The organism is Peteryoungia wuzhouensis (genome assembly GCF_003205195.1).
Lineage (GTDB): Bacteria > Pseudomonadota > Alphaproteobacteria > Rhizobiales > Rhizobiaceae > Allorhizobium > Allorhizobium wuzhouense.
This window is the reverse complement of the sequence record NZ_QJRY01000001.1, coordinates 164109-272664: the sequence shown is the minus strand read 5'-3', so window position 1 is coordinate 272664 and position 108556 is coordinate 164109. Positions and strand designations below refer to the sequence as shown.

118 protein-coding genes, 2 pseudogenes and 1 riboswitch (2 of these 121 only partly in view) are annotated in these 108556 nt (G+C 63.4%); of the genes and pseudogenes, 61 read left to right on the top strand and 59 right to left on the bottom strand.

The annotated features are described in order from the left end of the window. From DMY87_RS01465 to DMY87_RS01455, 3 genes are all read right to left on the bottom strand, one after another. A protein-coding gene (locus tag DMY87_RS01465) for a TRAP transporter large permease (protein WP_110789514.1) crosses the window boundary here: on the bottom strand, positions 1-254 show its start. Its footprint begins 1057 nt before the window's first position; only the first 254 of its 1311 coding nucleotides appear in the window; the start codon lies at positions 252-254; the stop codon falls past the left edge of the window. Beyond that, complete coding sequence (locus DMY87_RS01460) at positions 254-793, bottom strand: TRAP transporter small permease (RefSeq protein WP_110789513.1); 540 nt, start codon at positions 791-793, stop codon at positions 254-256. The genes DMY87_RS01465 and DMY87_RS01460 overlap by 1 nt, the downstream gene beginning before the upstream one ends. A gap of 71 nt (positions 794-864) precedes the next feature. After that, complete coding sequence (locus DMY87_RS01455; protein ID WP_110789512.1) at positions 865-1899, bottom strand: TRAP transporter substrate-binding protein; 1035 nt, start codon at positions 1897-1899, stop codon at positions 865-867. A 355-nt stretch (positions 1900-2254) separates the two neighbouring features. Between DMY87_RS01455 and DMY87_RS01450 the strand changes: the two genes are divergently transcribed. The 5 genes from DMY87_RS01450 (at position 2255) to DMY87_RS01430 (ending at position 7033) form a co-directional block, all read left to right on the top strand. Beyond that, positions 2255-3394, top strand: a complete 1140-nt coding sequence (locus DMY87_RS01450; protein WP_110789511.1) for an alpha/beta hydrolase — start codon at positions 2255-2257, stop codon at positions 3392-3394. Positions 3395-3632: 238 nt separating this feature from the next. After that, a complete protein-coding gene (locus tag DMY87_RS01445; protein WP_110789510.1) occupies positions 3633-4937 on the top strand; it encodes a phosphatidylglycerol lysyltransferase domain-containing protein in 1305 nt (434 codons plus the stop codon). Between the two features lie 77 nt (positions 4938-5014). Then, on the top strand, positions 5015-6400 hold the full coding sequence (locus tag DMY87_RS01440; protein WP_110789509.1) for a virulence factor family protein: 1386 nt from the start codon (positions 5015-5017) through the stop codon (positions 6398-6400). Between the two features lie 64 nt (positions 6401-6464). Then, positions 6465-6737, top strand: coding sequence for a prevent-host-death protein (locus DMY87_RS01435; RefSeq protein WP_110789508.1), 273 nt, complete (start codon positions 6465-6467; stop codon positions 6735-6737). Next, positions 6734-7033 (top strand): type II toxin-antitoxin system RelE/ParE family toxin, encoded by a 300-nt coding sequence (locus DMY87_RS01430; protein ID WP_110789507.1) that lies wholly within the window; start codon positions 6734-6736, stop codon positions 7031-7033. The genes DMY87_RS01435 and DMY87_RS01430 overlap by 4 nt, the downstream gene beginning before the upstream one ends. Positions 7034-7036: 3 nt before the next feature. Here the strand turns inward: DMY87_RS01430 and betA are convergent, their stop codons facing one another. After that, positions 7037-8686 (bottom strand): choline dehydrogenase, encoded by a 1650-nt coding sequence (gene betA / locus DMY87_RS01425; RefSeq protein ID WP_110789506.1) that lies wholly within the window; start codon positions 8684-8686, stop codon positions 7037-7039. A gap of 98 nt (positions 8687-8784) precedes the next feature. On the opposite strand from betA, the gene DMY87_RS01420 reads away from it, so the two are divergent. Continuing rightward, on the top strand, positions 8785-8982 hold the full coding sequence (locus DMY87_RS01420; RefSeq protein ID WP_245408798.1) for a type II toxin-antitoxin system RelE family toxin: 198 nt from the start codon (positions 8785-8787) through the stop codon (positions 8980-8982). 3 nt (positions 8983-8985) lie between these two features. Beyond that, positions 8986-9336, top strand: coding sequence for a helix-turn-helix domain-containing protein (locus DMY87_RS01415; RefSeq protein ID WP_110789505.1), 351 nt, complete (start codon positions 8986-8988; stop codon positions 9334-9336). 229 nt (positions 9337-9565) lie between these two features. Here the strand turns inward: DMY87_RS01415 and betB are convergent, their stop codons facing one another. Next, entirely contained in the window at positions 9566-11029 is a 1464-nt protein-coding gene (betB, locus tag DMY87_RS01410) for a betaine-aldehyde dehydrogenase (protein ID WP_110789504.1), read from the bottom strand. 106 nt (positions 11030-11135) lie between these two features. After that, the gene (betI, locus tag DMY87_RS01405; RefSeq protein ID WP_110789503.1) at positions 11136-11783 is read right to left on the bottom strand and encodes a transcriptional regulator BetI; all 648 of its coding nucleotides are present in this window, start codon (positions 11781-11783) and stop codon (positions 11136-11138) included. 129 nt (positions 11784-11912) lie between these two features. On the opposite strand from betI, the gene DMY87_RS01400 reads away from it, so the two are divergent. Beyond that, entirely contained in the window at positions 11913-12710 is a 798-nt protein-coding gene (locus DMY87_RS01400; protein WP_110789502.1) for a pYEATS domain-containing protein, read from the top strand. A gap of 116 nt (positions 12711-12826) precedes the next feature. Continuing rightward, the gene (locus DMY87_RS01395; protein ID WP_110789501.1) at positions 12827-14629 is read left to right on the top strand and encodes a bifunctional diguanylate cyclase/phosphodiesterase; all 1803 of its coding nucleotides are present in this window, start codon (positions 12827-12829) and stop codon (positions 14627-14629) included. A 234-nt stretch (positions 14630-14863) separates the two neighbouring features. Here DMY87_RS01395 and DMY87_RS01390 read toward each other — a convergent pair whose 3' ends face one another. Beyond that, entirely contained in the window at positions 14864-15379 is a 516-nt protein-coding gene (locus DMY87_RS01390; RefSeq protein ID WP_165826121.1) for a type II toxin-antitoxin system PemK/MazF family toxin, read from the bottom strand. A 267-nt stretch (positions 15380-15646) separates the two neighbouring features. Here DMY87_RS01390 and DMY87_RS01385 point away from each other — a divergent pair, with 267 nt between their 5' ends. Both DMY87_RS01385 and DMY87_RS01380 read left to right on the top strand, forming a co-directional pair. Beyond that, complete coding sequence (locus DMY87_RS01385) at positions 15647-16120, top strand: GNAT family N-acetyltransferase (RefSeq protein WP_165826120.1); 474 nt, start codon at positions 15647-15649, stop codon at positions 16118-16120. A gap of 114 nt (positions 16121-16234) precedes the next feature. Then, positions 16235-17269, top strand: coding sequence for an NAD(P)H-quinone oxidoreductase (locus tag DMY87_RS01380; protein WP_245408797.1), 1035 nt, complete (start codon positions 16235-16237; stop codon positions 17267-17269). A 43-nt stretch (positions 17270-17312) separates the two neighbouring features. Here DMY87_RS01380 and DMY87_RS01375 read toward each other — a convergent pair whose 3' ends face one another. Continuing rightward, the gene (locus tag DMY87_RS01375) at positions 17313-18437 is read right to left on the bottom strand and encodes a GGDEF domain-containing protein (protein ID WP_110789498.1); all 1125 of its coding nucleotides are present in this window, start codon (positions 18435-18437) and stop codon (positions 17313-17315) included. Between the two features lie 449 nt (positions 18438-18886). Here DMY87_RS01375 and DMY87_RS01370 point away from each other — a divergent pair, with 449 nt between their 5' ends. The 4 genes from DMY87_RS01370 to DMY87_RS01360 all read left to right on the top strand — a co-directional run bounded on the left by DMY87_RS01370 (position 18887) and on the right by DMY87_RS01360 (position 22368). Next, positions 18887-19159, top strand: coding sequence for a hypothetical protein (locus DMY87_RS01370; RefSeq protein ID WP_110789497.1), 273 nt, complete (start codon positions 18887-18889; stop codon positions 19157-19159). Beyond that, positions 19156-19320: a hypothetical protein gene (locus DMY87_RS24095; RefSeq protein ID WP_165826119.1), complete on the top strand. Its 165-nt coding sequence runs from the start codon at positions 19156-19158 to the stop codon at positions 19318-19320. The genes DMY87_RS01370 and DMY87_RS24095 overlap by 4 nt, the downstream gene beginning before the upstream one ends. A 281-nt stretch (positions 19321-19601) precedes the next feature. Further along, positions 19602-19682, top strand: a riboswitch (SAM riboswitch). 578 nt (positions 19683-20260) lie between these two features. Beyond that, entirely contained in the window at positions 20261-21568 is a 1308-nt protein-coding gene (locus DMY87_RS01365; RefSeq protein WP_110789496.1) for a hypothetical protein, read from the top strand. Positions 21569-21630: 62 nt separating this feature from the next. Next, entirely contained in the window at positions 21631-22368 is a 738-nt protein-coding gene (locus tag DMY87_RS01360; RefSeq protein ID WP_110790326.1) for a COG3904 family protein, read from the top strand. A gap of 203 nt (positions 22369-22571) precedes the next feature. Here DMY87_RS01360 and DMY87_RS01355 read toward each other — a convergent pair whose 3' ends face one another. The 3 genes from DMY87_RS01355 to DMY87_RS01345 all read right to left on the bottom strand — a co-directional run bounded on the left by DMY87_RS01355 (position 22572) and on the right by DMY87_RS01345 (position 25801). Next, complete coding sequence (locus DMY87_RS01355; RefSeq protein WP_110789495.1) at positions 22572-22952, bottom strand: VOC family protein; 381 nt, start codon at positions 22950-22952, stop codon at positions 22572-22574. Between the two features lie 142 nt (positions 22953-23094). Next, entirely contained in the window at positions 23095-23400 is a 306-nt protein-coding gene (locus DMY87_RS01350) for a hypothetical protein (RefSeq protein ID WP_110789494.1), read from the bottom strand. Between the two features lie 67 nt (positions 23401-23467). After that, a complete protein-coding gene (locus tag DMY87_RS01345) occupies positions 23468-25801 on the bottom strand; it encodes a right-handed parallel beta-helix repeat-containing protein (protein ID WP_110789493.1) in 2334 nt (777 codons plus the stop codon). Positions 25802-26107: 306 nt separating this feature from the next. Between DMY87_RS01345 and DMY87_RS01340 the strand changes: the two genes are divergently transcribed. Further along, entirely contained in the window at positions 26108-26476 is a 369-nt protein-coding gene (locus DMY87_RS01340) for an NIPSNAP family protein (RefSeq protein WP_245408796.1), read from the top strand. Positions 26477-26812: 336 nt separating this feature from the next. Here DMY87_RS01340 and DMY87_RS01335 read toward each other — a convergent pair whose 3' ends face one another. Next, the gene (locus tag DMY87_RS01335; RefSeq protein ID WP_110789492.1) at positions 26813-27547 is read right to left on the bottom strand and encodes a DUF3750 domain-containing protein; all 735 of its coding nucleotides are present in this window, start codon (positions 27545-27547) and stop codon (positions 26813-26815) included. 72 nt (positions 27548-27619) lie between these two features. Here DMY87_RS01335 and DMY87_RS01330 point away from each other — a divergent pair, with 72 nt between their 5' ends. After that, a complete protein-coding gene (locus tag DMY87_RS01330) occupies positions 27620-28627 on the top strand; it encodes an asparaginase (protein ID WP_110789491.1) in 1008 nt (335 codons plus the stop codon). A 10-nt stretch (positions 28628-28637) separates the two neighbouring features. On the opposite strand, the gene DMY87_RS01325 is transcribed toward DMY87_RS01330, so the two are convergent. After that, positions 28638-29393, bottom strand: a complete 756-nt coding sequence (locus DMY87_RS01325; RefSeq protein WP_110789490.1) for a DeoR/GlpR family DNA-binding transcription regulator — start codon at positions 29391-29393, stop codon at positions 28638-28640. A 118-nt stretch (positions 29394-29511) separates the two neighbouring features. Here DMY87_RS01325 and DMY87_RS01320 point away from each other — a divergent pair, with 118 nt between their 5' ends. The 3 genes and pseudogenes from DMY87_RS01320 to DMY87_RS01310 all read left to right on the top strand — a co-directional run bounded on the left by DMY87_RS01320 (position 29512) and on the right by DMY87_RS01310 (position 30493). Continuing rightward, positions 29512-29868: a DUF4406 domain-containing protein gene (locus DMY87_RS01320; protein ID WP_110789489.1), complete on the top strand. Its 357-nt coding sequence runs from the start codon at positions 29512-29514 to the stop codon at positions 29866-29868. Positions 29869-29924: 56 nt separating this feature from the next. Beyond that, positions 29925-30011 (top strand): annotated as a pseudogene (locus tag DMY87_RS24510) (DUF4160 domain-containing protein); the annotation flags it as partial. Between the two features lie 77 nt (positions 30012-30088). After that, positions 30089-30493, top strand: coding sequence for a DUF2442 domain-containing protein (locus DMY87_RS01310; RefSeq protein WP_110789488.1), 405 nt, complete (start codon positions 30089-30091; stop codon positions 30491-30493). 9 nt (positions 30494-30502) lie between these two features. Here DMY87_RS01310 and DMY87_RS01305 read toward each other — a convergent pair whose 3' ends face one another. From DMY87_RS01305 to DMY87_RS01295, 3 genes are all read right to left on the bottom strand, one after another. Beyond that, a complete protein-coding gene (locus tag DMY87_RS01305; protein WP_110789487.1) occupies positions 30503-30793 on the bottom strand; it encodes an XRE family transcriptional regulator in 291 nt (96 codons plus the stop codon). Then, positions 30783-31145 (bottom strand): type II toxin-antitoxin system RelE/ParE family toxin, encoded by a 363-nt coding sequence (locus DMY87_RS01300; protein WP_110789486.1) that lies wholly within the window; start codon positions 31143-31145, stop codon positions 30783-30785. Before DMY87_RS01300 ends, DMY87_RS01305 begins: the two co-directional genes overlap by 11 nt. 122 nt (positions 31146-31267) lie before the next feature. Then, positions 31268-31927: a glutathione S-transferase family protein gene (locus DMY87_RS01295; RefSeq protein ID WP_110789485.1), complete on the bottom strand. Its 660-nt coding sequence runs from the start codon at positions 31925-31927 to the stop codon at positions 31268-31270. Positions 31928-32234: 307 nt separating this feature from the next. Between DMY87_RS01295 and DMY87_RS01290 the strand changes: the two genes are divergently transcribed. Further along, positions 32235-32792, top strand: coding sequence for a DUF2087 domain-containing protein (locus DMY87_RS01290; protein ID WP_110789484.1), 558 nt, complete (start codon positions 32235-32237; stop codon positions 32790-32792). Positions 32793-32859: 67 nt separating this feature from the next. Here the strand turns inward: DMY87_RS01290 and DMY87_RS01285 are convergent, their stop codons facing one another. Both DMY87_RS01285 and DMY87_RS01280 read right to left on the bottom strand, forming a co-directional pair. Further along, on the bottom strand, positions 32860-34701 hold the full coding sequence (locus DMY87_RS01285) for a putative bifunctional diguanylate cyclase/phosphodiesterase (RefSeq protein WP_110789483.1): 1842 nt from the start codon (positions 34699-34701) through the stop codon (positions 32860-32862). Between the two features lie 208 nt (positions 34702-34909). Continuing rightward, a complete protein-coding gene (locus tag DMY87_RS01280; protein ID WP_110789482.1) occupies positions 34910-36280 on the bottom strand; it encodes a TIGR03808 family TAT-translocated repetitive protein in 1371 nt (456 codons plus the stop codon). A 272-nt stretch (positions 36281-36552) separates the two neighbouring features. Here DMY87_RS01280 and DMY87_RS01275 point away from each other — a divergent pair, with 272 nt between their 5' ends. Beyond that, positions 36553-36756: a hypothetical protein gene (locus tag DMY87_RS01275; RefSeq protein ID WP_110789481.1), complete on the top strand. Its 204-nt coding sequence runs from the start codon at positions 36553-36555 to the stop codon at positions 36754-36756. 168 nt (positions 36757-36924) lie between these two features. Here the strand turns inward: DMY87_RS01275 and DMY87_RS01270 are convergent, their stop codons facing one another. Continuing rightward, positions 36925-37467: a MarR family winged helix-turn-helix transcriptional regulator gene (locus tag DMY87_RS01270; RefSeq protein ID WP_110789480.1), complete on the bottom strand. Its 543-nt coding sequence runs from the start codon at positions 37465-37467 to the stop codon at positions 36925-36927. A gap of 121 nt (positions 37468-37588) precedes the next feature. Between DMY87_RS01270 and DMY87_RS01265 the strand changes: the two genes are divergently transcribed. Further along, entirely contained in the window at positions 37589-39184 is a 1596-nt protein-coding gene (locus tag DMY87_RS01265) for an MDR family MFS transporter (protein ID WP_110789479.1), read from the top strand. Between the two features lie 100 nt (positions 39185-39284). On the opposite strand, the gene DMY87_RS01260 is transcribed toward DMY87_RS01265, so the two are convergent. Then, positions 39285-41507: a HAMP domain-containing methyl-accepting chemotaxis protein gene (locus tag DMY87_RS01260; RefSeq protein ID WP_110789478.1), complete on the bottom strand. Its 2223-nt coding sequence runs from the start codon at positions 41505-41507 to the stop codon at positions 39285-39287. Between the two features lie 289 nt (positions 41508-41796). On the opposite strand from DMY87_RS01260, the gene DMY87_RS01255 reads away from it, so the two are divergent. Next, positions 41797-42624, top strand: a complete 828-nt coding sequence (locus DMY87_RS01255) for a L,D-transpeptidase (protein WP_110789477.1) — start codon at positions 41797-41799, stop codon at positions 42622-42624. 157 nt (positions 42625-42781) lie between these two features. Then, complete coding sequence (locus DMY87_RS01250) at positions 42782-43489, top strand: L,D-transpeptidase (RefSeq protein ID WP_110789476.1); 708 nt, start codon at positions 42782-42784, stop codon at positions 43487-43489. Between the two features lie 9 nt (positions 43490-43498). On the opposite strand, the gene DMY87_RS01245 is transcribed toward DMY87_RS01250, so the two are convergent. Next, the gene (locus DMY87_RS01245) at positions 43499-44449 is read right to left on the bottom strand and encodes a DMT family transporter (protein ID WP_110789475.1); all 951 of its coding nucleotides are present in this window, start codon (positions 44447-44449) and stop codon (positions 43499-43501) included. An 85-nt stretch (positions 44450-44534) separates the two neighbouring features. Here DMY87_RS01245 and DMY87_RS01240 point away from each other — a divergent pair, with 85 nt between their 5' ends. Then, positions 44535-45014, top strand: coding sequence for an Lrp/AsnC family transcriptional regulator (locus DMY87_RS01240; protein WP_110789474.1), 480 nt, complete (start codon positions 44535-44537; stop codon positions 45012-45014). Between the two features lie 88 nt (positions 45015-45102). On the opposite strand, the gene DMY87_RS01235 is transcribed toward DMY87_RS01240, so the two are convergent. The 5 genes from DMY87_RS01235 to DMY87_RS01215 form a co-directional block, all read right to left on the bottom strand. Beyond that, a complete protein-coding gene (locus tag DMY87_RS01235) occupies positions 45103-45507 on the bottom strand; it encodes a host attachment family protein (RefSeq protein ID WP_110789473.1) in 405 nt (134 codons plus the stop codon). Between the two features lie 65 nt (positions 45508-45572). Further along, positions 45573-46949 (bottom strand): DUF2254 domain-containing protein, encoded by a 1377-nt coding sequence (locus DMY87_RS01230; protein WP_110789472.1) that lies wholly within the window; start codon positions 46947-46949, stop codon positions 45573-45575. A 51-nt stretch (positions 46950-47000) separates the two neighbouring features. Continuing rightward, on the bottom strand, positions 47001-47375 hold the full coding sequence (locus tag DMY87_RS01225) for a hypothetical protein (protein WP_110789471.1): 375 nt from the start codon (positions 47373-47375) through the stop codon (positions 47001-47003). Continuing rightward, positions 47372-48235, bottom strand: a complete 864-nt coding sequence (bla, locus tag DMY87_RS01220) for a class A beta-lactamase (RefSeq protein WP_110789470.1) — start codon at positions 48233-48235, stop codon at positions 47372-47374. Before bla ends, DMY87_RS01225 begins: the two co-directional genes overlap by 4 nt. 119 nt (positions 48236-48354) lie before the next feature. Next, the gene (locus tag DMY87_RS01215) at positions 48355-48813 is read right to left on the bottom strand and encodes a MarR family winged helix-turn-helix transcriptional regulator (RefSeq protein ID WP_165826118.1); all 459 of its coding nucleotides are present in this window, start codon (positions 48811-48813) and stop codon (positions 48355-48357) included. 142 nt (positions 48814-48955) lie between these two features. On the opposite strand from DMY87_RS01215, the gene DMY87_RS01210 reads away from it, so the two are divergent. Continuing rightward, positions 48956-49378 carry an organic hydroperoxide resistance protein gene (locus DMY87_RS01210; protein ID WP_110789469.1) on the top strand — a complete coding sequence of 141 codons (423 nt, stop codon included), beginning with the start codon at positions 48956-48958 and terminating at the stop codon, positions 49376-49378. 177 nt (positions 49379-49555) lie between these two features. Here DMY87_RS01210 and DMY87_RS01205 read toward each other — a convergent pair whose 3' ends face one another. Then, positions 49556-50209 (bottom strand): pyridoxamine 5'-phosphate oxidase family protein, encoded by a 654-nt coding sequence (locus DMY87_RS01205; RefSeq protein WP_110789468.1) that lies wholly within the window; start codon positions 50207-50209, stop codon positions 49556-49558. 295 nt (positions 50210-50504) lie between these two features. Here DMY87_RS01205 and DMY87_RS01200 point away from each other — a divergent pair, with 295 nt between their 5' ends. Then, a complete protein-coding gene (locus DMY87_RS01200) occupies positions 50505-51473 on the top strand; it encodes a bifunctional helix-turn-helix transcriptional regulator/GNAT family N-acetyltransferase (protein ID WP_110789467.1) in 969 nt (322 codons plus the stop codon). A gap of 102 nt (positions 51474-51575) precedes the next feature. Here the strand turns inward: DMY87_RS01200 and DMY87_RS01195 are convergent, their stop codons facing one another. Beyond that, positions 51576-52022 (bottom strand): MarR family winged helix-turn-helix transcriptional regulator, encoded by a 447-nt coding sequence (locus DMY87_RS01195; RefSeq protein ID WP_110789466.1) that lies wholly within the window; start codon positions 52020-52022, stop codon positions 51576-51578. A 50-nt stretch (positions 52023-52072) separates the two neighbouring features. Between DMY87_RS01195 and DMY87_RS01190 the strand changes: the two genes are divergently transcribed. From DMY87_RS01190 to DMY87_RS01180, 3 genes are read left to right on the top strand one after another with little or no spacing between them, the layout of a single operon-like run. Beyond that, the gene (locus tag DMY87_RS01190; RefSeq protein ID WP_245408795.1) at positions 52073-52840 is read left to right on the top strand and encodes a DUF899 domain-containing protein; all 768 of its coding nucleotides are present in this window, start codon (positions 52073-52075) and stop codon (positions 52838-52840) included. Between the two features lie 12 nt (positions 52841-52852). Beyond that, the gene (locus tag DMY87_RS01185; protein ID WP_110789465.1) at positions 52853-53341 is read left to right on the top strand and encodes a DUF1579 domain-containing protein; all 489 of its coding nucleotides are present in this window, start codon (positions 52853-52855) and stop codon (positions 53339-53341) included. A gap of 29 nt (positions 53342-53370) precedes the next feature. Continuing rightward, a complete protein-coding gene (locus DMY87_RS01180; RefSeq protein WP_110789464.1) occupies positions 53371-54147 on the top strand; it encodes a VOC family protein in 777 nt (258 codons plus the stop codon). 179 nt (positions 54148-54326) lie between these two features. On the opposite strand, the gene DMY87_RS01175 is transcribed toward DMY87_RS01180, so the two are convergent. The 3 genes from DMY87_RS01175 to DMY87_RS01165 form a co-directional block, all read right to left on the bottom strand. Then, the gene (locus DMY87_RS01175) at positions 54327-54557 is read right to left on the bottom strand and encodes a hypothetical protein (RefSeq protein ID WP_110789463.1); all 231 of its coding nucleotides are present in this window, start codon (positions 54555-54557) and stop codon (positions 54327-54329) included. Between the two features lie 233 nt (positions 54558-54790). Next, on the bottom strand, positions 54791-55036 hold the full coding sequence (gene rpsU, locus DMY87_RS01170; protein WP_110789462.1) for a 30S ribosomal protein S21: 246 nt from the start codon (positions 55034-55036) through the stop codon (positions 54791-54793). Positions 55037-55274: 238 nt separating this feature from the next. After that, positions 55275-55484 carry a cold-shock protein gene (locus DMY87_RS01165; RefSeq protein ID WP_110789461.1) on the bottom strand — a complete coding sequence of 70 codons (210 nt, stop codon included), beginning with the start codon at positions 55482-55484 and terminating at the stop codon, positions 55275-55277. A gap of 494 nt (positions 55485-55978) precedes the next feature. Between DMY87_RS01165 and DMY87_RS01160 the strand changes: the two genes are divergently transcribed. Together DMY87_RS01160 and DMY87_RS01155 are read left to right on the top strand one after the other, a co-directional pair. Further along, positions 55979-56470 carry a histidine kinase gene (locus tag DMY87_RS01160; protein ID WP_110790322.1) on the top strand — a complete coding sequence of 164 codons (492 nt, stop codon included), beginning with the start codon at positions 55979-55981 and terminating at the stop codon, positions 56468-56470. A gap of 324 nt (positions 56471-56794) precedes the next feature. Next, positions 56795-57847, top strand: a complete 1053-nt coding sequence (locus DMY87_RS01155) for a fatty acid desaturase (protein ID WP_110789460.1) — start codon at positions 56795-56797, stop codon at positions 57845-57847. Between the two features lie 91 nt (positions 57848-57938). On the opposite strand, the gene DMY87_RS01150 is transcribed toward DMY87_RS01155, so the two are convergent. Further along, a complete protein-coding gene (locus tag DMY87_RS01150) occupies positions 57939-58646 on the bottom strand; it encodes a helix-turn-helix transcriptional regulator (RefSeq protein WP_110789459.1) in 708 nt (235 codons plus the stop codon). Between the two features lie 122 nt (positions 58647-58768). Here DMY87_RS01150 and DMY87_RS01145 point away from each other — a divergent pair, with 122 nt between their 5' ends. Next, complete coding sequence (locus DMY87_RS01145; protein WP_110789458.1) at positions 58769-59404, top strand: LysE family translocator; 636 nt, start codon at positions 58769-58771, stop codon at positions 59402-59404. On the opposite strand, the gene DMY87_RS01140 is transcribed toward DMY87_RS01145, so the two are convergent. The 6 genes from DMY87_RS01140 to DMY87_RS01115 all read right to left on the bottom strand — a co-directional run bounded on the left by DMY87_RS01140 (position 59382) and on the right by DMY87_RS01115 (position 63457). After that, positions 59382-59870, bottom strand: a complete 489-nt coding sequence (locus tag DMY87_RS01140) for a GNAT family N-acetyltransferase (protein ID WP_110789457.1) — start codon at positions 59868-59870, stop codon at positions 59382-59384. The two genes, DMY87_RS01145 and DMY87_RS01140, sit on opposite strands and share 23 nt — an antisense overlap. Before the next feature lie 50 nt (positions 59871-59920). Beyond that, entirely contained in the window at positions 59921-60229 is a 309-nt protein-coding gene (locus DMY87_RS01135; RefSeq protein WP_110789456.1) for a BrnA antitoxin family protein, read from the bottom strand. Further along, a complete protein-coding gene (locus DMY87_RS01130; protein ID WP_110789455.1) occupies positions 60226-60474 on the bottom strand; it encodes a BrnT family toxin in 249 nt (82 codons plus the stop codon). Before DMY87_RS01130 ends, DMY87_RS01135 begins: the two co-directional genes overlap by 4 nt. 59 nt (positions 60475-60533) lie before the next feature. Next, positions 60534-60854, bottom strand: coding sequence for a YnfA family protein (locus DMY87_RS01125; RefSeq protein ID WP_110789454.1), 321 nt, complete (start codon positions 60852-60854; stop codon positions 60534-60536). 44 nt (positions 60855-60898) lie between these two features. Then, positions 60899-61705, bottom strand: a complete 807-nt coding sequence (locus DMY87_RS01120; protein WP_245408794.1) for an EAL domain-containing protein — start codon at positions 61703-61705, stop codon at positions 60899-60901. Positions 61706-61894: 189 nt separating this feature from the next. Further along, positions 61895-63457, bottom strand: a complete 1563-nt coding sequence (locus DMY87_RS01115) for a helicase HerA-like C-terminal domain-containing protein (protein ID WP_110789452.1) — start codon at positions 63455-63457, stop codon at positions 61895-61897. A 270-nt stretch (positions 63458-63727) separates the two neighbouring features. On the opposite strand from DMY87_RS01115, the gene DMY87_RS01110 reads away from it, so the two are divergent. The 5 genes from DMY87_RS01110 to DMY87_RS01090 all read left to right on the top strand — a co-directional run bounded on the left by DMY87_RS01110 (position 63728) and on the right by DMY87_RS01090 (position 67424). After that, positions 63728-64117 carry a hypothetical protein gene (locus DMY87_RS01110; protein ID WP_110789451.1) on the top strand — a complete coding sequence of 130 codons (390 nt, stop codon included), beginning with the start codon at positions 63728-63730 and terminating at the stop codon, positions 64115-64117. 435 nt (positions 64118-64552) lie between these two features. Beyond that, positions 64553-65608 carry a hypothetical protein gene (locus DMY87_RS01105; RefSeq protein ID WP_110789450.1) on the top strand — a complete coding sequence of 352 codons (1056 nt, stop codon included), beginning with the start codon at positions 64553-64555 and terminating at the stop codon, positions 65606-65608. Positions 65609-65794: 186 nt separating this feature from the next. Further along, entirely contained in the window at positions 65795-66055 is a 261-nt protein-coding gene (locus tag DMY87_RS01100) for a hypothetical protein (RefSeq protein ID WP_110789449.1), read from the top strand. Between the two features lie 163 nt (positions 66056-66218). After that, entirely contained in the window at positions 66219-66512 is a 294-nt protein-coding gene (locus DMY87_RS01095; RefSeq protein ID WP_205908123.1) for a hypothetical protein, read from the top strand. Between the two features lie 474 nt (positions 66513-66986). After that, on the top strand, positions 66987-67424 hold the full coding sequence (locus DMY87_RS01090; protein WP_110789448.1) for a YqaA family protein: 438 nt from the start codon (positions 66987-66989) through the stop codon (positions 67422-67424). A 125-nt stretch (positions 67425-67549) separates the two neighbouring features. Here DMY87_RS01090 and DMY87_RS01085 read toward each other — a convergent pair whose 3' ends face one another. Continuing rightward, complete coding sequence (locus tag DMY87_RS01085; protein ID WP_110789447.1) at positions 67550-67798, bottom strand: DUF982 domain-containing protein; 249 nt, start codon at positions 67796-67798, stop codon at positions 67550-67552. Positions 67799-68154: 356 nt separating this feature from the next. On the opposite strand from DMY87_RS01085, the gene DMY87_RS01080 reads away from it, so the two are divergent. Together DMY87_RS01080 and DMY87_RS01075 are read left to right on the top strand one after the other, a co-directional pair. Then, the gene (locus DMY87_RS01080) at positions 68155-68757 is read left to right on the top strand and encodes a type VI secretion system-associated protein TagO (protein WP_165826117.1); all 603 of its coding nucleotides are present in this window, start codon (positions 68155-68157) and stop codon (positions 68755-68757) included. Continuing rightward, positions 68751-69347 carry a hypothetical protein gene (locus DMY87_RS01075; RefSeq protein WP_110789445.1) on the top strand — a complete coding sequence of 199 codons (597 nt, stop codon included), beginning with the start codon at positions 68751-68753 and terminating at the stop codon, positions 69345-69347. The genes DMY87_RS01080 and DMY87_RS01075 overlap by 7 nt, the downstream gene beginning before the upstream one ends. A gap of 39 nt (positions 69348-69386) precedes the next feature. Here the strand turns inward: DMY87_RS01075 and DMY87_RS01070 are convergent, their stop codons facing one another. The 4 genes and pseudogenes from DMY87_RS01070 to DMY87_RS01055 all read right to left on the bottom strand — a co-directional run bounded on the left by DMY87_RS01070 (position 69387) and on the right by DMY87_RS01055 (position 74291). After that, on the bottom strand, positions 69387-69593 hold the full coding sequence (locus DMY87_RS01070; RefSeq protein ID WP_110790321.1) for a hypothetical protein: 207 nt from the start codon (positions 69591-69593) through the stop codon (positions 69387-69389). Between the two features lie 170 nt (positions 69594-69763). Then, positions 69764-71056 (bottom strand): annotated as a pseudogene (locus tag DMY87_RS24615) (methyl-accepting chemotaxis protein); the annotation flags it as partial. Between the two features lie 1418 nt (positions 71057-72474). Beyond that, on the bottom strand, positions 72475-73686 hold the full coding sequence (locus DMY87_RS01060) for an MFS transporter (RefSeq protein WP_110789444.1): 1212 nt from the start codon (positions 73684-73686) through the stop codon (positions 72475-72477). Further along, positions 73683-74291, bottom strand: coding sequence for a winged helix-turn-helix domain-containing protein (locus tag DMY87_RS01055; protein WP_110789443.1), 609 nt, complete (start codon positions 74289-74291; stop codon positions 73683-73685). The genes DMY87_RS01060 and DMY87_RS01055 overlap by 4 nt, the downstream gene beginning before the upstream one ends. A gap of 316 nt (positions 74292-74607) precedes the next feature. On the opposite strand from DMY87_RS01055, the gene DMY87_RS01050 reads away from it, so the two are divergent. Further along, positions 74608-75771, top strand: coding sequence for a magnesium transporter CorA family protein (locus DMY87_RS01050; protein ID WP_245408793.1), 1164 nt, complete (start codon positions 74608-74610; stop codon positions 75769-75771). Between the two features lie 115 nt (positions 75772-75886). On the opposite strand, the gene tam is transcribed toward DMY87_RS01050, so the two are convergent. From tam to DMY87_RS01035, 3 genes are all read right to left on the bottom strand, one after another. Then, a complete protein-coding gene (gene tam, locus DMY87_RS01045) occupies positions 75887-76666 on the bottom strand; it encodes a trans-aconitate 2-methyltransferase (RefSeq protein WP_110789442.1) in 780 nt (259 codons plus the stop codon). Further along, complete coding sequence (locus DMY87_RS01040) at positions 76663-77352, bottom strand: haloacid dehalogenase type II (RefSeq protein ID WP_110789441.1); 690 nt, start codon at positions 77350-77352, stop codon at positions 76663-76665. Before DMY87_RS01040 ends, tam begins: the two co-directional genes overlap by 4 nt. 200 nt (positions 77353-77552) lie before the next feature. Continuing rightward, positions 77553-78764 carry an ROK family transcriptional regulator gene (locus DMY87_RS01035; protein ID WP_165826116.1) on the bottom strand — a complete coding sequence of 404 codons (1212 nt, stop codon included), beginning with the start codon at positions 78762-78764 and terminating at the stop codon, positions 77553-77555. 238 nt (positions 78765-79002) lie between these two features. Between DMY87_RS01035 and xylF the strand changes: the two genes are divergently transcribed. The 5 genes from xylF to DMY87_RS01010 all read left to right on the top strand — a co-directional run bounded on the left by xylF (position 79003) and on the right by DMY87_RS01010 (position 83560). After that, a complete protein-coding gene (gene xylF / locus DMY87_RS01030; protein ID WP_110789439.1) occupies positions 79003-80043 on the top strand; it encodes a D-xylose ABC transporter substrate-binding protein in 1041 nt (346 codons plus the stop codon). Between the two features lie 241 nt (positions 80044-80284). Continuing rightward, positions 80285-81610: a sugar ABC transporter permease gene (locus DMY87_RS01025; protein ID WP_110789438.1), complete on the top strand. Its 1326-nt coding sequence runs from the start codon at positions 80285-80287 to the stop codon at positions 81608-81610. 15 nt (positions 81611-81625) lie between these two features. After that, positions 81626-82411 (top strand): ATP-binding cassette domain-containing protein, encoded by a 786-nt coding sequence (locus tag DMY87_RS01020; protein WP_110789437.1) that lies wholly within the window; start codon positions 81626-81628, stop codon positions 82409-82411. Positions 82412-82536: 125 nt separating this feature from the next. Then, on the top strand, positions 82537-82797 hold the full coding sequence (locus DMY87_RS01015; RefSeq protein WP_110789436.1) for a hypothetical protein: 261 nt from the start codon (positions 82537-82539) through the stop codon (positions 82795-82797). 208 nt (positions 82798-83005) lie between these two features. Next, a complete protein-coding gene (locus DMY87_RS01010) occupies positions 83006-83560 on the top strand; it encodes a hypothetical protein (RefSeq protein WP_110789435.1) in 555 nt (184 codons plus the stop codon). A 40-nt stretch (positions 83561-83600) separates the two neighbouring features. Here DMY87_RS01010 and DMY87_RS01005 read toward each other — a convergent pair whose 3' ends face one another. The 3 genes from DMY87_RS01005 to DMY87_RS00995 form a co-directional block, all read right to left on the bottom strand. Continuing rightward, the gene (locus DMY87_RS01005; protein WP_110789434.1) at positions 83601-83948 is read right to left on the bottom strand and encodes a type II toxin-antitoxin system PemK/MazF family toxin; all 348 of its coding nucleotides are present in this window, start codon (positions 83946-83948) and stop codon (positions 83601-83603) included. Next, positions 83945-84163, bottom strand: a complete 219-nt coding sequence (locus tag DMY87_RS01000; protein WP_110789433.1) for an antitoxin MazE family protein — start codon at positions 84161-84163, stop codon at positions 83945-83947. The genes DMY87_RS01005 and DMY87_RS01000 overlap by 4 nt, the downstream gene beginning before the upstream one ends. A 189-nt stretch (positions 84164-84352) precedes the next feature. After that, entirely contained in the window at positions 84353-86299 is a 1947-nt protein-coding gene (locus DMY87_RS00995) for a methyl-accepting chemotaxis protein (RefSeq protein WP_110789432.1), read from the bottom strand. 518 nt (positions 86300-86817) lie between these two features. On the opposite strand from DMY87_RS00995, the gene trhA reads away from it, so the two are divergent. Further along, positions 86818-87477, top strand: a complete 660-nt coding sequence (gene trhA, locus DMY87_RS00990; protein ID WP_110789431.1) for a PAQR family membrane homeostasis protein TrhA — start codon at positions 86818-86820, stop codon at positions 87475-87477. A gap of 9 nt (positions 87478-87486) precedes the next feature. Here trhA and DMY87_RS00985 read toward each other — a convergent pair whose 3' ends face one another. Then, complete coding sequence (locus tag DMY87_RS00985) at positions 87487-87936, bottom strand: ABZJ_00895 family protein (protein ID WP_110789430.1); 450 nt, start codon at positions 87934-87936, stop codon at positions 87487-87489. Between the two features lie 160 nt (positions 87937-88096). Between DMY87_RS00985 and DMY87_RS00980 the strand changes: the two genes are divergently transcribed. Continuing rightward, complete coding sequence (locus DMY87_RS00980; protein WP_110789429.1) at positions 88097-88597, top strand: GNAT family N-acetyltransferase; 501 nt, start codon at positions 88097-88099, stop codon at positions 88595-88597. Between the two features lie 258 nt (positions 88598-88855). On the opposite strand, the gene DMY87_RS00975 is transcribed toward DMY87_RS00980, so the two are convergent. The 3 genes from DMY87_RS00975 to DMY87_RS00965 form a co-directional block, all read right to left on the bottom strand. Next, on the bottom strand, positions 88856-89530 hold the full coding sequence (locus DMY87_RS00975; RefSeq protein WP_110789428.1) for a type 1 glutamine amidotransferase domain-containing protein: 675 nt from the start codon (positions 89528-89530) through the stop codon (positions 88856-88858). Positions 89531-89916: 386 nt separating this feature from the next. After that, positions 89917-90954, bottom strand: a complete 1038-nt coding sequence (locus DMY87_RS00970) for an NADP-dependent oxidoreductase (protein WP_110789427.1) — start codon at positions 90952-90954, stop codon at positions 89917-89919. Positions 90955-91175: 221 nt separating this feature from the next. Beyond that, positions 91176-91922 carry a hypothetical protein gene (locus DMY87_RS00965; RefSeq protein WP_110789426.1) on the bottom strand — a complete coding sequence of 249 codons (747 nt, stop codon included), beginning with the start codon at positions 91920-91922 and terminating at the stop codon, positions 91176-91178. Positions 91923-92094: 172 nt separating this feature from the next. Between DMY87_RS00965 and DMY87_RS00960 the strand changes: the two genes are divergently transcribed. Then, positions 92095-93258, top strand: coding sequence for a helix-turn-helix domain-containing protein (locus tag DMY87_RS00960; RefSeq protein ID WP_110789425.1), 1164 nt, complete (start codon positions 92095-92097; stop codon positions 93256-93258). Positions 93259-93518: 260 nt separating this feature from the next. On the opposite strand, the gene recQ is transcribed toward DMY87_RS00960, so the two are convergent. The 3 genes from recQ to DMY87_RS00945 form a co-directional block, all read right to left on the bottom strand. Continuing rightward, positions 93519-95378, bottom strand: coding sequence for a DNA helicase RecQ (recQ, locus tag DMY87_RS00955; protein WP_110789424.1), 1860 nt, complete (start codon positions 95376-95378; stop codon positions 93519-93521). 182 nt (positions 95379-95560) lie between these two features. After that, entirely contained in the window at positions 95561-95968 is a 408-nt protein-coding gene (locus DMY87_RS00950; RefSeq protein WP_110789423.1) for a type II toxin-antitoxin system MqsA family antitoxin, read from the bottom strand. A 2-nt stretch (positions 95969-95970) separates the two neighbouring features. After that, positions 95971-96273: a type II toxin-antitoxin system MqsR family toxin gene (locus tag DMY87_RS00945; protein ID WP_110789422.1), complete on the bottom strand. Its 303-nt coding sequence runs from the start codon at positions 96271-96273 to the stop codon at positions 95971-95973. Between the two features lie 179 nt (positions 96274-96452). On the opposite strand from DMY87_RS00945, the gene DMY87_RS00940 reads away from it, so the two are divergent. The 3 genes from DMY87_RS00940 to DMY87_RS00930 all read left to right on the top strand — a co-directional run bounded on the left by DMY87_RS00940 (position 96453) and on the right by DMY87_RS00930 (position 97902). Then, a complete protein-coding gene (locus DMY87_RS00940) occupies positions 96453-97025 on the top strand; it encodes a nucleoside 2-deoxyribosyltransferase (protein WP_110789421.1) in 573 nt (190 codons plus the stop codon). Positions 97026-97153: 128 nt separating this feature from the next. Beyond that, positions 97154-97519: a type II toxin-antitoxin system RelE/ParE family toxin gene (locus DMY87_RS00935; protein WP_110789420.1), complete on the top strand. Its 366-nt coding sequence runs from the start codon at positions 97154-97156 to the stop codon at positions 97517-97519. Continuing rightward, on the top strand, positions 97516-97902 hold the full coding sequence (locus DMY87_RS00930; protein ID WP_245408792.1) for a helix-turn-helix domain-containing protein: 387 nt from the start codon (positions 97516-97518) through the stop codon (positions 97900-97902). Before DMY87_RS00935 ends, DMY87_RS00930 begins: the two co-directional genes overlap by 4 nt. A gap of 25 nt (positions 97903-97927) precedes the next feature. Here DMY87_RS00930 and DMY87_RS00925 read toward each other — a convergent pair whose 3' ends face one another. Then, the gene (locus DMY87_RS00925) at positions 97928-98353 is read right to left on the bottom strand and encodes a winged helix-turn-helix transcriptional regulator (RefSeq protein ID WP_110789418.1); all 426 of its coding nucleotides are present in this window, start codon (positions 98351-98353) and stop codon (positions 97928-97930) included. A 93-nt stretch (positions 98354-98446) separates the two neighbouring features. Here DMY87_RS00925 and DMY87_RS00920 point away from each other — a divergent pair, with 93 nt between their 5' ends. Both DMY87_RS00920 and DMY87_RS00915 read left to right on the top strand, forming a co-directional pair. Further along, complete coding sequence (locus DMY87_RS00920) at positions 98447-98854, top strand: hypothetical protein (protein WP_110789417.1); 408 nt, start codon at positions 98447-98449, stop codon at positions 98852-98854. Positions 98855-98977: 123 nt separating this feature from the next. Next, a complete protein-coding gene (locus DMY87_RS00915) occupies positions 98978-100282 on the top strand; it encodes an MFS transporter (RefSeq protein WP_110789416.1) in 1305 nt (434 codons plus the stop codon). Positions 100283-100442: 160 nt separating this feature from the next. Here the strand turns inward: DMY87_RS00915 and DMY87_RS00910 are convergent, their stop codons facing one another. Next, positions 100443-100835: a hypothetical protein gene (locus tag DMY87_RS00910; protein WP_110790319.1), complete on the bottom strand. Its 393-nt coding sequence runs from the start codon at positions 100833-100835 to the stop codon at positions 100443-100445. A gap of 269 nt (positions 100836-101104) precedes the next feature. Between DMY87_RS00910 and DMY87_RS00905 the strand changes: the two genes are divergently transcribed. Further along, on the top strand, positions 101105-101302 hold the full coding sequence (locus DMY87_RS00905) for a hypothetical protein (protein ID WP_110789415.1): 198 nt from the start codon (positions 101105-101107) through the stop codon (positions 101300-101302). A gap of 536 nt (positions 101303-101838) precedes the next feature. Here DMY87_RS00905 and msrB read toward each other — a convergent pair. Then, entirely contained in the window at positions 101839-102264 is a 426-nt protein-coding gene (gene msrB / locus DMY87_RS00895; protein WP_110789413.1) for a peptide-methionine (R)-S-oxide reductase MsrB, read from the bottom strand. 295 nt (positions 102265-102559) lie between these two features. Here msrB and DMY87_RS00890 point away from each other — a divergent pair, with 295 nt between their 5' ends. The 5 genes from DMY87_RS00890 to DMY87_RS00865 form a co-directional block, all read left to right on the top strand. After that, the gene (locus tag DMY87_RS00890; protein ID WP_110789412.1) at positions 102560-104962 is read left to right on the top strand and encodes a putative monovalent cation/H+ antiporter subunit A; all 2403 of its coding nucleotides are present in this window, start codon (positions 102560-102562) and stop codon (positions 104960-104962) included. Positions 104963-105590: 628 nt separating this feature from the next. Further along, positions 105591-106010, top strand: a complete 420-nt coding sequence (locus tag DMY87_RS00880) for a Na+/H+ antiporter subunit B (RefSeq protein WP_110789410.1) — start codon at positions 105591-105593, stop codon at positions 106008-106010. After that, positions 106010-106387 (top strand): Na+/H+ antiporter subunit C, encoded by a 378-nt coding sequence (locus DMY87_RS00875; protein ID WP_110789409.1) that lies wholly within the window; start codon positions 106010-106012, stop codon positions 106385-106387. Before DMY87_RS00880 ends, DMY87_RS00875 begins: the two co-directional genes overlap by 1 nt. Before the next feature lie 223 nt (positions 106388-106610). After that, positions 106611-108230 (top strand): Na+/H+ antiporter subunit D, encoded by a 1620-nt coding sequence (locus DMY87_RS00870; protein WP_110789408.1) that lies wholly within the window; start codon positions 106611-106613, stop codon positions 108228-108230. Further along, a protein-coding gene (locus tag DMY87_RS00865) for a Na+/H+ antiporter subunit E (protein WP_245408791.1) crosses the window boundary here: on the top strand, positions 108227-108556 show its 5' portion. It continues 147 nt past the right edge of the window; the window shows 330 of its 477 coding nt (coding positions 1-330); the start codon lies at positions 108227-108229; the stop codon falls past the right edge of the window. The genes DMY87_RS00870 and DMY87_RS00865 overlap by 4 nt, the downstream gene beginning before the upstream one ends.

The following is a 108556-nucleotide window of genomic DNA, read 5'->3' as shown; positions in this document are numbered from 1 at the left end:
AGCGATTGGCTCATGCCGCCGCGCGCGGCAAACTGGCCCATCAGCAGGAAGAGCGGGATGATCGACAGGGAATAGTTCGCATTGGTGTTCCAGGCGAGCACCTTCATCTGCGCCAGGATCGGCGTCCATTTGCCGAGCACCAGATAAGTCCCGACGATGCCCGTGCCGAGCATGGCCGCCCCGATCGGAACGCGCAGGAAGATCAGAAGGATGAGAACGGGGAAGGACCAGAGGCCGATTTCGACGCTGCTCATCAATGGGCTCCAAGCGATGCGACAATGGTGCGACGATCGCGGATATCCCGGATGTCGGCAAAAATGATAAAGAGGCAGACGAAGAGATTGGCAATCAGCAGCGCTGCCCCGATGGCAAAACCCCACCAGACGGGAAAGAGCAGGAGGGGCGTCGTCTCGCCATTGCCGAGTTTGTCGAGCGTGCCGATGACATGGCGCCAGGTCACCACGCCGATCAGCACGGCGATGATCACGTCCCCGATCAGCTGGGTCCAGTTCATCGCCTTCGGCCCGAAGGCCGAGATCAGGATGTCGACGCCGACATGCCCGCGTTTGAGCTGGCAATAGGGAAGGAAGGCGAAGACCGCGAGGCCGCACAGAACCTCGACCAGCTCGATTTCGCCCGGCAAAGGCCGGATCGCAAGCCCGCCGACGATCGACGCGACGGTCAGCCCGCAGGCGATCACCAGGCAGAGCCCGCCAAAGCCGACGAGAGCATGGGCAAGGGCATAGGTCGCCTTTTCAAAACGCAGAAAGGCGGAAGAGGCGGGCAGGTCCATCGGTCGTCCTCTGGCAGGCGGAAAAAACTCCGGGCGCCTCCGACAGGACGCCCGGAGATGAAGACGCTGGTTTATTTGCTGTACTGGGCGATCAGCGCGGTCGCATCCTTGTAGAGGCCGGTGCCATCGAGGCCCTTGGCATCCATGTCGGCGATCCAGGCCTTGGTGACGGCTTCGCCGGCCGCCTTCCAGCGCGCGGTTTCGGTCTCGTCCAGCGTGAAGGTGGTGTTGCCGGCCTTGTCGGCAATGTCCTTGCCGCGCACATCGCCTTCGTCCATCGCCTTGCCGAAGAGGCGGGCCAATTCCTTGCCGGAATTGGCATCGATCACCGTCTTCAGATCATCGGGCAGCGCATCGTAGCTGTCCTTGTTCATGGCGAAGACGAAAGTGCCGGTATAGAGCCCGGTGCTGCCGGAAAAGGCGGTGTGGTTCGGCGCGAGTTCCGCGATCTTGATCGCCGGCGTCACTTCCCACGGAACGACGGAGCCGTCGATGACACTCTTCGACAGGCTTTCCGGTACGGCAGTTACCGGCATGCCGACGGGCGAAGCCCCCATGGCCTCCAGCATCTGGTTGACCACCTTCGAGGTGCCGCGCAGCTTCAGCCCCTTCATGTCCTCCAGCGATTTCACCGGCTTGGCGGCGATCGTGTGGATGAGGCCGGGACCGTGGGTATGCACGGCCAGCACATGATATTCGGAAAGCTCATCCTGGAGATGCTTGTCGGCATAATCCTGGAAGGCGACCGAAGTCGCTTCCGCCGTCGTCACCATGAAGGGCAGTTCGAAAGCTTCCGACTTCGGGAAGCGGCCGGGCGTGTAACCGAACAGCGTCCAGGTCAGATCCACCACGCCGTCCTTGACCTGGTCGACCAGATCGGACGGCTTGCCGCCGAGCTGCATGGCGGGATAGAGCTCGACCTCGATCCGGCCGCCGGACTCGGCCTTGATCTTGTCGGCCCAGGGCTGCAGCACCTTGGACGGGATCGTCGCTTGCGGCGGCAGCATCTGGTGCAGCTTCAAGGTGACGTCCGCCGCATGGGCAGCGAAACCGGTAAATGTGAGGGCAATTCCGGACAGGCCGGCAAGCAGGAAATGGCGCAACATGGTCTCCTCCCAGAAACATATTGAAATATGGGAGAAAATCGCCGGTGCCGGCATCCGCACCACGCCACCGGGATCGGCCGGCCTGTCGCGGTGACGGCCGTCTCCTCCAGCCGGCAATCTCTCCCTTGATGGTTATGGTTGCAGAACAGGTTGTCGCGCGCAAATAAAAATCTGAGGGATAATCCATAACCGAACGGGTATGTATGAGCGGTTCCGCCCGCCCGCGATGGTGGACGGATGCGACAGCTCGGCTCCCGGCGTTGTGCTCTTGGCGAATATCCTTTGCCGCATTATAGCTCGCCACGGGCCGCCATGTGGATGGCCGTGACTGCTGGGCAGCATGAGGACGAAAAGCATGAAGAGCGCTCTTTCCGGTCGGTCCCCCGCGCGCCGGCTTACTCTGGCCGTCCTGTGCCTTGTCTCCGTACAACTCCTTTGCGCCTGCGCCGGCCGTCCAGGGCCCGAAACGCTGTCGTCGGTCACCCTTGATGATTTCAAGCCGGATCGCGTGGAAACATTGTATTCCGTCACCACCCGTGGCCGAACAGAGCCGGGCAAGAACATCTTCGGCGTCGAAAAGACACGCGAGCCCAATTACGCCCGCTTCGACGTCTCGATCCCGCCCAATCACAAGCCGGCCAACATCGAATGGCCGAAGCGCAAGACGGTGGACCCCCGCACCGATTTCGCCGTTGTCTCGCAGTCCGTTCTCGACCGCGCCGGTCTGCTCGGCGCCGTTCGTGCGCCCAAGGCGCCGACACCCGTCGTCTTCGTCCACGGCTACAACTACAATTTCCAGGAAGCGCTTTATCGCCTCGCCCAGCTGACGACCGACAGCAATGTCGACGGCCTGCCGATCGTCTTTTCCTGGCCGTCTTATGCCGCTTTGCCGGCCTATGTCGCCGACAAGGAATCCGCCACCTATTCGCGCGATGCGCTCGCCAATCTGCTGGCCGACCTCGTCACCGCGCGCAAGGGCGAGGTGGATGTCTTTGCCCACTCCATGGGCGGCTGGCTGACGGTCGAGGCGCTGCGGCAGCTCAAACTCGAAGGCCGCACCGATGTGCTCAATCGGTTGCGGGTCATCATGGCCGCGCCGGATATCGACGCCGACGTCTTCACCGCGCAGCTCGACGTGATCGGCCGGATGCGCATTCCGATCGTCATCCTGGTTGCCGCCGACGATCGGGCCTTGCAGGTCTCCAGCCTGCTCGGCGCCGGCACCCAGCGCATCGGCGCGCTTAACGTGCGCGATCGCGTTGTCGCCGATGCGGCCAAGAAAGCCGGCGTGACGATCATCGACATCTCCTCGCTGGAATCGGTCGATGCCACCAATCACAACCGCTTCTTCGACGTGAAGCAGCTTGCCAGCACGCTCAGCAAGCCGGCAGCCAGCGCATCCCTTGGCGATGCCGGTGCCTTTGTCTTCGATGCGGCTGCACGGACGGTCTCCAGTCCGTTCGCGCTGGCCGCGAAGGTCTTGCGCAGGCGCTGAGACCCGCCTCGGCGGTGGGGGCTTCGCCCGCCACCGCCGGTCGCCAAAAAGACGGGGACCGCCGCCGCACCTGCTGCCTTTTGTCATTGACCAGACGCGATTGCCCATGTTCCGCGCAATTTATGCGTCGGTTTACCGACTCGTTTACCCGTTGGTGTCACAAACTGTGATCCATGCGAAAGATCTAATAAATGCGCGTCTCCAATCCATACGGTCCCGTTGAATGACATCCCCTCCCATGTCTGAGGTTGAACTGGCGGCTTCCCAACCGCTGCCTTCGCGCGCAAGGCCGCTGCCCATAATTGCCCTGTCGGTACTCTGCCGGCTGGTTTTGCGCGGCCCGCGGACCGGTCTCTGGCTCGCGGCCGGAGCGAGCCTCGCGGTGATCTCGCCCCTGCTGTTTGATGAAGCTCTGCTCAATCTCGGCTGGCATCTGGTGCTGGCGCGCCATGGCATCGGCGCGACGGAGGGAACGCTCGGCCTGTCCCTGCTTTTCGGCGTCATTGCCTCGCGCGGGTTCATCCGCCGCCCCGGTCGCCGGCGGCCGGAGGAGCGCTCGGAGGGCGTCGAACGCGCGCTCGCCATCCTCGCCCGTCAGCCTGAAGCGGCAGCCGGTCTTGTGCGCCTCGGCGACAAGCAGGTGCTGGTTTCCGATTGCGGCGAGGCATTCCTGATGTATGCCCGCCAGGGGCGCTCGCTGGTTGCGCTCTTCGATCCGGTCGGGCCGAAGCGTCTTTGGCAGCCGCTTGTCGCCACCTTCATCGCCGAGGCGAAGCGTCGCCGCTGCCGTCCGGTGTTTTATCAGGTCTCCGCCGATTTCCTGCCGATCACCGTCGAGATGCGTCTGCAGGCGCTGAAGCTCGGTGAACAGGCGGTCGTCGATCTCACGCGCTTCTCGCTCGCCGGTGGCGCCTGGCTGAAACTGCGCCGGTCGATCAACCGCGCCGAACGCGATGGCCTGACCTTCGAGTGGTTGGCCCCGCAGACCGTGATCCCGGTCATGGACGAATTGCAGGCGGTCTCCGACACCTGGCTGTCGGCGCATCAGGCCGCCGAAAAGGGCTTTTCGCTCGGCACCTTCGACCCCGATTATCTGGCCGCCGGCCCGGTCGCCGTCATCCGCCTGCACGGCCGCATCGTCGCCTTTGCCAGCGTCATGACCGAAGCCTCCGACGGCGATGCCTTCATCGACCTGATGCGCCATGTGCCGGGCGTGCATCGCGGCATGATGGATCTGCTCTTCGTGAAGATCATGGAGACGCTGAAGGATCAGGGCTTTCGCACCCTCAATCTCGGCATGGCCCCGCTCGCCGGTCTCGCGGCGCATGACCGCGCGCCGGCCTGGAACCATCTGGCACGGCAGGTCTTCGACCATGGCGAGCGCTTCTACAATTTCCGCGGCGTGCGCGCCTTCAAGGAGAAATTCGATCCCGACTGGCGCCCGCGTTACATCGCGGTGGCGGGGCAGGGCTTTCCGCTGGCCTCGCTCATCGATGTGACACTGCTGATCGGTGGCGGCGTGAAGGGCCTGTGGCGAAAATGAGCGGTGTGGCGCGACCTGCGGCAAACGACATTCGGCACACCGGTCAGACGGCACCATTGCCGATTAGCTGCGGCCGGATGGGCGCTGCGTCACGCATGCTGCTGGCCTGTGCCGTGATCCTCGCATCCATCGCCATTCAGCCGAAGCCGGCCGTTGCTGCACCGGACCGCGTCGTCAGCCTTCCGCAGGACAATATCCTGATCCCGGACGACGATCAGATGAACGGCGTGATTTTCGTGATCTCCGATGCCGACGGATGGGACGTGATGGAGCAGGCAGCCCTTGATGCCGCCGCCGTCGGCGGCGCGATCGGGGTTGGTGTCGACCTGCGCATCTGGCGGGCGGCCCTGTCGCGCGAGACCGATCGAGACTGTCTCTTCCTGCCGGCTGATATCGAGCGATTGGCCCGTGAGCTTCACCGCCGCCATGACGCCACCTTTTATCGCCCGCCGCGCGTCATGGGTTTTGGGGAGGGCGCGACGCTGGCGCTGGCGATTGCCGCCCAGACCCCCAATGCCAGTTTTGCCGAGACGATCGGTGAAACGCTGGCGATCGATCCGGCCGAAGCGGTCTCCCTGCCGAAGCGCCTCTGCACATCGGCATCCTACCACCAGACGGCCAGAGGTTATGCCTATGAACTCGGCCCCGGCGCGCTGCCCAATCCCGTGCGCATCGTCCTGTCCGCCGCCGCCAATCCCTCGGGCCGCGCCCATGCGGAGACCCTGAAATCGATCCATCCGGAAATCGTCATCACCGCGCATGCCGGCGGCCCCGCCCGCGCCCTGGCGCTCGAGGCCGCCGCCCTTGCCGACCGGCTGACGCCGGAGGATGCGGCACTCGATCTGCCGCTTGTCGAAGACATCGTCACGCCCGCCCACGACACGGTCGCCATCTTCTATTCCGGCGACGGCGGCTGGCGCGAGATCGATCAGCGCATTTCGGCGCGTCTCAACGAAAAGGGCGTGCCCGTGATCGGCGTCGATGCGCTGGGCTATTTCTGGAGCGAGAAGAGCCCAAAGGAAACCGCCCGGGACCTCTCGTCCATCATGGCCCACTATCGCCAGCATCTTGGCGTCTCCAGGGTCGTGCTGATCGGCTATTCCTTCGGCGCCAATGTGCTGCCCAAAGTCTACGGTTTGCTGCCGGCAGCCGACAAGGAGGCCGTCACACTGCTCTCGCTGCTCGCTCTGTCCCGCCAGGCCGATTTCGAGATCGCCGTCACCGGCTGGCTGGGTGCTGCCGGCACGGGTCGACAGGGCGATCCGGTCGAGCATATGACTACGGTCGAGGCTTCGAAGATCCAGTGCGCCTACGGCCTCGAAGAGCAGGGCAGCGGCTGTCCGCCTCTCGCATCTCGTGTGAAGGACGGCCTCCAGCTGATCGCCCGCCCGGGCGGCCATCACTTCGACGAGAATTACGAGCTGGTGGCCGACGAGATCCTGGCGCGAATCGTAGCCCCGTAATCCCTCACGCCTTATCACTCAGCCCTTTTCGCGCTATGATGGCGTAATAGCATGGAGTTCAGCCATGAACGAGACCGTCAAGCCATCCGTCCTCGACGACGAGGAATTCCACACCGCCGCCGAAAGCGTGCTGCGCGAAGGCGAGACCGTGGCCGATCTGATCGACCGATCGGCGAGAGCCGAGGTGGAATATCGGCGCGACCAGGCGGCCTTTATCGCAAGAGGGATCGCGGCACTGGAGGAAGCAGAACGCACCGGCGTCTGGTACACGACAGAAGACGTTCTCTCCATGATGAGAGCCAAGCTCGATGCTGCCAAGGCAGCGCAGGGCAAATGAGCTACCAGATCAAGTACACCCAGGACGTGCTGGACGACCTTGATCGGCTTTACACCTACCTCGTCCAATATGATCTGGCACTCGCAGAGCGCGCCTATGTTGCCGTGCAGCTTGCGATTTCCTCCCTTGAGAGGCTTCCGCTCATCCACAGAATGGCGAAGGGTGGAGATCCAATGATGAGGGAGATGGTCGTAGCCTTTGGAACAACGGGATATGTCGTGCTCTATCGGATCGTCAGCGACGACCTGTTGACCGTCGCTGCCATCCGCCACCAGCGCGAAGACGACTACCGCTGAGCCTTACCGATCACTCGTCTCCCAGCGCGGATTGACCCAGGGCTCCTGATTGGAACGGGGCAGGGGCTGCTTGCCGAGGATATGATCCGCCGCCTTCTCGCCCGTCATGATTGAGGGGCCGTTCAGATTGCCATAGGTAACATGCGGGAAGATGGATGAATCTGCCACGCGCAAGCCCTCGACGCCGATCACCTTTGTCGAGGGATCAACGACCGCCATCGGGTCGTCTGCACGACCCATCTTGCAGGTACCGCAGGGGTGATAGGCGCCTTCCAGATGTTCCCGCAGATAGGCGTCGATCTCTTCGTCCGACTGCACATTCGGCCCCGGCGCCACCTCGATCTCGCGATAGGGATCGAAGGCCTTCTGGTTGAAGATCTCACGGGTGACGCGCACCGCATGGCGGAATTTTACCCAGTCCTCCGGGTCGCTCATATAGTTGAAACGCAAGACCGGCGTGTCCTTCACGTCAGGCGAACGCAGCGTTACCGAGCCGCGCGACTTCGACATGTTGTAGCCGACATGCGCCTGGAAACCGTGGCCACCCACCGCCGACTTGCCGTCATAGGAGATCGCGATCGGCAGGAAATGATACTGGATGTCAGGCCATTTGACGCCTGCCGCAGACCGGATGAAGGCTGCCGCCTCGAACTGGTTGGAGGTGCCGAGCCCCTTCTTGAAGAACAGCCACTGCGCACCAACCACGCCCATCCAGAACCAGTTGTTCTTCGAATGCAGCGTGATCGGCAGCTTCGACTTGAACTGATGATAATATTCCAGGTGATCCTGCAGGTTTTGCCCCACGCCCGGACGATCCGCCACGACGGGAATGCCCATCGCCTTGAGATGCGCGGCAGGGCCAATCCCCGACAGCATCAGGATCTTCGGCGAGTTGAAGGCCGATGCCGCGACGATCACCTCGCGGTTCGCCCGGACAATTTCGATCTTGCCGCCGATTTCCACCTCGACGCCGACGGCGCGGGTGCCTTCCATCACGACCTTGCGGGCAAAACAGCGGATCAGCGAGACATTCGGCCGCTTCAGCGCCGGCTTCAGATAGGCATTCGCCGTCGACCAGCGCCGCCCCTGCCAGCTCGTCTGCTCCATCAGCCCGAAGCCCTCCTGCTGCCGGCCGTTATAGTCCTCGGTGACCGGGAAGCCTGCCTGCCGCCCGGCCTCGATGAAGGCGCGGTAAAGCGGGTTCTTGATATCGCCGCGCCGCACATGCAGCGGCCCGTCCGTGCCACGCCAGCCTTCTTCGCCGCCATGCGAACTTTCCTGCCGCTTGAAATAGGGCAGCACATCCGCATAGGCCCAGCCGGTCGCCCCGAGCTCCTCCCAGCGGTTGAAATCCTCGGCGTGGCCGCGCACATAGACCATGCCGTTGATCGACGAGGACCCGCCCAGCACCTTGCCGCGCGGCGCAATCATCCGGCGATTGTTGAGATGCGGCTCGGGCTCGGTCATGTAGCCCCAGTTGTAGCGGTCCATGTTCATCGGATAGGCAAGGGCCGCCGGCATCTGCACGAACGGCCCGATGTCGGAGCCGCCGAATTCCAAGACGATGACCGTGTTCTTCCCGTCCTCCGAAAGCCGGTAAGCCATGGCCGCCCCTGCGGAGCCGGAACCGATGATGACGAAATCTGCTTGCATGTCAGCAATCCATGGTTGAGTCAGTTGGAGCGGCGCGCTGTATTGATGGGATGAAGCCTGTCGAGTATTCTAACGCCACGCAAAAGAGCCTTAGTCGGATGCAGCCCAAGCGAGCGGCGGCGATCAAGGCTAAGGTGCTTGCCTACGCGCGGGGTGAGCGTGTCGATCTGAAGAGGCTGGTTGGCACGACGCTTGTGCGCATCAGGGTCGGCGATGACAGGGTCATCATCGATGAGCGAACGAACCTCGTTATCGTGGTCGACGTCGGCCCAAGAGGCAGTATCTACAAGGAGTAGATGATGGGTGTTTTCAACCGAACGGTCATCGACGGAAAACCGTTCGTCCTCGTTCCCGAGGAAGAATTCGAGGACATGATGGATATAATCATGGCTAAGGAGATTCTGGCGCGGATCGAAGCGGGCGAAGAAACCTGGCCGGCCGAACTCGTCTACGAATTGCTCGACACCGACAGCCGCATCCGCACCTACCGCAATTACCGCAAACTGTCCGTCTCCGACCTCGCCGCCGCCGCCGGTATTTCCCAGCCCTATCTCTCCGAAATCGAAAGCGGCAAGAAGACCGCCTCCGTCGATGTGCTGAAGCGGATTGCTGCGGCCTTGAAGGTCGATCTCGACGATATCGTGGTGTGACTGCCAAACGTCGACGCTGCAGCCCCCCCCTCTGTCGGCTGCGCCGACATCTCCCCCGCAAGGGGGGAGAGTGGCCGCTACCGCTTTGCCCCCCGATTTTTCCAACGCCAGAGCACTCAACACTTGCCGTCGACCGGGCGCCCAGCCACGATCCACTCTCCCTCCCTGTGGGGGAGATGCCCGGCAGGGCAGAGGGGGGTAACTTGGCGCGACGACGGCCCCGCTCATCTCAATACGGCGCCTCGCACTTGCCCATGCCGACATAAACCGTCTTCAGCTCGGAATAATGCTCAAGCGCCGCTGCCGAATTCTCGCGGCCGAAGCCGGACTGTTTGGACCCGCCGAAGGGGATCTCGACCGGGCAGAGATTATAGGTGTTGATCCACAGCGTGCCGGCCTCCAGCTGGTCCACCACGCGGTGGGCGCGGGAAAAATCCGCCGTGAACACACCGGCCGAGAGGCCGAATTCGGTGGCGTTTGCCCGTTCGATCACCTCTGCCTCGTCGTCGAAATCGAGCACGCACATCACAGGCCCAAAAATCTCTTCGCGGGCGATGGTCATGTCGTCGGTGACATCGGCAAACACGGTCGGCTGGATGTAGAAGCCTTCGCCGGTGACGCTGTTCGGAATACCGCCGCCGGTCACGAGCGTGGCGCCCTCCGCCTTGCCCTTGTCGATGTAGGACAGGACCTTCTCACGCTGCGCGAGCGAGACCATCGGCCCCATCTGCGTCGCCTCGTCCTGCGGATCGCCGATCAGGATCGCCTCTGTGCGGGCCTTGAGCCGCGACAGAAACACCTCCTTGATCGCCTTGTGCACGAAGACGCGGGTGCCGTTCGAGCAGACCTGGCCGGTCGAATAGAAATTGCCGAGCATGGCACCCGAGATCGCGCTCTCGATATCGGCATCGTCGAAGACGACGATCGGCGACTTGCCGCCGAGCTCCATCGTCACATGCTTGAGCTGGCTGGCAGCCGCCCCCGCCACCTTGCGCCCCGTCGGCACGGAGCCGGTCAGCGACACCTTGGCGACGTCAGGATGCGACACCAGCAGCGGCCCGGTCTCGCGGTCCCCCTGGATGACATTGTAGACGCCCTTCGGCGCCCCGGCTTCGATCAGGATCTCGGCGATCTTGAGCGCGCCGAGCGGCGTCACTTCCGACGGCTTGAACACCATCGCATTGCCGGCGGCAAGGGCCGGTGCACCCTTCCAGCAGGCGATCTGTTGCGGATAATTCCAGGCGCCGATGCCGACGACGACGCCGAGCGGCACCCGTTTCGTATAGGCCCAGTCGCCCCCCAGCGGGATCTGGCTGCCGTTCATCGCGGTCGCGATGATGCCACCGAAGAATTCGAAACTGTCGGCACCCGAGGTCGGATCGGCCACGATCGTTTCCTGGATCGGCTTGCCGGTGTCGAGCGTCTCGAGCTCGGAAAGCTCGCGGTTCCGCTCGCGCATGATTTCGGCGGCCTTCTTCAACACGCGGCCACGCGCGGCCGGGCTCCATGACGCCCATTCTTTCTGCGCCCGCTTGGCAGAGGCGATCGCCTTTTCGATGATCGCAGGCGTTGCCGCATGCAGCCTTGCGATCACCTCGCCGGTCGCCGGATAGATGCTCTCGATGACGGTGCCGTCGGTATCCTCGACATACGCGCCATCGATGAAATGCGAGGCTTGCGGTTGGGCTTTCATGGTGTCTCTCCGGACGGGTGTTCGTATTTGCATCTAACTATCAAGGGCCCCTCATCCGCCCTTCGGGCACCTTCTCCCCGCAGGCGGGGAGAAGGAGACGCCGGCGCTAACGGTCGTCTCTCCCTCTCCCCGCTTGCGGGGAGAGGGTAGGGTGAGGGGCTATCTGTTCGGCAGGCACAGAACGTAACTGCCCCGCCACGTAATCCTCGACCAGCGCCACGGACGCCTCGATCGACAGCGGAGCGGCTTTCAGAGATTGCCGGATATAGAGCCCGTCAATCATCGCCGCTGCGCCATCGGCGATCCGGCCCGCGTCGAAAGTCCCGCAGAGCGGCTTCAATCCGGAGAGCAGGTTGGAATGCAGCCGCCGCGCATAGACGACGAGCAGCCGGCGCACCTCTTCCGAGCGCTGAGCCTCCGAATAGAAGGCGAGCCAGGCGGCAACGACTTCCGGGGCAAACTGGTCGGCCTGGAACGAGACGCGGATGACTGCCGAAATCCGCGCCCGCGGCGTCTCGGCCTGGCGGAGCGCAATCACCGCATCGGCCCTCAGCTGCCGCAAAAGCGAGCGGATGGTCTCGATCAGCAGCTGCTCCTTGGAGCCGAAATAGTGATGCGCCAGCGCCGCCGAGACCCCGGCCTCGCGGGCGATCTCCGACATGGTGACGGTCAGCGACCCATGATGGCCGATCGCCTTCAGGGCGGCATCGACCAGCGCCTTGCGCCGGACGGGCTCCATTCCGATTTTCGGCATCCTGCTCTCCTTGCTTGGCAGCAGGATAATTTTGATTGACTGATCAATCAATAAAAATTCCTGCGCTTTTCATGGGTTTCTCAGCGCCCGATTTCTGGCATTCTGCGATGGGACAAAGGGGAGGGTGCGATGAGCAGGCAGCCGGGGGCGCAAGGCCGACAGCAGACCGGGCCGGTCGAGGCCGGGATGGAGACAATCTGGCGCCGCGGCATGGTCGCGCTGGCGCTGATCCCGATCCTGCTCCTCGCGCTGGATGTCGGGTCGCGCCTTCTGGGCGGGGAGGGCAGCGGCGACGGCAAGCTTGTCGACGTCTATCTGAAATATCTCGGCGCCGCCTTCGTCGCGCTGCTTCTGGCGCGTGTCGGTCCCTTGCTGAAGGGCAAGTTCTATGGCGTGGAAGTCGAGTTTGGCGAGACCAAGCTGGTCGCCGACGCGACGATGAAGGCGACCGCCGATGTCGCCGCACTCCGGGAAGAGCTGGAGCGTGTCAAGGACACGCTGAGCCGGATCGCCCCGCCGGAAGGATCCACCAAGAAGAGCCTGCGCGCGGCCCCGCTTCCGACGCCCGAACTGGGGCCGGTCAAGGTGTGGGACGATCCCAACAAGGGCCGCTTTGGTGGTCTGGCGGAGAAGGACGGCTTCAGGCTGGCCGCCGAGTTCATCGGGGCGGAGGAGGCAAGGCTCGTCAACGTCAAGCTCACCGTGCAAGGCACCGACAAGCTCCTCACGCAGAAGGTCCGCTTCTTCCTGCACCCCACGTTCCCCAGTCCGGAGTTAACGGTAAACCCGATGGATGGCACCGCCTCTCTGGACACGCTGGCCTATGGCGGCTTCACCGTCGGCGCCTGGATCGAAGGCACGAAAACCCTTCTGGAACTTGATCTTTCCCGTGCAGACGGGGCGCCGCGCATCATCCGGGACCTCTAGCAGCGCTGCGCGCCGCATCGAAACTTTCATCCAACTGTCACATCCGGGAAAGGCTTTCTTGACAATTGCCCAGCACGATCTGACCCATAAAAAACAAAGGTATATTGGAGAAGATTATGGCATTGGGGGCAGTCGAGGAAGGCGCTGTTGTGCGCCGTTTCGCGAGTGATCAACTGCTGACGCTGGCCAAGCTCGTCGTCGAAAATGCCCTCCAGCCCATCGTCGAAGTCGGGACCGGCGCCGCTTTCGGTTACGAGAGCCTGCTGCGTGGCCATGACCGGCTGGGTTTTTCGACCCCTCTCGATCTGCTCGACCAGGCCGCTGAAACCGGCCATCTCCTGCCGCTCGAACAGATGGTGGCAAGCCGGGCGCTCGCCAAATTCGCGACGCTGCCGGATCGGGCCGGCGCAACCCTCTTCCTCAATCTCGACGTCCGCCTGATCCCCGACGGCAATGCCCTCGTCGATACGCTGCTCGATCAGCTGCGCAAGGCGCAGATCCCGCCGTCCTCCGTCTGCTTCGAACTCTCGGAGCGTTTCGACAACACCATCGTTCCGCAGTTTGCCGGCCTCGTCGAGCGCCTGCGCCGCTCCGGCTTCAAGCTCGCCATCGACGATTTCGGCGTCGGTCATGGCGAGATGAAGCTGCTCTGCGATTTCCCCGTCGATTACGTCAAGATCGATCGCCATTTCATTGCCGGCATCGACAGCAATCCGCGCAAGCGCCACCTGGTCAAGAACATCGTCAATTTCTGCCATGTGCTGGGCGTCCGGGTGATCGCCGAGGGCATCGAGACCGAGGGCGAATTCATTGCCTGCCGGGAATTCGGCGTCGATCTCGTCCAGGGCTGGTTCATCGCCCGCCCGACCACGCTGACAACGGAGCTGAAAAGCGCCTTCCCGCATCTGCAGGATGTCGGCAAGATCCGCCGCTCCACCCAGTCGCTCGACGAGATCCTCATCCGCCGCCAGATCGAAACCCTGCCCACGGTTTATGAACACGAAAACATCGAACACGTCTTCGATCTCTTCCGCCGCAATCCCGGCCAGACCTTCTTCCCCGTCTTGAATGCCAATGGCGAGCCGCGCGGCATCATCAACGAACGTCACCTGAAGGAATACATCTATCAGCCCTTCGGCCGCGACCTGTTGAAGAACAAGCTCTACGAGCGCTCCATCTCGCAATTCGTCGACCGCGCCCCGATCGTCGGGCTGGATGCCGATGCCGAGCGGCTGATGACGATCTTTGCCAATATGGAAGGCTCGGACTGCGTCATCCTGACGGAAAACATGCGGTATGCCGGTATTGTCTCGGCCGCCTCGCTGATCCGCATCATCAACGAAAAGCAGCTGAAGACCGCCCAGGACCAGAACCCGCTGACGGGCCTTCCCGGCAACCGCGCCATCGGCGATTTCATCCAGGACGTCGCCCGCGACGGCGATGCGGCCCGCTTTTTCTGCTACTGCGACTTCGACCACTTCAAGCCGTTCAACGACCACTACGGCTTCCACCACGGCGACCATGCCATCTCGCTCTTCGCCGCCCTTCTGCGCCGCTATTTCTTCTCGGAAGGCGATTTCCTCGGCCATGTCGGCGGCGACGATTTCTTCATCGGCGTCACGGACTGGACCCGCGCCGAACTGAACGAGATCCTCGATCGCCTGCTCTCGGACTTCCACGACGACGTCGTCGACCTTTATTCCGAAGTCGATCGCCAGGCCGGCCGCATCAAGGGCCTGGACCGCCAGGGCGTCGAGCGCGACTTCCCCCTGATGCGCTGCTCGATCGGCGTCATCGAACTCCCCCAGGGCCTCGTCATCGACGACGTCAACCGCATCAGCGCCGCCATCGCCGAGCTGAAGAAGCAGGCGAAGGAAAGCACGGAAGGCCTGGTGATCGGGATGTTCGGGGAGGGGTGAGAAGGGTCGGGCCGGCCAGACCGATGCATCTTCACAGATCACCGCCAGGATTGCTGATCTTATAGTTTACGCGCAGTGATCCAAAGAACCACCCGCCAAAACGACCAAAGCCACCCGTTAGGGTGGCTTGGCTTATGAGTCTCCTTGCGGAGAGACGGCGACCTCTCGGCCCCGCATATTTGGTCTTTATACTGGTCGCTCGGTGTTCAGTCAAGCAAAGGGGTGCCTCCCGCCTTACCTCGCGGGCTTCTCCCCCATCGTAACCGTGATCGTGTCCACTGTCTCGGTAACGATCCCGGATGGCGTTTCGACCGTGGTGGTGGTTGCTACCTCTGTCACCTGGACAGTGGCAGCAGGCATCCAGCCGGCAATGATGGAGTGGGCCTTCTGCAGGATAGCCGTCAACCCGTCACCCTTCACTCTTGGAGGTGTGGTCGACACGTTGTCGAGGCGACTGGTAGCGATCGTCATCAGGTGGTCGCAAATGACCCAGCTGCGCTTGCTGTCGATCTTGCCTTGCACCTCGGCGCTCAGCTCTATCGCGTTGATGTTGGTGGCATTGTCCTCGTCCGTCGTCATCGGCAAAACCGTCACTTTGCCGTTCAGCGTGGCGTTCCGGCTCACCACGATGACAGGCCTATTCTTCCAGAATTCCGGGATATGGATGACCCCTTCGGGGTGAAAGTTACACCAATAGATATTGCCGACCTTAGGTGCTGCCTTGATCCGGGTCGGATATTTTGTAGCCATGCTTTGGCGCCCCTCAACGCTGCATGCGACTAGCGGGACACGGCCCAGGTATGATCTCCTGTCCGGCCAGACTGGAAGCAACTGCAACTCGCCCCGCATGACCAGAAAAAGGTGAAAATCGCAAGGACGGCATCCATGGGTTGTTTGCGGTGTCGCGAAATGCCCCCGCCTGATTGTCGTCGCTGAAGCGCGCGCGCTATGATGATCGCTCCGCTCTGTCCAGCGCTTGAGCACACGCGGAGAAGAGTTCGCCGCCAAAGGCCATCCATGCAGATCACCGTCACCATCGAACCGCCCGACCAGCCCGCCGTCGCAACCCTGCTGCGGCAGTCCGATGCCATCGCCGCGCGCCTTTATCCAGGCGCCTTTCGCCAGCCGCTCACCCCCGCCACGCTCTCGCGGCCCGGTATTGCCCTCTTCGTCGCCCGTGAGGATCACGGTCAGGCGCTCGGCTGTGCCGCGCTTCTCGATCTCGGCGATGGCACGGGTGAACTCAAGCGCATGATCGTCGATCCTGACCATGCGGGGCAGGGTGTCGGCCGCCACCTCGTGACGGCCATTCTCCAGTCCGCCCGGGCGCGCGGTTTCCGGTCCGTGCTGCTCGAAGTCGGCATCCGCAATGTCGAGGCACGACGGCTTTACGAAAGCGCAGGCTTCCGCAATCGCGGCCCCTTCGGCCGCTACGAGCCGACCCCGATCGCCACCTTCATGGAAGCCGACTTGACGCGGCGCGCGATCTGACGGCCGGTCGGCACCATTTGTCGCGGGCGTCAAAGGGCCTCCTTTTCATCGCAATTCAGAGGCTCTATGCCCAACCAACCGCCGATCATCCCAGATGTCTTCAGGAGCGCGCCCATGTCCGATCACGCGATGTCCAATCCAGCGAACCAGTCTCTTCCGTCAACCATGCGCTATGTCGATCTTCCCGCCCATGGCGCGCCGGAGGTGATGGTGCTCGCGACCGGCGCTCTTCCCCAGCCACGCGCCGGCGAAATCCTGGTTCGGGTCGAGGCCGCAGGCGTCAACCGGCCGGATGTCGCGCAGCGTCAGGGCGCCTATCCGCCGCCGAAGGATGCAAGCCCGGTGCTTGGCCTTGAGGTCGCAGGCGAGGTGGTCGCACTCGGGGCGGGCGTGACGGGTTTCGGTCTCGGCGACCGCGTCTGTGCGCTCGCCAATGGCGGCGGTTATGCCGAATACTGCACGGTGCCCGCCACCCAGGCGCTGACCTTCCCCAAGGGGTATGACGCCGTGAAGGCCGCCGCCCTTCCCGAAACCTTCTTCACCGTCTGGGCCAATCTCTTCCAGATGGCGGGCCTGACCGAAGGCGAGACCGTACTCATCCATGGAGGCTCGTCGGGTATCGGCACCACCGCCATCCAGCTGGCACGAGCCTTTGGCGCCACGGTTTACACCACCGCAGGCTCGGCCGAAAAATGCGCGGCCTGCATGGATCTGGGCGCGGCGCGGGCGATCAACTACAAGGCCGAGGATTTCGTCGAGATCGTCAAGGAAGAGACGCAGGGGCGGGGCGTCGACGTCATCCTCGACATGATCGGCGCTGCCTATTTCGATCGCAATCTGCAGGCGCTCGCCAAGGACGGCTGCCTCTCGATCATCGCCTTCCTCGGCGGCGCGACGGTCGAAAAGGCAAACCTTGCCCCGATCATGGTCAAGCGCCTCACCGTGACCGGCTCCACCATGCGCCCGCGCAGTCAGGAAGAGAAACGCGCCATCCGCGACGAGTTGATGGCCGAGGTCTGGCCGATCATCGAAAAAGGTGAGGTTTCCCCGGTCATCCACGCGGTCATGCCCTTCGACAAAGTGGTCGAGGCGCACCGGCTGATGGAAAGCTCGGAACATATCGGCAAGATTGTCTTGAAAATGGGGTGAGGCGAGGGGCACGCGCGGCCAGCGGGCGCTTCACCAGCGACCATCACACGCCGACAGAGAACTTCCCAAGGTCTAGCGTAGTGGGAATTTCGCGGTCAACTCCGCCGCCGTTTCGCTTGGCGCGGTAAGAGGCCGTGTCGGCTGTTGCCATCATCTGTTCCAGGTCCGCAGAGCCGGAAGGCGCCATGGTATAGCCGAGGCTGATACCGATGGTGATCTCCTCACCGGCAATCTGGTAGGGGGCGCCGAGACTCTTGGCGACCCTATGCGCCAGGGCGTCTGCATGGCCTGGATCCCGGACATCGGGTTGCAAAATGACGAATTCGTCGCCGCCGATTCGGGCAGCGATGTCAGGCTGAACCAGGCTCTCGCGCAGCCGCCCGGCGATCGCTACCAGCAAGGCATCGCCGACCGCGTGACCGAAGCGGTCATTGATATGCTTGAAGCCATCAAGATCGAAGCAATGCACGCAGGTGAGCACGTCGTCAGCAGCGTCGAGGTTCATATAGGCCTCGCTGAGCGCTGTGCGGTTGCAAAGCCCCGTCAGCGGGTCGTGGCGTGCCTGATGCTCCATGTCGAGAAACAGGCGGATTTGCCGGATGGTCGTGCGATAGACATGCAGCATGCTCTGCATGGCAGCGACCAAAAAGATCACCGCCAGCAGACCCATGATCCAGTGGGCCGTATCGCCGAATACGATGATCGCCACGGAGGTGGGCAAAGCGGCAAGCAGGATCGCGGTCGCCGCGATCATCGGCCTTACGGAAATCCTCACCGTCACCCCGGCGCAGTATCCGAAGGTCAGCACGGCGGCCAGCATGTGGACCGCGAGGTCCGGGTAGGAAAAGGCGATGGTGGCGATCATCCCCACGCAGGCCGCAATGAGAAAGATGAAAAAACCCTGCACCTTTTCCCAGTAGGCCGCATCCGCAACCGTCGAGCGTTTCCTGGCATCCGCGCGTCGATGAGCCAGGGAAACCGCGATCTTGCCAAGGGAGGCGATGGCCCCGCCGATGGTGGCGATCAACAGCGGCGTATTGCCAAGGCTCTGGTGGGCGAACAGCCCAACAGCAAGGATCGTGATCCCCATGATCGTCGTCGGGGTCAGCGTCGAGTGCAGCTCCGACACGAGCGTCTTGAACACCTCGTCCGTCTCTCTGTAGCGCACGCCAAATCCCTCAAACCCATGGTCTGGGGCCCGCCAGGGGCCCAGAGCTGCAAGGATAATGAGGCCGGGGAGTTTAAGATTCGGTCAGGTTGAACGACAAAATCTGATAACTCGATGGATGATGGTTTTGTTGTGGGGGGGCTAGTTTGGTCGCTTTCACAGTGAAGGTGCTTGGCACGCTGGGGATTTGTGCGTTGAACGCGACGACGGCGGTGGGGTCATACACGCGGGTCTGCCGTTCGATTAGGTGGTGGAGCGCGCCGGCTGATGGAGAGTTCGGCGCATATTGGCAAGATCGTGTTGCGGGTGGGGTGAGGCGAGCGGCGCTCGCAACAGGCGGGCGCTTCACGAGCCGCCGTCATGCGGCGACAGAGAACTTCCCGAGGTCCAGCGTCGGCGGTATTTCACGGTCAATCCCGCCGCCGTTTCGTTTGGCGCGGTAGGAGCCCTTGTCCGCTTTCGCCATCATCTGTTCCAGATCCGCAAAACCGGACATCAGCCCTGGACTCGTTCCTCACTTCGCTGCCGAAGCCGCTTCGTTCGGCATCTCTATCTTCGACCAGGCGGTCATCGTCCTGACCTCTGCAAACTACTGGCGCTCGTTGTCCAGTGGGATCGAAGCCCAGCGTCTTCTGGTGAAGGCAAATATCAGAACCGCAAGCACACCGACGCAGATTGACTCTCTCGTCGCCGGCTATCAGGCAGATATGGGGGTGCTGTGAGCAAGCCGCGTGACAAGGGAATCATCGCATATGGTACGGCCGAGGACCGCGAAAAGCTCGCGGCCCTGGCGGATCTCTATGGGATCTCGGGCAGCGAAGTGATCGTGAAAATGATCCGGGACCGGCATCTTGAGCTGTTCGAAAAACGCACTGGCACCTAGCGTAGTGCATAACGTCGAAAAAGTCTGGGTTGAGGGATTGCCAGAGCCGGATACACGCGGCACACATAGGGCATCCCCGGAAGGGGATAGGGAGCGCCGAGAAGGAGAAGCAGTGTTGAAGCTGCATTCTTCTTCTCGACTATTCGCACTCGCCGTCCTGAACTGTCCAGTTTGGACCCGGACAGCCATCGGGGGTGGAAGCCGACGTGCCAGCGAGTAGCGCGTGATTCCACCAAACCAATTCCAACCAACTGACGCAAGACCCGCGAAGGCGTAAGGCAGCCTTATCCCGTGGTGATTTGTACGGTCGGCTTGCAGCCACGCTGAGCAGCGAGGTGATCAGTGGCCGGCGGTCCAAAATGTCGTCCCAAACATAAATGCCGAATAGCCCGCCGCCCCCGAAAGAGCCAGCCAGACAAGATGCTTCACCGCACAAGAAAACTTCTCCCCCACAGTCCTCTTGTAGGGATGCTGGGGTCCCTTCTGGCTTGGAGCATCATCCACCATGTAAGGTTCGTGTGTAGCCCAGCAATCCTTGACGGACGGCCAGAGCCAAACAGCGGGGAAAACGGTGAGAATAAAAGGGACGGCCCAATACATGCAGTGTGCTCCTAGGTTTCAGCCTTAGGTAGCGCTGTCAGGTTAACACCTCACCAACAAGTATGGTCGGAGACAACTTGGCTCCATAGATAGATTACGTGATCTTTATATATAGAGCTATTTAGTAATGCGACAGTTGGGCCAGTTAGAGATGCGACAGTCTCGCCTCTTGATGCGCTGGTCAATGCCAACGTCGGGAGCTAGGATGACGACTTCGAGCTTGGTCGAGACCATGAACGGTTTGCGCCGTCGCACGGCACCCCTCACCACCCACCCCCAGCCTTGATTCCGCCCCCTTCTTAAGCGCTTGTTAACGCTTCTCGTCTGGCTGGAGGTCTTCATGGCGCTTGGCGCATCGCATCGATTGCAGGATGGCGTCTTGGCCGTCGAAACCATGACCCGCTTTGCGCTGGCGGTGCTCGCGCTCGCCTCCGGCGTCTACACCTATCTCGGGGTGCGCAGCATTCTCGACGGCTCGCCGACGGCAGTGTTTTTTGCCGCCATCATCTATTCGGCCTCCGTCTCGGTGGCGATCTATGCCTTCTGGTCCTACATGGCGCGCTTCTATCCGCATGTGACGGGAACGGCGGCGCGGGGCGCCATGCTCGGCGTCATGGCGCTCGGCTGCGCCATGATCATCGCCATGTCGAGCTGGTTGAATGCGGCAGCGCTTGCAGGCTCGGCAGCGCTGGAACAGCATCTGGCCGAAACGGTCGAGGATTATACGGCCGATCTCGACCAGGCACATCAGAACGCGCTGGCCGCGCAAAGCCTGCTGCCGGACATCCAGCGCACCTCCGAACGTTTTGCCCGTCTGGCCGAAGACGAACGCCAGAACGGTGCGCTCACCGGCACGACCGGCTCGGGCAGCGTCGTCCAGCTTCTGTCGCAGATGTCCGCCCAGCTGAACGAGCTGCAGACCGGCATCACCGCCTCGCGCGAGCGGGTGACGACCCTGTTCGACCAGGGCCGCGCGCATCTCGAAACCATGCGCAAGCTGGTTTCGGCCCCCGGCGCCGTCGAGCCGCGCAGCGACGAATTCTCCGCCGAGGTCGTGGCGCTGTCGGGCGTCATCGCCTCGCTGGAACAGACCTCGATCGCGCCTTCGGTCAAGCGCGCGGCCGAAGACCTGTCGCTCGGTTTCATCGCCCCGGTTGCCGATGGCCAGGCCGCCGATCTGGCCGACCGCCAGGATCAGGTGATGCAGACCATCCGCACCTCGGTCACCTCCCAGTCGCAGGTTCTCTCCCAGGCCGCAGACGCCATCCTGGCGCGCGAACCGGTGGCCGCGCGCCGCTTTGTCCCCTTGTCTGCGGCAGAAGCCGTGCTGCGTTATGCCGCCGATTTCATTCCGGCCTGGGCAGGCGCAATCTCCATCGATCTCCTTCCCGCCGTCCTTGTCTTCATCCTGGCCGTCGTCCATGGCGCGATCCGCCGCCAGGAAGAACGGCTGCCTTTTGCCCAGCGGATCACCGCCGCCGAACTTCTGGAAGCGCTGGAGGTGCAGCGCGCGCTGAGCCGTCAGGGCATCGATGTGGCAGAAGCCGTGCAGGCAGCGGAGGCCGAAGACGAGCGCAGCCGCGCCGAAACCAACATCACCAGCCTTGACATGGCGAGCAAGGCGCCGCGAAAGGGGCCCCCCGCGTGAGACCCGCAGCGCTCCTCCCGCGTCTGAAGGACGCCTTTCTGCGGGCCGATGACGGCTTGCTGATGCGCGGCGCCTTCTTCGCCCTGCTGGCGACGGCAAGCGCCTTTCTCTTCGTCGACATCAGGGAAATGAGCCTGGCGAATACGGCATTGCCCGGCCACGATCCGCTGACGACGGACGCCCCCGTTCTTCCCCCGGCACTGACGGATGGCGTGCCCCAGGCGCCGCCGGTCGAGCCGGCCAGCGCGCCGGACGTGCTGCGCCAGCCGATGCGTTTCGACCTACAGCCCGGCGGCATCCTGAAGGCCGAAGGCGCCATCGATCTTGGCACCGCCGACCGTTTCGCCGAGGAGATCGCCGCGCGTGGCGAATATGTGCAGGCGGTATCCCTGAATTCCCCCGGCGGCTCCGTCGAGGATGCGCTCGCCATGTCGAAGCTGATCCGGGAAAAGGGCCTGAACACGCAGGTGGAGACCCGGGCGCTGTGTGCCTCGTCCTGCCCGCTGATCTTCGCCGGCGGTGTTGCGCGCGACGCGGCCGAAAACGCCATCCTCGGCGTGCATCAGGTCTTCAACGCCGGGCAGACCCGCCCCACTCCGGAACAGGCTATGTCGGAAGCCCAGCGCACGACAGCCCGCATCGCACGGCATCTGGACGAGATGGGCATCGCCGACGGCGTCTGGATTCACGCGCTGGAAACGCCGCCGGACCGGCTCTACTACCTGACGCCGAAGGAAATGGCGGAGTTCAAGCTGACGACTGCGGCGGTGGCGGCGGCAAAGCAGACCAAGAAGAACTAGAGCAAGTCCAGCAAAAGTGCGAAGCGGTTTTGCGTCCGGAATTGCGTGAAAACAAAGACATAGAGCATTGAAGGCGACTCCGCTTTCGCAATTCGAGGAAAAACGCTCGCCCGCCCGGCAAGAACCCGTCGGCACTTTCCGTCATTCAACGCCTGGTGGTTTGCCTCAAGACGTAACGGCTTGCCCCTCGCCCAAAGCCCCGTTCAGTCCTGTTCGGGCGGCAGCGAGCGCACGGTCAGCTTGTTGCCATCGGGATCGCGCAGATAGGCGACGAATTGGCCATTCGGCCGCAGCGATGGCGGGGTCTCGATGGACATGCCGCCATTCGCTGTCCCGGCGTCGTGCCATGCGCGAACCTCATCTGCATTAGCGGCTAGAATGCCGATCGTGCCGCCATTGGCAGCGCTCGCCGGTTTCCCGTCGATCGGTGCCGTGATCATCAGGCGACCGCCATTGTGGAGATAGATCAGCCGGCCGCGTGCATCCGTCTCGCCGGGCTGACCGCCCAGGGCAATGAAGGTGGCGTCGTAAAAGCGTTTCGACCGTGCCAGGTCATTGCTGCCGATCATGATGTGCGTGAACATGCGGTCTCCAGAAAAGTGGGAAATGGGAAGAGGGCAGATCGACCGAACCGCGCCTGCTTGCGGGATGGTCCGGCAGGTCCGGAGCATCCCGGAGAAGGTCGTTTGCCCTTGTCCGCAATGCCGCCTGCGATGCGTGGGAAACTCAGATCCCCGATCCGTCGAGTTCCGCCTCGTCCTCGCCCTCCCAGGCGGGCGGCCGGATCATGGCATCCGGATCCACCCCCGGCAGTGGCATCCAGCATTTCAGCTCCGGTTCGGCATAGGCGATGATCACACCCGGCGTCGAATCCGAGGAGCGCCAGCCGTCGGCGCCGAACCGGTCGCCGTTCGACCAATAGACGAGATCGACGGCACCCGGCCCCTGTTCGGTGGCGCGGATGGTCACCAGAATGCGGCTCCCGTCTCTCGGCGCGCTCACCATGTTTCGCCAGCGGATGGGGTCTTCCATGGTCTTCTCCTCCCGTTGTGGAAGGAAGTGTCGTCTTCCCGGAGCGACCGGTCAACACCTGTCTCGCTTACGGCGTGTTGCCCGAAACCGTCGTGTTGTACGAATCCCGGACATAGACGCCCGCATCACCCTTGCCGACCAATCGATTGTTCCTCACCGTCAGACCGTCAGCGGTGTAGATCGTCACGCCGGCACTTCCCGGCGAGGTGACCGTGTTGTTCTCCACAAGACCATTATGCGAATAGATGCCGAAGGAGATGCCGGCGGAGCCGTCGACACTCTGCGCCGTCGTGAGTGTATTGCCGCGGACCGTGGCACCGGTCGAGCGAACCGTGCTGATGGCACTGGCGTTCGATCCTTTCGTCGCAATGACGTTGTCGCTGATCGTATTGTTCGCGCCATAGCGCAGATTGATCCCAGCACCACCCCGCATCTGCGTCTCGATGTCATTGCCGGTGATGCTGAGATTGCTGCTGTGATCCACCACAATCCCGTAGGCGATCGTACCGGAATGCCAGTTGCTGTCGTTGGTCGTATTGGTCCTGATCACATTGTCGGAAATCACCGCGCCATCGCTGGTGATCAGGTTGATGCCGCGGGACATGTAGCCATTGGTTGTCACCCTATTGCCTGAGATCGCGATCCCGCCGCTGTTGTTGATGTAGAAGCCGTTCGCCTGGGTGCCATTGGTCGTGATCGTATTGTCGGTCACGACGAGACCGCCGCTATTGTTGATCGAAAAGGCGTGCGTCGATTGGGCCTGCGCATCCGTGTCGACATAGCTGCTATTGCCATTGCCGTTTGTGGTCACCCGGTTGCCCTTGAGCAGGCCGGTTGCATTGTCTGCACGAATGCCGAGCGACCTGTCTCCGTTCTGGGCGATCGCCATGTTCTGGATATCAAGGCCGGTGCTGGAGACGAGCTCCATCGCGTTGCCGCCACTGGCCGAGATCGAACCGCCATCGACGGTAAATCCGGAGACGCCGGAGGCCCGGATGCCGCCCTTTGCCGAGGTCACGTCGACGTTGCGCAGCACAGCCCCGTTTGCCGCATTCACCGCAACCGATCCGCCGGAAGTCGACAGGTTTTCGACGGCGATGCCGCCCAGAAAGCTGTCTTGCCCCAGCTGAACGAGCGTTCCGGCAGAGCCGCTGATGCTGCCCGAACCGCCGCCTGCGGTCCAGTCGACCGCAGTGCCGCTCGTCGCCCCCTTGAGGCGCAGGACCGTTCCCCCGCCGAGCACCGTTTGCCCGGCATTGAGGGTGATGCCCGCCGCCGTCGAAACCGTTCCGTTGACGAGCACGATGCTGCCGGCACCTGCAGCATTGAGGGCGGCCTGCAGATCGGCCCCGTTCTGGTTCGCCCCGTCAATCAGGATGAAAGATCCGACGGCCGAACCGTTCCAGTCGCTGACAGCCGCCTCCGTCGTGGTCAGCGTTTCGTTCGTCGCGGTGAAAGCGTTGGCGGTGTTGGAGACGATGTCGACATCCCGAACGATGGCATCCGTCATCCGCCGTTCCATGACATCGGACGGATCTCTTGGCAGGGACGGCGGCTGCAGCGGCACGCGCAGTCTGGCCTGGGCAATCCACTGGTCGCCACGCACGTCGTCATGCTGATAGACCACGCCGCCCGTCAGCTTCACGCCCGGCAGCCCGGCCAGATTGTCCGCCACCAGTTCCAGCCGCGCCCGGGGGCCGGCAACGGGGTCGACATCCGAGCCGTCGAAATAGTATCCACCCAGAAAGGCTCTGAGGTCGAAGCCGGAGCCCGGCTCGAAGACCGGAAGGCGCACACCCACCTCGGCATCGACACCGGCCAGCGCTTTTTCGACCTCATAGCGGGTGGTTGTTGTCCGCACCGCCTGATGCCGGATCGCCAGAGATCCACCGGTGGCAATCGCATCGCTCGTCCAGGAGCCCACGGAAGACGAGCTGCCCCCCTCCATGTAGACGTCGCTCGGGCCAACCGGGAGATACACGTTGCCGCGCAGATCGAAGTGTTCGCTCAGCGCTTCGGCCCCGAGCGTCACCTGTTTGAACATGTTGCCATAGGCGGAGCGGCGAAGGTCGAAATAGCCGTAGGCACCGATGTTCCAGCCGGAAGCCAGCATCTGGCGCAGGCCGAGGCCAAAGTTCCCTTCCGATGCGTCCTGATTGTCGAACATGCCCCGGATATCGGCAAACAGCAGGCTATCGCTGTCCTGGGCAAGCGGCATGAACAGATCGGCATTGCCGATCGAACGCCCGGTGCCGACATGACCGCCCACCTCGATCCAGGGATCCCAGCGCTGCGTGAAAACATCGTCCGCCCACGCGCCCGAACCCATCGTCCACAGCGGCAACGAGACCAGGATCACGGCCATCTGCTCTTTGTACCGGAAGGGTTTCACGCGCGTCATGATTGCTTCTCCAGGGAGGCGCAGATCGGCAAAGCCGTTCAGAGCTCATGACGTTTAGAAAAGAAACGGCCGTTATCCAATGGTCCAAATCTGGGCCGAAATTCGCGGAATATCCCGTAATTTCAATAGTAAAATGCGAAGTCTGGATGGGGAGAAAAGGCCTGCGTCACGCTTCTCGTCAGCCGATGCGATCGGCTGTGCGGCCATCGCGCGATCTGTTTGCGAAGCGTGCGCGATGTCATAGGATGGCCCGGCCCGCCGGATGCAACCGTGCAGGATGGGCGGTAATCGGAGAAGTCGCCCCGCATGCGCAAGATGCCCGTCACCTGTGAGGTTCGTTACCGCATCGATCCGGATCGCATGTCCGAGTTTGAAGCCTATGCGCACATCTGGACCGAACTCATCGAACGTCACGGCGGCATGCATCACGGATATTTCCTGCCGGGCAAAAGGCCGGATGAGGCGAGCGTCAGTTTTGCGGGGCAGGGCAGCGACGGTGCGCATGACATTGCCATCGCGCTGTTCACCTTTGCCGATGAAGCCGCCTATGCGCAATACCGGGAGCAGGTGGCGAAAGATCCGGATGGCATAGCCGCGAACGCGCGTTTCCGCGACGATCCACCCTTTGTCAGCTATGAGCGCATGTTCCTGACGCCACTCCCGCGAAGGGGATGATCTCGGCTCCGGCGCGCGAATTGTGAACGAATTCTGCCGCAACGCAACACAATTATACAAACAAGACGTCACATAACGTGCCTTGTCGAAATCCTCGAAGCGCCCTACCTTTCAATCATCGGCAACGTAACGAAAGGAAGGTGATCCAATGTCTAATGAGATTTCGGTCTGCGTGTGTGACTTTGGAAAGGGTGCGGTTTTGACGGGGCAGCCCTCGGCCTGATCCAGCCTTCCTTCGGGCGGTTACCCCGTCCGGGTCCAGACAAAGGACTAAAGCTCATGGGAGCCACCCTCGCGGGTGGCTCTTTTGATTCCGGGGCTCCGGCAGTCCCTGGTTTACAATCCGACCGCCCCGAAGCCCGGCACCTTCAGCGCCGGCCGGGCGAGGTCGACGCCAGCCACCAGGCCCAGAAAATTCACCTCCAGCCCGCTGCGCATCCCCACGGAAAAGCCGGCAAGCCCGCCGAGGCTCACATGCAGGTCGCGCCCGTCGCTGTCCAGGGCATAGAAGGTGCCCTCGCCGAGATAGTCGCGACCCACGGCATCCGGCGGCAAGACGGCGCCGAGGTCGGGCACTTGCCGCAGCACATGGGCGACAAAGGTGTTGGAGTTCGGCCCCGGATAGATCCGGTAGCCGCCCGGCTGGCCGTAAGGATAAGCCTCGATCGCCGCCTCCACCTTCGGGATCAGTCGCTCGGCCTCGGGGCCCTTCAATTCCACCACCAGCCTTGGCGGGTTCGAATACCAGAAGGCGTCCGGTGCCCGGTGGTTGCGCCGGATCGGCGCGCCCCAGCCCACCTTGTCATAGCGCTGATAGGCGCCGTCTTTCGTCTTGGTCACGATCCAGGCATGGCTGGCGATCGCCCCTTTCAGGCCGCCGGTCATCGCGGAGAAGACGTAGATCGCCGCCTCCGGGCTGTCCTGCGCCGACGGCAAAAGGCCGGATGAGCCCCATTTTGCCGAACTCCAGCCGGACGGATGCTCGCGCGTCGCCCACAGCCCGGCCGAAACCAGGGTCGGCAGCACGAAAACGAGCAGGATGACGGAGACGATACGCAGCAGAAATTTCAATCCGGACCTCGAACCAGCTTGCGAGACATGCTCTAACAAGCATCTGGCAATCATGGCGTTTTGAGGTTCATCATGGGCAATCCGGTCACGGTCGAGGTCACGCGCGGTCAACTCGTCGAAAGCCGCCATCGCGGGCTGGCGGTGGTCGTCGATAGCGATGGCAAAATCGTCTTTTCCGCTGGCGATGTCGATGCGGCCGTCTTCCCGCGCTCCGCCTGCAAGGCCATGCAGGCCCTCCCGCTGGTCGAAAGCGGCGCGGCGGATGCCTTCGGCTTCGGCAATCGCGAACTGGCGCTCGCCTGCTCCTCCCATTCCGGCGAGCCGGAGCATGTGGCAACCGCCGCCGCCATGCTGAAAGCCGCCGGTTGCAGCGAAAGCGATCTGGAATGCGGCGCCCACTGGTCCTTCGATCAGGCAACCATCATCGCCCAGGCCCGCAGCCTCGACCGCCCCTCGGCCCTTCACAACAATTGCTCGGGCAAACATTCCGGCTTCGTCTGCACCTGCGCCCATATGGGCGAAGACCCCAAGGGCTATTCCACCTATGACCACCCGCTGCAGCAGTCGATCCGCGCGATCATGGCAGACCTGACGGGCGCCACGCTCGGCCTGGACAATTGCGGCACCGACGGCTGCTCGATCCCGACCTATGCCGTGCCGCTCACCGGCCTTGCCCATGGTTTCGCCAAGCTCGGCACGGGGCAGGGGCTCGCGCCCATCCGCGCCGCTGCCGCCCGCCGGCTGATCCAGGCCTGCATGGCGGAACCCTTCTACGTCGCCGGCACGAAACGCTTCTGCACAAAGCTGATGCAAGTCGCACCTGGAAAGATCTTCGCCAAGACCGGCGCCGAAGGCGTCTTCTGCGCCGTGTTGCCAAACAAGGGCCTGTCCTTCGCCGTCAAGGCCGAGGACGGCGCCACCCGCGCCGCCGAAGCCATGATCGCGGCCCTGCTGGCCCGGTATTTCGAGCCTGAAAGCGAGGAGCATGCGGCGCTGATGGGCCTTGCCAATCACGGCATGCGCAACTGGAACGGCATCGAGGTCGGCCAGGTGCGGGTCACCGACGTGCTGTTCGGCTGAACCTGAGCGCTCACGCAGGGATCATCTCCGCGCCTGCCGCCCGATAACCGGCGAGAACCTCCTCCGGCGTCTCGGCACCGACGATCAGCCCCGTCACCTCGGAAAGCGGCACGATGCCGAAAGGCGAGACGGCGCCCAGTTTCTCCGCCGTCAACGGGCAGTAACTCGCCACGCTGCGCTCAACGATCCGCCGCTTGATCGCGGCTTCCTCGAAATCGCCGGTCGACAGCCCGTCGGCCGGATGGGCGGCGGTGGCGCCGAGGAAGAACAGATCCGGCCGCAGCCGCTCGATCGCCGAAAGCGCCGTCGGACCCACCGCCACCATCGAGTGTTTGAAGATCCGCCCGCCGATCAGGATCACCTCGATTTGCTGATGCTGCTCGAACTCCGCCGCGATGGTCGGGGCGTGGGTGACGACCGTCAGCGTCATGTCGTGCGGGATCTGCCGCGCAATCTCCGCCGTCGTCGTGCCGCCGTCGAGAAACACCGTCTGGCCGGGGTTGATCAGCCGGACGCAGGCGGCCGCCAGCCGCCGCTTCTCCTCGGTCGCCAGCCGCTGGCGCGTGGAAAAGTCGGGCAGGGGGGCGGCAACCGGCAGCGCCCCGCCATGCACCCGGATCAGAAGCCCCGCCGCCGCCATGTCGCGCATGTCGCGGCGGATCGTATCCTCGGACACGTCCCAGAGCCTGGCCAGCTCGCCCGACAGCGCCCGCCCGTCGCGTTTCAGCACCTCCAGGATCTCTCGGCGTCTTTGTTCGGTCAGCATGATCTCGCCCGTTTGTTCACGATATTTCCGGATAATACCGAATTGGATTCGACATTCCATAAGAATCGTGCGGAAATGTGCACGTATCCGCATGAGGCGGATGATGAAGGAGTGAGACATGTTGATATTGATTGCCGGTCCCTATCGCTCGGGCACCGGGGATGATCCGGAAAAGATGGCCGCCAACCTGAAGGTGCTCGAGGCGCCGTCCCATGCCCTGTTTCAGGCCGGCCACGTGCCGATGATCGGCGAATGGGTGGCGCTGCCCATCTGGCATGCCGCCGGCGGCAAGACCGTCGGCGATGACCTTTACGAGCAGATCTTCCACCCCGTCGCGGGCCGCCTCTTGGCACTCTGCGAAGGCGTCCTGCGCCTTCCCGGCGCCTCCAAGGGCGCCGACAATGACGTCCGCATCGCCACCGAACGCGGCATCCCGGTCTGGTATCGGCTGGAGGATGTGCCGGGGTGTGGCTGAGGGGCGCACTTCCAGGCCAGGATTGAATAACCTAAGTTGATGGGTTATTCTTCCACATGGTCACCGTTCTGCGCAAGCATGGCATGCGTTTCGTGATCTACACGGCAGATCACGAGCCGCCCCATGCGCATGTTTACGGTGATGGCGAGGCCCGAAGCGACATCGTGACCTTGAAGGTGATCTCGCAGGGCGCTCTTTCTGGACACGTGGAGACAGTATCATGGCTGAAATCACCGACGCCGACCTTGAGGCTGCAAAACGCCGTTGGGCCGAGGAGCGCGCTGAAAGGCCAGCCCCGTCTGCCGTCAGGTTTGACCGAGACAGTGAGCGGATCGTCGTCGAGTTCACCAATGGCGCCGCCTTCCTCGTGCCGGCCCGCGCGCTCGAAGGCCTGCAAAAGGCGACGCCGGACGACATTGCCGATGTCGAATTGCTGGGCGAAACCGGTCTCCACTGGGAGAGGCTGGATGTCGATTACACCATTCAGGGCCTCATGGCCGGCATCTTCGGGTCTCGCGCGTTCCTCGAAGCGCAGCGCCGGGGAGGGCAGTCGCGCTCCCCGGCCAAGATTGCCGCCAGCCGGGTCAATGGGGCAAAAGGAGGCCGGCCAAAGAAGATGGGGTGACTTGAGCCCTCAGCTCAGCTGCACGCTCAGGGTCTTGCCGACGGCGGAAGCAGCCTTGACCAGAGTATCCAGTTGCACCTTGTCATTGGCGGGGTCGAGCAACCGGCCGAGCTGGGTTCCGCTTGTTTTCATCCGCCGCGCCATTTCGGACTTCGAAATCTGTTGGGTCTTCATTTCGTGCTCGATGGCAATCACCAAAGCCCGCTTGATCGCCGTCGCGGTCACCACGTCATAGAGACCTTCGTCTCGCAAAAAGCTGTCGAAGCTTTCGCCGATATGAGGATTTTCGTCAGTGTGCATGGCGAGCGACGTCTTTCATTCGAGCCACAGCTAGGTCGATGTCCTTTTGTGGTGTCTTCTGCGTTTTCTTCTCAAAACCGTGCAAAAGGACCATCCGGCCCTCCTGGATCATGAAGAATAGCCGTGCAATCCGGCCGTGAGCGAGAGACGAGCGGATCTCGAAGAGACCTTTCACACCCACGATCGCGGCGCATTTTGGCATGCCCACCGGCCAGCAATATTCCAGCGTCGCAATGTCCTCGCCGATGAGCTTTCGGTCATCCGGGCTGAGGGACATCAGCCAATCCCGCACAGGCCGCCGCCCCCCGGTCGAAACATAGAAAAATGCATGCACGATCTTGGCGCGCTGCATAGCCTATACCTTGCAAGGTAAACCTTTTGAGGTCTTGGTTCAAGTGGTTCAATTGCGATCTAAGGTTGCAGTGTGCGGCAATGGCCGTCAAAGTTCAAGCCAAAGGATGATACGCTTGCCGCTTACTCCACCTCGGCCAGCCGCTTTTCCCACATCGCCTTGAAGCCGGGCCTTGCCTGCACATGCGCGAGCCAGGCGGCTGTCTTCGGATGGGCATCGAACAGCGGCTGGTAAGCCTGGGCGTAGCGCACGATTTCGGCGAGGTTGATATCGGCGACGGTGAAACGCCCGCCGACGGCGTAGTCGTTGTGGGAAAAGTGCTTCTCCAGCACGCCGAAGGGCCGCGCGAGAATGCGGGCGATCACCTTGGCCTCCTGCTGGCCGGCCTCGGTCGACAAGCGGCCTTCATTGTTGGCGGTGGAGATCTTCAGCGCGTCCGTCTCGATCGAGGTCGCGGCAAACAGCGACCATTGCAGCATCTGCGCTTCCTCGTGGAGATCGCGCGGCGCCATGGGACCGCCCTGCTTCTTCGCCACGTAAAGCGTCTGCGCGAGCGACTCGTTCAGCACCAGCCCGTCGTCTTCGATCGTCGGAATGCTGCCCATCGGATTGATGGCCAGGAATTCCGGCGAGCGGGTGTTGAGCCGAACGCCCTCGGCCATCGGGTCTTTCAACTTGTAGGCCTGCAACACCGGCACCAGTTCGAACGGCAGCCCCAGTTCTTCCAGCAGCCAGAGAATGCGCGTCGCGCGTGACTTGTAGACACCGTAGATCTTCAGCATGCCGGTCTCTCCCGTGAACGATGCGCCGGAGGCTAGCGTGTGCAGGCCGCGCGGAAAAGCCTTCCCCGCTGATGCCACCGATGAAATTCGCTGATGAAAGGACGCGGTTGACACGTCCCCCTTGCCGCCTTATCCGTTTCGACATGGGTCCGCAGTTCACCCAGGCGTCACCGCCCCGAAAAGGGGAGCTAAACCTGCCGTTTCTCGTGTCGACGAAAGCTCGTTTTCCCGTGCCCCGTCGGAAGTCGGTGACCACCGGCCTTGTTGGTTGCTTGCTGAGCAGCCGGGCACGCCCAGGAGAAATGAGATGTCGAGGACGACCCATGCCTTTTCTGCGCCCGATCTGTCGGCGCTGGCCAAAACCCTGAAGCGCGAACTGGATGCCCGGGCCGAACTGCCGGGTCATGTCGAGCTCTTGAACATGCTGACCCGTGCTGTCGGCTTTCGCAACTACCAGCATTTCAAGGCGAGCCGGGCGGCGGAAGATCGGCTGGCAAAGCCGAACGCGATCGAAGCCGAACCGGCCGTCGATTTCCGCCGTGTCGAGCAGACCGCCCGCTGTTTCGCCGGAACGGAGGTGCTTGCCCGCTGGCCGGGCAAGCACAATCAGCAGCAACTGGCGCTCTGGGTCATCTGGTCCTTTCTGCCGACGGGGAGCGAAGTCGTCGAGAAGGATGTGAACGCCGTGCTCATGCGCCACAACGGCTTCGGCGATCACGTGCTGCTCCGGCGGGAACTGGTCAATATGGGCCTTTTGGTGCGCACGCCCGATTGCCGGCTTTATCGCCGCGTGGAGAAGCGTCCGCCGCCTGAAGCACGTGCTCTGATCCGCCTGGTGACCTCGGGGCGCATCGACGGCGCGTGATGAATGGAAAGAGCGGTCCGGCGCGACATGACGCGCCGGCCCCGCGTCCTGTCGGCACGAATAGCGATCAGCCGGCGGCGCTGCGCGGCAGCTTCTGGTCGCCGTCGAGCAGCAGGCTGCTCCAGGACGGAATGGTATTGCCGATGCTGAGCAGGGCCTCCACGGCCGTCCGGTCCATTGGCCGGGCGAAGTAATAGCCCTGGCCCGCCTTGCAATCGAGCGCCAGCAGCTGCTCCGCCTGGCTGAGTTCTTCAATCCCCTCGGCCACCACCCAGATCCCCAGCCCGCGGGCGATCTCCAGCAGGCCGCGCGTGATGACGGCCCCGGCATCGGCTTCCGAAAGCCGCCGCACGAAATATTTGTCGATCTTGATGATATCGACCGGCATGGTCAAAAGATGGGTCAGCGAGGCAAATCCGGTGCCGAAATCGTCGAGGGCAACCTTGATGCCGACATCCCGCATGGCCTGGATCTCGTCGGAAACGACGGTGCCCTTCTGGGTGAGGTAGACGGATTCCGTCACCTCCGCCACGATGGTGCCCGCAGGCAGGCCGTGCCGGTGGAAGGCGTCGATGATCCGCCGCGTCAGTCCGCCCCGATGGAAGTCGGCGGCCGTCAGATTGAAGCCGACCCGCGAGAAGGAAAGCCCCATGGAGCGCCAGCGGCCGCAATCGGCGGCAATGCGTTCCAGCATGCGGTCGGTGATGTCGAGCCCGACATGGGCATCCTTCATCGCCTCGTGAAACTGTGCGGCGGGAATGATCTCGCCGTCCCGCGTCGTCATGCGGCAGAGCGATTCAAAGCCGATGATGCGGCCCGTGGCGAGTTCCACCACCGGCTGGTAGTGGGCGTCGATCCGGTCCTCGCGCAACGCCAGCCCCACCTCCTGCACGGAGCGGAAGCGCTCGACGATCGCCGTGCCCAGGCCGGAATGATATTGCACATACTGGCCGCGCGCCCGTTCCTTGGCATGGTAGAGTGCGTAGTCGGCATTCTGTCGCACCTGATCATGGCCTTCGCCGGCCATGACGACGGCGCCGCCCAGTGTGGCGGCCGGATAGATCAGGTGACCGTCGCAATCCGCAGGCTCCTTGATGCGCTCAATGAGCGTCGTCGCAAGATCGGCGGGTCTGAGCGTATCGATGCAGGGGATGATGACCGCGAATTCATCGCCGCCGAGGCGAAAGGCCATGCCGTCGGGCGCGCTGTCGCCGATCCGGTGCCCCGCGACCCGGATCAGATCGTCGCCGGCGGCGTGGCCAAAGGTGTCGTTGACCATCTTGAGATTGTCGAGGTCGATCAGCAGCAGGCTCCACACCTGGGGCCGTTGCGCGACCCGCGCCAGAACCTCGTTGAAGCGGCTGCGGTTGGGCAGGCCCGTCAGCGCATCGGTCTCGGCCAGGCGTCGCCGCTCGGCAATGCGCTGGTCCCGCTCGATGGCGATGGCCGACAGATGCACGCAGGCGCGCACGATATCCTGCTCTCGATCGGATGGCCCGCGTGCCGTGCGGTAGTAGAAGGCAAAGGTACCAAGCACCTTGTCCCCCGCGATGATCGGCGTCGACCAGCAGGCTTTGAGGCCGAGCGGCAAGGCAAGTCCCTTGTAGGGCTCCCAGTAGGGATGGGATTCGATATCGTCGACCATGACCGGTCGCCCGGTAAAGGCGGCGGTTCCGCAGGAACCGACACCGGGGCCGATCTGGATGCCGTCGATCGCTTCGGTATACTCCAGAGGCAGGGAAGGCCCAGCCAGATGGCGCAAACGGAAGTCGCTATCCAACAGGAGAACGGATGACACGACGTCATGCGCCTGGGCTTCTACTTCCCGGCACAGATAGTCGATGGTCTCCGCAAGCGACTGCCCGGTTGCGATCTTCTCGAGTATCGTGTTCTGCAATTGCAACAGCATGGCGACCGCATGGGTTTCACTGCCGCCATTAACGCCCAGAGTGTTTAATCGTCACTTACGAAAATGTCACAATTCTAATATTGGTTCGCGCAGCCTTAACGAATTTCCGCAAATTCGTGCCATTTCAGGTCACCAACCGGAACCGTCGTGGCGCAAGGTGGCGCATGGCCGCCAGCGTTTCCGCTGGTCTATGGATCTGACGAGCGGATCACGCCGACCGGTTGCCGGAAATTGCCAGATGGGAAAATCCGCCGCCATCGTCGATCAGCTCGCCTGTGCTGCGCTCCGCCCAGCGATAGCCCAGGATCGCGCCGTCCTTGACCTCCTGCAGCACATTGCCGGAGATCACCGTCTGACCGGCACCCTCCACCACGCTCACCCGCATGCCGACACGCGCCTTGCGAATGATGTTGCCGGAAACGACGAGATTGCGCAGATAGGGGCCCCAGCCGAGCATCATGCCGGCGGTCGCGGCGTCCTCGATGACATTGCCGGACACCACGGTATCGGCCTCGACGGATATACCGAAGCCGAAACCGCCGACCTCCTGGGGGTAGGGGCCCTTGTCGACGAGATGGCGGATGACATTGCCCGACACGGTCGACAGCCGCCCGCCCTGGTCGAAATTGACCACACAGATCCCGTTTGCCGCCCCGTCGATCACATTGTCGCCGATGAGAGCCCCTTCGAAGGCAAACTCGGCATAAATGGCGGTCTCGCCTGAGCGAAAACACTGGTTGCCGGTGATCGAGACATTGGAGGCCGAATTCGCCCGGATCGCCGAAAAGGCGCAGTCTGAGACATGGTTGCCGGAAACGATCACATTGTCGGCGCGAAACAGGTTGATGCCATTGCCGTTCTGCCCGGTGCCGCCTTCGGCAGCGCCGATCCGCGCCACCCGGTTCCCGGAAATGACCGTGCCGTCCTCGCCCTGGGTCCAGCGATGCACGAGGATGCCGCCATTGCCGCAGTCGAAAATCGTGTTGTCGCGGATCGCAAACGCCTGGCCTTCGATTGCCCAGATCGCGGAAAGGGCAGCCCCGCTCACCCGGCATCCCTCGATCTGGCCGCCGCATTGCGCCAGATGCAGACCGTATTTCCGGCTGCCGGCCACCTCGCAATCCTCGATCACGACGGAGCCGACATTGCGGAACGACAGCAGCCCCTCGGTATAGTCTGCAAGCCAGCGATTGGCGCCGTCGAAGGTGATGCCGGAGAGGCTGACATGCTTGACGTCCTGGGCCGCAATCAGATGCCCGTCGCCGCGATAGGACAGTCGCGTCAGCCCCGGAACGCCGGTCAGCCGCGTGCCGTCAGGCAGTTCGAGATTGGCAACCTCATAGGTCCCGGCCGGTAGAAACACCGGCTGCCCGGCCTTGGCGGCCGCATCCAGCAGCGCCTGCAGCTTGCGGCTCTGGTCGTCCTCTGCGCCCGGCAGGATGCCGGCCTCCGCCGCGTCGAATCCGCCGCGAAGCTCGGCCATGGCGAGCGTCTGCGCTGAGGCGCGGTTCAGGCCCCCTGTCGTTCCCGACAGGAGAAGAGCACCGAGGCCCGTCAGAATGTCACGCCGTGTCGGCATCGTTCACCTCTTCATGGCGGCGGATGGAGCCGTCCCATGCGCAGGAGACACTGGAGAAGAGGAGCGGGTGGGGCAAGGACAGGCTTAAAACAGTGTTAACGGCGGTGAATGTGTTTTGTCGCCCGCGTCTTCGCCTATCGTCTAACCCTCACACCCTCCCGACTTGCGCCAGATCAAGGAAATCGACGGACAGACGGCTATTCTGATCCTCGAAGGGCCCCGGATGACGATGTCAGCGCCGGAGCGCCCCGACACAGTTCGGAGGTCGGATCATGCTACGTCTTGCTGCGGTTCTTTACATTCTGGTCGCCAGTGCAGTCGGTGGCGCGGCGGTGATCGCGGTGCTGACGCTCGACATGCGTCAGGGCTGGCAGATCGCAGCGGCCTTCGCGGCAGGACTGGTGGTGGCGATCCCGATTGCGGCGCTGCTCGCCCGGCGCATCTACAACGCCTTGCAGGGGCCGAAACCGGTCTGAAAGGTTATCTCTTCGGCACGGGGTGAAAGACTGGTCCTGTCCTGGCGGAACGGGATTGGCGGTGGAAACCAGCCTCGTGACGACCGGCCGGCATTTTCTCGGGGGAGGAGATGCCGGTCGGGTCGTTTTTGCGGGGCACGTGACACGACCCCGCACGATCCCCGGCGCTTACGTCTCATCCTGCTCGAACGTGTCGAGCTGCGCCTCAAGCCCCTGCGTGAACCGCAGATAGAGCCGTGCGAATGTCTCGATCTCCTCCTCAGTCCATCCGCTCGTCGCCTCGATGATCGTCTCGCGCTTGATCGCCTCGATCGCATTGAGCACGCCGCGGCCGGCCTCGGTGATCCGGACCAGACTGCGCCGGCCGTCCTCCTGCGATGCCGCCCGTTCCAGCAATCCCTGGCGCACGAGATCCGCGACGATGCGGCTGCCGCGTGACGGGTCGATCCGCATCTGTTCGGCAATCGCACCGACGGTCGCCTCTTCATGGCTGCCAATTCGCTTGATCACGCCGATCGCGTCGATATCGGAAAGCTCCAGCCCCGTCCCCATCCGCTTCAACGCCATGCGACCGATGAAGCGTCGTCCGATCAGCAGGCGCATGCGTGTCATCGCCTGGCCGACAAGGCCAAGGGCCGTGTTCGATGGCTCCGGCTGCGGGGACGGGCTGGTGGCGTGGCGATCGGGCGAAGAGGAAGCTGTGTTCTGCATGCCAGCACTTTAGCAGCTTCATCCTCTCGCACAAAGCAAAATGCATGCGCTCCGCAAATATATGCTATTGACATATAAATGCTTGCGGCACATTTTGGCGCCCTACAGGAGCCCCCGATCCATGGACAGCCGCACCGACCCCAAAGTCATCCAGCCGGGTTCTCACCCGGCCACCCGACTGGAACCGCATCCTGGCACGGCATCTGCCGCACCGCCGACAGCCGGAGAGGGGCCTCTGGTCACCGACCCGCGCCTGCGCCTCTTCGTCTATCTGTTCCTGATGTCGGCCATGTTCATGGCCACGCTCGACAACCAGATCGTCTCCACCGCATTGCCGACGATCGTCGGGGAATTCGGCGATCTCGAACGCTTCGGCTGGGTCGGTTCGGCCTATCTGCTCACCACCTCGGCCGTCATGCCGCTTTATGGCAAGCTGGGCGACCTCTTCGGCCGCAAATACGTCATCATGGCCGCCATCTCGATCTTCACCTTGGGGTCGCTGGTCTGTGGCCTCGCCGTCTCGATGAACACGCTGATTGCTGCCCGCGTGCTGCAGGCGCTCGGCGGCGGCGGCATCATGGTGTCGATCTTCTCGATCAATGCCGATCTCTTCGAACCGCGCGAACGCGCCCGCTACCAGAGCTATTCCAGCCTCGTGCTGATGGCGTCTGGCGCGCTCGGTCCCGTGCTGGGCGGCACGCTGTCCGATCTCTTCGGCTGGCGCTCGATCTTCCTGGTCAACCTGCCGATCGGCATGGCCGTTTTGACCGGTCTTGCCTTCCTGCTTCCCTATCGCAAGCCGCATCGCAAACCGAAGATCGATTATGCCGGTGCCCTCCTGCTCGCCGGTGCCGTGGCCTCCATCGTCTTCTGGGCCGACAGTGCCCAGCTGTTCGGCGGGCTGCTTGCGCCGCAAAGCCTCGCCATTGTCGCCTTCGGCATGCTCTGCGCCATCGGCTGGGTGCTGGTCGAGCGCCGCGCGCCCGAACCTGTCGTGCCGCTCTCGCTGTTCTCCAAGCCGACCATCAACCTGCTCTTGATCATCTCCATCGTCTCGGGCGCCATCGGCATCGGCTCGGTCAACTACGTCGCGCTCTTCCTGCAGACGACGACCGGCCTCTCGCCCTCCATGGCCGGCCTGCTCTTCATCGCCACAACCGGCGGCATCGCCGTGGGTTCGCTGACCTCAGGCCGCCTGATCGCCAGGTCCGGCCGTTACAAGCCCTTCAGCATTGCCTCGACGGCGCTGGGCGTCATCGGCTTCGGCATCTTCTCGTTCGTCCATGCCGGAACGCCCGTCGTGCTGATTGCGCTGGTCATGCTGCTCCAGGGCTTTGGCGTCGGCATCGGCCAGCAGGTGCCCGTCATCGGCGTCCAGAACGCCGCCTCCCGCGCCGATGTCGGCGCGGCCACCGGCACCGTCACGCTCACCCGCATGGGTGGCGCGGCGATTGCCATCTCGATCTATGGCGCGATCATCGGCACAAGCCTCTCGCATGTCGCGATCCCGCTGGCGGGTGGACAGGACTTCCGCAACCTCACCCCGGAAATCCTGAGCACGCTACCGGACGCCACCCGCGCCCTCGTGGCGAACGCCTATTCCGACGCCTTCGTACCGCTCTTCCTGACTGCGTCGGGCATGATGATCATCGGGCTTATCGCAGCGCTGCTGCTGCCGAACGTCCGCCTTCCCAGCGCCAGCCAGAAAAAGGCCTGATCGTCCGGCCTCAAACTCCGGCACTTGTCAGAATGCAGAAGGCCCCCGCTTGATCGTAAGCGGGGGCCTTCTGCGCAGTGAGGGTAGGAAAGATCAGGCGTCACGCCGCGCGGCGCGTCGTCATGCCAGCCTTGTGTACCTTGAAGCGCGAGATGAGCGCCTTCAGATGCGCCGTCTCGTCGGCCAGACGGTTGGTGCTGGCGGCCGCTTCTTCCACCATTGCCGCGTTCTGCTGCGTCATCTGGTCCATCTGGTTCACCGCCGTGCTGATCTCGTGCAGGCCGGTCGACTGCTCCTGGGCAGCCGTCGCAATCGAGGTGACCTGGCCGGCAATGCCGATGACCCGTGTCTGGATCTCGCGCAGTGCGTCGCCGGTGGTGGTTACCAGCCGAACGCCGGTCTGCACTTCTTCGCCCGACTTGTTGATCAGTGCCTTGATGTCCTTGGCCGCCGTTGCAGAGCGCTGGGCGAGTTCGCGCACTTCCTGCGCGACAACCGCAAAGCCCTTGCCGGCTTCCCCGGCGCGTGCCGCTTCGACGCCGGCATTGAGCGCCAGGAGATTGGTCTGGAAGGCGATCTCGTCGATCACGTTGATGATCTGCGTGATCTCGTTCGAGGCCTGCTCGATCCGGGCCATGGCGGCCGTTGCGTCTTCCACCACGCCCGAGGAACGCTCGGCGAACTGCCGGGCATCGGCCACCATGCGGCTCGATTCCTGCGCCCGCTCGGTCGAGGTCTTCACCGCAACCGTGATCTCCTCGAGCGCCGAGGAGGTCTCTTCCAGCGAAGCGGCCTGGGTCTCGGTGCGCTTCGACAGGTCGTTCGAGGCGTCGCGGATTTCGTCCGCCCCGCCATTGATCGCATCCGACGACTGCCGCACCTCTTCCATCAGCCGGCGCAGCGTCGTCATGGTCTCGTTCACATTTCTCTGCAGCTCGGCAAACACACCCTGATACTGGCCTTCCATGCTTTCGGTGAGATCACCCTGCGACAGGGCGTTGATCACCCGGCCAGTCTCGGCAATGCCGGTATCGACCGATTCCACCAGCGTATTCACATTGGCCGCGAAGGCGTCGAGATCCGGATTGTCGTAGCGCTTGGTGATCCGGTGCGAGAAGTCGCCGGCAACAGCCGCATTGACCACGGTGGCGATGTTCGACTGCAGGTCGGCATTCTTCTCCTGCAGGGCCGCTTCCTGCGCCGCCAGCTGGCGGATCTTGAGCGCATTCTGCTTGAACACGTCGACGGCTTTCGCCATCAGGCCGATTTCGCTTCGGTGATCGAGACCGGGGATCTCGGTCTCCAGCCTGTTGTCGGCCAGCGCGCCCATGGCATGGGTGATCGCGCCGATCGGCCGGGTAATGCCGCGGGCGATGACGAAAGCGATGATGCTGGCGAGAACCACGCCGAGACCGCCAAGCGTCATGCCGGTGATGACCCCGGTTTCCATGGTCGCCTGAATTTCCGGACCCAGCGTATCCTGTGCCTTCTTCAGCTCGACCTTCAGCTGTTCGACGCCATCCGACAGGCTGTTGCCGGTGGTGTTCATCGTGTTGTTGATGATCTCGTTGCGGCTGTTGATGATGTCATCGATCTTCTGCAGCGCGGTATTGTAGGTGCTGAAGTCGTCGATCACTTCCTCGATGCCAGCCTTGTCCTTGTCCGATTTCACCTTCGACAGAGCCTGATCGAGGCCGCCATAGGCAGCCGTCGCGGATTCCAGCGCGGTGTCATGCGCAGCCTTGTTGTTGCTCAGCAGGAACTTGTTGGTGCTCAGTCGCATCGTCGCGACAGCATATTTGGCATCTTCGATCACGGCCGCACTCTGCAGGTCGCCACTGTTTTCCAGTGTCTTGGCGATGGTGCCCAGTTCGGTGGCCATCTCCGGTCCCAGTTTCTCGAAGGTACCGCTGACGATCTCGTCGCGCTGGTTCTGCAGGGCAACGACGTCTTCGAAGGCCTTTGCATAGGTGTCGACCATCGCGTGGAAGCTGCTGATCTTGGCCTTTTCCGCGTCGCTGGTTGAGAGCGCTATCAGGGAATCGATGGAAGCCTTGGTGGCCTTCAGTCGCTCCAGCGCTTCCTGGTGAAGCTCTTCCGTCGGCTCGGCGCGATACTTGCGGAAGGCAAGCCGTGCATCGAGCATGTTGGCCTGGATGCTGCTCGCAGCATTGGTCTGTTTGGCGGCGGCACGGTATTCGCCGAACATCGCCTTGTTGGTGATATTGGCAAAGATACCGCTACCAGCAACCCCGCACAGCACGAGCAGCACGAGGCCGAAGCCGAGATAGATCTTCTGCCCGATTTTCATGTTGTTCAGCATGGAAAACACCCCCAGTGGTTGTCAGCATGGGAGAATTATTAAGGCTAAAATTTAAATAGACTTAAATGTTAGGGAGGGCTTTCTGTGGTTATTCGACTTTTTTTGTTCACTCTGCGGTTGGTCTGCGCCAGATCTGCACGCAAGGCAGAGCGAGCGACGAGCGAAGGCAGCGCGGCGAGGAAATGGCCCCGCACATGGCTTTGCACGCCATGCCCCATCCCGGCATAAGCTTCGCGCCAGCCGCAGCTGACAGGTTGCCGCCAACGACGTCAGTCTGAATCGGTGCCGCATGTCCAAGCTTTCTCGCTCTTTCGCCGCAAGGCCGCAGTCTTCTCTTGTCGGGCGTGCCTTGGCGCTCGGGTTCGGCACGGCCCTGACGGCCTCGCTCTCAGGCTGCATCCTGGTGCAGGACACCAGCCGCATGAACATCGACGTCTTTCAGGACGAGGTTTCGCCCGTCTGGTACGATCCCGCCCGCACGCCGCCGGCGGCCGACCAGACGGCGCCGCAGAGGCGCAATCTCTACCAGACCCAGTTCCATCAGACCTATGGCCTGCCCGTTTCCAATCCGCTGCACAAGGTCATGTATGGGGTCTTGTCGGATGACGGTCATACCCTGCCGGCCATCCCGCTGGATCGCGTCGATTCAGGTTTGCTGCGCAACGAGGTCTCCTACGAGACGGCGGAAGCGCCCGGCACCATCGTGGTGGATACCAAGGCGCATTACCTCTATCTGGTCAAACCCGGCGGCAAGGCGATCCGCTATGGTGTCGGTCTCGGCAGGGATGGCTTTGCCTGGTCGGGCAGGGGTGTCATCCAGCGCAAGGCCAAGTGGCCGCACTGGACGCCATCCGACGAAATGGTCGAGCGCCAGCCCGGCCTGAAAACCGTGTCCGCAGCACGCGGCGGTCTGGTTGCCGGTCTCAACAATCCCCTCGGCGCCCGCGCGCTCTACATTTACCAGGACGGCAAGGACACGCTCTACCGCGTCCACGGCACGCCGGACTGGCAGTCCGTCGGCAAGGCCACGTCGTCCGGCTGCGTGCGCATGTTCAACCAGGATGTCATCGATCTCTTCGACCGCGTGCCGGAACGCACGCCGATTGTTGTCATTTAGCGACACTCATTTGCGACCTTGCCCTCTCTCCAAAACGTGAAGGGCGCAATCGGTTGCGTTAACGGCTCCTTTCCTGTTTGCATCGCACCATCGCGGAACAAAGCGCCGGCTCCGGCGTCTTCTGTCCGCCGCTTTGCCACAGGAAATTTGAGAACATATGTCCCCCGCACATCCTCTGACGCGCCGATCCCTGCTGTCACTGACAGGACTTGGCGCCGCAAGCCTGCTCGCCAGCTGCACCACCTCGCGGCCGCTTCCCCCCGGCCTGAGCCTTGATGGCCCGGTCGTTCCGGCCGCTCCCGCCGGCCGCACGCCCGAACTCGACGCCATGTATGGCGAGATCTATGACGGCGGCTTCGTCATTCCGGCCGTTCCCTATTGGAAGATCCCGCCGCGCTTCTATCGCCAGCAGGTGATCGATCCGACCGGCGAGGCCCCCGGCACCGTCGTCGTCGACACCCCCGGCCGCTTCCTCTATCTCGTCGAAGCCGGCGGCACGGCCATGCGCTACGGCGTCGGCATCGGCCGCGACGGCTTCTCCTGGGGCGGCGCCGGCGTCATCCAGTGGCGTCAGAAATGGCCGAAATGGACCCCGCCGGACGAAATGATCGGTCGCCAGCCGGAACTCGAGAAATATTCGTCGCGCAACGGCGGCATGCCGCCGGGCCTGTTGAACCCGCTCGGCGCCCGTGCGCTTTACATCTTCCAGAACGGCCAGGACACGCTTTACCGCCTGCACGGCAATCCCGAATGGAACTCCATCGGCAAGGCTGTCTCGTCGGGCTGCGTGCGCCTGCTCAACCATGACATCATCGACCTCTACGAGCGCGTGCCGACCAAGGCGCGGATCATCGTCCGGCAGTAGTCGGACGGGTTACGCCGACCCTCCCCATGACGGCAGTGCCGATCGGGGAGGGGCCTGGCTCCCCCTGAATGCGGCGATGGCCAGGCACACGCCCGTTATCTGCAGCGCCGCGCCAAAGCCTTCCGCCACCGTCGGCCACCGACCTTCGAACCCGAATCCATAGCCGAGACCGAACATCGTTTCGGCGACGACGAGTTGCGCGGCAAGCGCCAGCGGCAACCGGTTCGACGCGACGGTCCAGCACCAGGTCGCAAGCCATGATCCGGCTAGGCCCATCAGAATTGCCCATCCGGCAAAACGCAGGATGTCTGAGCTGGATGCCGTCTGGATAAGGTCGAAAGATCCGAGCGGCAGCAGCATAAGACTGCCGATGGCAGAACCGATGCCCTGCAGTCCGGTCCATTGCAGCCCGTTCGGCGCGTCGGCGGATCGCATCACCGCCGCATTGACGAGGCCATAGGTGATCCAGATGCCGAGTGCCGCCGTGCTGAGCAGCAACCCGCCGACGATCGGCATTGTCTCGCTGACGCCTGCGTCCTTGATCGTCGCCCCATTCACCAGCGCGACGCCGATCGCGATCAGCGTGAGCGGCAAGGCAAGACGGGACCAGGCGATGGAGCGGTCGCGCAGATTGGCAATGATCGCCAGAAACACCGGCATCGTGCCAATGATGATGGGCGGTATCGCGGCCCCGGCCAGTTGCACGGCGAAAGCGGCACAGACAAAGTAACCGACATATCCTGCGCCGCCGAGCAAGAGCCCGGTGAGGATCCGCCCGGGCGCCAGCCCCCTAGGCCGGAATCGTCGATCAATCATCAGCAACAAACAGGCCAATCCGAACACGCCGTAGCGCGCCATGGTCAGGTCCCAGGTGGTGAACGGTGCGACCGCGCGGGGTGCCACAAAAGTCAGGCCCCATAAGGCGCAGGTCATCAGGCCGGCCATGATCCCGTAAAACATGAAAGTCTCCTTCTGGAGCCATCATGCAAGGGCGCTCTGCCGAATTCTATGGAAATTGAAAGGCATTTTGCGTAATCTTCTCCCTATGTCGAAGGTAGAAAGCCCCAAAAACGTCCGAAACGGAAAATCATCTCTGGACGACGCCGACGCCCGCATTCTCGCGGCGCTCGATGCCGATGCCCGTCTGTCCATGAGTGAACTCGCGCGCCTGATCGGCATGTCTGCCCCCAGCGTTTCGGAGCGCGTTCGTCGGCTGGAAGCCGCCGGCGTTATCAGGGGTTTCACCATCGATCTCGACACGCGGGCCATCGGCTATCAGATCCGGGCCATGGTCCGTATCCGGCCGCTGCCTGGCAAGCTGCATCTGGTCGAGCGGATGATCCAGGAACGGCCTGAATTCATCGAATGCGACAAGATCACCGGCGATGATCCGTTTCTGGCGCGTCTCGTCGTCCGTTCGATCGAGGAGATGGACGATGTGCTGGAAGCTTTGTCCGAGCATGCGGTGACCAGCACCGCCGTGATCAAGGGCACATCGGTCAAGCGGCGATTGCCGCCCCTGTAGAGTTTGGCCAAAACCAACAAACCCCGCCATCGCTGGCGGGGTTTGTCGTTTCAAGGCAGGCACTTACGCTGCCGCAACCGGATCCGGTTCAGGCCGCCTCAAGCGCCTTTTCGATCGCCTGAACGGAATGGCCGGTCAGGTCCTTGTCGAGTTCGCCGACCAAAACGGCCGAAAGCTGCTTGTGATAACCCTTGCGCATTTCGCCAAGCGTCCGGGGCGCCGCGATGATCACCAGGCTGGTGATCCTGCCGTCCAGAACCTGCCGGTTCAGCATCTCGGTCACGCCATTGCTGAACCCGTCTTCGTCCTGCTGGCTGTCGTCGGGATTGGCGGCGCTGCTCTGATGGCGCGCGCCCGAGGCGATCTTCGAGGCGTCGATCTCGTCCTGCGGCAGGGCCGTCAGCTTGATGTCCAGGGGCGTGCCCTCGTTCTGGAAAAGGCTGAGCTTCGTGCCATCGGCAACCGCGATGACGGTATTCTGCGGAATATGCATCTGTGTTCTCCTGTTTGCGCGAGGCGGTATCCACCGAAGGTGCAGGGACCGCAGGGTGCGAGGGGTCAACCCCTGACGGGAAAGTCTGTTCCTCCAGATGTGCCGGCATGGATGGACGATCTCTCCGTTTCGCTTCGCGGATCGCCGGCCTGCAGGCGCATCCGGGCCGCCTCCACCTGAAAACGGATTTCGTCACGGTCCATCGGGATGCAGGCGCATTGTTCTCCCGCCTGGCCCAAGGCTTCGATCTGCGCGGAGAGCGCCTCGCGCTCCGCCTCAAGCACGGCCGGACCCACAAGATCGGCAAGCCGGATCGCCATGCGGGTCAGGATGGCCGGGTGGTCGGCACCCGCCTGGCGGATCGGGCGAAAGCCGGCATCCATCAGGCCCCTCAAATCCGTCCGGCTGACGAGCAGACGCAGGGCGCCATGGTCGTCGCGATATTCCGCCGGCTGGACCGCCCGGCCGATCTGACACTCCACCGCAGCGCTGATGCGGTCGATCACGGCGAGCGCCGTGAACGGGTCGTTGATGCCGGGCGACAGCGCCCGGACGGCGATTTCGGTCAACTGCCGGATGCCGAATTCGAGATCCTGCGCCGGCGTCCGCTCCGCTCCGATGGTGAAAGCCGCCCGGATGCTGTCGAGAAGGGCGTCATCAGGGGCTTTCTCGGTAAACACCTGCACATGACCGCCTGCGGCCAGCACGTAGTGCCCGGCCCGCACATTGACGGCCATCCGGATATCCTCGCTCACCGCCAGATCGAGGAGCCGCTGATAGTCGACCACCTGCACATGCCCGACCTTGCCGATCGCGAGGGTGTGGAAGGGGCCGGCAAAGCGGGCGCCGAGCGGTTCGTGTTTCGGCGTGTCCGGCGGTGGCAAGACGCTGTCCATCGTTGCCAGCATGTCGGTGTAGAGCGCGTTGACGATATTGTCGGCAATGATCGAGCGCGCGACCTTGTGGATGTAGAACAGCAGGGCCAGGAGGCAGAGCACGGTCAGCACGCTGCCGGCGGTGATCGCGAGATGCGGCACGCCCGTGGCGCCGAGTTGGTCGGTGACGCTGCGCAGCACGATGATCAGGTAGAGAATGGTGCCGATGAACAGGCCGAGCACCGTCTGGATCTGCCGGTCGGCCATGAAGCGTGAGATCAGCCGTGGCCCCAGCTGGTTGGCGGCCAGTGTCAGGATGACGAAGGTGACCGAAATGACCAGCGAGGTCATGGTCATCAGGCCGGACAGCAGGCTGCTGAGCAACTGCCGGCCGGTCTCGGCATCGCCGCTATAGAGCCACCAGAGATGCCCGGAGCCTGCGGATGCCAGGCGATTGCCGAACAGGATGAGGATCACGGCGAGTGCTGCCGAACCGACGGTAAAGATCAGGGGCAGAAGCCAGAGCTTGCCCTGCAAAAGAGCGAGGAAATTGCGGGTCTTGTCCATTGTTCCACAACGCGCCACTCCGGCTTTCGATCCTCAGGGATTGTCAGCCCTTCAGGAACGGCAGCGGAACGGGCTGAACGAACTGGCAGCACCCGCATTCATCGTCGCGATCGTCAGCCCGTTGGCAATCTCCACGTCCTTCTCCGTCTGCGGGCAGGCGTCCACATCGGCCAGGCACCCGCTCGCGATGAACGCGTCATTGCGGTCCAGGAAGGACGGCGACACGCCGTCGCGCCCGACGTGGTCGAGGATGTCGCTCAGCGCCTTCCGATAGACGTCGCATTTCTCGATCTGCCAGGCCGAGCGGCTGGACTGTGTTTCACCCGCCTCATCTTCAGCCTTGCCCCCTGCAGGGCATAGCGCAAGAACAGCCGATGCCAGCAGGAAACGCAGCCCGCTGCCGGCTGGCCCCTGTCTTGCCCTCATCGCACCACCTCGACCGCCAGCACGCGTCCGAGCTCTGCGATGGCCGCATCGCGCGTGGCGAGCGACGCCTCGGTCTCCGTGAGATAGATCGCCGCCACCACCGGCTTCTTCCCGGGTGGCCACATCACCGCGACGATGCCACGGGTGCCATGGCCGCCGGCCCCGGTTCGGTCCGCAATCCGCCAATCCCTGGGCACACCGGCCCGCAACAGGCCATCCGCCACCGCATTGGCTTCCATCCACCGCGTCAGCTGGCGGCGCGCCAAGGGTGCCAGCCCGTCGCCGATCAGCAGTTCCCCGATGGTGCGCGCCATGGCCTCGGGCGTCGTCGTGTCGCGCGGATCGCCGGGTGTGGCCTCGTTCAAGGCAGGCTCCATCCGGTCGAGCCGCGTGACGGTATCGCCGATGGAGCGCAGGAACGCGTTGACCCGCTTCGGGCCGCCGAGTGTCGACAACACCAGATTGGCGGCGGTGTTGTCGCTCGTGCTGAGCGTGGCGGCACACAGGTCACCGGCCGTCATGCGTGTTCCCACCCGTTTCGATGTCACGGGCGCGTGGGCCAGGAGATCCTTCGCCTCGATCTTGATGTCGCGCGACAACAGCTGGGTGCCGGCATCCAGCAGCGCGGCGCAGGCCAGGGCCTTGAACGTGCTGGCCATGGCGAAGCGTTCACCCGAACGATACTGCCACTGTCGATTGGTTTCGGTGTCCACCACCATCAGACCCAGCCGCGCGCCGAGCCGGCTTTCGACCTGGCGGGCAGCTGCCGTGATCGGCCCCTCGGCTGCGGCAAGCGGCGATGCACCCATGGCGGGCAGCAGAAGCGAAAGGTTCAGGCACAGAAGGAGAGGCAGCTTCATTGGGGATCTCCGCAACGCGAGAGAACCTCGTGCCATGCAAAACGGACGGCGAGCAGGCAAGATTGTGGCAGTCCACAGCTGCGCCGCCTTGCCGAGCCTTGCCGAGCCGGCGCGCACCCTCAGGGCGGGTCGATTGCCTCAAGATGGCCCTTCAGCCGTTTCAGGCTGTCGCGCAGGCTCTGGATTTCCGAGACATCGCAGCCGGTCTGTCCGCCGATCGCTCTCAGCACGTCGACAGCCCGCGCCTTCAGCGCACGGCCTTCCTCGGTGAGCGTGATGAACACCTGCCGTTCGTCGGCCACATCCCGGCGACGCGCGACATAACCCACCTGTTCCAGCCGCTTGAGGAGCGGAGACAGCGTGCCGGAATCGAGCCCCACCCGCTCGCCCAGGCCTTTGACGGGAAGATCGTCTTCTTCCCACAGCGCCATCATCACCACATATTGCGGATAGGTGAGGCCGAGCGGCGAGAGCAGGGGTTTGTAGGCGCGCGTGAAGGCATGCGCTGCGCCATACAGTGCAAAACACAGTTGCTTGTCGAGCCTCAGCTCTTTTTCCAGGTCGAGATCGCTGATCATGTCAGAGGAACTTCCGGGCATCAGATAGGTTGCAACAATGGCGAAAAGCCTTTCGAGATGCAATGTGCAAAAATAAATTGCACGCAACTCAATTGTGTACTACATAGGTAACCATCGCCTCGCAAACAAGGAGAACATCGAAATGGCAATCCTGTACACCGCACATGCGCATGCCACCGGCGGCCGCTCTGGCCACGGCGTGACCGATAACGGCGTCCTCGATGTAACGCTGACCACCCCGAAGGAACTCGGCGGCGACGGCGCGACCGGCACCAATCCCGAGCAGCTCTTTGCCGTCGGTTATTCCGCCTGCTTCCTCGGCGCCTTGAAGTTCGTCGCCGGCAAGGAAAAGATCAAGATCCCCGAAGACGCCAAGGTCCACGCCGATGTCGGCATCGGCCCGCGTGAAGACGGCGGCGGCTTTGGCATCGAAGTCAAGCTCACCGTCGAAGTCCCGGGCCTCGACCGCGAAACCGTCGAGCGCCTCGCAGCGGCAGCCCACATCGTCTGCCCCTACAGCCACGCCATGCGCACCTCGACCGAAGTTCCGGTCAGCGTCCGGTAAGCTCGGGCTGCTAGACAACCCCCATGATCCACCGCGAGAAGGCCGGCCTCTGTGCCGGCCTTTTTGCATCGAAAGAACTGGGGCGGCACGACCTGGTTTCGCCAACCCGCCTGTTCCGGTCACCGACCGTGCTGCCGGCATGGCCGCCAAAGCGCGGCCAGTGGGACCTCTCGGTGCTCAGTACATCGACTTCACGTAGGCCTGCTCCAGGCCTTCGTCCAACTTTCGCATGTCGTCCACATTGTCAGGTGCCGCCCCGGTTTCCTCCAGGATGAACTGCATCAGCGAGGGCATTTCGCGACGATCCTGGCGATGGTCCGGATCCCACAGATGCGAGCGACGGAAGGCCTTGGCGCAGTGGAGGAACACCTCGTCGATGGCAACGACGATGGCAAGCTTCGGCACCTTGCCGTTGACCGCCATGCGCGCCAGCAGCTCCGGATCGGTGCTGAGCTGCGCGCGGCCGTTCACGCGCAGCGTATCGTCGAAGCCGGGGATGATGAACAGCAGTCCGACGGCCGGATTGGCGATGATGTTCGACAAGGTGTCGAGCCGATTGTTGCCCGGCCGGTCGGGAACGACGATGGTCTTCGGGTCGAGGACCTGCACGAAACCGGCCGGATCACCGCGAGGGCTGACATCCGCGCGCCCGTCTGCGCTTTGCGTCCCGATGCAGAGAAATGGCGACCGCTTGATGAAGGCCTGCGCATGCACGCCAAGCTGCGTCTGGCACTTGGCAACGGCCAGATCATGCGTTGGCTCGAAGAGAGATCGCAATTGCCTCTCGTCTCTTAACCTGTGGTCCGGCTTGACCGCGTAAGCCTCCGACATCTCCACATCCTCCCGTTTTGTAATGAGGTACGTACCTCATTCTCCAGTCATATCATTCCGCGACCTCCGCTTCAACCGCCGGAGACGCGGGCATATCATGCCCCTGTCTCATCCTTGCGTGGTATGAGGCGTGGCCACGGCGGCGAAAGAAGCATCGGGGCGGGCAGGCCAGCGCCCCTGCGAGGCTGCAGGCGTGCAAGGATCAATGCGATGATCACGCGGTGCAGCCCCGAAACCCCCTTGGCAGGCCTCGCCTTTGGTCATATGGTTGCGTCACGCAACGAAAGGGCCGTCCATGCCGCAGGATCTGCCTCCCATTGATGAAATCCGAATTCAGTCGCGAAAACTTGTCCGGGCGCTCGGCTTCATGGGCGGCCCCTTTGCCGGAACCGATCTGCCACCGTCATCGGTGCATGCCCTGATCGAGATCGAAGCCACGCCGGATCTGACGGCGGTGCGTCTGTGTGAGCGCCTGCAACTGGACAAATCGAGCGTCAGCCGCCTGCTGGGCAAACTCGTCCAGTCGGGCGACGTGAGCGACGTCAGGGATGCCGGAGACGCGCGTGTCAAGCGGCTCACGCTCACCGGGCAGGGAAGGCGCCGGGTGGCGGCGATCCACGATTTCGCCCGCCGTCAGGTCGGAGCGGCGCTCCATCGTCTGCCGCCGCAGCACCACCGCACGGTGCTCGACGGTCTCAAGCTCTATGCGGGCGCGCTGGCGCCTGGGGTCGATGACGCCGCGCCGCCAATCGAGATCGTCGCGGGTTACCGCCCCGGCCTGATCGCAGACATGACCGGCATGCACATCGATTATTACGCGCGCACAGCCGGTTTCGGTCGCGCCTTCGAGGCGGTGGTGGCCGGCGGCCTCGCCGATTTCTGCAGCCGCCTCGATCATCCGGACAACGAGGTCTGGACGGTGGTCAGCACAGGGCGCATCCTCGGTTCGATTGCCATTGACGGTCAGGATCTCGCGCGCGTGCAAGGCGCCCCCGTCGCCCATCTGCGCTGGTTCATTCTTGACAACCGTTTGCGCAGCTCCGGTCTCGGGCGCCGGCTGATGGCGCAGGCGCTCGCCTTCGTCGACATCAGGGACTTTGCCAGAACCGATCTGTGGACCTTCGACGGTCTCAGCGCCGCCCGCCACCTCTATGAAACGCATGGCTTTGCGCTGGCCGAGCAGCGTCCGGGCGATCAATGGGGCAGGGAGGTTTTGGAGCAGAGGTTTACGCGCCCAGGGCCGGGTGCGGCGTCACGGGCTTAGCCTCTTTCACACTGGATCCGCGACGACGACCTGCGCATCTGGTCCGCATGGGGCTTTCCAAAGGCGGGCGGAACCCCGCGGCCCACCCTCTGCAACGCCCCATCAGACGCTCACCTCCAGCAAGCCCTGCCGCAGCACGTGCGGATCGTTCGTCAGCCCCGCCTCGATGTCGCGATGCACCTGCTTCCAGATCGGCACGGCGCTCGACAGCGCCTCGGCGCCCTCCGCCGTCAGTCGCAGAAGTCTGCCCCGCCTGTCCTTCGGGTCCGGCTCGACCGACACCCAACCACGCGTCGAAAGTGGCTTGAGCGCCGCCGTCAATGTTGTGCGATCCATGGCCAGAAGCCTGGCAACAGGTCCCATCGGCGGCGGTTCCGGTCGGTTCAACGCCATCATCAGGGAAAACTGCTGATTGGTCAGCCCCGAAGGCTTCAGCGCCGCGTCGAAGCGGCGTGCGAGCGCGCGTGCGGCACGCTGCGCATGCAGACACAGGCAAGTATCGCGCACATGAATGGTGGTGGAATAGGGAATCACAGGCAAGTTTGACATGGATTAAATATGTTGATATCAACCTATATGTCAAGAGGAGGATCAGAACAATGGAATATGCCGCTAAGTTGCCGCCGATGTCCGATCCGGCATCTCGAATCGTCTCCCGTGAAGCGTGGCTTGAAGCCCGCAAGGCCCTGCTGCAGCAGGAGAAGGAACTCACGCACCAGCGCGACAGGGTGAATGCAGCACGGCGCGCGCTGCCCTGGGTCAAGGTGGACAAGGACTACCGCTTCCAGACGCCCGAAGGCGAGAAGACGCTCTCCGATCTCTTTGAGGGCCGCAGCCAGCTGATGATCAACCATTTCATGTTCGGCCCCGACTGGGATGCCGGCTGTCCCGGCTGCTCCTTCTTCGCCGACCACATCGAAGGCATGCTGCCGCATCTCAACAATCACGACGTCACCTTCGTGACCGTATCCCGCGCGCCGCTCTCGAAGATCGAAGCCTACAAGGTCAGGATGAACTGGCATTTCCCCTGGGTCTCTTCCGCGGATAGCGATTTCAATTACGACTTCCACGTTTCCTTCACGCCGGAACAGCTGGCCTCCGGCTCGGTCACCTATAATTTCCGTCAGACACCCAGCGAAAAGGCCCATGATGAACTGCCCGGCCTCTCCTCCTTCTACAAGGACGGGCAGGGCCAGGTTTTCCATACCTATTCCCAATATGCCCGCGGCGGCGAGGAAGCCCTGGGCACGCTGATGATCCTCGACCACGCGCCGCTCGGTCGCAACGAGACGGGCACGCTGAGCTTCGTCAAGCGCAAGGACGAATATGCGCAAAAGCCGGTCGAGAAGGCCGGCTGTTGTCACTGAGGAGGTGTCGTCATGGATTTTCCCCAACCCACCGAACATCACCGCGTGCTCGATCGTTTGGTCGGCGACTGGCTCTATGTCACCTCGTCTGCCGTGGAGGGCTATGATCCCGAAGACCCGATGAAGCGTTGGACCGAGAAGGTCCGTTCCCTCGGCGGCCTCTGGGTCGTGGCCGAAGGGCAGGGCGCCATGGGCGACGGCATGCAGGCCAGCCTGGTCATGACCGTCGGCTACGATCCAAGGCTCGGCCACTATGTCGGCAGCTGGATCGGCTCGATGATGGACACGTTCTGGATCTACAAGGGCTGGCTGGAAGACGATGGCCAGACCCTGGTGCTCGAGGCGGAAGGTCCGAGCATGGAAGACCCGTCCCGAAACGAGCTTTATCGGGATGTCATTCACTTCATCGATGATGACACCAGGACCTTTTCCGGCAGCGTCCGGCAGCCGGATGGCAGTTTCAAGACCTTCATGAAAAGCGAAGCAAAACGGATCGGCTGACGGCCGGGAAAAACAGAGAGGAACTGCGCATGCACGGCACATTTATCTGGCACGAACTGATGACCCCGGACACGGCTGCGGCCAAAGCCTTTTACGGCCCGCTGCTGGGCTGGGAGCCGACCGATATGGACATGGGGGATTTTACCTACACCACCTTCGCCATTTCAGGCTTTCCGATGGGGGTCACGGGCATGATGACGCTGAGCGATGAGATGAAGGGCCAGGGCATCCCCCCGAATTGGACCGGCTACATCCATGTCGATGACGTCGACAAGACGGCAGCCGAATACGAGAGCAATGGTGGCGCCATCCATCGTGCACCGGAGGACATTCCCGGCATCGGTCGTTTTGCCGTGGTCGCCGATCCGCAAGGGGCCGTCGTCTGCATCATGACGCCCCAAATGCCCGATGGCGAGACCGGCAGCTGGCCGACCCCCGGCAGCACCGGAACCGTGGGTTGGAACGAGCTGATGGCCGGCGACTGGGAAAAGGTCTGGGACTTTTACGCCGCCCGATTCGGCTGGCAGAAGGACATGGCCGTCGATATGGACGCCATGGGCATCTACCAGACCTTCAAGCTGGGCGAGCGTGGCATTGGCGGCATGATGACGAAGCGTCCGGAAATGCCCATGCCCTATTGGGGTTTCTACTTCATCGTCCCGGCCATTGATGCGGCGGTCGAAAAGGTGAAGTCGCTCGGCGGGCAGGTGCTGATGGAGCCGCACCCGGTTCCGGGTGGCTCCTGGATCGCTGCCTGCCAGGATCCGCAGGGCGCCTATTTCAACCTGACGGCAGGGGCGCGGTAGTCGCAACTGCGCCTGGAGCGTTTTCAGCCAAAGCGCTGGCCGGCTCTCTCCCAGCCATGGGGGAGATGCCGGTCTGGCGTTGCAGATTGTGGATCAATGACACAGCCTGAAGCCGTCGAGACGGGTCACGGCGGGAAACTCTGGCGGGATAGTCGGATGTCTGAGGGTCGTTTCGACCGTCAGCCGCGCTTGACGGCAGCCTTGCGCACGGCGCGCTTCTTCGGCGCCGGGGCGTTTTCGGCTTCCAGTGCCTCGCGCTGAAGGCGCAGCGCCTTCAAGGCTTCGGTCTTCTTCTCGCGCGCCACGGCTTCGGCCTCGATCAGCGAACGTGCAACGCTGTCGGTCGTGGCCGCCTTGTCCTGGGGCGAAACCTTTTCAGGCTTGAAAAACGTGTCTTTGGTGGCGGTCATGTCCGGTCCTTCCTGCAGGGATGTGCGTGTCGGCTCTGGGGCATTTCCAGCAAAAGGATGAAGCGGCTTTGCGGGCGGAAATGCGGAAAAACAAACAGGGAGAGCATTTAAGGGGCGCCGCTTGAAACGGATGCTCTCAGTCGACGGGCGTGCCCCGACGGGACGGAGTGGGGACGGAATACAGTCGGCAGGCGATCCGCGCGCCCTGGGGCGCACGGATGGATTGGGCGGTCTTAGCGAGCGCCGCCGCGAACGGCAGCCTTCTTCGGCGCCGGCAGCAGGCCTTCGCGCTGCATCTTCTTGCGCGCCAGCTTGCGCTGACGGCGAACGGCTTCTGCCTTTTCGCGAACGCGCTTTTCCGACGGCTTTTCGAATGCGCTGCGCGCCTTCATTTCGCGGAACAGGCCTTCGCGCTGCATCTTCTTCTTGAGCACGCGGAGTGCCTGGTCGACGTTGTTGTCACGAACGAGAACTTGCACGGTCGTTTCCTTTCCGGGCTTGGGGCCCGATTATCTCGAGTTTCGGATGAGGGGTGCGTAAGAGAAAACGCGCCAAGCCCCGGCGAAGATCCCGAACGGGTCGGGATGAATGGGCTGTCGTATAACCTGTCGGCAGGCCATAGACAAAACAAAAAAGGCCGGGCAACACCCGACCTTTCCTCGTCACTCTACCCCGCAAGCCGACGAAACGACGAAGAGCGGGGCGAGCGACAAATCCTTAAGCGGCGCGCAGGTTGTCGGCCGAGCTCTTGCCCGAACGCTTGTCCTGGACCAGATCGTAAGCGATCTTCTGACCTTCGACGAGGTCACGCATGCCAGCGCGCTGAACTGCGGAGATGTGGACGAACACGTCGGCAGAGCCTTCATCCGGCTGGATGAAGCCAAAACCCTTGGTGCTGTTGAACCACTTGACGGTACCTGTGTTCATAACGATTTCCTTTCAATCGTTGGGCTTGCCGGAGAGACATTCGACCGGCGGTATATCGACGTTGAAGGAAATCTGGCGTGCGCTTGAGGCGCGTAGACAAAGTCACTCGCAATCTTCGATGGCGGCAATATAGGGACTCTGCCTCGTGGTGACAAGTGAAAATCCGCCGCCGGCAGGACTTGCCGTGGCGGGCCGCCTGCCGGCAATCACCCAATCGCTTGGAGAATAGGGTCTTTCCCGATCATTCCCGGTCCGGTTTCTCCCCGGCACAACGATCGGTTTCACCGGTAACGGCGCCTTGCAGACCCCTTGCCGACCGCGCCATCTCTTTATTCACCTTATCGCAATATATTTGCAAATGCTGTCAGTCTCTACAAAAAGAGTACAACGATTCTTCACGGACACCTGCTATGAAGCCGCCTGCGTGATCGTCTGAGAGCCGAGTGGCCGCAGGCGTTTTGCGCTGGACCATCTCTCACCAACGGGCACATCCGATGAACAAGTTTCTTGCCACCACGGCAATCATCCTCCTGACCGCGGGCACCTCGCTCGCCGGCACCTTCACCTTCCCCTCGGACGAGCCGGCGGCCACCGTCGAAATCCCGGATGACTGGCAGCCGACCGAAACCGACTACGGCGTCGAAGGCAATTCGCCCGACCACGGCACCTACATCTCCTTCGACGTCGCCGGCGCGGAAGACATGGAAAAGGTCATCAGCGACACCTTCGCGTTCCTCGAACAGAACGGCGTGACCCCGGATCCGGCCAGCCAGACCGAATCGAAGGGCGAACAGAACGGCATGGCCTACGAGACCCTGTCGTGGAAGGGCACCGACAAGGAAGGCCCGGTCACCATCGGCGTCGGCATCGTGACCCTCTCGCCCGAGAAGATCGCCATCGTCACCTACTGGGCATCGGCCGAAACCGAAGAAAAGAATATGCCGGAAGTCAACAAGATCCTGTCTTCGATCAAGCCGGCCGGCTGATCACGGGTCTTTGCCCTCCAGTCATCGACGCCCCGGCTCTCGTCCGCCGGGGCGTTTTGCGTTCTCATGTTGTCCTGCGCATCGGTCGAAATTGCCGCATCCGGCCGAGCATCCGAGTTCCGGGGCGACAAGCGGCGCGCGACCTGCTAGGAGGGCGCACCCGTTCCTGGGAGGGCGGGCCGATTTCTCCCGTCACGAAAGCCAGCCGACCATGACCACCCCTTCGGGCCTCTCCCTTGGATGCCCAGAGCCGCGTGCGCTGCTGTTGCACGTTGCAATCCGTCTTGCGACCGAGCGTCGCCATCCTTTGTCTGGAGGTGCCGCATGAGTGCCGCTATCGACTACAGCAACGACATTGCCATCGCGGACGAGACACCCGACGCGAAGATGTGGCTGAAGATCGTCAATGCCTACCGCAAGCCGCGCCTGGCGCGCAGCACTTTCGAACTCGCCATCACCATCGTGCCCTTCGTCATGCTCTGGCTCGGCGCGCTCTTGAGCTACCATTTCGCCTTCTGGCCGGGCCTCGTGCTGACAGTGCCGGCGGCCGCCTTCCTGCTGCGCCTTTTCATCATCCAGCATGATTGCGGCCACGGCGCCTTCTTCGCCCGCCGCAGCGTCGACGACTGGACCGGCCGCATCCTGGGCGTGCTCACCTTCACGCCTTACGATTACTGGCGCCGGGCGCATGCCGAACACCATGCCACCGCTGGCAATCTCGACGAACGCGGCGTCGGCGATATCACTACGCTCACGGTCGCCGAATACAAGGCGCTCTCCGCCTGGGGTCGCTTCGGCTACCGCCTCTATCGCCACCCGATCATCCTCTTCGGCGTCGGCCCGGCCTGGGTCTTCCTCTTGAAGCAGCGCCTGCCGATCGGCATGATGAAGGAAGGCGCGCTGCCCTGGATCTCGACCATGGCCACCAATCTCGGCATGGCGCTCTTCGCCGCCCTGATGATCTGGGCCGTCGGCCTCTGGCCCTTCCTCGTCGTGCATCTGCCGATCGTGCTCTTGGCCGGTGCCGCCGGCATCTGGCTCTTTTATGTCCAGCACCAGTTCGAGGACACCCACTGGTCGGCCCCGCCGGAATGGCAGTTCCAGCACGCAGCGCTCCACGGCGCATCCCATTACGATCTGCCCTGGGGCCTGCGCTGGCTGACCGGCCATATTGGCGTGCACCATGTGCATCACCTGTCGAGCAAGATCCCCTTCTACCGTCTGCCGGAGGTTCTCCGCGACCATCCGGAGCTGAAGACCATCAGCCGCATCACCCTGAAGGAAAGCTTCGCCTGCGTGAAGCTCGTGCTCTGGGACGAAAAACTCGGCCGTCTCGTGTCGTTCCGCGAGGCAAACCGGCTGGCTGTGGTTGCCTGATTAAAAACAGGCTATGGCAGGGTGCAAGCCTGTCTGGCCGAGAGAAACAAGCCTGCCGCACCACCCGTGCAGCAGGCTTTTTTGTTGCCTTTCAGGCGGAGGCCGGCGCGGTTGAGCCACCTGTCCGCCACCCCGCAATCCACAGCCGCCTGAGCGCCTCGCCCTCGCCAACAAACCCCGAGCCCGTCGGTTCACAGGTGAGCACCCGGTCGATGCGGAAATTGCGGATGCCGTCGCGCAGCTCGCACCAGCCGACGACCACCGCCGCCTCGGAATAATAGATCAGCGTAACCGGCCGGATGATCCGATGGGTCACATTGGCCTGCTCGTCGCGATAGTCGATCGCCAGTTTCTCCTCGTCGCGGATCGCCCGGCGCACAAGGCCGAGATCGACCGCGTCGGCAGTCGGGATGGCGCTGCCCCAGGCATGCAGCGCGCGCGACGAGAGCGCCTGGCGCAAGGGGGCAGGCAGGGCCGCCGCGATCTTGTCGAGCACGCGACCCGAAGCCTCGCCGAGCTCCCGGTCGCCGGTGCGCTTGTTGAGCGCCATGCCAAGCACGATCGCCTCCGTCTCCTCCGCGGAAAACATCAACGGCGGCAGGTGAAAACCGGGCCGTAGGATATAGCCGATGCCGCGCTCGCCCTCGATTGGCACGCGCATCGCCTGGAGCGCGGCGATGTCGCGGTAGATCGAGCGCTCACTGACCTCCAGCCGCTCGGCCATCTGCTGTGCGGTTAGCGGCTGGTTGGCGAGCCTGAGGATCTGGATGATTTCGAATAGCCGGGAGGCCTTGCGCATGCGGTCACCTCGTCACTCCTGACACATCTCTGTCAGTTGGCCCTCTGTATAGCACGCCCCAACACGCTGAAAAACCGGCGTGATCGAGTCATCAGACAGATCAGACACGACAGGCAACTGACATGACCTACACCGAAAACCTCTGGCTTTTCACCCTGCTTCTCACCGGCATCATCGTCGTCCCCGGCATGGATATGCTCTTCGTTCTCGCCAATGCGCTGACCGGCGGCCGCCGCGCCGGTCTGGCCGCCACCTTTGGCATGATGGCCGGCGGCGCCTGCCACACGCTCTTAGGCACTGTCGCCGTGGCAGCGCTCTCGACGCTCATCCCGACGCTAAGCCCTGTGATGCTGGTGCTTGGCGCAGGCTATATGATCTGGATCGGGATGAGCCTCGCCCGCAGCAGCATCACCGTCGACCATGTCGAAGGCGAAGCGCGCCGCGCCACGATCAAGATCTTCGCGCAGGGGCTGCTCACCTGCCTGCTCAACCCCAAGGCCTGGACCTTCATCCTCGCCGTCTATCCGCCATTCATGAAGCCGGTCTATGGCCCCTTCTGGTCACAGGCCCTCGTCATGGGCGCCCTCACCATGGCCATCCAACTAATCGTCTATGGCGGCCTAGCGCTCGCCGCCGCCCGGGGCCGCGAGGCGCTGGTCTCAAACCCCGGCCTCACCATTGCCATCGGCCGTGCTGCCGGCTGGCTGCTGGTGGCTGTCGCGGCTTACATGCTGGTCAGGAGCTGGCAGGGCTGGTGATGGCTTCCAGGCGCTTTTCCATGAAGAGGCTGAGCGGATCGGCCGTGTAGCCGCCGAAGGGCGGGATCTCGAGATAGCCCGCTTTGCGATAAAGCCCGATTGCTTCCGGCTGATAGATGCCCGTCTCAAGCCGGAGGATATGGATCTGTCGTCGCAGCGCTTCCTCTTCCAGCCGCGCCAGCAACAGCTTGCCCAGCTTCAGCCCGCGGGCCACCTCGTCGACGAACATGCGCTTGATCTCGCCGGTCCCGTCGCCCTGGCCGACAAGGGCCGCACAGCCGAGGATCGCGTCGCCCGCCCGCGCCACGAAGAAGGAGACATTCTGCTGTTCGATTTCGTCGAGCGGCAGCATATGATTGCTCTCCGCCGGATAAAGCGAGGCTGCATAGGCGTTCGACTGTTCCAGCAACCGGATGACACCCGCCTGGCGCGGGGATTCCTGGATGATGCGGAGAGCGGTCTGCATGGGTCTGTCGGGATCAGGGAAAGGGTCTGATTGCGGATGGCCAGGCGCTTTCAAAGCCCGACCGCCTTGCGCAGCGCCTCGTTCATCCGCGACTGCCATCCCTCGCCACCCGCCTTGAATCGCTCGATCACTTCCGCATCGAGCCGCAGACTGATCGCCTTCTTCGGGCTGTCCGCCTTCGGTCGTCCGAGCTTGCGGTCGATCGAGGCAGCCAGTTCGGGAAACACCTCGCGGAAGGGGCGCAATTCCTTGAGTTCCGCCTCTGTCATTTCGGGGTTGTCGCTCACTTCGTCCCAGTCCGCGCGGGTATAACCGCGTCCTTCGACGAAACCATCGGTTTTGGGCTTCTGCGCCTTCATCGCAACCACGTCCTTTCTTTGGCATGGGCCGTCCGCATCGAGATGATCGACAGGCCTTGCGTGCCGAGATGAACGAAGATGACGGCGACCACGCCGTTCTCCAGCCGTCCGATCGCCTGCAGGCGTCCCCGTTTTGCCGAGCGGATCAGCGCGCGATCGAAGAAGTCGAGCGACAGGTCGGCGAAATCCAGACCATGCTTCTCGATATTGGCAAGCCGCTTCGGTTCATCCCAGACGATGATCATATTTTATGTATATACGGAAATTCCGCAAGCCGGCATCCTGTCGATTGAGGGGAAACCGCTCAGTTCCGGGCTGGCAACAGGATCACCGCCGCCCCCACAAGGCAGATCGCCGCCCCGACAAGGTCGAACCTGTCGGGCCGCTGTCCCTCGACCAGCCACAGCCAGAGAAGCGACGCCGCGATATAGACCCCGCCATAGGCCGCATAGGCGCGGCCCGCAGCCTCGGATGGCACCAGCGTCAGAAGCCAGGCAAAAAGGGCAAGCGAGACAAGGCCGGGCATAAGCCACAATGGCGAACGGTCGAGCTTCAGCCAGGCCCAGAAGGCGAAACAGCCGGCGATTTCCGCAAGAGCAGCGAGGGGATAGATCAGCAAGGTCATAAACTGATCCTGCCATGTCGACTATTCGGGCGAAAGGACAAACCTCAGGCAGAGCGCCCCTGCAGATTGAGGATCTGGCAGACGCGCGGCACCATCTCGGCTTCCTTCGGGAAGCAGACGAAGAAGCCCTGCACGCTGTCGAAGCCGAGTTGCACGGCGGTTTCCATCTGGTCTTCGTTCTCGACCCCGGCGGCTGTCACGATCAGCCCGAGATCGTGGCCGAGCGAAATCACATGTTTGACGATCGCCTTGTCGACCGGATTGGTGAGCGCGCTGCGCATCAGGCCGTGATCGATCTTCAGCCGCCGGAACGGATGCTGCCTGAGCGCCGAAAGCCCCGCATGGGTCGCGCCGAAATTGTCGAGTGCCAGCGAGAAGCCGCAATAATGCAGCGCCTCGAGCGCCAGTCCCACCTTCTTGGCCTGCGGCCCGTAGAAGGCGGTTTCCGGCACTTCGATTTCCAGCATGTCGGCAGTCAGGTTATGGGCGTCCATCATCTCCGACAGCCACAGGGCAAAATCGCCGGAGCAGAGGTCGAAGGCGGTGGTGTTGACGGCAATGCGGCCGAAATCGTGCCCTGCGGCGCGCCATTGCGCAGCCTGCGACAGGGTCTTTTCCAGAACGAAATCCCGGATCGACAGGGACAGCGCCGGATCGTGGAAGATGGCGCGAAACTCCTGGGCGGCGGCCAGCATGTTTGGCCGGGTGCGCCAGCGCAAAAGCGTCTCCAGGCTGTCCACCTCGCGGTGGTCCACCGAATAGACCGGCTGATAGATCAATTCGAAGTGGCCGCGATCAAGCGCCCGCTTCGCATTGTTCACCAGAACGAGTTGATCCAGACTGCTGTCCACGCTCCACCTCATGCCGCACCGGCGGACACCGACACAATGTCACCGCCCACTTTACACCAGGAAGGGTTGCCCGGAGATGAACAAATCACAAAACATGAGGATAAGCTTTCATCTTTCACTTTTTGGCCCTGACTTTGCACCTGTCTCACCTCGGCACAGGCCGTGCCGGATCGTGGGTCCCCGCCGCCCTCAGCGCCGGAGACTGCCCAGAATCCCGCGCACCAGCGCCCGCCCGACCGAGGTCGCAACCGACCGCGCCGCACTCTTCATCGCCGCCTCGATCACCGTCTCGCGCTGATAGCCGCCGGCGCGCTTCGTCGCCGGGCGTTCGCCATCGCTCTCCTTCGGGTCGTCGCCAAAGCCGGGCAGGGTCCAGCGGCCGGCGGCACTGTCGTCTGCCTTGGCGCCCGTCTCGGCCTCGCGTTTGGCGGCGTCCGCCTCCGCCGCCTTTTTCGCCCGCGCCGTCAGGATTTCGTAGGCCGATTCCGAATCGAGATCGGCGTCATATTGCCCGGCAACCGGCGAGAGGTTCATCACCTTCTGCCGCTCGGCATCGCTGACCGGCCCGACCCGGCCGGACGGCGGACGGATCAGCGTGCGCTCCACCATCGAGGGAATGCCCTTCGCCTCCAGCGTCGAAACAAGCGCCTCGCCGATGCCGAGCTGGGTGATGGCGGTCGCGCAATCAAAGGCCGGGTTCGGGCGGAAGGTATCCGCCGCCGTCTTCACCGCCTTCTGCTCGCGCGGTGTATAGGCGCGCAGCGCATGCTGCACCCGGTTGCCGAGCTGGGCGAGCACGGTTTCCGGCACATCGAGCGGGTTCTGCGTGACGAAATAGACGCCGACGCCCTTGGAGCGGATCAGGCGCACCACCTGCTCGACCCGCTCGATCAACACTTTGGGCGCGTCGTTGAACAAGAGATGCGCCTCGTCGAAGAAGAAGACGAGCTTCGGCTTGTCGAGGTCGCCCACTTCAGGCAGTTCCTCGAACAGCTCCGACAAGAGCCAGAGCAGGAAGGTGGCGTAAAGCCTGGGGTTCATCATCAGCTTGTCGGCGGCGAGGATAGAGATCGCGCCACGCCCGTCATTGGTCGTGCGCATGATGTCGGTGACTTTCAGCGCCGGCTCGCCGAAGAAATTCTCCGCCCCCTGCTGCTCGAGGATCAGCAAACCACGTTGAAGTGTGGCGATCGAGGCCTTGGAGATCAGGCCGAACTGGCTGGAAAGCTCGGTGGCATGCTCGGCCATATAGGTGAGCAGCGCCTGCAGGTCCTTCAGGTCCATCAGCGGCAAGCCGCCGTCATCGGCGATCTTGAAGGCGATGTTGAGCGCGCCTTCCTGCGCCTCGGTCGCATTCATCAGCCGCGACAGAAGAAGCGGCCCCATCTCGGCGACGGTGGTGCGAACGCGATGACCCTTTTCGCCATAGAGATCCCAGAAGATCACGGGGAATTCGGCCGGCGCATAATCGGTAAAGCCGATCTGCTGCACCCGCTGCGTGATCCAGTCCTTCGGCTCGCCCATGGCCGCGATCCCGGACAGGTCGCCCTTGATATCGGAGGCAAAGACCGGCACGCCGGCTTCGGAAAAGCTCTCCGCCAGCACCTGCAGCGTCACCGTCTTGCCGGTGCCGGTCGCGCCCGTGACGATACCGTGGCGGTTGCCGTATTTCAGCGCCATGTATTCGGCCTTGTTCAGGCTGTCGTCCGGATTGCGGCTGGTGCCGAGATAAAGCGAACCCTCTTGCAGCATGCGTATGCTCTCCCATCGCTCGTGCGGATATGTCATCGACACTTGAGCTTGCTCTTATAAGGATAGTGTGGAACATCGACAACGGTCGCGCAGCGCTTTCGGCGCGTCAGGCGGCGGGCCAGAGGGGCGGAGAGGTCGGGGCGATCGCGCATGCGGAATCCGGCCGAAATTCCCCGGCATTTTTATCGCGCAACGCGCAGCGACGCTTGAGTTCGCCATCGACTTCTATTACGTTGACGTTAACGTCAAATATCCCGCAGGAGGACTACCATGAGCGAAATCGTCACCCGCATCGCCGACAATGTCGGCATTTCCCCGGACAAGGCTGAAACGGCGCTTGGCATGATGCTCGGCTTCCTGCAGCGTGAAGCCGCAGACGGCCCGGTCGCCAAGATGATCGAAGCGATCCCGGGTGCGGCCGAACTGGTCGCCAAGCACAATGGCGAAGGCGCCGGCAAGGGCCTGCTCGGCGGCCTGATGAGCGCCATCGGCGGCGGCGGCATCATGGGCCTCGGCCAGCAGCTGATGTCTCAAGGGCTCGGCATGGGCGAAATCTCCACCCTCGCCAAGGAAACCATGGCAGTTGCCCGCGAATATGCCGGCGCGGATGTCGTGGATGAAGTCGTGGCCTCGGTTCCGGGCCTCAGCCAGTTCGTCTGATCCATCCGGATCAGCAATGATCAAAAAGCCGTCGGGGCAACTCGGCGGCTTTTTTGCGTTTCGGGCGAAAGGGCAGGGTGCCGGCGCGGCCCCGCAGACTGCGTGCATGATCTGCCATGGATCCCGCAGGCATCGATGGAAAATGACATCGATCAACTCTTCCTCGATTTCCCTTTGAAGCGAAAGCTATGCTCGGAATTACATACGCGTATCTGAGAGTATGAAGATAATCAATTGTTTTTTATAAATTTCGAATATGTCGAACGAAGAAATACGTGAAGACATATTTGAAAACAGAAAGAATCAAATATACAGGAGAAGTAAATCTATACGTATGATTCGCATTTGTTCGAGTTTGTTTATATGCCGGCCTCGTTCCTCGGGGGAGGCTTTGCGTGACAATTTGCAATCAGACCTTTTCAAGGAAACATAACGATGCATCACACCATGCACAGATCCAGCCTTGCGAAAATGCTTGTGCTGGCCATGGCGGGGACGGCTGGCCTTGCCCCGATTGCAGCTTCTGCAACACCTTTCCGGCTGTTGCAACTGGACGTAAAGCGCGGCAGCGCCCATCTTATCCAGGTGGATACGTCAGATACGAGCGACCCCAATGGTGGTGGCACCGGCTCGCCCGATCCGAACGGCGGCAGCGGCGGCTCACCCGATCCGAACGGCGGTGGCACCGGCTCGCCTGATCCGAACGGCGGCAGTGGCGGCTCGCCCGACCCGAACGGCGGCAGCGGCGGCTCGCCTGATCCGAACGGCGGCGGCACCGGCTCACCCGATCCGAACGGCGGCAGTGGCGGCTCGCCTGACCCGAACGGCGGCAGCGGCGGCTCGCCTGATCCGAATGGCGGCAGCGGCGGTTCTCCGGACACAGGCGGCGGCTCTGGCTCGCCCGATCCGGATGCTGGCGGTTCTCCGGACACAGGCGGCGGCTCCGGCTCGCCCGATCCGGATGCTGGTGGTTCGCCGGGCACAGGCGCCGGCCCGCTCCCCGGGACAGGGGCTGGGGCCCCAATCATCCCTGTTCCCGACCATAAGCCTACGTTCGAAGTCGTACGCAGCGAGAGCGACAATGATCACACCGGAGTCCAATCCAACCGAATGTCGAGCGGCATAACAATTTCCGGCAGCTCCGTATCCACCAGCCCGGGCCAGATTGATCCGTTGTCGAGCCTTGCAACCTTCTTGACCGCCTTGGTGCAGCCCGCGACCAGGGAGTTGACGGCGGCCGAGCAGAAGGAAATCGATGATCGGATGAAGGTGTTGGAGCAGTATCACTTTATCTACGACATTTCGGCAGAGAGAGCCGTCATCGAAGACATGAAGACCAAGGTCATGTCAGGGCAGATGCGAATGGCTCAGTTGACGAGTTACCTGGATGAGAAGATTGCAACGGCGAAGTCCCTGACGGTCACGCACAATGGTTCGAGCGGTATTGTGACTGGAAATGCGACAAGCTCCAGTCTTGTGTTTGGCCCCTGACAAGGGCAGCAGAGATCCTGATCACATGCGACAGCCGCCGGGGCGACCCGGCGGCTGTCTCTGTTCATGCCCTCTGATGCCTGCTGATCATGCCCGGCCAGGGGCGAGCGGAAAGACCCTGGGAACGAAGCACCCGGCCTCGTCGTTGATGCTCCGCCTAACAATGGAAAAAAACGGAGGAATGCCATGACCGAGACCGACATGACCCACCACGAAACGCGCAATGCGTCCTCCGCGCCGGATAGCGGCCACAAGGGCATCGACGAAGCGCACGCCCCGCAGGCCGATACGACCAATCACGACGCGCTGCGCGAAGCGACCCGCCTTGGCGCAACCGACACCTACCTCGTCGACACCGACATGGAAGACATCGACCAGCGTCAGGGCGAGGACGAAAAAGACGGCCGCCCGTCCCCCATGGCGAATGCCGACAACCCGGAGCGGTGAAGTCTGTTCGCCCTGGCGCTGCGGGCTTGGTCGCTGCGGCGACAGCCTTCGGAGAGAACGGAACGCAGCAAACGCGCACGGCACTTTTCCCGCCGCGATGCGTTGAAGACGAAATGACGATGCCGGAGTGCCCGGCCGCCTATCCCCAACCGAGGAGATCCCCATGGCCAGCCCTTTCGACCTCTCCGCCCTGTCCGAAGCCGAACTGACCGACCTCATCGAAGCCGCCAACATGGAGCGCAACCGCCGCCGGGTTGAAAGCGCACGCGAACGCATGCCGGATGAAAACGGCAGCATGGGCCAGGATGTCAACGATCCCGGTCATGGCGCCATCACCACGCCGACCCCGCATGCCGTGCGCGATCACGCGCCCGATGAGGATGCCGATCAGGGATATGGCGATGGCGAACGCGGCTCTCAGTCCGCCGTCGAACAGGCGGCACGCCGCGTCGTCTAGAGCTAGCCTGGCAAAAGGGCGCAGCGGTTTCGCGTCCCGGATTGCGTGAAAACAAAGACATTGAGCAATTCCAGCAAAAGTGCGCGGCGGTTTTGCGTTCGGAATTGCGTGAAAACAAAGACATAGAGCATTGAAGCCGACTCCGTTTTCGCGTCCCGGATTGCTTAAGGACAAAGAGAGCATGGAAGGCGCCCCGTTTTCGCCGGACATACTCCAGGCCTTGCCTCGCCCTCCGGCCGTCCCCCATGGGGGTGGCCATTTAGGCCGCCATGCTCCTGCCCCCGAGCATGGCGGCTTTTTCCGGTTTCGTGCGGTGCGCCGACGGCATATGGCAGAAAAGACCGGTGATCGACGCCGTTCTCTCCAGCCCCAGGCCGCACACCCTTAACGCGTCCAATCTCCCTTGCGTGCCAGCTCCCATGGACCCGCGTTCCGATTGCCACCGCCCTTCACGCAAGATAGACAGCGGCGGTGTTGATCGATCTCGCCAGCTATGTCGGCCTCTTCTTGGCCGCCTTCCTCGCCGCCACGCTGGTGCCCGCCCAGTCGGAAGCGCTGCTGGTCGGCCTCGTCATGACCGGTCGCCATCCGCTTGCGGCCCTTCTCATCGTCGCGACGCTGGGCAATGTGGCGGGCTCGGTGGTGAACTGGCTGCTCGGCCGCTTCATCGAGCGTTACAGCGAAAAATCCTGGTTTCCCGTCTCGCCAAAAACCCTGGACAAGGCCTCCGGCTGGTATCGCCGTTTCGGTCTCTGGTCGCTGCTTCTGTCCTGGATGCCTGTGATCGGCGATCCGATCACGCTCGCAGCCGGCGTCCTGCGCGTGCCGTTCTGGCGCTTTCTGGCGCTGGTCACCATCGCCAAATTCGGCCGTTACGCGGTGCTGGTGGCGGTCACGCTCGGGCTGATGTGATATCCGAGCGCCTGATGTCAGTGGGCCACTTGCCGGCATGACCGGACAGGCTGCCCGGTCGCAGCAACGGGCTCGAACCTGCCGCGCCCGCCGGACGCTGCCGGAGGCCGGTCTGCGATTCGCCCTCAGGCCGTATACTTCACGCCCGCTTCGATCGCCGCCGAAATCAGCGCCTTGCGTCCGTCTTCTTCCTTGGCCTTGCCCTGGGCAACGGCCGCCAGCACCAGAAGCGCCTTATCCAGCGCCTCGCCATCCTCTTCCGGCCAGTCCTCGATCAGCGCCCAGGAGGCGCCGAGCGAGTTTTCCACCACCACATCCTCGCCGTCTTCGCCGATCGCATGCAGGATCACGGGTTTGCTCCAGGTGGTGCGCATGGTCGTCTCTCTCGTCGGGCCGGCAGGCGGCAGGGCAGGGGTGTCGAGGGCTGCAGGGGAGGCGCCAGTGAACGCCCGGAGACCCGCTCGGGCCCTCTATAAGCCCTCCCGGCCCGGTCCGCCACCCTCTTGAAACACCCGTTTTGGCCGGCGCGAGGGGCTGTGCGTGGACAGAGCGGTTGAACCGTATGCACGGTTTTTCGGGACGAGTGCTATTTCACCTCTATTCGAAGTTGCAAATTTCCGGCTGGATATGCGTGTTCTTCTTGACGGATTTCCCGAAATACGTGCATCATTGCGATGGGGCGTGTGTACGATCGAAGAAGATCGCAAGGGGGCAGCATGAAGCGTCAGTTGTGGCTGATCGGCATTCTGTTTGCGGCGGCTGTTCTGCCCGCTCGGGACAGGACGCCAAGGCCTGTTCGGCGATCGACGATTCGCTGCAGCGTCTGACCTGTTTCGATTCGCTGTTTCCGAGAACCGCTGCCGGAGCGGCGACACCGGACAAGGCGCCTCCCGCCGCGCCGCCGGCCGTCATCTGGCACATAGAAGAGGATAAATCGCCCCTCGACGACAGCATCAAGTTCACCGCCGGACTGAGCCCGAAAACCGTGACCACGTCCGGCATCGGCGATGCAGAAATGTACCTGGTTGTGCGATGTGCGGAAAACACCACCAGCGTAGTCTTCGTCACCAGCATGTTCATGATCAGCGAACGCCCGACCGTCACCATCCGTGTCGGCGACGAACCGGCCCGCACGGAACGCTGGAGCAGATCGACCAACTACAAGGCTGTCGGTCTGTGGAGCGGTGGCGAAGCGATCCCCTTCCTCAAGCGCCTGAAGGACAATGTCCGCCTAGCCGTGCGCATTGAGGACAAGGATCGCGTCGACGCCGAATTCGACCTCGGCGATGTCTCGGCTCACATTCAGAAGATCCGGGGATACTGCAAATGGTGAGGCGCCGTCTTCCCGCGCTCTGGCTGGCGCTCGCTTTAATTTCGGCCGGTCCGGCCACTGCCGGCCCCGAAAGCTGCGCCGGTGACTATTGGCCCGGCACGCTGCCGGAACACGCGGTTGACTCAGTTTCGCTGGACGATCTGCAGGACTTCCTCGACACGGCTCCCGTCTTCGACGGCATCAGCTTTTCCGTGACGGCGGTCGGCGATGAGCTATGGCTCGATATCCTCAAATATCCGGGAAAGGTCACAGCGCTGGCCTCAATTCGCACGATCCTCGTCATCGGCCGGGTGGTGCGGCCGGACTATACGAAACTGGTTCTGACCGATGCGGGCAAGGGGATTTTCGAGATCCCCTACGGCGCCCTGCACCGGATCGGCTGCCAGTTCGTCTGGGGCGTTCAGGGTGCCGGGCAAAATCCCAACGCGCTCAACCGCGATCTTGTTGATGCGATGCGCTTCTATGGCACAGGCCAACGCATTGCGCCGCCCTATGACGGCTTGCTGCTGGGCGACACCGGCAAGATGCTGAACACCCTCAATGATGTCGTCTATCCGCGCTGGCTGCTCCCAGGCACGCAGATCGAATAGCAAGCGGAGGAAATATCTGGGGTTGCATCCGAGCGCCCCTCAGTCCGCCTGCCGCCGGGCCTGAAGCCGCCGCCGGTCGCGCTCCACCGTGTCGCTGCCCAGCTTGGTCAGGCGCATCTGCCGTTTCTGGAACTCGCCGCGGACCTGGATGAAACCCTGCGCCTCCGCCTCGAAAAGCGTCTTCAGACTGGTGCCCTTCGGCGGCGGCTGCCAGTCGGTGCCCTGGGCGGCATGCAAAAGGACCATGATCTTGATCATGAGATCTCTCCGGGGAGTTGCCGGGCAGGCCGGGTGACGAAACGGGTTGGTGCCGGTCTGTGCCATGCTTTGCCGGGAGGTGACAAGGGGGTGCCCGGGCGGCGAAGCGCCCCTTGAGGCCAGCGGACGCCGGGCTGGTGAGGCCCGGCGTCGCCCGTTCAGAACTCCTTCCAGGAATGCGCGGCGGTCGCAAATGTGGTCGCCAGCTTTTGCCCCAGCGCTCTGGCCGGTGAGGGGACCGCATGGGCGGTCTGGCTGACCAGCCGCACCGCTGCCTGGCTGCCGGTCTGTGGTCCAAGATTGAACTGCGCGATCAGCGTGTTGAGCGCATCGGCCTCGCTCGCCAGGCTGTGGCTTGCAGCCGTTGTCTCCTCCACCATCGCCGCATTCTGCTGCGTGCTCTGGTCGATCGTGTTGACGGCGGTGTTGATCTCCTGAATCCCCACAGACTGTTCGCGGGCGGCCTCGACGATGGCACTGACATGGGCGTTGATCTGCTGCACCTCGCTCACCATGATCTCCAGCGAGCGTCCGGTCTCGTCGACCAGCGCAACGCCGCTGCGCACCTGCTCGCCGGATGTGCTGATCAGCGCCTTGATCTCCTTCGCCGCATTGGCGGAACGCTGCGCCAGTTCCCGCACCTCCTGGGCAACGACGGCAAAGCCCTTGCCGGCGTCGCCCGCCCGCGCCGCTTCCACACCGGCATTGAGCGCCAGAAGGTTCGTCTGGAAGGCGATTTCGTCGATCACGCCGATGATGTTGGAGATCTCGCCCGACGACTTTTCGATCTGCTGCATGGCATGCACGGCATTGCGCACCACATGGCCTGCCTTTTCCGCACCGGTCTTGGTCTGGGCCACCAGGTGCCCGGCCTCTTCGGCCCGACGGGTGGAATCGCGCATCGTTGTGGTGATCTCTTCGAGCGCCGCCGCGGTCTCCTCGACGGAGGCCGCCTGCTGTTCGGTGCGCTTGGCGAGATCGTCCGCCGCCGAGCGGATCTCATTGGCGCCATTGTCGATGCCGCGCGCGTTCTCCATCACCGCCTGCAGCGCTTCATGCAGCTTGGCGAGCGAAGTGTTGAAGTCGGTCCGCAGCCGGTCGAGATGCGCGGCAAAGGGTGTGGAGATCCGGTAGGCGACGTCGCCGTCGGCAAGCTTCTTCAGCCCCTCCGCCAAGGCATCGACGACGAATTGCGATTCGGCCGCCTCGCGTGCCTTGTCCGCCTCCCGCTGCAGCCGCTCGCGCTCGCTGAGCGAACGATTGGCCTCGGCCTCGCGCTCCATCTCCGCCTTCTCTATAGCGTTTTCCCGGAAGACCGAGACGGCCGCCGCCATGGCGCCGATCTCGTCGATCCGGCCAAGCCCCGGCACCTTGATGGAAACGTCATTCTGCGCCAGCCGGCCCATGGCCGCGGTCATCTGCCGGATCGGCGAGGCGATGCTGCGGGCAACGAACCACATGGCGGCGATGCCACCGGCGGCAATGACAAGCCCGACCAGGATCTGGAACTGCGTATCGGCAGTGTTGCGGCCAGCGAGCGAGGCGGTCAGCGCCGTGGCCTCCGCCATGGCAACCGCGCGCGGCACCTCGATGACCACGGACCACGGCGTCTTCGTCCGGCCGATGACGATCGGAGAAAGCGCGGTAAAGCTGTCGGCATTGCCGGCGACATCCGCGCGCCCGGCCTGGATGGAGGACAGAAGCGTCGTAGCGTCCGTGTTGATCCGGTCATAGGCGCTGCCGATCGCCTCCGGATGGTCGCTGGAGGCCACCACCAGCCCCTTGTAGCTGACGATGTCGACGCTCGCCTTGCCGCCATAGATCGAGGCCTTCACCTCGCTCGCCAGCTTCTGCACGAAGGTCAGATCGAAATCGGCGCCTGCCACCCCGACAAATTTGCCGTCGACGGTGATGGGAACCGACATGGTGGCGAGATAGACCGGTTTGCCCTGGACCACATAGGGCAGGGGATCGAGGATGCTCTCGCCGCCGCCGCCCTGCGGGCCGATATACCAGCCGCCTTTCATCACGCCGTTGGGATGCAGCGCCGTGCTGTCATATTCGACGAGCGGCTGCACCGCGAGCGTGCCGTCGGCGCCACGGGTCCAGTAGGGCAGGAACCGCCCGGTCATATCCGAACCCACGTCCTTCCGGTCGCGGAACAGCCTGTCCTGGCCGTCCAGCGCGTCGGGCTCCCAGGCGCTATAGGTGCCGTTAAAGCCGGGATTGTCCTTGAGCACATTGAGCAGGATCGCATTGAACCGGGCCCGCTGCTGGCCGACAGCGGGCGTGACGCCGCCGTCATTCACCGCTGAAATCTCGAACATCCGGGCCATGTTGCGGGCCGCATCGAAGGCCGTGTCGAGCGGCGCCCGGATCAGCGACGCCTGAGCGAGCGTCAACGTCTTCAACTGCGTCTTCGTCGCCTCCTCCGTCAGGCTTGCGACATGGTCGCCGACAAAGGCCTGGCTCTTTGCGGCAGAGACGATGCTGTAGCCGACCAGCGCGCTGCTCGCCGCAACGACGCAGACGCCGGCAAGCAGGGCGATCTTCGATTGAATGGACTGTATGCGCACGTGATGGCTCCTTGTTCAGCGGCGGTCGTCCGCCTGAGACCCCGGAGCCTGGGTTTCGCAACTTAATATTATGGGTAATGAAGGATAAGCTAAATTTGAAGCGTCGCATAAATGCGACAGATTTTAATGCAGAACACGCTAGACCAAAAAGTGGTGATGCACTGCGACGCTGATTGTTGAATTCATTTGATAAAAGCTAATTGTAGTCGCGGTTGCATGGCTGCCTCAGCGAATCGATAGCGCGTTCGCCGTATCCCAGAAGCTGGGCCGTTTGCAGCGGTTCCCGGTTCTCCCTACCGTGAAGGCGCAGCCATCGCCCGGAAGGCGGGCACGGCCAGCGGCAGCATGGTGACGACGAAGTAGAAGGCACCGCAGATTGCGAACGCGGCGGAGAGCCCGATCGTGGTGATCAGCCCGCCGCCCACAAGCCCGCCGAACGGGATCAGTCCCCAGGTGAGTGCCCCCACGAGGGAACTCACGCGCCCGACGAACGGAGCGGGAATGCGCTCGAAGATCACAGCCGCGATGATGGGGTTGAGAAAGCCCGAGGCGAAACCCGTCACCAAAAGCATGAAGAAGATAGCCGGGAGCGGCGCATCGACAGCGAACAGCAGAAAGCGCGGCGCACCGCAGACGAGAAACGCCACTGTATAGACCAGGAGGCGGGGCAGGCGCGGTCCGAGCCACGCGGCGAAGGCCGAGCCAATGACCGCCGCCCCGGAAAAGACGGCGAGCACGGCGCCGAGAAGGGCCGCGTTGCCGACGGATTTGACCCAGACCGGGACCAGCACGGCGGCATAGGCCTGGTCGATCAGATTGGTGGCGGCCACCATCGCCACGATGCTCACCAGAACCGGATCGCGGCGGAAAAAGCGCCAGCCTTCGTTGAATTGAACACGATAGCGCTGGTCACCTGCGACCTCGGCCCGCTGGACAGGGTGCAGCCTAAGCCCGAACGCGATGATCAGGGCGGCGAGGCAGTAAGCGCCGGCCGTGAGGATGATGGCGGGTGCCGCGCCAAACACGGCAACAAGCGCCCCGGCTGCGGCGGCACCCGCTGTCCCAGCAAGCCGGTCGATGATCCCCATCAGGCCGGTGATGCGCTCAAGCTTTACGCCGGCCAGTGTCGCGACGGCCGGCACCATGGCCTGCTTTGCTGCATCGGCAGGGCCGCGCAGAACTCCGAGAACAACGACGATCGGCACCAGGATTTCGAAACTGAGGGCCCCGCTGAAATGGAGGAGAGGCACGAGAGTGACCACGATCGTCGAACCCATATCGGCGGTCATGGCGACGACGCGCGCCCCCACCCGGTCGATCAGGGGCCCGCCCAGACCTTTGGCCAGTATATAAGGCAGCATCTCGGCAAAGCCGATGATCCCGGTCCGCATCGGATCCCCGGTCGTGGTCAGCACCAACCAGGGGATAGCGATCATCGACAGGCGGCTGCCGAGCAGGGATATGATGTCGGCCAGCGCCAACACGAAGACCGGATGACGCGTCAAGGTTCGTCGGCTCCGACCTCGGCCTCTGCATCGGGATGCGGGAAGGCGTAAAGCACATAGGCGACCGGGCGGGTGTCGGCGGGCAGGGGGACGCCCGTCGGCGGGCTGGCGGCCTTGGCTTCCATTAACAGGCCCATGATACGGTTGGTCAGCGTCTCCGCAGCCGCCGCATTGAGGGGGATGATGACGTCGCTGTTGGTCGAGGCTTTCCGCCACGCAGTGTCGAGTCCACGATAGGCCTCCTGGGCGCGCTGCATCATATGCATATGGGTCGCCAGCACGGCTTGGTTGAACGCAATGCCGGCCTCGAGCGCATCGCCGTCGAGATCGGCGGTCTCGTAAAATGTTGTTTCGTGCAGCGCATGCCACCACCGCTCTCGCCGATTGCCGAGTTCAGGCGCCTCTTCGACCAATCCGTATTTTTCGAGCTGGCGCAGATGATAGCTGGTGGCACCGGAGTTGAGCCCGAAGCGCCGCGCCAGGAGGCTTGCCGTCGAAGGCCCGGAGACGCGCAGATTTCCGAGGATGTTCAATCGATCAGGGTGCGCCAGCGCCTTGAGCGTGCCGATGCTGGCATTGAGCTGGGGAATATCACGTTGGGTCATGTCTCAGCATAGACCGCAAAGAAATATTTGCAAATCTTTCTTTGCATTTGTCCAGGCGGCGCTCACGGGCCTACGAGACAGCGTCGCCAGCGGTCGCTTCGCACGCGCGGCAAGCCCATGCTCCCGCTTGACATTTCCTCGACACAGGCACATTTATCCAGCGTGAGGCGCGCCCTTCCAAGCGTGCCAGACAAGAGGACAGAAAGATGAACCCCGACAGTCGAAGTTCGACGTCACATATCCGGCCGATGGCCCGTCTCTAGTCCTTGGAAGTGCAGGGGCTGCGGCGGCTGATCGGTCGCTGAAGGAGAAGCCCATGCTGCGCTCGTTTTCCCGCGAAGCCGATCATCTCGTGCCCTTCGATCCGGCGCCCGCAAGCCCTGCGCTTGATGGTCCCGAGACCCTGGCACCCGAAACCGGCGATCCCGACACCACGCAAATCCTGTCGGCCAATGCCCCGGCCAACGATGCCCTCGACGGTGAAGTCCTGACGGCCGCCCCTGCGACATCCGCGCCCGCAACCGTGGCAAAGCCCCGTGCCGTGCCCGTCTGGCACGATCTCGTCAGCCCCGAGCTGCGCGAAACCAAGCTGGTCGAGGCAAGCCTCGGCATCGCCGTTCCGACCCGTGACGAGATGGAGGAGATCGAGCTCTCCGCCCGGCTCTATCAGGAGGACGGCGCCGAATTCATGACCATGACCGCCCTTGCAGGCCTGGATGGCGATGATCCGGTGAAAACCCCGGTCACCTTCATCCTGAAAGGCAACACGCTGGTCACGGTGCGCTATGCCGACCCCAAACCCTTCGCCGCCTTCGTCGCCCGCGCCAGGCGCGGCAACGGCCTCGTCTGCTCGTCCGGCGAAACGGTCATGCTCGGCCTCTTGGAAGCCATCATCGACCGCATGGCCGATGTCCTGGAGCGCTGCGGCAACGAGATCGATGCCGTCTCCCGCGAGGTCTTCCGCAGCCGCAAGGGCAATGGCAAGTCGGCAGGCACTTCCGGCGACAAGGATAAATCCTCGCGTGACCTCGAAGGCCTGATCGAGCAGATCGGCCGCAAGGGGGATCTCCTGACCGCGACCCGCGAAAGCCTGGTCTCGATCTCGCGCCTCGTGGCCTATCACGCAGCGCTCGAAATCCCTGGGCGCAAGGCCGCCAAGGACACCCGACAGCGCATCAAGCTTTTGCAGCGCGACGCGACCTCCCTCGGCGATCATGCCCAGTTCCTCCAGGGCAAGATCAACTTCCTGCTCGATGCGACGCTGGGTCTGATCAATCTCGAACAGAACCAGATCATCAAGATCTTCACCGTCGCCTCGGTCGCCTTCCTGCCGCCGACGCTGGTGGCCTCGATCTACGGCATGAACTTCCAGTCCATGCCGGAGCTCAACTGGGCCATCGGCTATCCGATGGCGCTGGGCTTCATGGTGCTCTCGGCGCTGCTGCCTTTCCTCTATTTCCGCCGGCGCGGCTGGCTGTAAGGGGCAAGACGGCAGGGGAGACCTGCGGGCGGATCAAGGTTAGGCCCTCCCCTGTGTGGGGAGGGTCTGGGCGGGGCCTTTGCATCTCCAGGCCCTGACCGCGAGGGGGCCACGCTCACCCCTTCGCCGCCACCACGAACAACCGCCGAAAGGCGAGCAGCCGTCGTCCGTCCGCCATCGGCGGATAGGCGGCGTCGATGCGTTTGAGATAGGCTGCGCGGAACGCATCCCGCTCTTCGGGCGCCACGGCCGCCAGATAGGGCCGAAGCCCCGTGCCCTCGACCCAGTCGACGATCGCCTGGGCATTCGCCATCGGATGGTAATAGACCGTGTGCCAGACATCGACGGTGGCTGACAGGCCCTGCAGCCTTTGCAGATAGTCGGCCGGCGCGGGCAGCGGTATGCGGCGGAGATGGCCATCGGCAAAGGCCTGCGCCCAGGGGCCGTCCGCCCCGGTCTCCTCCATCGCGCGATGGCTTGGTTCACGGTGATTGTCCGGCATCTGCACCGCCAGCACGCCGCCGGGCTTGAGGCTTTCCATCAGCGACGCCAGAATGTCGAGATGGCCGGGCAGCCACTGAAAGACGGCATTGGCATAGAGCAGGTCGACCGGTTCTGCGGGCCGCCAGCGTGCCAGATCAGCCTTGAGGAACGACGTCCCAGGCAGCCGCGCCCGCGCCTTGGCCAGCATGTCGTCGTCGCTGTCCAGCCCCTGCACAGCCTCGATCCCGTAGCGCTCGACCAGAAGCGCCGTCGAATTGCCCGGTCCGCAGCCGAGATCGATCACCCGGGATGCGCGGTCCAAGGCGACCCGGGCCAAGAGATCCCGCGCCGGTCTTGTCCGCTCGTCCTCGAATTTCAGATAGGTCTGCGCCGACCATGGAAGCTCGGTCATGTCGTTAGTCCCTTCAATGTTGGCAGGATCGCGTCGGGCGCGAGGTCTGCATATTCGTCCGGCGCACCGCTCCGATTGATCCAGTGGCAGGTAAAGCCGAAGGCCTTGGCGCCGGCAATGTCCCAGCGGTTGGACGATTGGAAGGCGATTTCATCCGGCGCAAGCCCCAGCCTGTCGGTCAACAGCGCATAAGCCGCCGGTGCCGTCTTGTAGATCTTCAGCGCGTCGACGGAAAACACGTCGTCGATCAGCGATCCGATGCCGGCCGCCGCAATTGCATCCTCCAGCATGGCAGGCGTCCCGTTCGACAGGATCGCGATCCGCGCGCCACGCGCCCTCAGCCGCGTCAGTACCTCTGGCACCTCGGCAAAACAATCGAGTCGTCTGTAGGCATGAAGCAGGTCTGCCTTGAGACCCCGATCGATCTGCGGAAACCGCGCCAGGCAATGATCGAGCGCATCTTCCGTCAGTGCGGCAAAATCCCGATACTGCCCGGCAAGGCTCCTGACCCAGGTATATTCGAGCTGCTTCGTGCGCCAGAGGTCCGAAAAGGCCTGGTGATGGGCCCCGAGCGCCTGCTGATGACGTCTGACGGCGGAATGCACGTCGAACAGCGTGCCATAGGCATCGAAGACATAGGCGGCAAAACCGGCCCCCTCTGTGTGTTCTCGCTCGGGTGCGCTCATGCCGGTCTCCTTCCGCCGGCAGGGTAGGGCGGCACGCCCCGCCGATCAAGCCGGACATGTCTTGCCGCTCACCCGACAAAACGCTGCGACGCCGGCTCGATCCCCTCTCCCCCTGTGGGAGAGGTTACAAAATCGAGGGCTTGGCCCGCTCATGGCTAAACCTCAGATTTTGTGGGTGAGGGGATCCGTGATGGCGGCACTCATCCCCCCAGCACCATGTCGATCTCGCTGAGCGCCCGGTCCACATGGCCTTCGAAGACCAGCGTTTCCTCCTCGGTGATGATCAGGATGTCAGGCGCCCCGCGCACCCGCACATGCTGCGACTGCTGAAGCCCTTCATCCAGCCCTCGGGTCAGGAGATCCATGAAGCGCGTGCCCGGTCCGGTAATCGCGATCGGCATGGTTTCCTCGGCGAGGCTCAGCATGCGCGACAGCCCTTGCCCGAGCGCCAGCCCCGCCTGGCGGAAGGCATATTCGGAGGCGCGATGCCCCTGGCGGGCGCGTCCGGCGATCTTTTCCATTTCCGACAGCGGCACGAAGGTCGCGGGGATCGTGTCCGGCGGCACTTCGAAGGCGGTGCGCAGGATGCCGTAGAAACCGGCGGACGCCTCGATGCAGCCATAGGCGCCGCAGCGACAGCGCTTGCCGTCATCCGAATGCAGCATGTGGCCGAAATTGGGGGCGCGCACTTCGATCTGCCCCAGCCGGTCGCGCTGCGCCACGCCAAGCCCGATCGAATGGCCGAGCGACAGCGTGGCGAGCGACTGCACCGGCTGCTGCCGAGATTTTTCCAGCCGCAGCACCAGCGCATGGGTGACGAGCAGGCTTTCGTTGAACAGGTGGATCCTGGCCGTGCCGAAATCCGACAGCGCCTGCTCGAAATCCAGCGCCTGATAGCCGAAGATCGGCGACCACAGGAGTTTCGCCCCCTCGCGATCGGCCAGGCCCTTGCTGCTGATCGAGACGGTCGCGATGTCCGAAATCGCCAGCCGCGAGCGGCTGACCAGGCGTGCGAGCGCCGCCCGGAAGGCGGCAAGGAAGGCGGCGGGCGATTGCGGCCCCTGATCACGCGCTTCCTCGAATCGGTCGATCATCGTGCCGCGATAGTCGGCAAGGGAATATTGCACGGCATGCGAGGAGATGCGCACGGCAATCACATGGGCGGCAGTCCGGCGCCGGGCAAAGAGAACGCGCGGCCGGCCGCGCTGTCCGGGATTGGCGACCTCGCGTCGTTCAAGCAGGCCGTTCTTTTCGAGATGGGCGGTAATCGCCGAAACGGTCGCCGAGGACAGTCCCGTCGCCGACGACAGATCGGTATGCGCAAGCGGCCCCTCCCGCCTGAGCGTGCTGAGAACGAGCCCGTTGTTCTGGTGGCGAACGGCCTCGGTACTCGCCCTCGGACTGGCTGTCATGATGGGTCTGTCGCCCGATTTCGTCTGGTCCACCGCATGCTCCTCCCAAAGCAATTGGTCACTGCCTTTGCAAGCCTCCTCCGCCCGTGTTGACAGCGTGGGAATCTTCTGACAGTTATTTTCTCGACTGTCGAGAAAAACCATTGGACGGGGGTCCATGGGGTTGGGGCAGTTTTGCAGCGGGCCGTTTCGGTGGGGAGGTCTTCCGTCGGTCCGCTATCACCTTGGGAGGTTTAAAATGAAATCCGTATTGAAGCTGATGGCAGCGACTGCCGTCATCGTGAGCCTGCATTCCGTCGCCAATGCCGAAGGCCTGACCGTCGGCGTCTCCTGGTCGAACTTCCAGGAAGAGCGTTGGAAGACCGACGAAGCCGCGATCAAGGCAGCCCTTGAAGCCGCCGGCAACAAGTACATCTCCGCTGACGCCCAGACGTCTGCCGCCAAGCAGCTGACCGACATCGAAAGCCTGATCGCCCAGGGCGCAAACGCCCTGATCGTTCTCGCCCAGGATTCGGAAGCCATCGGCCCGGCCATCGAAAAGGCCACCGCTGAAGGCATCCCGGTCGTCGGCTACGACCGCCTGATCGAAAACCCGGACGCCTACTACATCACCTTCGACAACAAGGAAGTCGGCCGCATGCAGGCCCGCGAAGTGTTCAAGGTGAAGCCGGAAGGCAACTACGTCTTCATCAAGGGCGCCTCGACCGACCCGAACTCCGACTTCCTCTATTCCGGTCAGATGGAAGTGCTGAAGGAAGCCATCGACGCCGGCAAGATCAAGAACGTCGGCGAAGCCTATACCGACGGCTGGAAGCCGGAAGCCGCCCAGAAGAACATGGAGCAGTTCCTGACCGCCAACAACAACAAGGTCGATGCGGTCGTATCGTCCAACGACGGCATGGCCGGCGGTGTTGTGGCAGCGCTCGAAGCCCAGGGCATGGCCGGCTCCGTTCCGGTCTCCGGCCAGGACGGCGACAAGGCCGCTCTGAACCGCGTAGCACTCGGCACCCAGACCGTGTCTGTCTGGAAGGACAGCCGCGAACTCGGCAAGAAGGCCGGCGAAATCGCCTCTGAACTCGCCGCTGGCAAGTCCATGGACGAGATCGAAGGCACCGTGAAGTTCTCCGGCGGCCCGAAGGGCACCGAAATGAACTCCTACTTCATCGCTCCGCTGCCGATCACCAAGGAAAACCTCAACACCGTCATCGACGCGGGTTGGATCTCCAAGGAAGAAGCATGCCAGGGCGTTGCAGCCGGCTCGGTTGCCGCCTGCAAGTGATCGCGTGACTGATCTTTAGAGCTTGAGCCGGAACGCCGCAGCCCTTGCGCTGCGGCGTTTCGACTGGTCGGGAGCATCGCGGCTGGAAACCGGGTTCGGCTTTAAGGGGCCGCAGCCTTGGGGGACCCGACCGCAACCAAGGAAGATGCCTCGATCCGCATGGCGGGTCCAATGGGCCCGCGGCAACGTGTGTTCCACGTGCCCTTCGCAAGCCGAAAACCGACTGGGGAGAATAATTCGTATGGCGGATCACAGCCTTGCCACGCCCGCGCCCGGCGCCCGGGCATCCAATGTTTCAGCGCTCAAGCGCTTCTTTCAAGCGACCGAGATCGACACCCGTCTGCTCGGCATGGTCATTGCCCTCGGCATCATCTGGATCGGCTTCCAAATCATGTCGGGCGGTCTTTGGGACGGTCTGTTCCTGACACAGCGCAACCTCTGGAACCTCTCGGTCCAGGCGGCCTCCGTGTCGGTCATGGCGACCGGCATGGTGCTGGTCATCGTCACCCGCAACATCGACCTCTCGGTCGGCTCGATCCTCGGCTTCGTCGGCATGATCATGGGCGTGCTGCAGGCCCGCATCCTGCCGCCGATCATCGGCTTCGAACACCCGATGATGTGGATCATCGCGCTTGGCGCCGGCATTGCCGTCGGTACCGCCATCGGTGCCTTCCACGGTGCGATCATCGCCTTCCTCGGCGTGCCCGCCTTCATCGTCACGCTCGGCGGCCTGCTCGTCTGGCGCGGTGCTGCCTGGATGGTCACCTCGGGCGCGACGGTTGCTCCCATGGACACCACCTACCGCCTGATGGGCGGTGGCGCGGATGGGTCTATCGGGGTCACCGCCAGCTGGATCGTCGGCCTCGTGGCCTGCCTGCTGATCGTGCTGTCGATCCTCAATACTCGCCGCCAGCGCCGCCGCTTCGGCTTCCCGCTGCGTCCGGTCTGGGCCGAGGTTTTCCTCGTCTGCGCCGGCTGCATCGCCATTCTCGGCGCCGTCTGGGTTGCCAACACCTATTACATGCCGGTCAACCTGGCGAAGAAATATGCCGCTGCCAATGGCATCGACTGGCCGGAAGGCGGATTGCAGATCGGCCTCGGCATTGCCGTTCCCGTCCTGATCGCCATCGGCATCGCCATGGTCATGGCCTTCATCACCAACCGCACGCGCTTCGGCCGTTATGTCTTCGCCATCGGCGGCAACCCGGAAGCAGCCGAGCTCGCCGGCATCAAGGTGAAGTGGGTCACCGTCAAGCTGTTTGCACTGATGGGGGCGCTCTGCGCCATCGCTGCCGCGATCTCCACGGCCCGCCTGAACGCCGCGACGAATGCGCAAGGCACGCTCGACGAGCTCTACACCATCGCCGCAGCCGTCATCGGCGGCACCTCGCTGGCCGGTGGTGTCGGCACCATCGCCGGCGCCATGCTCGGCGCCGTCGTCATGCAGTCCTTGAATTCGGGCATGGTCCTGCTCGGTCTCGACACGCCGCTGCAAAGCATCGTCATCGGCATCGTGCTCGTGATCGCGGTATGGCTCGATACCGTCTACCGCGCCCGTGCGAAGTAAGGGGAGTTGAAAATCATGTCGGAAAACCGCACCCCACTCGTGGAAATGCGCAACATTTCCATTTCCTTCGGCGGCATCCACGCCGTGGACGATGCCTCGGTCGATCTCTTCCCCGGTGAAGTCGTCGCCCTGCTCGGCCACAACGGTGCCGGCAAGTCCACCCTGATCAAGATCCTCTCCGGCGCCTACAAGCGCGACAACGGCGATATCCTGATCCGCGGCGACTTTGCGGATATCAACAACCCGCGCGATGCGAAGAAGTATGGCATCGAGACGATTTACCAGACGCTTGCCGTCGCCGACAATGTCGACGCCGCCGCCAATCTCTATCTCGGCCGCGAACTGCGCACCCCCTGGGGCACGCTCGACGACGTCGCGATGGAAGCCAAGGCCCGCGAAGTCATGGGGCGTCTCAATCCCAACTTCCAGCGCTTCAAGGAGCCGGTGAAGGCGCTGTCCGGCGGCCAGCGCCAGTCGGTGGCGATCGCGCGTGCGATCCTCTTCGACGCCCAGATCCTGATCATGGACGAACCGACGGCAGCCCTCGGCCCCCAGGAAACCGCCCAGGTCGGCGATCTCATCGTCCAGCTGAAAAAGGAAGGCATCGGCATCTTCCTGATCAGCCACGACATCCACGACGTCTTCGACCTCGCCGACCGCGTGTTCGTCATGAAGAACGGCCGCGTCGTGGGCCACGCGCGCACGGAGGATGTGACCAAGGACGAAGTGCTCGGCATGATCATCCTCGGCAAGTGCCCTCCCGGCGCCATCCCGGGACCGGGCGCCATGCAGACGGCGTGAGCTAAGAGGCAGTGACGTGAGACAGGCGAGGGGGCGTTAAGCTCCCTCGTTTCGTTTGGGGGGAGCCGTTGCATTTCCGTTTGCGTGTATCCATCATATCCAAGCGATTATGGGATAGGCATCGAATGAAGAGCAAGCTGCAAACCTGGTCCCTGATTGTCGGGATGGTCATGTTGGGTCCCGCCATGCTGGGCCTCTCCATAACAATGCTCATTATCGGAGAAATCCCCGGCAGGCACGGCGTATTGGTGCGGGCGGAAGACAGCCCGGCGGTCTTTTATATCGCTGTCGCCATTCTCATTGCCCTGACCATGAAGCTAACCCAGCTCACCTTGATCGCAGCGCGGCTGCTTTACCGCAGCGCAAGGCAACAGTCAGAACAATAATCACCCTCCTCCTTCAGCAATTTGAGCGTTGTGTCTCGGGGCTTTGCCCGCCATGACGCAATACATTCGTCCGTACGCTCATACACGAAATTTGCCCTTCTTTTGCCGGATTGCACGTTAATGGTGTGCGAAAGCGGGGCTATCCCTTTGCGCGTTCGCTGCACAGCACGCGGCAGAAGGTGGAAGAGTCGATTGATGGAATCGGGATATGCAACGTGGTTTTCTTTTCTTGCTCGCCGCACTCCTGGTCCCAGCCAGCCCGGCTTTCGCCTGTGCGAAAAGGGCGCCGCTCCGACTTGAGGATGTCAGCTTCGCCGATCATGTGGTGCTAGCTCGCGTAACCCGCTTCGAGATGGTCCGCGATGAAGAAGCCCATCGGCGTGCGCAAGACCTGATGGCCAAGCTTGCGCCCGGCCGACCCCAACCTACTAAGGTGCGGCTGATGAGCGACTACGCTCGGATAAACCTTGCGGTCGATGAGGTCTTGCTTGGCAACGCGGTTGAAAGCTTGACCGTCAGCTGGGTGAGCCCTCCCTACAATGAGGATTTCCCCCTGCCGTCTGGTGCATTTGTCATCGCGCTTCGAAACCCGGCCTCACCAATTCCGCCGTTGCGCGGTGCGAGTGCCACCATTCTGCCTCCGCGGGAGCCGGGGCTTCTCCAGGTGCTCCAGGCCCCTTGCGCCTCGGCCTTTTTCTTTGCCGAGACTGACAAAAACGCCATTCAGCTCCGGGATATCCTGATCGGAGAGCAGAGGCGATGACATAGGCGAGGGGGTGTGCTCCCTCGTTTCGCTTTCTGGGTCACTCTCTTCGACTGGTTGAACCGGCAAGACCGAGAAACACCAGCATCGCCCGCTCCAGACGAACCATGTCGCTCGTATCCAGCGCACCGATACGGCGACCGAGCTTTCCTTTGGCGACTGTGGTGATCTTGTCTGCCATCAATCGCGATGCGCCGACCAAGCCATTGCTGTCCGTAGGCTCAACGGGAATCCGAAAAAGAGGCGCTTCGGTTTCATCCGATGTAAATCCACAGAGGGTGACCGATCCTGTCTCGCTGAAACTGTCGTCCTGCACGATCACCGCCGGACGCGGCTTGCCGGCGTCGTCGCCAGCCCCGGAGACCGTCCAGATCTCCCCTCGTCTCATTCGTCAGGCCAAACGGAGACAGCGTCGACAAATGCCTGATCCGCCTCGGCCTCGCGGCTTTGGGCAACCGCGATGGATTGCTCGCGCGCCTCTTGCTTGAAGTCTTTCGTTCGAACGTCCGGCACCCAGATCTGGATCGGCCTCAGCCCCTGCGCGCGGAGGCGGGCTCGATGCTCCCTGACCTTCAACTTTGACGATTTCGATGCCGTGGACATGTCACACGCTCCTTGGTTACATGTAACCTACCATGTGGGGGATGGCGTGCCAAGTGATCCCTGGCGGGCGCAAGGGAGCCAGATCGGTTTGTGCCAGTCCCGAACACTCAAGAGCCGCGCGTCCGCAAACGCAAAAAAACCGGGGCGAACGCCGCCCCGATCTCCATCGTCCCATCAGATCCCGAGCGCTCAGAACTCCTCCCAGCTCTCGGCCACCGGGGCGCTGCTGCCCATGCCGACGGCACCGGCGACCCTCGCCAGCATGCGCCGTGCCGGCGAGGCGACCGGCTTCTCTCCGGCCCGCACCGGCTGCGGCCGGCTCGCCGGCATGACACCTGCCTGCGACCCTAGGCGGAATTCGGCGATGATCTCGCGCATCCGCGTCACTTCGCCGGCGAGCGAAGCGCTGGCGGCAGTGGATTCCTCGACCATCGCCGCATTCTGCTGGGTCACCTGGTCCATCTGGTTGACGGCGGTGTTGACCTCGGCCAGGCCGACCGACTGTTCGCGCGCCGATGTGGCGATCGCGTCGAGCTGGGCATTGATCGTCACCACCTGCGCCTCGATCACCTTCAGTGCCTCGCCGGTCTCCTGCACCAGCTTCACGCCGGTCGAGACCTCGTCGGTCGAATTGCGGATCAGGTCCTTGATCTCCTTCGCTGCCTGGGCAGACCGCTGGGCAAGCTCGCGCACCTCCTGGGCCACGACCGCAAAACCCTTGCCCGCTTCACCGGCCCGGGCCGCTTCCACGCCGGCATTCAGCGCCAGAAGGTTGGTCTGGAAGGCGATCTCATCAATGACGCCGATGATGCTGGAGATCTGGCTGGACGACTGTTCGATCCGCTGCATGGCATTGACGGCGTTCGACACCACCTCGCCGGAGCGGCGGGCCGACTGGTTCGCCTCGACCGCCACGTTGCGCGCCTCTTCCGTGCGCTTCGAGGAGTTCTGCACATTGGCGGTAATCTGGTCGAGAGCGGCGGCCGTCTCTTCGAGCGAGGCTGCCTGCTGTTCGGTGCGCTTCGACAGGTCGGTCGCGCTCTGGCTGATTTCCCGCGCGCCGTTGTCGATCGAGCTGGTCGCCTGGGACACCGAGCGCAGGCTGGTGCCGAGTTGGCTGACGGCGGCGTTGAAATCGGCGCGCAGGCTCTCGAAATCGCTGGCAAAAGGCTGCGTCAGCTGGAAGGTCAGGTCGCCGCTCGACAGATGCTTGAGACCTTCGCCGAGACCGGTGGTCGCTTCCGCCATCTCGGCCGCGCGAACCCGTTCGATTTCCGCGATCCGCGCCTGTTCGGCTTCGCTCGCGGAGCGGTTGGCGATCGCCTCCTGCTCGAGCGCGCGGGTCTTGAGACCATTCTGCTTGAACACTTCGACGGCCTTGGCCATGCCGCCGATCTCGTCGCGCCGGTCGGTGCCATCGACCACGGCGGACAAATCGCCATTGGCAAGCGTGCCCATGGTCTGCGACATCAGCTGAATGGGTCGCACCAGCCAGGTCCGGACGGCGAGATACCCTGCAACGAGGACCAGCAGCAAGGCACCGACCGTGAAGCCCAGCGTCGCAGCGGCGGTCGAGGATGCCTGGGCGGACAGCGTGCCGCTGGCCTGTTCGGCCTCGTCCATGATCTCCCCGGTCAGGCCGGAGAACTTCTGCACGGCTGCGCGCATGGCCGGCTGGCACTGCGTTCTGAACAGATCCTGGGCTTTCAGTTGCGCGTCGGCTGTCGTCGAAACGCTGGCGGCCTGCATGCTCGGGCCGCAGGCGTCCGACATCGCCGCCAGGCTTTCCGCCTTCAGGGCGGTCAGGCTTTCGGCGCGCGCCGGAAGCGCGGTGATCACGGCATCCAAGGACTTGACGAAGTCGCCCTCCGCCGTTTCGGCGGCCGTCTTTGCCAGCGCCTTCTCGTCTTCTGTTAGCGCTACCATGCCTTCGGCAAGAGAAGCGCGCGCGGCCTGCAGGCCGCGAACCGCGCGGGCCAGGTCAACCGATGCGGACAAGTCACGGCTGATGAGTGTGCTGTAGTCTTCGTCGATGTTCGAGATCGTCTGGCCGGAATAAATGGCTGATCCGAGGGAGAACAGGCCGAATCCGGCCATGATGGTCAGAAATTTTCCGCTGATCGAGATATGCTTCACGGGTTTTGCCCCTGTGCTGAGAGTCTGGCTGATCGTGTGAAGGTGAAGAGCAGATCATCTGCCTGGGCGCGGGGAAGGGTGGCTGCAATGAAGAGGCAATCGCAACGCCGGTGCCGCATGCGTTCATACGCATTGTCGAAGGAGGTCCCGGCCTTATGCCGGCTCCGCATGACCAGACTAGGAGTGGCAGTATAAGAGAAGGTTAATGGAAGATGATTTCAGATAACAAGAAGTTGAACCAAAATATTGAATTATAAAGATAATTGCAATTAACGATTTGAGCGGTCGAGACGGCGCGCGGGCAGGGCGAGCCGCTGCGAAGTTTTCCGGCAAAGCGAGGCCTGGTTAACGAAGGTTTGGTGGCCTTCGTGTCATCGCACTGCAAGCAAGCAAGGTTACGCTCGGTCAGCCTTCGTGATGGCCGCCCTGCTTGTCCGCCGGTGGCTTTTCCGCCATCATTCCACTCCATGCTTCGCGGCTGGCGACACACCGCAGACTAAGAAAGACGAAACGACGTCATGAACACCGAGCATTTCAAGTTTGGCCGCGCCTACGACCTTTCCGAGCTGGTCGCCGACGGGATCATTCATGGCATTGGTGTCGTCTTCGCGCTGGTCGGCGCCACCGCGCTGATCTTCTATGCGACCGTCTATTCCGACTATGCCAATATCGCCGCCAGCTGGATCTATGGTCTCGGCCTGATCATTTCGCTCGGCGTCTCCTTCATCTACAATATGTGGCCGCATTCCCGCGTGAAGTGGATCCTGCGCCGTTTCGATCATTCGGCGATCTTCATCCTGATCGCCTCGACCTACACGCCCTTTCTCGTCCAGGGCGCCGATCGTCCGCTGATCCTGGCGCTGCTCCTCGGCATCTGGGCAACCGCCTTTACCGGCATCTGGCTGAAATTCCGCTTCCCCGGCCGCTACGACCGCTTGGCCATCCTGCTCTATCTCGGCATGGGCTGGAGCGGCGCGCTCGCCATGGGGCCGTTGTCGGAAATCATTCCGGGCGTGACGCTGACGCTGATCATCATCGGCGGCTGCATCTATTCCGCCGGCGTCGTCTTCCACGTCTGGGAACGGCTGCGCTTCCAGAACGCCATCTGGCACGCCTTCGTCGTGACAGCCGCGATCGTGCATTATTCAGCCGTGTTCACGGCGATCAGCCTGGGGTGAGGGGGGGCTTCAGCCCTTCTTCTTGGCGAGCGCCGATTTTGAACCGATCCGGATGAAACCCGCCGTCCCGACCCAGTAGATCAGGCCGGTGACGATGAGCACGGCGGTCAGCACGCCGATCAGTTGCGGATCGAGGTTTGCCTGGATTTCCTCAAGGCCGCCGCCGGGCAGCAGGAGGAAACCGATTGTCACGACGGCCGAAAACGCGATCTGCAACACCGTCAGCAACGCGCCGATCCGGAAGCATTCGCGCCATTCCGCCGGCCGCCCCGCCTGTTTCGCGAAATAGACACCTGCCCACATCCCGGCCCCCATCACCACGAGATGGCTGAGGCTCGACGGCTTGTCGCTCATATAGCCGAAGGTCATCAGCCCGGTGACCACAGCCGTGATCACGACGGTGATCGCGAGCGAGACGAGCACATAACGAATTGCCATCGGCACGATAAAGCTTGGCATTGAAATTCCCCCGGAAAACGGCTTGGTGATAAAAATATGCCGGCCCAGTCTAGCGGCGTCTTCCCCGACTGTGCAACCGGCCCTATAGCTTTGCCCAACACGCCCCAAGCTTTCCCAGAAGAAACGTCCGGTCCGTCCGGTCCGAACGCATGAGCCCCGCATGACCGATCTCATCCTCCGCGACGCAACGCCAGCCGATCTGCCCGCCATCCGCGAGATCTACAATCACGCCGTCGAACACACGACCGCCATCTGGAATGACGTCCTGATCGATCTCGACAACCGCCGGGTCTGGCTGGAACTGCGTCGCGCCAAGGGGTTTCCGGTGCTGGTCGCCGAGATCGACGGCATCATTGCCGGCTACGCCTCCTATGGCGACTGGCGCGCCTTCGACGGCTATCGCCACACGGTCGAGCATTCCGTCTATGTCGAGAAGGATCATCAGGGCCGTGGTCTCGGCAAGGCCCTGATGGCGTCCCTGATCGAGCGCGCCAGAGCCGGCAATGTCCACGTCATGATCGCCGCCATCGAAGCCGGCAACACGGGCTCCATCGCCCTCCACACGAGCCTCGGCTTCCGCGTGGTCGGCACCCATCATGAAGTCGGCCAGAAATTCGGCCGCTGGCTGGATTTGACGATGATGGAGCTGAAGCTCGACTGAGCCCTCTAACGTCCCCTTTGGACCTCCACCTCCCCCTTGAGGGGGGAGGTCGCCGCAAAGCGGCGGGTGGGGGTGACCAGGGTGACGAGTCCGACCTCATTGATCGGGGCTCACGCTTCGCACGTCACCCCACCCCGGAGATTCACTCCGACCCTCCCCCTCAAGGGGAGGGTGGAAGGTCCGCGCAAGCGATCAACCCTCATCCTGATGTGGGCGCGAAGCGATATCAGAAGGACGAGGGCAGATGGACGCATTGCCTTACAGAAGCTTCAGCAGCGCCTTGGCCGCCTCTTCCGAAGAGGCCGGGTTCTGCCCGGTCACCAGCGTGCCGTCAGTCACCACATGCACGCCCCAGTCGGCACCCTTTTCGTAAATGCCGCCGTTTTGCGTGAGCATGTCCTCGACGAGGAACGGCACCACCTCCGTCAGGCCGACGGCGTCTTCTTCGGTATTGGTGAAGCCCGTGACCTTCTTGCCCGAAACCAGCGGCTTGCCGTCGGACCCCTTCACATGGCGAAACACGCCCGGCGCATGGCAGACGGCGGCCACCGGCCGGCCCTTGGCAGCAAATCCCTCGATCAGCGCGATGCTGTCCTTGTCTTCGGCGAGATCCCAGAGCGGGCCGTGGCCGCCGGGATAGAAGACCGCGTCGAAATCGGCGGGGTCGATCCGCGACAAAGGCGTGGTCGAGGCGAGCAGCTGCTGCGCCGTCTGGTCGGCCTTGAACCGGTCCGTCGCCTCGGTCTGGGCGTCGGGCTCGTCGCTTTTCGGATCCAGCGGCGGCTGGCCGCCTTTCGGCGAGGCCAGCGTGATCTCGGCGCCTGCATCCTTCAGCACGTAATAGGGGGCCGCGAATTCTTCGAGCCAGAAACCGGTCTTCTTGCCGGTATCGCCGAGCGCGTCATGCGATGTGAGAACCATCAGGATTTTCATGGGTATCAGTCCTTGTTGTGGTGTTGATTGGGTGTTCATGTCCGTGATCGGTGGCCTCGCCCTTCGAGGCCCGGCCGTGCCGGGCACCTCAGGGTGAGGGGAAACGATGTGTGCATCGCGCCGCAGACGCCCTCATCCTGAGGCGCCTCGCAAACGCGAGTGCCGCTGCCGCCCTCATCCTGAGGAGCTCTCGCAAATGCGAGGGCCGCGCAAGCCTCATCCTGAGGAGCCCTCGCAAAGGCGACGGCCGCAGACGCCCTCATTCTGAGGCGCCCTCGCAAAGGCGACGGGCGCAGACGCCCTCATCCTGAGGTGCCCTCGCGAACGCGGGTGCCGCAGACCCCCTCATCCTGAGGTGCCCTCGCGAAGGCGAGGGCCTCGAAGGATCATGCATCCGGCCCGACGCGGATGACCCGCTTGCCGAACCCTTCGCCGCGCAGCAGCCCGATAAAGGCGCGCGGCGCTTCTTCCAGGCCATCGATCATCTCCTCGCGGTATTTGATCTTGCCGGCCTCCACCCAGCCGCCCATTTCCTGGGCGAATTCCGGATAGAGATGACCGAAGTCGTCAAAGACGATGAAGCCGCGCACGGTGACGCGCTTCTTCAGGAAAAGCCCCATCAGCCAGCCCAGCCGATCCGGACCATCCGGCAGCGACGTGGCGTTATACTGGGCGATCAGTCCGCAAAGCGGGATGCGGGCAGCCGTGTTCAAAAGCGGTGCCACCGCATCGAAAACCGCGCCGCCGACATTCTCGAAATAGATGTCGATGCCGTCGGGTGTCGCGGCCTTCAGCCTGTCGGGCAGGCCGTCTGCCTTGTAATCCACGCAGGCGTCGAAGCCGAGCACCTCGACCGCATGGGCGCATTTCTCCGCCCCGCCGGCAATGCCGACGACCTTGAGGCCAAGGATCTTGCCGATCTGCCCGACGGTCGCGCCAACAGGACCCGTCGCACCACCCACCACCAGCGTCTCGCCGGCCTTGGGCTTGCCGATCTGCTTGAGGCCCGACCAGGCGGTAAAGCCTGGCATGCCGGTCACGCCCAGCGCCCAGGACGGATGGCTGGGATGAGCGCCAAGCGGCGTAACACCTTTGCCGTCCGAAAGTGCATAATCCTGCCAGCCGGTGAAACCGACGACCCAGTCGCCGTCCTTGAAGCCGTCGAGCTTGGAGCTGACCACGCGCGACACCGTGCCGCCAACCATGGTCTGGCCGATCTCGACCGGTGCCGCATAGGATGGCGCATCGCTCATCCGCCCGCGCATGTAAGGGTCGAGCGACAGGAAGACGGTCCGCAACAGCATCTGGCCATCAGCGGGTGTGGGAATGTCGGCGGTCTCGAGCCGGAGCGTCTGGTCGTTGGGTTCGCCCTTCGGCCGCTCGGCAAGAACGAGGCGGCGATTGGTCGTGTTCGATTGCGGCATGGATGATCTCCTGTGCTGGAATGCGCGTCGCGTGAGGATCACGTGAAAAAAACTGCGGTGCCCCTTGGCCCATGCGGGATGGGTTTCCGTCACCGGTCATGGATGGAACAACGGCATCCGGCTGCTGTTGTTCCATGACATCCTGTCGCGGCAGGACGATGACGCCCGCACATGCAGCGACAACCGCCAACGACCCCGCGCCACCCGCAACGCGCCTTGGATCACCGGATCGTCACACGCACCATCTCGCCCCGGATCAGGATCGCCGGTTTCGCACCCGGCGTGTTTGGCAGCGCGCTGTCGACATAGGAGGCGACCGCTTCCACGCCGTAGCTGATCGGCGTCGGCACGAGGAAGCGCAGGGATGCGTCGAGCATGTTGCCGGAAATCTGGATCTGTTCGGTGTTCATCACCCGTTCGAAGGCGAGCTTGGCCCGCAGCGCCGCTCCCCGCGCGGCGATCGTGGCCGCATGGCCGGTGAAGGAAAAGTCGCCCGCATCGCTGTCGATATCGATCCTGTCAAAATCGCCCGACAGCCGCATGCGCGCGGCATTCTGCCGGATCGACACGCGCGCCTCCGGCGCGAGCTGCGCATTGAGCGTCAGCGTGCAGTCGTCCCAGTCGTTCCAGCCAAAGAAGCCGCCGCGATCCCCCATGTCGACGGTCAGCGTGTCACCGTCGCGCGTCATCCGGCCCTGGCCGGCGCAGCCGGAGGCAAACCAGGCGGAACGGAAGAGGGCGCCCCAGCCATGCCGCGTCCCCGAAAGAACCGCCTGCAGCGGTCCGTCCCGGCGCGTGGCAATGGTGATGTCGCTTGCGGAACCCGTCACGTCGAGCCGGGTCACGCCGGCAAGGTCGATGGGTCCGGAAATCGCCTCGCTCGCCTGGATCATCTGGATGCTGCCGTCGATGACGGCGAGGGCGACGATGCCGCCGAGGACCGAGAGAATGATGGTGCGTGTGCGCATGGGTTGGGCTCCTTCAGGTGTCGCCCCGCATGCAGAATGCTGGGGCCGTTTCGATGCCCCATCTGCCGCCGCAGCGCCCTGACCGGCGACCTTGATCACGTTTCAGGTCGACCTTGATCGCGCTTGCGGTCATGATCGCCTCAACCTGATGCCCTGACATGCGAAATCCCTGATGCTCTTCGTCCCGCTCTCTTTCCTCGTTGCCCTCTTTCTCGGCATCTTCCTCGTCCGCCTTCTGCGCGAAGGCCGCGACAGCTGGGGCACGCATGGGCTCTTCCTGCTGCTGATCGTGCTGCACATCATCCAGAGCCTGCTCGTCGGCCTGCGCTGGGGGTATGGTTTGACGCAGGTGCTGGCCGTCCTGCCGGTCATGGCAAGCCTCATCCCGGCGCTCTCCTTCCTCGCCTTCCGCGATCTCGCCCGCGAGGGCCAGGGCCTGACACGCGCCGACTGGCCGCATCTCCTGCCGACGCTTGCGGTCGTCCTGATCATGCTGACGGCGCGCATGCCGGACGGGCTCGCCATCCCCGCCGTGATGCGCATTCCCGTCGATGTCGTCCTGATCAGCGAATTCCTCGCCTATGGCGCAGCCCTGCTGTGGCTGGCCCGGGAGGGGCCGGATGCGCTGGTCGCCTCCCGGCTTGATGGCGCGCTGCGTTCCTACCGTGCGCTGCAGTTGACCGGCCTGGCCCTGATCACCTCTGCGCTGACCGATGTCGCGATCAGCCTCGACATGCTGTGGTCGGGCGGCCGGTATTCCCCCATGGTGGTGTCTGCCGCCACCACGCTGATCCTGCTTCTGCTCGGCATCGGCGCCGTCACCGCCAGCCAGGAAGAGGCAGGCGAGGGCGACGCCTCGTTCGCCGAATGGGGCGGACCCGATGCGGGGCCGGACGCCACCCCACGGCTCACATCACCGTCCATCGCATCGCCCCGCCCGGTGGAGCCTGCCACCGCCTCGACGGCGCTGTCAGCCAAATCCGCCACCGAAGACCACCAGCGCCTCGCGATCGACCTCGACCGGCTGATGACGGAAAAGCGCCTCTGGGCCAATCCGGATCTCAACCTCGCCCGCCTTGCCCGCCGGCTCGGAAGCCCCGCCCGCGCCGTCTCCGAAGCCGTCAACCGCGTGCATGGCATGAGCGTCTCGCATTACGTCAACAACCACCGCATCGCGGAGGCCTGCCGGCTGCTCGCCGACACCGACATGCCCGTCACCCGCATCCTCTTCGAGGCGGGCTTCATGACCAAATCCAACTTCAACCGCGAATTCCTGCGTGTGACCGGAGAAAGCCCGAGCGACTGGCGCCGGCGGATTTCCCCACCTCCCCCTTGAGGGAGGAGGTCGCCGCAAAGCGGCGGGTGGGGGGACGTCGCGCGAGACGTCGATCCGCAAACTGTGCCTGTCCAGCACATGACAGCGCAGCAGGGTTAAGCCCTCCCCCTTGTGGGGAGGGTTGGGGAGGGGGCTTTTTGTTCAGCTGCAATGACCCGTAAGGCGCAGGTCGCCGAGAAGCAGGGGGTGACCTCCATGGCCTCGATCCTTCGAGGCCTGCTGACGCAGGCGTCTCAGGATGAGGGGGCTAGGCCGAAACCTCACCGCGAATACGCCAAAATCACCTCGAGAAACGCGTCGCCATACCGCTCCAGCTTCGATTGGCCGATGCCGGAAATGCCGAGCATCTCGTCCTCGTCCATCGGCCGTTCGGTGGCCAGCGCAATCAGCGTCGTGTCGGGGAAAACCACATAAGGCGGCACGCCCTGGTCTTTGGCGATCTCCATGCGCTTGGCGCGCAAGGCCTCGAACAGCTCCTGATCCGCCTGATCGAGCCCCGCCTTGGCATGGGCGGTGCGCGACGAGGCTGCCCCCCGCGCGGCCTTGCCCGTGGTCGGCCGGTCTTTCCGGAAACGCACGTCCACCTCGCGCTTGAACACGGCCCGCGCCGTCTCCTCGAGCTTCAGCGCGCCGAAGGCGGTGTGGTCGACGCGCACGTAACCGGCGGCGAGCAACTGGCGAAACACCGATTGCCAGGTCTTCGCCGGCACATCCTTGCCCGCCCCGAACACCGGCATATCCGTATGGCCGAATCGAACAGTCTTGTCGTTCTCGTTGCCCAAGAGCACATCGATCAGATGCCCGGTGCCGAAGCGTTCGCCGGTCCGGTAGATCGCCGCCAGCGCCTTGATCGCCGCGTCTAGCCCGTCCCAGGTCTCGACCGGTTTCAGGCAGGTATCGCAGTTGCCGCAGTTGCCCGCGTGGCTCTCGCCGAAATGTTTGAGGATCGCCTGGCGCCGGCAGCCCGGGGTCTCGCAGATCGCGAGCAGCGCATTGAGCTTGGCCCGCTCCACCCGCTTGATCTCGTCGGCCGCCTGACCCTCGTCAATCATCCGCCCGCGCTGGATGACATCGGCCATGCCATAGGCCATCCACACATCAGACGGCAGCCCGTCACGCCCCGCGCGCCCCGTCTCCTGGTAATAGGCCTCGACGGAGCCCGGCAGGTCGAGATGCGCGACGTAGCGCACATTGGGTTTGTCTATGCCCATGCCGAAGGCGACGGTGGCGACGAGGCAGAGCTCTTCTTCCTTCAGGAAGGCATCCTGATTGGCATCGCGCACCGCCCGGTCCATGCCGGCATGATAGGGGAGCGCCCGGATGCCCTGGTCATCGAGCCAGGTGGCGATCTCCTCCACCTTGGCGCGCGACAGGCAATAGACGATGCCGCTCGATCCCTTGTGGCGGGAGAGGAAGCGCAACAGCTGCTGACGCGGCTGGTCGCGCTCGACGATCTCATAGGCGATGTTCGGCCGGTCGAAGGAGGTGGTGAACACCTCGGCGTTCTCAAGCCCCAACCGCTCGATGATGTCGTCCCGCGTATGCGGATCGGCGGTGGCGGTGAGTGCCATGCGCGGCACGCCGGGAAAGAGATCGGTGAGCTTGCCGAGCTCGCGATATTCAGGCCTAAAATCATGCCCCCATTGCGACACGCAATGGGCCTCGTCGATGGCGAAGAGCGCGATCTCGACGCCCTGCATCATCTCGACGAAACCCGGCGTCGCCGTGCGCTCCGGCGTCACATAGAGAAAGTCCAGCTCGCCGCGATCCAGTGCCCGCCGGATCTCGACATATTCGTCCTTCGACAGCGTCGAATTGAGCGCCGCCGCCCGGACCCCAAGACCTTTGAGCGCCTGCACCTGATCGCGCATCAAGGCAATCAGCGGCGAGACGACCACGCCGACGCCTGGCCTGCACAGCGCCGGCACCTGGAAGCACAAGGATTTTCCCGCCCCGGTCGGAAACAGCACGACCGCATCGCCACCCGAAACGACATGAGAAACCACCTCCGCCTGCCGCCCGCGAAAGGCCGGATAACCATAAACGCGCTTCAAAACGGAAAGCGGGGTTTCCCGGCCATGGGCGGAGAACAGCGGATCGGTGAGGGGCTGAGTCGACATGGTCAAAGGTCTAGCCGATGGGGAGGGGGCTGGCCACCTTGTTAGCCCGGTTTCTTGAAGTCGGGGCAGGGGGCGGGAGAGGGCGAAGAGAGGCGCGGCCTCCATCTCCCCTCACCCTGAGGAGCCCGCCAAAGGCGGGCCTCGAAGGGGAAGGCCACCAGCACCCTGCCAATTCAAACTCGTTATGCCCGCTTGAGCACCCGCGCCTCTTCCGGATGCCGATCCAGCAGGCGAAAGAGATTGACCACCGCAGGCGAGGGGATCACTTTGCCGGTTTCATAACGGGAAAACGCATTGTGCCCGCCGCCGGTCAGGGCAGAAGCCTGAGCCTGGTTCAGGCCGAGCTTCTTGCGGATGCGCCGCAATTCCTCGCCAACGCTGCGTCTGGCCTGCAGCACGAGGGCGTCGCCGGCAGCCGCATAGCGCTCGGCACTGTCAGCGTCAAACTCGATCTCGCCGCAGCCCTCGCAGCGCCATCCGGACAAGCCTTCGACCGTTGTCTTCAAATCACGGAAGACCACGTCGTGCCTCTCGTTTTCGAAGCGGGTCATCCGTCCGACAGAACCGCAGCTGCTGCAATCGGTACCCATTTCTACAACTCCTTGAACTGGATGACAGGCGCGCCATCCGGGCACATCGTCACCTTCACATAGGCTTTTCCAACCGGGGTATCGGCATGGTACACGTCCTGCCACACCCTGTTGTCGGCATAGGTCGTCATCGATTTGAAGAAGTGGCGCGGTGTCAGTCCGCAGACGGCATCGATCATCTCCGCCATAGTCAGCCCCATCTGCCGCCCGCCGTCGATTGCGGTCTTGGTGAAGGCCGCAGCCTTCCGCACCCGCACCAGCAGGATGACGGCATGAAGATCATGATGCGCGATCCGTTTCTCCATGGCATAAATTACCCTATATGGGTAGAACTTCAAGTCCGATGAAAGGACGCCTGTCTCGATTGCTCAGTCCCCGCCAAACCCTGTGCACATCCCCGCCGTCGCGCTCAGCCGGCCTTGCCAGTCCGCCCGCCGACTGCTCCTGATCGGGCTCTCCCAAGCCTCCAAGGATCTCCCCCCGCATGTCCACCCCGCTCAAACTCTACCTCGCCGGCCCCGAGGTCTTCCTGCCCGATGCCCGCGCCATCCTCGATGCCAAGGCCGCACTCACCCGCAGCTATGGTTTTGACCCCATCTGCCCAGGCGACCTCGCCATCCCGCCGGCCCCGACCAAACACCAGTTCGGCCTCAACATTTCCGAGATCGACGAGGGCTTCATGAACCGCGCCGATGGCGTCATCGCCAATTTGACCCCGTTTCGCGGCATCGCCGCCGATCCCGGCACGGTCTTCGAACTCGGCTATATGTGCGGCGCCGGCAAGCTGGTCGCCTGTTATACCAATGTCGCCGAGAGCCACTTCAAGCGTAGCGCCGACTTCTATTCGGGCCAGATCCACCTCGCCGAAGACGGCCGCAAGCGCGCGCCCGACGGCACCATGCTCGAAGACTTCGAGATGATCGAGAACCTCATGCTCCACGGCGGCGTCGAGCGCCGCGGCGGCCCGGTGGCCGTTCATGCGGCGGAAGCCGACAGGCTCTGGACGGATCTCACGGCCTTCGAGCAGTGCTTGAAGATGCTGGCGGAACGAGGCTGAAATCAGCGTCTTGGCGTGGTTCTCTCCTCCATGGATGGCAGGCCTTGTCGTTAGGTTGTGTGATGATAGGATGGACAGCTAGGGATTTAATATAGGCTTGACGTTATATAAGTCAGGAGCTATATCCAATGACGTGGACTGTGGTATTCGATGATCATTTTGCCCTGGAGTTTGCAGGCTTCGACAGCCATGTGAAGGTTGAGCTGCGCGCGATGGTGCTGCTCCTCCAGGCGCGGGGACCTGAGCTTGGCCGCCCGAGGGCCGATACACTGAAGGGCTCGGCCTATGCGAACATGAAGGAACTGCGATTTGATGCGTCAGGTGGGGTGTGGCGGGCTGCCTTTGCCTTCGATCCGGAGCGGAAGGCCGTCATTCTGGTCGCCGGCGACAAGTCGGGCACCAGTGAGAAGGCCTTCTACAGGAAGCTCATTCGCACGGCCGACAAGCGTTACCAGGCCCATCTCACAGCTCAGCGAATGAAGGAAAGAGAATGATGGCGAGATCCGCGACCGACGTTTTTGCAGAAACCATGACGCCCGAGATGATTGCCGCCTCCGACTTGCGGGCGCGGGAACTGCTGGACGAATATGATACCCTTCAAAAGCTCCGCAAGGCGCTCGATCTGACGCAGGAGCATATCGGCCGAAAAATGGGCAAGAAGCAGGTTTCCGTGGCGCAGTTGGAAAAGCGCTCGGATTTTCTGCTGTCCACGCTGCGTGATTATGTCGAAGCGCTCGGTGGTGAACTCGAACTTGTCGTCAAGTTCAAGGATCACGCGCCCGTTCGTCTGGCCGGGGTCGGCGAGAAGGGCGTCTTGGACATCCCGCGGCGACCGGCAGCTGAGCCGGATGGGGCGCCGCCTTCGCGCCCGGCCTGAAGCGGTTTGCCAAACGTCTCTGAAATCAACCCCTTGCCGGCCCCGCTTCATCCGCCGCCACGCGCCGAATGACCTGCATTGCAAAGCCCTGCGGATTGGCGGCCATGGCCGCCACCATGTCCCGTGGCGCATCGGTCGGCGTATGTTTGGCCGACCACAGCACCATCGACACCAGCACCGGCGCAAGCTCCGCCCCCTTTGCGGTCAGCCGGTAGACGAAGCGTCGTCGATCCTGCCCGTCACGCGCCTTCGTGATGATCCCGGCCTGTTCCAGTTTCACCAGCCGGTCGGTGAGCACATTGGTGGCAATCCCTTCGCCAGCGGCCAGAAAGCCGTTGAAGCTGCAGATCCCCTTGAACATCAGGTCGCGCACGATGAGCAGCGACCAGGCGTCGCCGAAGAGGTCCAGGGCGAGCGCGATGGGGCAGAGTGAGCGGGGAGGTGAGGTCATGGCGGTTTCCGGTCAAATCACTTGCAAATTACAAGTTATCATGGTTGGATGGCCTTGGGGAATGGCACTCTGGAACCCTGGGGAGGTTTCGTCATGGGCAAGGCATTCTGGCTCGGCTTCGCCGCCTATCTTCTGCCGACCTTTCCGCTCGGTTACGTCTGGCACCTGAAAACCTTCGCCGCCGCCTATCACCGTCTCGACATGTACCGCGACGATGTCCTCATCCCGCTCGGTCTCGGCTCCATGGTCATCCAGGGCCTGATCTTTTCCTTCGCCTATCCGCGCCTCTTCTCCACCGCGCCCGCCGATACCTGGCGCAGCGCCGCTGCCGCCTTCCTCGTCTTCGGTCTGCTCGCCATTTCCTTCGTCGTCCTGCCGGTCGCGGCGAAATACAGGATGGCCTCGGTGCGCGATTTCATCGCGCTCGAAACGGCCTTCACCCTCCTGCAATTTGCCATCGTCTGCCCGTTGATCGCGCTCGCCCACCGCCAGGCGGGCTGACGGGAGCAGCCGTCCAGGCATCGGCTTGGCAGCGCCCGCCGCTTGCGTTTCCTCCCCCAAAAAAAACAGGGCTTGTTCCCCGGCTCCGCAGGTGCTTAGTCGGGGCTCTTCAAGGAACCCCGCATGACCCCGCCCGAAGCCAGTCTACCCTTGCCGGCCAAGCTCCCGCTCGGCCGCGCCTTCCACCGCCTGCTATTGTCCAGCGGCCTTGCCAATCTCGCCGATGGCATCGGCGTCGTCGCCTGGCCCTGGCTTGCCTCGCTGATCACCCGCGACCCCCTGGCGATCGCGCTCGTCGGCGTGGCGCAGAAACTGCCCTGGTTCCTCTTCGCGCTGCCATCAGGCGTGATCACCGACCGCTTCGACCGCCGTCGCCTGGTCATATCAATGGATGTCCTGCGCTTCGTCACCCTGATCACGCTCTCGCTCGCCATGCTGGCCCCGGGCATGCTGCCGCAAACCCCTGTCCAGGATTTCCCGTTTGATCCGCTCTATGCCCTGCTGTTGCTCTGCGCCCTCATCGTCGGCTTTGCCGAGGTCCTGCGCGACAATTCCGCCGTCACCCTGCTGCCGTCGATTGTCCCCCATGACCGGCTCGAGACCGCAAACGGCCGCATGGGCAGCGTCGAAACCGTGATGAACATGATGATTGGCCCGCCGCTTGCCGGCCTCGTCATCGGTCTCGCGCTGCCGCTCGCCTTCGGGCTCTATGGCCTTGCCTTCGCCTTTGCCGGCCTCTTGATCCTCTCCATCCCCGGCACGTTTCGCACCGAACGGCCGGAGCCGCGCCACTGGGTCGCCGAAATCCGCGAAGGCACCGCCTATCTCTTTGCCCGCCCGCTGCTGCGCGATCTCGCCCTCGGGCTGGGCGTGCTGAACGCCATCGAGGTCATGCTGCTGACGGGCATGGTCTTGTATGCTCAGGAGGTCATGCAACTGAACTCGGCCGAATACGGCCTGCTGCTGACAGGCCTGGCGATCGGCGGTGTCATCGGCGGCTTGCTGGGGGAACCGATCATCCGCCGCTTCGGCGCATCCGCCTGCATCAGGGCCACCATCGCCGGGTGCCTGGTCTGGGCGCTGATCGTGCTTTTTCTGCCCTTTCCGTCCTTGGTCTGGGCAGCGCTCGCCCTCTCGGCCATAACGGGCATGGTCTGGAACATCATCACGGTCTCGCTGCGCCAGCGCCTCATCCCGCCGCATCTGCTTGGCCGGGTCAACAGCGTCTACCGCTTCTTCGGCCTCGGCACGATGCCGCTCGGCGTGTTGGTGGCCGGCGTCAGCGTCACGCTGGCCGAACATGTCATGCCCCGCCCCCAGGCGCTCGGCATGCCCTTCATCCTCGCCGCCATCCTCAGCGTGCTGCTGCTCGCCGGCCTCTGGAGCCGCGTCTCGCCGAAGGCGCTGGCAGCCTTCGACGGGCGCTGAGAACCTCCACCTCCCCCTTGAGGGGGGTGGCCGCCGCAAAGCGGCGGGTGGGGGTGATCCTGGCGACGCGTCCGACATCATGGATCAACGCAGGCGTCTCGCCCGTCACCCCACCCCGGAGCTCCGCTCCGACCCTCCCCTCAAGGGGAGGGTGGTTGCCTCACTTCTTTTTCGCCGGCTGCGCCGTCGAATCCTCGAACCTTATGCCGCAATTGTTCTTGATCGACGCCGTCTCGATCGCCTTCATCTCGCCCTTCAGCCGCGAGACTTCCGCCGCAGATGCTCCGTCGCCCTTGGCGAAGAAAAGGGCCGGCCAGAAGATGACCAGTCCGACGCCGACCGCCACCGCATCATTGTCCGCCTTCTTCTGCTGCACGCCACTCGCCGAAATGGCCCGGCTCGACACGGTCGTTGCCTCCTCGCGCAGCCGGTCGCAGGACAGGCTCTCATACAGCGTCGACGACACATAGGCCGCCTCGATATCCTTTGGCTTGCTGGCACAGGAAGAAAGCGCCGCAGCAAGCGCCACGGTGGCGGTAATTGTCTTGTTCATGATGACCCCCAGTTGTGAACGCATGATGCCTGTCGCAGGAGGTGCGTGCCGTCAAATCCAAACCCTGCAGGTTTCGGCAAAAGGGGAGGGTGTCCACAACCAAAAGTGGGCTGGTCGAAAAGGGGTGATTGAAGCCGATTATTGTGCGGAAGCCGGTTTTCGGTTATGTTGTCCTTCATTCGGACAAGGAGGCGCGGTGGTGACCCAACGGAAAGTTGTGACGACAATTGCCTCTTCGACGGGGGAAGCCCCCCCCTGCAAAGGCAGTCTTGTCGCCCCGCGACCCGGTGGTGCACAGTGCCCTGGTTCCCGTAGCTCCCGCTGACGATGCCATTGATATCGAAAAGCAGCGCGAAAACCGCCTGGGGCCGGATTTCAATCCGGACTACTTTGAAACGCTTGATACCATGATCGAAGATGCCTACGGCCCGATTACCGGCCAGTTCAGGCCGGTCTCTGGCGACTGACGGTGGTCATCCGCGAGCCGTATCGAACAGACCTGATCCCACTTCCCGCGAAGTGGGATTTTGTTTGGTGTGCTTGGCCCTTTGACGGAAGTCCCAGACTCCCTGGTCCTTATCCTCATCCTCGGCCCTGTCTGGTGCGGGCTGCCGGCTTCATGCCTTTTGGGGATCGGGAAGTCCCCTGGATTTATGTTTCCTACTGTACCAAGCAGGTCGACAGGCTCGAGGGCACCGGTTTTATCATCGACGATCCCCACGAGCTCTCGGAATGTGGCCTATACGAGCCGACACGCGTCATGCCGACCTTGCTCAAGGGCCTGCCCTGGTCGCCGTCCTTCTTCATGCGGAGACACCGTGACAATGTCGGGCCAGTCATCGGCCATGCCCCAGAGGTCACACGACGGCGAACACTGCAGATCATGCCTCATTTCTAGGAGGGAATTCGCCCCCCACACACAGCGAACCCGGCTCCCGCCTCGGTGGAGATCTCAACACAGCCTGGGAGGGAGGAGGCCCGGGGCCTCCTCAGGCACTCCCGCTCACTTCAACGGCTCGAACACCATCGAATGGCCGTTGATGCAGTAGCGCAGCCCCGTCGGCTTCGGGCCATCCGGGAACACATGGCCCAGATGCCCGCCGCAGTTGGCGCAGCGGATTTCGGTGCGCACCATGCCAAACGCCGTGTCGCGGTGTTCGGTCACGGCGTCCGGCTTCACCGGCTCGAAATAGCTCGGCCAGCCGCAGCCGGCGTCGAACTTCGTGTCGGAGATGAACAGCGGTTCGTCACAGGCGGCGCAACGATAGAGGCCCTTTTCGAAATTGTCCCAATACGGCCCGGTAAAGGGCCGCTCGGTGCCGTGTTCGCGCAGGATCCGGTATTGCTCGGGCGTCAGCTGCTCGCGCCACTCGGCGTCCGTCTTTTCGATTTTCGCCACGGTGGTGGTTCCGGTGGGGGTGGAGCTCATGGTCTTCTCCTTGAGAAAGGGATGGGGTCCAAGCAATGCGCAGGCCCTTTGGCACTATAGATAGGGCGGCAGGGCGGCCCCTGCAATTGCGCCGCTGCTCCCTCAGTCGCGCCATCGTCCATTCCCTTTCAAGCAAACACCGAAATACATGGGGAACACGAAAATTTCCGGGGTCTGACGCGTCCGTGATCGGTTTTTCCGCCGTTTTTGCTTGGAAAGCCGCGACCCATGTCCTAACACGGAGCCTCCTTGCATCGTCCCGACGACGGATGTCGTCCGCCCACGAGGAGGTGGAATGCCTGACCTGCCGAGCGGCCTGACCTGGCTCGCGCTCCTGCTGCCCTTCGTCGCCGCACTTGTTGCCCCCGTGCTGACCGCCCGCCTGGGCGCTGCCGCCGCCTGGTGTCTCGCGCTGTTTCCGGCGCTCGCCTTCTTGCATTTCCTAAGCATCCTGCCGGAGATTGCATCCGGCGGGCGCATCACCGGCGGTTTCGCCTGGGTGCCCAGCCTCAACCTCTCCTTCTCCTGGCTGCTCGACGGCCTGTCGCTCACCTTCGCGCTTCTGATCACCGGCATCGGCACGCTGATCGTGCTGTATGCCGGCGGTTACATGAAGGGCCATCCGCAGCAGGGCCGGTTCTTCAGCTATATCCTGCTCTTCATGGGCGCCATGCTCGGGGTTGTCGTCTCCGACAGCTTCCTGATGCTCTTCGTCTATTGGGAGCTGACCTCGATCACCTCCTTCCTGCTGATCGGCTTTGATCACACGCGCGAAGCCTCGCGTCGCGCGGCGCTCCAGGCGCTGGTTGTGACCGGCGGCGGTGGCCTCGTCCTGCTGGCAGGCCTCATCTTCATCTGGAACATCACCGGCATCAGCCAGCTGTCATTGCTGCTCTCCACCGGCGATATCCTGCGCGAAAGCCCCTTCTATCTGGCGGCCCTGCTCCTGGTGCTCGGCGGCGCCTTCACCAAGTCGGCGCAGTTTCCCTTCCATTTCTGGCTGCCCAACGCCATGGAAGCGCCGACCCCGGTCTCGGCCTATCTGCATTCCGCCACCATGGTGAAGGCCGGCGTCTATCTCCTGATGCGCCTCAACCCGGTCATGGGCGGCACGCCCGCCTGGGAAATCCTCTTGCCCTTTTTCGGCGGCATCACCCTGCTGGTCGGCGGCGTCCTCGCGGTGCGCCAGACCGATCTGAAGCTGATGCTCGCCTATACGACGGTCGCCTCGCTCGGCCTGCTCGTCATGCTGACCGGCTTCGATACCCCCTATGCGGTCGAAGCTGCGGTGCTCTATCTCGTCGCCCATTCGTTGTTCAAGGGCGGCCTGTTCATGGTGGCCGGCATCATCGATCACGAGACCGGCACCCGCGACATCCGCCTGCTCGGCGGTTTGCGCAGGCTGATGCCGATCACCTTTGCCGCAGCCCTTCTCGGCGGCATCTCCATGGCGGGCCTGCCGCCGCTCTTCGGCTTCCTCGCCAAGGAAGAGATCTATGCGGCGCTCGCGGGCGCAAACCCGCGTGCCATCCTGTTCACGGCTGTAGCCGTCATCGGCAATGCGCTGATGTTCGTCATCGCCTTTGCCGTCGGGTTGAAACCCTTCATCGGCGCCGAGACGAAGACGCCGAAACATGCCCATGAAGGCCCCGTTCTGCTCTGGCTCGGCCCGCTGACACTGGCGCTCCTGGCACTGGTCGGCGCGCTCTTTTCCGGCATGGTCCACCGCTTCATTTCCTCGCCCATGGCAAGCGCCGTCGATGGCGCATCGCAGACGGTCTCGGTCGGCCTCATCCCACATATCGGCATGCCGCTGGCGCTCTCGCTTCTGACCGTCGTCCTCGGCATCCTGCTCTATCGCGGCCTCGACCGGCTCCGCGCCGGCGTCGATCGCCTCGTCACCGGCTTGGGCCTCAGCCCCGATCGCGGCTTCGATCATCTCGTGTCAGGCCTCGTCCGGCTCTCGGTCCGTGTGACCGGCGTCATCCACAATGGCCGCCTGGAAGTCTACATCACCACCACCTTCATTCTGCTGGCGCTCGTCCTGCTGGTCACGCCCGTCGTCTATGGCGAGCTGCCTGCCATGCCCGCCTGGCCCGCCAATCTGAGCCTCGTCGAGGCGGCCTTCCTGACAATCGCCGTCATCGGCGTCGCCGCCGTCCTCTCGGCCCGGGATCGTCTGACGGCCATTGTCTGCCTCGGCATCCAGGGCTTTGCGCTCGCCGTACTCTTCCTGCTTTATGGCGCGCCGGATCTCTCCTTCACCCAGTTCATGGTCGAAACGCTCTCGGTCGTTATCCTGGCACTGGTCATGACGCGCCTGCGCCTGTCACCCACCGATCACCGTCCGCTGATCGCCCGCCTGCTCGATGGCGCCGCTGCCGTCGCCTGTGGTGTCGGCTTCGCGCTCCTCCTCATCCGGGCCACCGAAGCGCCCTTCGATGCCACGCTGACCGAGTTCTTCGCCGCCTATTCCAAGGCGATCGCCCACGGTGCCAATGTCGTCAACGTCATCATCGTCGACTTCCGCGGCGTCGACACGCTGGGTGAAATCTCCGTCGTCATGATCACCGGCCTGGCCATTCTCGCGCTCATCCGCATCCGCGTCGGCACGGCGGCCCCCACCGCCTCCGTCGTCTCCCCGCCATCCGGCTCCTTTGGTGAAGTGAAGGGCAAGAAGAAGGGGAGGGGCAAGTGATGAACCGCTCTGACATCCATCGGCCTTCGGCCCACCGCTCCACGCCGCTCACCGCAGATCTTTGCCGGCCTTCGGCCCGCCCCCCTCTGTCGGCTACGCCGACATCTCCCCCTCAAGGGGGGAGATTGCCCGCCACCGCTTTGCCCGCCTCCCTGGAGACCGCTGACCGTGCCGCGCCCGTGACCACGCCACCCCATCTGCGGAGATCGCCGAGCCCGGCCGCCTTCCGATCTCCCCCCTTGAGGGGGAGATGCCCGGCAGGGCAGAGGGGGGCAACCCCGAGCACTGAAGCTTGCCCGTCAACACCCGCTGCCACCCATGTCGATGGGCCTTCGGCCCACCCCCCTCTGTCGGCTGCGCCGACATCTCCCCCTCAAGGGGGGAGATTGCCCGCCATCGCTTTGCCCGCCTCTTTTGCCGCTGTCGCTGTCTCTCCCCATCTGCGGAGATCGCAGCGAGTGGCCGCCTCCCAATCTCCCCCCTTGAGGGGGAGATGCCCGGCAGGGCAGAGGGGGGTACCCCGCTTCGCCGCCGCCAACTCGGCAGTGCAGATGGGGGCACCCCGCTTCGCGGCCATTGGTCGGACGGTAACCACGCCCCGCAGCGCCACCCAAATGGAGGCCCCGCGATGAACACGCTCATCTTCCGCACCTTCGCGCCCTTCCTCACCGCGCTGATGCTGCTCTTCTCGATCTTCGTCCTCTTGCGCGGCCATAACGAACCCGGCGGCGGCTTCATCGGCGGGCTGATCGGCGCCTCCGCCTTCGCCATCTACGGCATCGCCTTCGGCGTCCAGGCCGTGCGCCGTGCGCTCTGGTTCCACCCGATGTCGGTTGCCGGCTGCGGTCTGCTCCTGTCGACGCTGTCGGGCTTCGTCTCCGCGCCGCTCGGTTATCCCTTCATGACCGGGGTCTGGATCTATCCGACGCTGTTCGGCGTCGAGGTGCCGCTCGCCACCGTCGTGTCCTTCGATGTCGGCGTCTATCTCGTGGTTGTCGGCACCTTCACCTCGATTGCGCTCGCGCTTGAAGAAAGGGATGACGCCTGATGGAAGCGCTCTTTTCCCTCGTCGTCGGCATCTTCTTCACCGCCGCCTTCTATCTGATGATGTCCAAACACATCATCCGCGTGCTGCTCGGCATCGTTCTGCTCGGCAATGCCGTCAACATGCTGATCTTCACCTCGGGCCGCCTGACCCCCTCCATCCCGCCGATCATTCCGGGCGGAGAGACCGTCCTGCCGGCGGCCACCGCCAATCCGCTGCCCCAGGCGCTGATCCTGACCGCCATCGTCATCTCCTTCTCCTTCTTCTGCTTCCTGCTCGTCTTGACCTGGCGCGCCTATCAGGACCTCGGCACCGACAACACCGACGAGATGCGCGTCGCCGAACCCGCCGACGATCCCGCGCCGCCGATGGGGTATTGAGGATGGGGTTCGCTGAGATGTCCATGGCTGGCGTTTGGGGCCACACCCCCCTCTGTCACTTCGTGACATCTCCCCCACAAGGGGGGAGAGGGGTGTTCGCCGACGCCTGCCGCACCCCGCTCTCCCCCCTTGTGGGGGAGATGCCCGGCAGGGCAGAGGGGGGTACCCCTCACGCCATCACCACCCGCATTCCGCCCACCGCATACCATGGAGGTCCCGCCTGATGGCCACGCCCGCCACCACCGTCGACCTCACCGCCGCCCTCGTCACCGCACCGGTGGAGGCGGCCCAATGGCTGGCGATCCTGCCGATCGGCCTCTGCCTTGCCTTCGGCGCCGTGCTGATGATGATCCGCCACCGCACCGACTGGCATGGCCCCATCGCGCTTGTCGGCCTTGCACTCCTCGTCCTCGTTGACGTGCTGCTTCTGGCACGCGTGCTGAGTGACGGCCCGCTCACCATGATGATGGGCCGCTGGCGCCCGCCCTTCGGCATCGCCATCACGGTCGATCTGACCGGCGCGCTTCTGGCGCTCGCCGCCGCCATCGTCGCCTTTGCCTCGGCGCTTTACGCCCGCGTCGACATCTCGACCAGCGGCCGTCGCTACGGTTTCTATCCGCTCTTGATGGTGCTGATGGCCGGCGTCTCCGGCGCGTTTCTCACCGGTGACCTGTTCAACCTCTATGTCTGGTTCGAGGTCCTGCTGATCTCCTCCTTCGGCCTCCTGATCCTCGGCTCGGAACGCCAGCAGATTGATGGCGCCTTGAAATATGCGGTCCTCAACCTGATCGCGACGACCCTTTTCCTGATCGCCACCGCCTATCTCTATGCCATCTTCGGCACGCTCAACATGGCCGACATCGCGGTCAAGGCGCCGGGGCTTTCCGGCACCGCGCCGCTGATGACGCTGTCTGCCCTCTTCGTGTTTGCCTTCTCGATGAAGGCTGCCGCCTTCCCGGTCAATTTCTGGCTGCCCGCCTCCTATCACACGCCCCGCGTCGTGGTGCAGGCGCTGTTTGCCGGCCTGCTCACCAAGGTCGGCGTCTATGCGCTTCTGCGCGTCATGGTCATGCTTCTGCCGATCGAGCGGGAGGCCCTGAGCTTTGCCATCGCCGTGATGGCAGCCCTCACCATGATCCTCGGTGCCATGGGAGCCTTGGCGCAGAACGATATTCGCCGCTTCCTCGGCTTCATCGTCGTCGCCGGCATCGGCAACATGCTGGCCGGTGTCGCGATCGGCGGCGCGGTCGCGGTGGGGGCCGCGATCTTCTATGCGCTCCACTCCATCCTGCTGATGACGGCGCTTTATCTCGTCTCCGGCGAAATGGGCCGGCTGACCGGCACATTCCGCCTCGACCGCCTCGGCGGTCTCTGGGCTGCGGCGCCCGTCTTTGCCGCGCTGTCGCTCGCCCTCTTCTTTGCCGCGAGCGGCCTGCCGCCCTTTTCCGGCTTCTGGCCCAAGGCGATCCTGGTCAAGGCCGCTCTCGACATCGGCGCCTGGTGGCTGGCGGCAAGCGTGCTCCTCTCCGGTTTCCTCACCACCATCGCCTTCGGCCGCCTCTTCCTCTTCGCCTTCTGGCGTCCGGCACCGGAGGCGGCAGGCAGCGCGCCCGCCATGCCCGCCATCCCCGGAGGCGCACCACCGGTGTCCATGCCGTCGCTGTCGCTCGCCCGCACGGAAAACCGCTGGCGGCTTGCGCCCATCGTGCTGCTCTCGGCTTTCATCGTCGGCTTCGGCCTCTTCCCCGAACGCCTGATCCTCGCCACCCAGCAGGCGGCCGGTGATCTCGCCGATCCCACCGCCTATATCCGCTCCGTCTTCCCCGAAGGAGGTGTCCGGTGACCGCGACCGCAATCGCCGTTATGATGGCCGTCGTCTGGGCCATCGTCTCGGGCAGCTTTTCGCTGCACAATCTCCTCTTCGGCTTCGCCCTGTCGCTTTTGACGCTCTGGCTGCTGCGCGGCCACCGTCCCGGCTCTGGCGGCACCAGCCGCACGCTGCGCATCCTCTCGCTGTTGCGGCTCTTCCTCGTCGAGCTGGCAAAATCCGCCTGGCGGGTCGCGACCATGGCCCTCCAGCCGAAACTCGCGCTGCATCCGGGCATCTTTGCCTATCCGCTGCAGGTCAAGGGCGATTTCCAGATCAGCCTGCTCGCCAACCTGATCACG

Coding starts and splice junctions, on each gene's coding strand:
- DMY87_RS00935 (WP_110789420.1), top strand. CDS start 97,154: ATGACGTGGACTGTGGTATTCGATGATCATTTTGCCCTGGAGTTTGCA.
- DMY87_RS01075 (WP_110789445.1), top strand. CDS start 68,751: ATGGTGAGGCGCCGTCTTCCCGCGCTCTGGCTGGCGCTCGCTTTAATT.
- DMY87_RS01095 (WP_205908123.1), top strand. CDS start 66,219: ATGGCCAGCCCTTTCGACCTCTCCGCCCTGTCCGAAGCCGAACTGACC.
- DMY87_RS00950 (WP_110789423.1), bottom strand. CDS start 95,968: ATGGGTACCGATTGCAGCAGCTGCGGTTCTGTCGGACGGATGACCCGC.
- DMY87_RS01195 (WP_110789466.1), bottom strand. CDS start 52,022: ATGTCAAACTTGCCTGTGATTCCCTATTCCACCACCATTCATGTGCGC.
- DMY87_RS01240 (WP_110789474.1), top strand. CDS start 44,535: ATGTCGAAGGTAGAAAGCCCCAAAAACGTCCGAAACGGAAAATCATCT.
- DMY87_RS00970 (WP_110789427.1), bottom strand. CDS start 90,954: ATGCCGCAATCGAACACGACCAATCGCCGCCTCGTTCTTGCCGAGCGG.
- DMY87_RS01435 (WP_110789508.1), top strand. CDS start 6,465: ATGAACGAGACCGTCAAGCCATCCGTCCTCGACGACGAGGAATTCCAC.
- DMY87_RS01460 (WP_110789513.1), bottom strand. CDS start 793: ATGGACCTGCCCGCCTCTTCCGCCTTTCTGCGTTTTGAAAAGGCGACC.
- DMY87_RS01250 (WP_110789476.1), top strand. CDS start 42,782: ATGTCCCCCGCACATCCTCTGACGCGCCGATCCCTGCTGTCACTGACA.
- DMY87_RS01355 (WP_110789495.1), bottom strand. CDS start 22,952: ATGTTCACGCACATCATGATCGGCAGCAATGACCTGGCACGGTCGAAA.
- DMY87_RS01140 (WP_110789457.1), bottom strand. CDS start 59,870: ATGCAGACCGCTCTCCGCATCATCCAGGAATCCCCGCGCCAGGCGGGT.
- DMY87_RS01415 (WP_110789505.1), top strand. CDS start 8,986: ATGGGTGTTTTCAACCGAACGGTCATCGACGGAAAACCGTTCGTCCTC.
- DMY87_RS01115 (WP_110789452.1), bottom strand. CDS start 63,457: ATGCTGCAAGAGGGTTCGCTTTATCTCGGCACCAGCCGCAATCCGGAC.
- DMY87_RS00910 (WP_110790319.1), bottom strand. CDS start 100,835: ATGAACAAGACAATTACCGCCACCGTGGCGCTTGCTGCGGCGCTTTCT.
- DMY87_RS01290 (WP_110789484.1), top strand. CDS start 32,235: ATGTCGAGGACGACCCATGCCTTTTCTGCGCCCGATCTGTCGGCGCTG.
- DMY87_RS01330 (WP_110789491.1), top strand. CDS start 27,620: ATGGGCAATCCGGTCACGGTCGAGGTCACGCGCGGTCAACTCGTCGAA.
- DMY87_RS00980 (WP_110789429.1), top strand. CDS start 88,097: ATGACCGATCTCATCCTCCGCGACGCAACGCCAGCCGATCTGCCCGCC.
- DMY87_RS00915 (WP_110789416.1), top strand. CDS start 98,978: ATGACCCCGCCCGAAGCCAGTCTACCCTTGCCGGCCAAGCTCCCGCTC.
- DMY87_RS01390 (WP_165826121.1), bottom strand. CDS start 15,379: ATGGCTACAAAATATCCGACCCGGATCAAGGCAGCACCTAAGGTCGGC.
- DMY87_RS01320 (WP_110789489.1), top strand. CDS start 29,512: ATGTTGATATTGATTGCCGGTCCCTATCGCTCGGGCACCGGGGATGAT.
- DMY87_RS01450 (WP_110789511.1), top strand. CDS start 2,255: ATGAAGAGCGCTCTTTCCGGTCGGTCCCCCGCGCGCCGGCTTACTCTG.
- DMY87_RS01125 (WP_110789454.1), bottom strand. CDS start 60,854: ATGACCTTGCTGATCTATCCCCTCGCTGCTCTTGCGGAAATCGCCGGC.
- DMY87_RS01110 (WP_110789451.1), top strand. CDS start 63,728: ATGAGCGAAATCGTCACCCGCATCGCCGACAATGTCGGCATTTCCCCG.
- DMY87_RS00985 (WP_110789430.1), bottom strand. CDS start 87,936: ATGCCAAGCTTTATCGTGCCGATGGCAATTCGTTATGTGCTCGTCTCG.
- DMY87_RS01295 (WP_110789485.1), bottom strand. CDS start 31,927: ATGCTGAAGATCTACGGTGTCTACAAGTCACGCGCGACGCGCATTCTC.
- DMY87_RS01235 (WP_110789473.1), bottom strand. CDS start 45,507: ATGCATATTCCGCAGAATACCGTCATCGCGGTTGCCGATGGCACGAAG.
- DMY87_RS01185 (WP_110789465.1), top strand. CDS start 52,853: ATGGATTTTCCCCAACCCACCGAACATCACCGCGTGCTCGATCGTTTG.
- msrB (WP_110789413.1), bottom strand. CDS start 102,264: ATGAGCTCCACCCCCACCGGAACCACCACCGTGGCGAAAATCGAAAAG.
- DMY87_RS01005 (WP_110789434.1), bottom strand. CDS start 83,948: ATGAGACGAGGGGAGATCTGGACGGTCTCCGGGGCTGGCGACGACGCC.
- DMY87_RS01020 (WP_110789437.1), top strand. CDS start 81,626: ATGTCGGAAAACCGCACCCCACTCGTGGAAATGCGCAACATTTCCATT.
- DMY87_RS01165 (WP_110789461.1), bottom strand. CDS start 55,484: ATGAACACAGGTACCGTCAAGTGGTTCAACAGCACCAAGGGTTTTGGC.
- DMY87_RS01245 (WP_110789475.1), bottom strand. CDS start 44,449: ATGTTTTACGGGATCATGGCCGGCCTGATGACCTGCGCCTTATGGGGC.
- DMY87_RS01270 (WP_110789480.1), bottom strand. CDS start 37,467: ATGCAGAACACAGCTTCCTCTTCGCCCGATCGCCACGCCACCAGCCCG.
- xylF (WP_110789439.1), top strand. CDS start 79,003: ATGAAATCCGTATTGAAGCTGATGGCAGCGACTGCCGTCATCGTGAGC.
- DMY87_RS01100 (WP_110789449.1), top strand. CDS start 65,795: ATGACCGAGACCGACATGACCCACCACGAAACGCGCAATGCGTCCTCC.
- DMY87_RS00920 (WP_110789417.1), top strand. CDS start 98,447: ATGGGCAAGGCATTCTGGCTCGGCTTCGCCGCCTATCTTCTGCCGACC.
- DMY87_RS01155 (WP_110789460.1), top strand. CDS start 56,795: ATGAGTGCCGCTATCGACTACAGCAACGACATTGCCATCGCGGACGAG.
- DMY87_RS00875 (WP_110789409.1), top strand. CDS start 106,010: ATGGAAGCGCTCTTTTCCCTCGTCGTCGGCATCTTCTTCACCGCCGCC.
- DMY87_RS01400 (WP_110789502.1), top strand. CDS start 11,913: ATGAGCAGGCAGCCGGGGGCGCAAGGCCGACAGCAGACCGGGCCGGTC.
- DMY87_RS01015 (WP_110789436.1), top strand. CDS start 82,537: ATGAAGAGCAAGCTGCAAACCTGGTCCCTGATTGTCGGGATGGTCATG.
- DMY87_RS01455 (WP_110789512.1), bottom strand. CDS start 1,899: ATGTTGCGCCATTTCCTGCTTGCCGGCCTGTCCGGAATTGCCCTCACA.
- DMY87_RS00880 (WP_110789410.1), top strand. CDS start 105,591: ATGAACACGCTCATCTTCCGCACCTTCGCGCCCTTCCTCACCGCGCTG.
- DMY87_RS00890 (WP_110789412.1), top strand. CDS start 102,560: ATGCCTGACCTGCCGAGCGGCCTGACCTGGCTCGCGCTCCTGCTGCCC.
- DMY87_RS01175 (WP_110789463.1), bottom strand. CDS start 54,557: ATGACCGCCACCAAAGACACGTTTTTCAAGCCTGAAAAGGTTTCGCCC.
- DMY87_RS01440 (WP_110789509.1), top strand. CDS start 5,015: ATGGGCGCTGCGTCACGCATGCTGCTGGCCTGTGCCGTGATCCTCGCA.
- DMY87_RS01385 (WP_165826120.1), top strand. CDS start 15,647: ATGCAGATCACCGTCACCATCGAACCGCCCGACCAGCCCGCCGTCGCA.
- DMY87_RS01265 (WP_110789479.1), top strand. CDS start 37,589: ATGGACAGCCGCACCGACCCCAAAGTCATCCAGCCGGGTTCTCACCCG.
- DMY87_RS01350 (WP_110789494.1), bottom strand. CDS start 23,400: ATGGAAGACCCCATCCGCTGGCGAAACATGGTGAGCGCGCCGAGAGAC.
- trhA (WP_110789431.1), top strand. CDS start 86,818: ATGAACACCGAGCATTTCAAGTTTGGCCGCGCCTACGACCTTTCCGAG.
- DMY87_RS01035 (WP_165826116.1), bottom strand. CDS start 78,764: ATGACAGCCAGTCCGAGGGCGAGTACCGAGGCCGTTCGCCACCAGAAC.
- DMY87_RS01010 (WP_110789435.1), top strand. CDS start 83,006: ATGCAACGTGGTTTTCTTTTCTTGCTCGCCGCACTCCTGGTCCCAGCC.
- tam (WP_110789442.1), bottom strand. CDS start 76,666: ATGACCGAGCTTCCATGGTCGGCGCAGACCTATCTGAAATTCGAGGAC.
- bla (WP_110789470.1), bottom strand. CDS start 48,235: ATGAAGCTGCCTCTCCTTCTGTGCCTGAACCTTTCGCTTCTGCTGCCC.
- DMY87_RS01365 (WP_110789496.1), top strand. CDS start 20,261: ATGGCGCTTGGCGCATCGCATCGATTGCAGGATGGCGTCTTGGCCGTC.
- DMY87_RS01340 (WP_245408796.1), top strand. CDS start 26,108: ATGCGCAAGATGCCCGTCACCTGTGAGGTTCGTTACCGCATCGATCCG.
- DMY87_RS01445 (WP_110789510.1), top strand. CDS start 3,633: ATGTCTGAGGTTGAACTGGCGGCTTCCCAACCGCTGCCTTCGCGCGCA.
- DMY87_RS01200 (WP_110789467.1), top strand. CDS start 50,505: ATGCCGCAGGATCTGCCTCCCATTGATGAAATCCGAATTCAGTCGCGA.
- DMY87_RS01345 (WP_110789493.1), bottom strand. CDS start 25,801: ATGACGCGCGTGAAACCCTTCCGGTACAAAGAGCAGATGGCCGTGATC.
- DMY87_RS01190 (WP_245408795.1), top strand. CDS start 52,073: ATGGAATATGCCGCTAAGTTGCCGCCGATGTCCGATCCGGCATCTCGA.
- DMY87_RS01255 (WP_110789477.1), top strand. CDS start 41,797: ATGTCCAAGCTTTCTCGCTCTTTCGCCGCAAGGCCGCAGTCTTCTCTT.
- DMY87_RS01300 (WP_110789486.1), bottom strand. CDS start 31,145: ATGCAGCGCGCCAAGATCGTGCATGCATTTTTCTATGTTTCGACCGGG.
- DMY87_RS01150 (WP_110789459.1), bottom strand. CDS start 58,646: ATGCGCAAGGCCTCCCGGCTATTCGAAATCATCCAGATCCTCAGGCTC.
- DMY87_RS01325 (WP_110789490.1), bottom strand. CDS start 29,393: ATGCTGACCGAACAAAGACGCCGAGAGATCCTGGAGGTGCTGAAACGC.
- DMY87_RS01180 (WP_110789464.1), top strand. CDS start 53,371: ATGCACGGCACATTTATCTGGCACGAACTGATGACCCCGGACACGGCT.
- DMY87_RS01360 (WP_110790326.1), top strand. CDS start 21,631: ATGCGCGGCGCCTTCTTCGCCCTGCTGGCGACGGCAAGCGCCTTTCTC.
- DMY87_RS01285 (WP_110789483.1), bottom strand. CDS start 34,701: ATGCTGTTGCAATTGCAGAACACGATACTCGAGAAGATCGCAACCGGG.
- DMY87_RS01040 (WP_110789441.1), bottom strand. CDS start 77,352: ATGAGCGCACCCGAGCGAGAACACACAGAGGGGGCCGGTTTTGCCGCC.
- DMY87_RS01230 (WP_110789472.1), bottom strand. CDS start 46,949: ATGGACAAGACCCGCAATTTCCTCGCTCTTTTGCAGGGCAAGCTCTGG.
- DMY87_RS01050 (WP_245408793.1), top strand. CDS start 74,608: ATGCTGCGCTCGTTTTCCCGCGAAGCCGATCATCTCGTGCCCTTCGAT.
- DMY87_RS01135 (WP_110789456.1), bottom strand. CDS start 60,229: ATGAAGGCGCAGAAGCCCAAAACCGATGGTTTCGTCGAAGGACGCGGT.
- DMY87_RS01260 (WP_110789478.1), bottom strand. CDS start 41,507: ATGCTGAACAACATGAAAATCGGGCAGAAGATCTATCTCGGCTTCGGC.
- DMY87_RS01105 (WP_110789450.1), top strand. CDS start 64,553: ATGCATCACACCATGCACAGATCCAGCCTTGCGAAAATGCTTGTGCTG.
- betI (WP_110789503.1), bottom strand. CDS start 11,783: ATGCCGAAAATCGGAATGGAGCCCGTCCGGCGCAAGGCGCTGGTCGAT.
- DMY87_RS00925 (WP_110789418.1), bottom strand. CDS start 98,353: ATGACCTCACCTCCCCGCTCACTCTGCCCCATCGCGCTCGCCCTGGAC.
- betB (WP_110789504.1), bottom strand. CDS start 11,029: ATGAAAGCCCAACCGCAAGCCTCGCATTTCATCGATGGCGCGTATGTC.
- DMY87_RS01205 (WP_110789468.1), bottom strand. CDS start 50,209: ATGTCGGAGGCTTACGCGGTCAAGCCGGACCACAGGTTAAGAGACGAG.
- DMY87_RS01430 (WP_110789507.1), top strand. CDS start 6,734: ATGAGCTACCAGATCAAGTACACCCAGGACGTGCTGGACGACCTTGAT.
- DMY87_RS01380 (WP_245408797.1), top strand. CDS start 16,235: ATGTCCGATCACGCGATGTCCAATCCAGCGAACCAGTCTCTTCCGTCA.
- DMY87_RS01275 (WP_110789481.1), top strand. CDS start 36,553: ATGCTACGTCTTGCTGCGGTTCTTTACATTCTGGTCGCCAGTGCAGTC.
- DMY87_RS01215 (WP_165826118.1), bottom strand. CDS start 48,813: ATGATCAGCGATCTCGACCTGGAAAAAGAGCTGAGGCTCGACAAGCAA.
- DMY87_RS01395 (WP_110789501.1), top strand. CDS start 12,827: ATGGCATTGGGGGCAGTCGAGGAAGGCGCTGTTGTGCGCCGTTTCGCG.
- DMY87_RS00930 (WP_245408792.1), top strand. CDS start 97,516: ATGATGGCGAGATCCGCGACCGACGTTTTTGCAGAAACCATGACGCCC.
- DMY87_RS01210 (WP_110789469.1), top strand. CDS start 48,956: ATGGCAATCCTGTACACCGCACATGCGCATGCCACCGGCGGCCGCTCT.
- DMY87_RS00945 (WP_110789422.1), bottom strand. CDS start 96,273: ATGGAGAAACGGATCGCGCATCATGATCTTCATGCCGTCATCCTGCTG.
- DMY87_RS01070 (WP_110790321.1), bottom strand. CDS start 69,593: ATGGTCCTTTTGCATGCCGCCCAGGGCACCGACTGGCAGCCGCCGCCG.
- DMY87_RS01000 (WP_110789433.1), bottom strand. CDS start 84,163: ATGTCCACGGCATCGAAATCGTCAAAGTTGAAGGTCAGGGAGCATCGA.
- DMY87_RS00940 (WP_110789421.1), top strand. CDS start 96,453: ATGTCCACCCCGCTCAAACTCTACCTCGCCGGCCCCGAGGTCTTCCTG.
- DMY87_RS01310 (WP_110789488.1), top strand. CDS start 30,089: ATGGCTGAAATCACCGACGCCGACCTTGAGGCTGCAAAACGCCGTTGG.
- DMY87_RS00870 (WP_110789408.1), top strand. CDS start 106,611: ATGGCCACGCCCGCCACCACCGTCGACCTCACCGCCGCCCTCGTCACC.
- DMY87_RS01085 (WP_110789447.1), bottom strand. CDS start 67,798: ATGCGCACCACCTGGAGCAAACCCGTGATCCTGCATGCGATCGGCGAA.
- DMY87_RS01145 (WP_110789458.1), top strand. CDS start 58,769: ATGACCTACACCGAAAACCTCTGGCTTTTCACCCTGCTTCTCACCGGC.
- DMY87_RS01305 (WP_110789487.1), bottom strand. CDS start 30,793: ATGCACACTGACGAAAATCCTCATATCGGCGAAAGCTTCGACAGCTTT.
- DMY87_RS00975 (WP_110789428.1), bottom strand. CDS start 89,530: ATGAAAATCCTGATGGTTCTCACATCGCATGACGCGCTCGGCGATACC.
- DMY87_RS00960 (WP_110789425.1), top strand. CDS start 92,095: ATGCTCTTCGTCCCGCTCTCTTTCCTCGTTGCCCTCTTTCTCGGCATC.
- DMY87_RS01055 (WP_110789443.1), bottom strand. CDS start 74,291: ATGACCCAACGTGATATTCCCCAGCTCAATGCCAGCATCGGCACGCTC.
- DMY87_RS01280 (WP_110789482.1), bottom strand. CDS start 36,280: ATGCCGACACGGCGTGACATTCTGACGGGCCTCGGTGCTCTTCTCCTG.
- DMY87_RS01420 (WP_245408798.1), top strand. CDS start 8,785: ATGCAGCCCAAGCGAGCGGCGGCGATCAAGGCTAAGGTGCTTGCCTAC.
- DMY87_RS01225 (WP_110789471.1), bottom strand. CDS start 47,375: ATGAGGGCAAGACAGGGGCCAGCCGGCAGCGGGCTGCGTTTCCTGCTG.
- DMY87_RS01160 (WP_110790322.1), top strand. CDS start 55,979: ATGAACAAGTTTCTTGCCACCACGGCAATCATCCTCCTGACCGCGGGC.
- DMY87_RS01025 (WP_110789438.1), top strand. CDS start 80,285: ATGGCGGATCACAGCCTTGCCACGCCCGCGCCCGGCGCCCGGGCATCC.
- DMY87_RS01130 (WP_110789455.1), bottom strand. CDS start 60,474: ATGATCATCGTCTGGGATGAACCGAAGCGGCTTGCCAATATCGAGAAG.
- DMY87_RS00965 (WP_110789426.1), bottom strand. CDS start 91,922: ATGCGCACACGCACCATCATTCTCTCGGTCCTCGGCGGCATCGTCGCC.
- betA (WP_110789506.1), bottom strand. CDS start 8,686: ATGCAAGCAGATTTCGTCATCATCGGTTCCGGCTCCGCAGGGGCGGCC.
- recQ (WP_110789424.1), bottom strand. CDS start 95,378: ATGTCGACTCAGCCCCTCACCGATCCGCTGTTCTCCGCCCATGGCCGG.